At 34.4% G+C, this 115,343-nt stretch carries 111 protein-coding genes, 6 tRNA genes and 1 pseudogene (2 of these 118 cut by a window edge); 7 read left to right on the plus strand and 111 right to left on the minus strand.

Annotated features, from left to right (window positions below):
- The 76 genes from EVJ46_01855 to EVJ46_02230 form a co-directional block, all read right to left on the minus strand.
- A protein-coding gene (locus tag EVJ46_01855) for an LPS-assembly protein LptD (GenBank protein RZD17006.1) crosses the window boundary here: on the minus strand, nucleotides 1-540 show its beginning. The gene continues 1,749 nt to the left of window position 1, outside the view; 540 of the gene's 2,289 nt are visible here — the first part of the coding sequence; it begins with the start codon at nucleotides 538-540; the stop codon falls past the left edge of the window.
- Nucleotides 541-659: 119 nt separating this feature from the next.
- On the minus strand, nucleotides 660-1,985 hold the full coding sequence (locus EVJ46_01860; GenBank protein ID RZD17007.1) for a bifunctional folylpolyglutamate synthase/dihydrofolate synthase: 1,326 nt from the start codon (nucleotides 1,983-1,985) through the stop codon (nucleotides 660-662).
- Between the two features lie 2 nt (nucleotides 1,986-1,987).
- Nucleotides 1,988-2,839, minus strand: a complete 852-nt coding sequence (locus EVJ46_01865; protein RZD17008.1) for an acetyl-CoA carboxylase carboxyltransferase subunit beta — start codon at nucleotides 2,837-2,839, stop codon at nucleotides 1,988-1,990.
- A gap of 117 nt (nucleotides 2,840-2,956) precedes the next feature.
- Nucleotides 2,957-3,766 carry a tryptophan synthase subunit alpha gene (locus EVJ46_01870; GenBank protein RZD17009.1) on the minus strand — a complete coding sequence of 270 codons (810 nt, stop codon included), beginning with the start codon at nucleotides 3,764-3,766 and terminating at the stop codon, nucleotides 2,957-2,959.
- 54 nt (nucleotides 3,767-3,820) lie between these two features.
- Entirely contained in the window at nucleotides 3,821-5,032 is a 1,212-nt protein-coding gene (gene trpB / locus EVJ46_01875; GenBank protein RZD17010.1) for a tryptophan synthase subunit beta, read from the minus strand.
- A 36-nt stretch (nucleotides 5,033-5,068) separates the two neighbouring features.
- Complete coding sequence (locus EVJ46_01880; GenBank protein ID RZD17011.1) at nucleotides 5,069-5,740, minus strand: phosphoribosylanthranilate isomerase; 672 nt, start codon at nucleotides 5,738-5,740, stop codon at nucleotides 5,069-5,071.
- Between the two features lie 149 nt (nucleotides 5,741-5,889).
- Nucleotides 5,890-6,738 carry an indole-3-glycerol phosphate synthase TrpC gene (gene trpC / locus EVJ46_01885; protein RZD17012.1) on the minus strand — a complete coding sequence of 283 codons (849 nt, stop codon included), beginning with the start codon at nucleotides 6,736-6,738 and terminating at the stop codon, nucleotides 5,890-5,892.
- A 66-nt stretch (nucleotides 6,739-6,804) separates the two neighbouring features.
- Nucleotides 6,805-7,833, minus strand: coding sequence for an anthranilate phosphoribosyltransferase (gene trpD, locus EVJ46_01890; GenBank protein RZD17013.1), 1,029 nt, complete (start codon nucleotides 7,831-7,833; stop codon nucleotides 6,805-6,807).
- On the minus strand, nucleotides 7,811-8,407 hold the full coding sequence (locus tag EVJ46_01895; protein ID RZD17014.1) for an aminodeoxychorismate/anthranilate synthase component II: 597 nt from the start codon (nucleotides 8,405-8,407) through the stop codon (nucleotides 7,811-7,813). The genes trpD and EVJ46_01895 overlap by 23 nt, the downstream gene beginning before the upstream one ends.
- Nucleotides 8,408-8,527: 120 nt before the next feature.
- Nucleotides 8,528-10,099, minus strand: coding sequence for an anthranilate synthase component I family protein (locus EVJ46_01900; GenBank protein ID RZD17015.1), 1,572 nt, complete (start codon nucleotides 10,097-10,099; stop codon nucleotides 8,528-8,530).
- A gap of 338 nt (nucleotides 10,100-10,437) precedes the next feature.
- Nucleotides 10,438-10,815: a 50S ribosomal protein L17 gene (gene rplQ, locus EVJ46_01905; protein RZD17016.1), complete on the minus strand. Its 378-nt coding sequence runs from the start codon at nucleotides 10,813-10,815 to the stop codon at nucleotides 10,438-10,440.
- Between the two features lie 28 nt (nucleotides 10,816-10,843).
- Nucleotides 10,844-11,860: a DNA-directed RNA polymerase subunit alpha gene (locus tag EVJ46_01910; protein ID RZD17017.1), complete on the minus strand. Its 1,017-nt coding sequence runs from the start codon at nucleotides 11,858-11,860 to the stop codon at nucleotides 10,844-10,846.
- A 30-nt stretch (nucleotides 11,861-11,890) separates the two neighbouring features.
- Nucleotides 11,891-12,517, minus strand: a complete 627-nt coding sequence (locus tag EVJ46_01915; protein RZD17018.1) for a 30S ribosomal protein S4 — start codon at nucleotides 12,515-12,517, stop codon at nucleotides 11,891-11,893.
- 84 nt (nucleotides 12,518-12,601) lie between these two features.
- Nucleotides 12,602-12,997, minus strand: a complete 396-nt coding sequence (locus EVJ46_01920; GenBank protein ID RZD17019.1) for a 30S ribosomal protein S11 — start codon at nucleotides 12,995-12,997, stop codon at nucleotides 12,602-12,604.
- Between the two features lie 67 nt (nucleotides 12,998-13,064).
- Complete coding sequence (locus EVJ46_01925; GenBank protein RZD17020.1) at nucleotides 13,065-13,436, minus strand: 30S ribosomal protein S13; 372 nt, start codon at nucleotides 13,434-13,436, stop codon at nucleotides 13,065-13,067.
- 13 nt (nucleotides 13,437-13,449) lie between these two features.
- Nucleotides 13,450-13,563, minus strand: a complete 114-nt coding sequence (locus EVJ46_01930; GenBank protein RZD17021.1) for a 50S ribosomal protein L36 — start codon at nucleotides 13,561-13,563, stop codon at nucleotides 13,450-13,452.
- 41 nt (nucleotides 13,564-13,604) lie between these two features.
- Nucleotides 13,605-13,826: a translation initiation factor IF-1 gene (locus EVJ46_01935; protein ID RZD17022.1), complete on the minus strand. Its 222-nt coding sequence runs from the start codon at nucleotides 13,824-13,826 to the stop codon at nucleotides 13,605-13,607.
- A gap of 73 nt (nucleotides 13,827-13,899) precedes the next feature.
- Nucleotides 13,900-14,643, minus strand: coding sequence for a type I methionyl aminopeptidase (gene map, locus EVJ46_01940; GenBank protein RZD17023.1), 744 nt, complete (start codon nucleotides 14,641-14,643; stop codon nucleotides 13,900-13,902).
- Nucleotides 14,644-14,729: 86 nt separating this feature from the next.
- Nucleotides 14,730-15,407 (minus strand): nucleoside monophosphate kinase, encoded by a 678-nt coding sequence (locus EVJ46_01945; protein ID RZD17024.1) that lies wholly within the window; start codon nucleotides 15,405-15,407, stop codon nucleotides 14,730-14,732.
- Nucleotides 15,404-16,705, minus strand: a complete 1,302-nt coding sequence (gene secY / locus EVJ46_01950) for a preprotein translocase subunit SecY (protein ID RZD17025.1) — start codon at nucleotides 16,703-16,705, stop codon at nucleotides 15,404-15,406. Before secY ends, EVJ46_01945 begins: the two co-directional genes overlap by 4 nt.
- A gap of 15 nt (nucleotides 16,706-16,720) precedes the next feature.
- Nucleotides 16,721-17,158, minus strand: a complete 438-nt coding sequence (locus EVJ46_01955) for a 50S ribosomal protein L15 (GenBank protein RZD17026.1) — start codon at nucleotides 17,156-17,158, stop codon at nucleotides 16,721-16,723.
- Complete coding sequence (locus EVJ46_01960; protein RZD17027.1) at nucleotides 17,159-17,653, minus strand: 30S ribosomal protein S5; 495 nt, start codon at nucleotides 17,651-17,653, stop codon at nucleotides 17,159-17,161.
- Nucleotides 17,654-17,668: 15 nt separating this feature from the next.
- The gene (locus EVJ46_01965) at nucleotides 17,669-18,025 is read right to left on the minus strand and encodes a 50S ribosomal protein L18 (GenBank protein ID RZD17028.1); all 357 of its coding nucleotides are present in this window, start codon (nucleotides 18,023-18,025) and stop codon (nucleotides 17,669-17,671) included.
- A 21-nt stretch (nucleotides 18,026-18,046) separates the two neighbouring features.
- Entirely contained in the window at nucleotides 18,047-18,586 is a 540-nt protein-coding gene (locus EVJ46_01970; protein RZD17029.1) for a 50S ribosomal protein L6, read from the minus strand.
- Between the two features lie 32 nt (nucleotides 18,587-18,618).
- The gene (locus EVJ46_01975; GenBank protein ID RZD17030.1) at nucleotides 18,619-19,017 is read right to left on the minus strand and encodes a 30S ribosomal protein S8; all 399 of its coding nucleotides are present in this window, start codon (nucleotides 19,015-19,017) and stop codon (nucleotides 18,619-18,621) included.
- Nucleotides 19,018-19,193: 176 nt separating this feature from the next.
- Complete coding sequence (locus EVJ46_01980) at nucleotides 19,194-19,379, minus strand: type Z 30S ribosomal protein S14 (protein RZD17031.1); 186 nt, start codon at nucleotides 19,377-19,379, stop codon at nucleotides 19,194-19,196.
- 11 nt (nucleotides 19,380-19,390) lie between these two features.
- A complete protein-coding gene (locus tag EVJ46_01985; GenBank protein ID RZD17443.1) occupies nucleotides 19,391-19,930 on the minus strand; it encodes a 50S ribosomal protein L5 in 540 nt (179 codons plus the stop codon).
- A 19-nt stretch (nucleotides 19,931-19,949) separates the two neighbouring features.
- On the minus strand, nucleotides 19,950-20,258 hold the full coding sequence (locus EVJ46_01990; GenBank protein RZD17444.1) for a 50S ribosomal protein L24: 309 nt from the start codon (nucleotides 20,256-20,258) through the stop codon (nucleotides 19,950-19,952).
- 8 nt (nucleotides 20,259-20,266) lie between these two features.
- A complete protein-coding gene (locus EVJ46_01995; protein ID RZD17032.1) occupies nucleotides 20,267-20,635 on the minus strand; it encodes a 50S ribosomal protein L14 in 369 nt (122 codons plus the stop codon).
- 32 nt (nucleotides 20,636-20,667) lie between these two features.
- The gene (locus EVJ46_02000) at nucleotides 20,668-20,904 is read right to left on the minus strand and encodes a 30S ribosomal protein S17 (GenBank protein RZD17033.1); all 237 of its coding nucleotides are present in this window, start codon (nucleotides 20,902-20,904) and stop codon (nucleotides 20,668-20,670) included.
- On the minus strand, nucleotides 20,901-21,104 hold the full coding sequence (locus EVJ46_02005) for a 50S ribosomal protein L29 (GenBank protein ID RZD17034.1): 204 nt from the start codon (nucleotides 21,102-21,104) through the stop codon (nucleotides 20,901-20,903). The genes EVJ46_02000 and EVJ46_02005 overlap by 4 nt, the downstream gene beginning before the upstream one ends.
- A gap of 2 nt (nucleotides 21,105-21,106) precedes the next feature.
- A complete protein-coding gene (locus EVJ46_02010; protein RZD17035.1) occupies nucleotides 21,107-21,520 on the minus strand; it encodes a 50S ribosomal protein L16 in 414 nt (137 codons plus the stop codon).
- Nucleotides 21,521-21,613: 93 nt separating this feature from the next.
- The gene (locus EVJ46_02015; GenBank protein RZD17036.1) at nucleotides 21,614-22,246 is read right to left on the minus strand and encodes a 30S ribosomal protein S3; all 633 of its coding nucleotides are present in this window, start codon (nucleotides 22,244-22,246) and stop codon (nucleotides 21,614-21,616) included.
- A 14-nt stretch (nucleotides 22,247-22,260) separates the two neighbouring features.
- A complete protein-coding gene (locus EVJ46_02020; protein RZD17037.1) occupies nucleotides 22,261-22,593 on the minus strand; it encodes a 50S ribosomal protein L22 in 333 nt (110 codons plus the stop codon).
- A gap of 17 nt (nucleotides 22,594-22,610) precedes the next feature.
- Nucleotides 22,611-22,916, minus strand: a complete 306-nt coding sequence (locus EVJ46_02025) for a 30S ribosomal protein S19 (protein ID RZD17038.1) — start codon at nucleotides 22,914-22,916, stop codon at nucleotides 22,611-22,613.
- A gap of 15 nt (nucleotides 22,917-22,931) precedes the next feature.
- Nucleotides 22,932-23,756 carry a 50S ribosomal protein L2 gene (locus EVJ46_02030; protein RZD17039.1) on the minus strand — a complete coding sequence of 275 codons (825 nt, stop codon included), beginning with the start codon at nucleotides 23,754-23,756 and terminating at the stop codon, nucleotides 22,932-22,934.
- A gap of 16 nt (nucleotides 23,757-23,772) precedes the next feature.
- Nucleotides 23,773-24,060: a 50S ribosomal protein L23 gene (locus EVJ46_02035; GenBank protein ID RZD17040.1), complete on the minus strand. Its 288-nt coding sequence runs from the start codon at nucleotides 24,058-24,060 to the stop codon at nucleotides 23,773-23,775.
- Nucleotides 24,057-24,686 (minus strand): 50S ribosomal protein L4, encoded by a 630-nt coding sequence (locus EVJ46_02040; protein ID RZD17041.1) that lies wholly within the window; start codon nucleotides 24,684-24,686, stop codon nucleotides 24,057-24,059. The genes EVJ46_02035 and EVJ46_02040 overlap by 4 nt, the downstream gene beginning before the upstream one ends.
- Nucleotides 24,687-24,789: 103 nt before the next feature.
- Entirely contained in the window at nucleotides 24,790-25,440 is a 651-nt protein-coding gene (locus tag EVJ46_02045) for a 50S ribosomal protein L3 (GenBank protein ID RZD17042.1), read from the minus strand.
- A gap of 20 nt (nucleotides 25,441-25,460) precedes the next feature.
- Nucleotides 25,461-25,772 (minus strand): 30S ribosomal protein S10, encoded by a 312-nt coding sequence (locus EVJ46_02050; protein ID RZD17043.1) that lies wholly within the window; start codon nucleotides 25,770-25,772, stop codon nucleotides 25,461-25,463.
- A gap of 86 nt (nucleotides 25,773-25,858) precedes the next feature.
- Complete coding sequence (gene tuf / locus EVJ46_02055) at nucleotides 25,859-27,055, minus strand: elongation factor Tu (protein RZD17044.1); 1,197 nt, start codon at nucleotides 27,053-27,055, stop codon at nucleotides 25,859-25,861.
- A gap of 23 nt (nucleotides 27,056-27,078) precedes the next feature.
- A complete protein-coding gene (fusA, locus tag EVJ46_02060) occupies nucleotides 27,079-29,160 on the minus strand; it encodes an elongation factor G (protein RZD17045.1) in 2,082 nt (693 codons plus the stop codon).
- Nucleotides 29,161-29,172: 12 nt separating this feature from the next.
- Nucleotides 29,173-29,643 (minus strand): 30S ribosomal protein S7, encoded by a 471-nt coding sequence (locus EVJ46_02065; protein ID RZD17046.1) that lies wholly within the window; start codon nucleotides 29,641-29,643, stop codon nucleotides 29,173-29,175.
- Nucleotides 29,644-29,667: 24 nt separating this feature from the next.
- Nucleotides 29,668-30,039, minus strand: a complete 372-nt coding sequence (locus EVJ46_02070; protein ID RZD17047.1) for a 30S ribosomal protein S12 — start codon at nucleotides 30,037-30,039, stop codon at nucleotides 29,668-29,670.
- 176 nt (nucleotides 30,040-30,215) lie between these two features.
- The gene (rpoC, locus tag EVJ46_02075) at nucleotides 30,216-34,289 is read right to left on the minus strand and encodes a DNA-directed RNA polymerase subunit beta' (protein RZD17445.1); all 4,074 of its coding nucleotides are present in this window, start codon (nucleotides 34,287-34,289) and stop codon (nucleotides 30,216-30,218) included.
- A gap of 91 nt (nucleotides 34,290-34,380) precedes the next feature.
- A complete protein-coding gene (rpoB, locus tag EVJ46_02080) occupies nucleotides 34,381-38,586 on the minus strand; it encodes a DNA-directed RNA polymerase subunit beta (protein ID RZD17048.1) in 4,206 nt (1,401 codons plus the stop codon).
- 35 nt (nucleotides 38,587-38,621) lie between these two features.
- Nucleotides 38,622-39,005, minus strand: coding sequence for a 50S ribosomal protein L7/L12 (locus EVJ46_02085; protein ID RZD17049.1), 384 nt, complete (start codon nucleotides 39,003-39,005; stop codon nucleotides 38,622-38,624).
- Nucleotides 39,006-39,075: 70 nt separating this feature from the next.
- Complete coding sequence (locus EVJ46_02090; GenBank protein ID RZD17050.1) at nucleotides 39,076-39,597, minus strand: 50S ribosomal protein L10; 522 nt, start codon at nucleotides 39,595-39,597, stop codon at nucleotides 39,076-39,078.
- Nucleotides 39,598-39,806: 209 nt separating this feature from the next.
- Nucleotides 39,807-40,520, minus strand: coding sequence for a 50S ribosomal protein L1 (locus EVJ46_02095; protein RZD17051.1), 714 nt, complete (start codon nucleotides 40,518-40,520; stop codon nucleotides 39,807-39,809).
- A gap of 93 nt (nucleotides 40,521-40,613) precedes the next feature.
- Nucleotides 40,614-41,042, minus strand: a complete 429-nt coding sequence (gene rplK, locus EVJ46_02100; protein ID RZD17052.1) for a 50S ribosomal protein L11 — start codon at nucleotides 41,040-41,042, stop codon at nucleotides 40,614-40,616.
- Nucleotides 41,043-41,079: 37 nt separating this feature from the next.
- Nucleotides 41,080-41,607, minus strand: coding sequence for a transcription termination/antitermination factor NusG (gene nusG, locus EVJ46_02105; protein RZD17446.1), 528 nt, complete (start codon nucleotides 41,605-41,607; stop codon nucleotides 41,080-41,082).
- A 128-nt stretch (nucleotides 41,608-41,735) separates the two neighbouring features.
- The gene (gene secE / locus EVJ46_02110; GenBank protein RZD17053.1) at nucleotides 41,736-41,939 is read right to left on the minus strand and encodes a preprotein translocase subunit SecE; all 204 of its coding nucleotides are present in this window, start codon (nucleotides 41,937-41,939) and stop codon (nucleotides 41,736-41,738) included.
- A gap of 34 nt (nucleotides 41,940-41,973) precedes the next feature.
- Nucleotides 41,974-42,050: transfer RNA gene (locus tag EVJ46_02115), tRNA-Trp, on the minus strand.
- Nucleotides 42,051-42,071: 21 nt separating this feature from the next.
- On the minus strand, nucleotides 42,072-42,221 hold the full coding sequence (gene rpmG / locus EVJ46_02120) for a 50S ribosomal protein L33 (protein RZD17054.1): 150 nt from the start codon (nucleotides 42,219-42,221) through the stop codon (nucleotides 42,072-42,074).
- 36 nt (nucleotides 42,222-42,257) lie between these two features.
- Nucleotides 42,258-43,454, minus strand: coding sequence for an elongation factor Tu (gene tuf, locus EVJ46_02125; GenBank protein RZD17055.1), 1,197 nt, complete (start codon nucleotides 43,452-43,454; stop codon nucleotides 42,258-42,260).
- Between the two features lie 90 nt (nucleotides 43,455-43,544).
- Nucleotides 43,545-43,619, minus strand: a tRNA-Thr gene (locus tag EVJ46_02130).
- 20 nt (nucleotides 43,620-43,639) lie between these two features.
- Nucleotides 43,640-43,715, minus strand: a tRNA-Gly gene (locus tag EVJ46_02135).
- A 36-nt stretch (nucleotides 43,716-43,751) separates the two neighbouring features.
- Nucleotides 43,752-43,837 (minus strand) — tRNA-Tyr (locus EVJ46_02140).
- An 18-nt stretch (nucleotides 43,838-43,855) separates the two neighbouring features.
- Nucleotides 43,856-43,930 (minus strand) — tRNA-Thr (locus EVJ46_02145).
- A gap of 291 nt (nucleotides 43,931-44,221) precedes the next feature.
- Nucleotides 44,222-44,297: transfer RNA gene (locus EVJ46_02150), tRNA-His, on the minus strand.
- A gap of 88 nt (nucleotides 44,298-44,385) precedes the next feature.
- Nucleotides 44,386-44,823 (minus strand): DoxX family membrane protein, encoded by a 438-nt coding sequence (locus tag EVJ46_02155; protein RZD17056.1) that lies wholly within the window; start codon nucleotides 44,821-44,823, stop codon nucleotides 44,386-44,388.
- 162 nt (nucleotides 44,824-44,985) lie between these two features.
- Nucleotides 44,986-46,920, minus strand: coding sequence for a transketolase (locus EVJ46_02160; GenBank protein ID RZD17057.1), 1,935 nt, complete (start codon nucleotides 46,918-46,920; stop codon nucleotides 44,986-44,988).
- Between the two features lie 26 nt (nucleotides 46,921-46,946).
- Entirely contained in the window at nucleotides 46,947-48,086 is a 1,140-nt protein-coding gene (gene tal, locus EVJ46_02165; GenBank protein RZD17058.1) for a transaldolase, read from the minus strand.
- A gap of 48 nt (nucleotides 48,087-48,134) precedes the next feature.
- Complete coding sequence (locus EVJ46_02170; protein ID RZD17059.1) at nucleotides 48,135-48,503, minus strand: hypothetical protein; 369 nt, start codon at nucleotides 48,501-48,503, stop codon at nucleotides 48,135-48,137.
- A 50-nt stretch (nucleotides 48,504-48,553) separates the two neighbouring features.
- A complete protein-coding gene (gene zwf, locus EVJ46_02175) occupies nucleotides 48,554-50,059 on the minus strand; it encodes a glucose-6-phosphate dehydrogenase (protein RZD17060.1) in 1,506 nt (501 codons plus the stop codon).
- Nucleotides 50,060-50,209: 150 nt separating this feature from the next.
- Entirely contained in the window at nucleotides 50,210-50,833 is a 624-nt protein-coding gene (locus EVJ46_02180) for a cyclase family protein (protein ID RZD17061.1), read from the minus strand.
- Nucleotides 50,834-51,040: 207 nt separating this feature from the next.
- Complete coding sequence (gene gnd / locus EVJ46_02185; GenBank protein RZD17062.1) at nucleotides 51,041-51,931, minus strand: decarboxylating 6-phosphogluconate dehydrogenase; 891 nt, start codon at nucleotides 51,929-51,931, stop codon at nucleotides 51,041-51,043.
- Nucleotides 51,932-52,020: 89 nt separating this feature from the next.
- Entirely contained in the window at nucleotides 52,021-52,830 is an 810-nt protein-coding gene (locus EVJ46_02190) for a slipin family protein (GenBank protein ID RZD17063.1), read from the minus strand.
- A gap of 307 nt (nucleotides 52,831-53,137) precedes the next feature.
- Entirely contained in the window at nucleotides 53,138-53,608 is a 471-nt protein-coding gene (locus EVJ46_02195) for a hypothetical protein (GenBank protein ID RZD17064.1), read from the minus strand.
- 146 nt (nucleotides 53,609-53,754) lie between these two features.
- Nucleotides 53,755-54,543, minus strand: coding sequence for a uracil-DNA glycosylase (locus tag EVJ46_02200; GenBank protein RZD17065.1), 789 nt, complete (start codon nucleotides 54,541-54,543; stop codon nucleotides 53,755-53,757).
- Nucleotides 54,544-54,766: 223 nt separating this feature from the next.
- Nucleotides 54,767-55,384, minus strand: a complete 618-nt coding sequence (locus EVJ46_02205) for a hypothetical protein (GenBank protein RZD17066.1) — start codon at nucleotides 55,382-55,384, stop codon at nucleotides 54,767-54,769.
- A 74-nt stretch (nucleotides 55,385-55,458) separates the two neighbouring features.
- Nucleotides 55,459-57,477, minus strand: coding sequence for an indolepyruvate ferredoxin oxidoreductase subunit alpha (locus EVJ46_02210; protein RZD17067.1), 2,019 nt, complete (start codon nucleotides 57,475-57,477; stop codon nucleotides 55,459-55,461).
- Nucleotides 57,478-57,487: 10 nt separating this feature from the next.
- On the minus strand, nucleotides 57,488-58,264 hold the full coding sequence (locus EVJ46_02215; protein ID RZD17068.1) for a hypothetical protein: 777 nt from the start codon (nucleotides 58,262-58,264) through the stop codon (nucleotides 57,488-57,490).
- Nucleotides 58,265-58,275: 11 nt separating this feature from the next.
- Nucleotides 58,276-58,911 carry a hypothetical protein gene (locus EVJ46_02220; protein RZD17069.1) on the minus strand — a complete coding sequence of 212 codons (636 nt, stop codon included), beginning with the start codon at nucleotides 58,909-58,911 and terminating at the stop codon, nucleotides 58,276-58,278.
- Nucleotides 58,912-58,928: 17 nt separating this feature from the next.
- Nucleotides 58,929-60,092 carry a trypsin-like serine protease gene (locus EVJ46_02225; protein ID RZD17070.1) on the minus strand — a complete coding sequence of 388 codons (1,164 nt, stop codon included), beginning with the start codon at nucleotides 60,090-60,092 and terminating at the stop codon, nucleotides 58,929-58,931.
- Nucleotides 60,070-61,299 (minus strand): hypothetical protein, encoded by a 1,230-nt coding sequence (locus EVJ46_02230; GenBank protein ID RZD17071.1) that lies wholly within the window; start codon nucleotides 61,297-61,299, stop codon nucleotides 60,070-60,072. Before EVJ46_02230 ends, EVJ46_02225 begins: the two co-directional genes overlap by 23 nt.
- Nucleotides 61,300-61,824: 525 nt before the next feature.
- Here EVJ46_02230 and EVJ46_02235 point away from each other — a divergent pair.
- From EVJ46_02235 to EVJ46_02245, 3 genes are all read left to right on the plus strand, one after another.
- A complete protein-coding gene (locus tag EVJ46_02235; GenBank protein ID RZD17072.1) occupies nucleotides 61,825-62,931 on the plus strand; it encodes a hypothetical protein in 1,107 nt (368 codons plus the stop codon).
- 8 nt (nucleotides 62,932-62,939) lie between these two features.
- Nucleotides 62,940-64,319, plus strand: a complete 1,380-nt coding sequence (locus EVJ46_02240; protein ID RZD17073.1) for an FAD-binding protein — start codon at nucleotides 62,940-62,942, stop codon at nucleotides 64,317-64,319.
- A gap of 129 nt (nucleotides 64,320-64,448) precedes the next feature.
- Nucleotides 64,449-65,816, plus strand: coding sequence for a (Fe-S)-binding protein (locus EVJ46_02245; GenBank protein RZD17074.1), 1,368 nt, complete (start codon nucleotides 64,449-64,451; stop codon nucleotides 65,814-65,816).
- A gap of 91 nt (nucleotides 65,817-65,907) precedes the next feature.
- On the opposite strand, the gene EVJ46_02250 is transcribed toward EVJ46_02245, so the two are convergent.
- From EVJ46_02250 to dnaX, 15 genes are all read right to left on the minus strand, one after another.
- The gene (locus tag EVJ46_02250; GenBank protein ID RZD17075.1) at nucleotides 65,908-67,161 is read right to left on the minus strand and encodes a serine hydroxymethyltransferase; all 1,254 of its coding nucleotides are present in this window, start codon (nucleotides 67,159-67,161) and stop codon (nucleotides 65,908-65,910) included.
- Between the two features lie 58 nt (nucleotides 67,162-67,219).
- Entirely contained in the window at nucleotides 67,220-67,654 is a 435-nt protein-coding gene (rpiB, locus tag EVJ46_02255; GenBank protein ID RZD17076.1) for a ribose 5-phosphate isomerase B, read from the minus strand.
- 20 nt (nucleotides 67,655-67,674) lie between these two features.
- A complete protein-coding gene (fabF, locus tag EVJ46_02260; protein RZD17077.1) occupies nucleotides 67,675-68,934 on the minus strand; it encodes a beta-ketoacyl-[acyl-carrier-protein] synthase II in 1,260 nt (419 codons plus the stop codon).
- 62 nt (nucleotides 68,935-68,996) lie between these two features.
- On the minus strand, nucleotides 68,997-69,233 hold the full coding sequence (locus tag EVJ46_02265) for an acyl carrier protein (GenBank protein RZD17078.1): 237 nt from the start codon (nucleotides 69,231-69,233) through the stop codon (nucleotides 68,997-68,999).
- A 212-nt stretch (nucleotides 69,234-69,445) separates the two neighbouring features.
- Entirely contained in the window at nucleotides 69,446-70,207 is a 762-nt protein-coding gene (fabG, locus tag EVJ46_02270; GenBank protein RZD17079.1) for a 3-oxoacyl-[acyl-carrier-protein] reductase, read from the minus strand.
- A 44-nt stretch (nucleotides 70,208-70,251) separates the two neighbouring features.
- On the minus strand, nucleotides 70,252-71,271 hold the full coding sequence (gene fabD, locus EVJ46_02275; GenBank protein ID RZD17080.1) for a [acyl-carrier-protein] S-malonyltransferase: 1,020 nt from the start codon (nucleotides 71,269-71,271) through the stop codon (nucleotides 70,252-70,254).
- Nucleotides 71,268-72,212: an enoyl-[acyl-carrier-protein] reductase FabK gene (gene fabK / locus EVJ46_02280; protein RZD17081.1), complete on the minus strand. Its 945-nt coding sequence runs from the start codon at nucleotides 72,210-72,212 to the stop codon at nucleotides 71,268-71,270. The genes fabD and fabK overlap by 4 nt, the downstream gene beginning before the upstream one ends.
- Nucleotides 72,213-72,392: 180 nt before the next feature.
- Complete coding sequence (locus tag EVJ46_02285) at nucleotides 72,393-73,379, minus strand: ketoacyl-ACP synthase III (protein RZD17082.1); 987 nt, start codon at nucleotides 73,377-73,379, stop codon at nucleotides 72,393-72,395.
- A gap of 125 nt (nucleotides 73,380-73,504) precedes the next feature.
- Nucleotides 73,505-74,545 (minus strand): phosphate acyltransferase PlsX, encoded by a 1,041-nt coding sequence (gene plsX, locus EVJ46_02290; GenBank protein ID RZD17083.1) that lies wholly within the window; start codon nucleotides 74,543-74,545, stop codon nucleotides 73,505-73,507.
- Between the two features lie 46 nt (nucleotides 74,546-74,591).
- On the minus strand, nucleotides 74,592-74,786 hold the full coding sequence (locus EVJ46_02295; protein RZD17084.1) for a 50S ribosomal protein L32: 195 nt from the start codon (nucleotides 74,784-74,786) through the stop codon (nucleotides 74,592-74,594).
- A 64-nt stretch (nucleotides 74,787-74,850) separates the two neighbouring features.
- Nucleotides 74,851-75,369 carry a DUF177 domain-containing protein gene (locus tag EVJ46_02300; GenBank protein RZD17085.1) on the minus strand — a complete coding sequence of 173 codons (519 nt, stop codon included), beginning with the start codon at nucleotides 75,367-75,369 and terminating at the stop codon, nucleotides 74,851-74,853.
- 225 nt (nucleotides 75,370-75,594) lie between these two features.
- Complete coding sequence (locus EVJ46_02305; GenBank protein RZD17086.1) at nucleotides 75,595-78,204, minus strand: valine--tRNA ligase; 2,610 nt, start codon at nucleotides 78,202-78,204, stop codon at nucleotides 75,595-75,597.
- A gap of 81 nt (nucleotides 78,205-78,285) precedes the next feature.
- Nucleotides 78,286-78,891 (minus strand): recombination protein RecR, encoded by a 606-nt coding sequence (recR, locus tag EVJ46_02310; protein ID RZD17087.1) that lies wholly within the window; start codon nucleotides 78,889-78,891, stop codon nucleotides 78,286-78,288.
- Between the two features lie 88 nt (nucleotides 78,892-78,979).
- Nucleotides 78,980-79,294: a YbaB/EbfC family nucleoid-associated protein gene (locus EVJ46_02315; GenBank protein RZD17088.1), complete on the minus strand. Its 315-nt coding sequence runs from the start codon at nucleotides 79,292-79,294 to the stop codon at nucleotides 78,980-78,982.
- A gap of 99 nt (nucleotides 79,295-79,393) precedes the next feature.
- A complete protein-coding gene (gene dnaX / locus EVJ46_02320) occupies nucleotides 79,394-81,091 on the minus strand; it encodes a DNA polymerase III subunit gamma/tau (GenBank protein ID RZD17089.1) in 1,698 nt (565 codons plus the stop codon).
- Nucleotides 81,092-81,388: 297 nt separating this feature from the next.
- Here dnaX and EVJ46_02325 point away from each other — a divergent pair, with 297 nt between their 5' ends.
- Nucleotides 81,389-82,159: a YggS family pyridoxal phosphate-dependent enzyme gene (locus EVJ46_02325; protein RZD17090.1), complete on the plus strand. Its 771-nt coding sequence runs from the start codon at nucleotides 81,389-81,391 to the stop codon at nucleotides 82,157-82,159.
- Between the two features lie 26 nt (nucleotides 82,160-82,185).
- Here EVJ46_02325 and EVJ46_02330 read toward each other — a convergent pair.
- The 18 genes and pseudogenes from EVJ46_02330 to EVJ46_02415 all read right to left on the minus strand — a co-directional run bounded on the left by EVJ46_02330 (nucleotide 82,186) and on the right by EVJ46_02415 (nucleotide 108,429).
- A pseudogene (locus EVJ46_02330) lies at nucleotides 82,186-84,044 on the minus strand (potassium transporter Kup).
- A 173-nt stretch (nucleotides 84,045-84,217) separates the two neighbouring features.
- On the minus strand, nucleotides 84,218-85,738 hold the full coding sequence (locus EVJ46_02335; protein RZD17447.1) for an APC family permease: 1,521 nt from the start codon (nucleotides 85,736-85,738) through the stop codon (nucleotides 84,218-84,220).
- 127 nt (nucleotides 85,739-85,865) lie between these two features.
- On the minus strand, nucleotides 85,866-88,901 hold the full coding sequence (locus tag EVJ46_02340) for a hypothetical protein (GenBank protein ID RZD17091.1): 3,036 nt from the start codon (nucleotides 88,899-88,901) through the stop codon (nucleotides 85,866-85,868).
- Nucleotides 88,902-88,970: 69 nt separating this feature from the next.
- Nucleotides 88,971-89,417, minus strand: coding sequence for a hypothetical protein (locus tag EVJ46_02345; protein RZD17092.1), 447 nt, complete (start codon nucleotides 89,415-89,417; stop codon nucleotides 88,971-88,973).
- 206 nt (nucleotides 89,418-89,623) lie between these two features.
- On the minus strand, nucleotides 89,624-90,703 hold the full coding sequence (locus EVJ46_02350; protein ID RZD17448.1) for a radical SAM protein: 1,080 nt from the start codon (nucleotides 90,701-90,703) through the stop codon (nucleotides 89,624-89,626).
- A gap of 320 nt (nucleotides 90,704-91,023) precedes the next feature.
- Nucleotides 91,024-92,208, minus strand: coding sequence for a 12,18-didecarboxysiroheme deacetylase (gene ahbC, locus EVJ46_02355; protein ID RZD17093.1), 1,185 nt, complete (start codon nucleotides 92,206-92,208; stop codon nucleotides 91,024-91,026).
- Nucleotides 92,209-92,288: 80 nt separating this feature from the next.
- Nucleotides 92,289-93,893: a uroporphyrinogen-III C-methyltransferase gene (cobA, locus tag EVJ46_02360; protein RZD17094.1), complete on the minus strand. Its 1,605-nt coding sequence runs from the start codon at nucleotides 93,891-93,893 to the stop codon at nucleotides 92,289-92,291.
- Nucleotides 93,894-94,033: 140 nt separating this feature from the next.
- Nucleotides 94,034-95,083, minus strand: coding sequence for a hydroxymethylbilane synthase (locus tag EVJ46_02365; protein RZD17095.1), 1,050 nt, complete (start codon nucleotides 95,081-95,083; stop codon nucleotides 94,034-94,036).
- A 15-nt stretch (nucleotides 95,084-95,098) separates the two neighbouring features.
- Complete coding sequence (locus EVJ46_02370; GenBank protein RZD17096.1) at nucleotides 95,099-96,577, minus strand: glutamyl-tRNA reductase; 1,479 nt, start codon at nucleotides 96,575-96,577, stop codon at nucleotides 95,099-95,101.
- Nucleotides 96,578-96,655: 78 nt separating this feature from the next.
- A complete protein-coding gene (locus tag EVJ46_02375; protein RZD17097.1) occupies nucleotides 96,656-97,543 on the minus strand; it encodes a hypothetical protein in 888 nt (295 codons plus the stop codon).
- Nucleotides 97,540-98,190: a bifunctional precorrin-2 dehydrogenase/sirohydrochlorin ferrochelatase gene (locus EVJ46_02380; protein ID RZD17098.1), complete on the minus strand. Its 651-nt coding sequence runs from the start codon at nucleotides 98,188-98,190 to the stop codon at nucleotides 97,540-97,542. The genes EVJ46_02375 and EVJ46_02380 overlap by 4 nt, the downstream gene beginning before the upstream one ends.
- A 70-nt stretch (nucleotides 98,191-98,260) precedes the next feature.
- Entirely contained in the window at nucleotides 98,261-98,827 is a 567-nt protein-coding gene (gene amrA, locus EVJ46_02385) for an AmmeMemoRadiSam system protein A (GenBank protein RZD17099.1), read from the minus strand.
- A 223-nt stretch (nucleotides 98,828-99,050) separates the two neighbouring features.
- A complete protein-coding gene (locus EVJ46_02390; GenBank protein RZD17449.1) occupies nucleotides 99,051-99,467 on the minus strand; it encodes an OsmC family peroxiredoxin in 417 nt (138 codons plus the stop codon).
- Between the two features lie 233 nt (nucleotides 99,468-99,700).
- Nucleotides 99,701-100,741: an NAD(P)-dependent glycerol-3-phosphate dehydrogenase gene (locus tag EVJ46_02395; protein ID RZD17100.1), complete on the minus strand. Its 1,041-nt coding sequence runs from the start codon at nucleotides 100,739-100,741 to the stop codon at nucleotides 99,701-99,703.
- A 50-nt stretch (nucleotides 100,742-100,791) separates the two neighbouring features.
- A complete protein-coding gene (gene gyrA, locus EVJ46_02400; protein RZD17101.1) occupies nucleotides 100,792-103,233 on the minus strand; it encodes a DNA gyrase subunit A in 2,442 nt (813 codons plus the stop codon).
- Nucleotides 103,234-103,427: 194 nt separating this feature from the next.
- Nucleotides 103,428-104,477, minus strand: coding sequence for a GTP 3',8-cyclase MoaA (gene moaA / locus EVJ46_02405; protein RZD17102.1), 1,050 nt, complete (start codon nucleotides 104,475-104,477; stop codon nucleotides 103,428-103,430).
- Between the two features lie 2 nt (nucleotides 104,478-104,479).
- Complete coding sequence (locus tag EVJ46_02410; GenBank protein RZD17103.1) at nucleotides 104,480-106,867, minus strand: PBP1A family penicillin-binding protein; 2,388 nt, start codon at nucleotides 106,865-106,867, stop codon at nucleotides 104,480-104,482.
- A gap of 68 nt (nucleotides 106,868-106,935) precedes the next feature.
- Complete coding sequence (locus tag EVJ46_02415) at nucleotides 106,936-108,429, minus strand: hypothetical protein (protein RZD17104.1); 1,494 nt, start codon at nucleotides 108,427-108,429, stop codon at nucleotides 106,936-106,938.
- Between the two features lie 331 nt (nucleotides 108,430-108,760).
- On the opposite strand from EVJ46_02415, the gene EVJ46_02420 reads away from it, so the two are divergent.
- The 3 genes from EVJ46_02420 to EVJ46_02430 all read left to right on the plus strand — a co-directional run bounded on the left by EVJ46_02420 (nucleotide 108,761) and on the right by EVJ46_02430 (nucleotide 113,615).
- Nucleotides 108,761-110,182, plus strand: coding sequence for a hypothetical protein (locus EVJ46_02420; GenBank protein RZD17105.1), 1,422 nt, complete (start codon nucleotides 108,761-108,763; stop codon nucleotides 110,180-110,182).
- Nucleotides 110,179-112,581, plus strand: a complete 2,403-nt coding sequence (gene topA, locus EVJ46_02425; GenBank protein ID RZD17106.1) for a type I DNA topoisomerase — start codon at nucleotides 110,179-110,181, stop codon at nucleotides 112,579-112,581. The genes EVJ46_02420 and topA overlap by 4 nt, the downstream gene beginning before the upstream one ends.
- Nucleotides 112,582-112,784: 203 nt before the next feature.
- Nucleotides 112,785-113,615 carry a HAMP domain-containing protein gene (locus EVJ46_02430; protein RZD17107.1) on the plus strand — a complete coding sequence of 277 codons (831 nt, stop codon included), beginning with the start codon at nucleotides 112,785-112,787 and terminating at the stop codon, nucleotides 113,613-113,615.
- Nucleotides 113,616-113,665: 50 nt separating this feature from the next.
- On the opposite strand, the gene EVJ46_02435 is transcribed toward EVJ46_02430, so the two are convergent.
- Both EVJ46_02435 and EVJ46_02440 read right to left on the minus strand, forming a co-directional pair.
- The gene (locus EVJ46_02435) at nucleotides 113,666-114,379 is read right to left on the minus strand and encodes a Maf-like protein (protein RZD17108.1); all 714 of its coding nucleotides are present in this window, start codon (nucleotides 114,377-114,379) and stop codon (nucleotides 113,666-113,668) included.
- Between the two features lie 61 nt (nucleotides 114,380-114,440).
- On the minus strand, nucleotides 114,441-115,343 hold the 3' portion of the coding sequence (locus EVJ46_02440) for a pyrroline-5-carboxylate reductase (GenBank protein RZD17109.1). Its footprint extends 105 nt past the window's final position; the window shows 903 of its 1,008 coding nt (coding positions 106-1,008); its start codon lies off the right edge, out of view; the stop codon is at nucleotides 114,441-114,443.

Consider the following 115,343-nt stretch of genomic DNA (forward strand, 5'->3'; position numbering starts at 1 on the left):
TATATCTGAAAACGAAGAGTAGAGTTTCCATGAAGGCGGTTTTCTCCTGCATGAGGTTATATAGCCGTTTTGAACCTGATAAAATCCTTTGGCTTTATGTGTAATCTTTTGACCGTATATAAAAATATTTTTTTTTATATAATGTATATGCGAATCATAAATATCTCCGTATCTATTTTTTAAATATACTTTTAACTCTTTGGCTTTAGTGACGCTGCCTTTAGAATACGCTACAACGTGACCTGTCGCAATTGCAAAACCTGTTTTGTAGAAATATACTACCTTGTCGGCATATAGACGAAAATGTCGCCTCGTTATTAAAACATTTCCGGTAATAATATATTTGCTATACTTTTTATAATATATTATTTTATCTGCAACAATATTAATCCTTGTTGTTTTTTCTGTTGTTTTTTCTTTTTTGCTGCCGCCGGCTGCGATGTTTAAAGCATGAACGTTATTTGCATTAAAAATAGTAAAGCAGGCAACGATTATAATGCCTGTTAATTTTATAATTTTATTGTTTAAAAAATTTTGCATTATTTAACTTAAAATAGATTAAAAATAAATAAAAACAACAATAAATAAGAATAATACCGTAATGGATATTAAACAACAAGAGATATGCCATAAATACCGCAATAGAGATAGAGATACCGCTAAATGCCTAGTTGATTTTTTTTAAAGTCTCCAAGCAGATAGAGTGACCCGCACACCGCTATTATCCTGCGGCGGCTGTCGCCGTCTGCCGCATTATATAGCTGAAAGGCTCTATTCATAGCTTCTTTAATATCCGCTGCGGCATATGAACTATTAAAATATTTTAAATTGTCCGAATATTCTTTTAATAATTTTGCATCCATTGACCTTTCATTGTCAACATTTGAAAATATTATATCTGCCGTACAATCTTCGCTAACCGAATTTGACAATCGCCTGAGCATAGTTTTATAATCTTTGTCTTTCATTACTCCGAATACAAATATATAATTACTCTTTTTATAAATATTTTTTAAAGAACTGATTAAATTCTTTATTCCGTCAGGGTTATGCGCTCCGTCAAGAATTACCGCCGCATTATGTATATTCAGGATTTCAAATCTTCCGTCGTTTTTAAAATTAGATATGCCTTTCTTTACGCACTCTTCAGATAGATTCTTATTATAAATTTTATTTTTATAATATTTGAATAAAACTTCAATTGACAGCAGAACTACCGATAAATTATATTTATGATATGATGCATAAGAAGGCAATAATATATTTTCAAATGAGCTATCAATACCGTAATAATTATATAGATTTTTTTGATGCGTTATTTTAATTAAGTTTGTAGAAAAATACATAGCTTTTTTATGAATTGCTTCATTTATTAAAATTTCCCTTACGGCAGCTTTTCTTTCGCCGGTTATAAAAATAGAATTTCTTTTAATAATACCGGCTTTATCAAGGGCTATTTTTTTATATGAATTGCCTAAAATTTCAGAATGGTCTATTGAGATATTGGTAATTATAGACAGCAAAGGTTTATTTATAATATTGGTGGCATCCAGCATACCGCCGAGACCGGCTTCAATAACAGCGATATCAACATTCTTTTCCTTAAAATATTTAAAACAGATAGCGGTAGTTAATTCAAAAAAACTATTGTTAAATCCTCCGGCTAAGAAATAATTTTTCAGTCTCTCTAAATCGGCGTCGCTTATCTGTTCACCGTCAACGATTATCCTTTCATTAAATTTTAAAAGGTGCGGCGATGTATATAGTCCGACGTTTAAATCATGCGCTCTTAAAATTTCGTAGATAAACCTGCTTACCGAACCCTTTCCGTTAGTGCCGGTAATATGAATAAAATTAATACATTCCTGCGGATTATCTGCATATTTTAATAGTTCTCCGATACCGCTTAAACCGAAATTCATTTTAAAGCCTTGTTTTTTGTATAATTTTTCAACTGAATCAAGATTGTTGATTTCGGACTGCATTATTAATTATTGATTAATAAAGTCAAGAGATTTTTAAGAGTGTTCTTTATATCTTTTCTTTCCACTATCATATCTATCATACCGTGTTCTAGAAGATATTCAGCCCGTTGAAAACCTTCGGGAAGGTTTTGATGAATAGTTTTTTCAATTACCCTCGGACCAGCAAATCCTATAAGAGCTTTAGGTTCGGCTATCATAACATCTCCTATGCTTGCAAAAGATGCCGAAACGCCTCCTGTAGTCGGGTCGGTCAAAACAGATATATAAGGAAGCCGCGTTTTTTCGTACTCTGAAATTACTGCAATGGTTTTAGCCATCTGCATTAAAGAAAAAATACCTTCCTGCATTCTTGCCCCTCCTGAAGAAGTAAATATTATGACAGGCAATTTTTTTTCAATAGCATATTCAAATGTTCTGGTTATTTTTTCTCCCACGACTCTACCCATAGAACCGCCCATAAAATTAAAATCAAAAATAATGGATGCCGCTTCTATTTTTTCTATTAAACCATATCCCGCGACAGCCGCATCGGATAATCCGGTTTTTTTATAATCTTCCTTCAATCTGTCTTTATATTTTTTTGTATCTTTAAAATCTAAAATATCATCAGGTTTTAAATCATCAAACAAACGCACGAAACTGCCTTCATCAAAAATTATCTTGATTCTGCTTGCAGAATTTATCCTGAAATGGTAATTGCATTTTGGGCATACTTCAAGGTTTCTTTCAAGTTCTTTCTTGTAAATAATCTCGCTGCATCCCTGGCATTTTACCCATAAACCTTCAGGAATACCTCCTTGTTTATTACTATCTTTTTTATCTTTATCATTTTTTTTTAATTTAAATAAATGCATATACGCTACAAAATATATATTATATTATATTATTCACATTACATTACATATTCTAACATAATGATTGATTTGCTATTAATTAAATTTATCACTTTAATCTTATTCTTTTAAGATTTTTTACATAAGACTTGATTTGATGCCGCAAGAGAATTCCGAAATACTTTTAATAATATTCCTTTTATCGTTTAAATTATTTTCAATAAATTGAATGATTTTTGAACCTATAATAATTGCATCTGCGTAATTTTTTATTTCTTCAGCCTGTTCAGGACTGGATATTCCAAACCCTATTCCGACAGGAATATCTTTAATATTCTTTATTTCTTCCACTTTTGAGCGCATTTCCGCAGGAAGACTTCTTCTCGCGCCTGTCACTCCCGTAACGCTGACATAATACACAAAACCTTTTGCATATGAAGTGATCAGTTTAATTCTAGACATATCGGAAGTCGGCGCCAATAAAAAAATCTGGTCTATATTTTTTTTGTCGATAAATTGCTTTAATTCAACAGATTCTTCAGGAGGCAAATCAACGACAAGAACCCCGTCTATTCCGGCTGCCGAAGCGCTATCTGCAAATTCTGAAGTACGGTAGGCAAAAATAGGATTGTAGTAAGTAAAAAATATTACAGGGATTTCTGAGATTTCCCTCAACCTTGCGACAAAGTTGAAAGCATCAGCCATAGTTACACGATTTTTCAATGCTCTTTCATACGATTTTTGTATAACTTTACCGTCTGCCATAGGATCTGAAAAAGGATATCCCAATTCAATCATATCCGCCCCGTTGGATATTAATGCCTTCGCTATGTCAAACGAAGTTTCTATATCGGGGTCTCCAATTGAAATAAAGGGAATAAATGCAGTTTTTCCTGCTTTTTTATAATTTGCAAAAAGCTCATCTATTTTATTTATACCGTTCGCCATATTATTTCGATCCCTGTTCTTATTAATTAAATTTAACTATCATTTTTATTGCAATTATTTATTATTGCAATTCTGCTCTTCCGTAATTTTATTTTCTGATATATAACCTGCAATTGTTTCCATATCTTTATCTCCTCTGCCTGAAAGATTTACGATAACTGTTTTACCCTTGATTTCATTTTTAATTTTATCAAGGTATGCAACGGCATGTGAGCTTTCTATAGCCGGAATAATCCCTTCTAATCTGCATAGCAGCTTAAATGCTTCTATTGCTTCTTTATCGGTTATAGTATCATAAATTATTCTTTTTTTATCCGCATAAAAACTATGTTCAGGTCCTACTCCGGGATAATCTAACCCTGCGGCTATTGAATGAGCTTCCTTGATTCTTCCGTCTTCATCCTGTAATAAGTAGGTTTTATTACCGTGCAGGACCCCCGGCTTTCCTCCTGATATGGATGCGGCATGCTTTCCTGTTTCTAAACCGAATCCGCCGGCTTCGACCCCGTACATTTTTACTTCTTTATATTTTAAAAAAGGATGAAATAAACCGATAGCATTACTTCCTCCACCTATACAGGCAATCAAAATATCCGGAAATTTGTCTATCTGTTTTAACTCTTTTAAAACTTCTTTTCCTATAACAGACTGAAAATCTCTGACCATCTCAGGATAAGGATGCATTCCCGCAGCAGTGCCTATCATATAATAAGTCGTTCTCACGTTAGTAATCCAATCTCTTATAGCTTCATTCATAGCATCTTTCAATGTTGACGACCCGGCATTAACCGGAGTTACTTTTGCTCCGAGCACTTCCATTCTTAACACATTTTGTTTTTGCCGTTCAATATCTTTGATACCCATAAACACTTCGCACTCAATGTCAAATAAAGCACATACCGTCGCCGTAGCAACCCCGTGCTGCCCTGCCCCTGTTTCCGCTATTATCCTTTTTTTACCCATTTTAACGGCAAGTAAAGCCTGGCCAAGCGTATTATTTAATTTATGCGAACCTGTATGATTTAAATCCTCTCTTTTGAGATATATATTGGAAGAATAAAGCTTTGATAATCTGGAAGCATAATAAAGCGGCGTCGGTCTTCCGGCATAATTTTTTAAATAACTTCTCAGTTCGTCTTTAAACTCTTTATTGTTTTTAATTTTTTTATAAAATTCTTCCAATTCTAATATTGCCGGCATTAAAGTTTCAGAAATGTACCTTCCTCCGTATTCTCCAAAATGCCCTTTGCTGTCTGGATATTTCATTTTATCTCCAACTATTTTATCAGAATATAGTTCATGTTATTTACTATTGGCAAATAATAACTTCATTTTATTATAATCTTTTTTTCCGGGAAATTTTTCAATTTTACTTGAAAGGTCAACGCCATACGGTTTCAAATTATTATTTATATAATTTATATTAGCCGGAGAAACGCCGCCTGCGATAATTTTATCAGATAAATCTAAACTTTTAATTATATTCCAGTCGAAAACAGTTCCTGTTCCGCCGTATATGCCCCGTCCGGCGTAGGTATCAAGCAATATATTAACCCCTGAAGATTCATATAGATGAACCGTGGCTATGTCAGTCTCGTTATTTATGTGAACGGCTTTAACAATATTACGCTCATAGCCGTATTTTTTTAAATTTTCGATATAATCAAGTGTTTCGCTGCCTGAAAGCTGGATAATATCTATACCAGTTTCGCTGATTATTTTATCCAAATCGGTTAAATCTGCATCGACAAATATCCCCGCCGTTAAAACACCTTTTTTTGTCTCAAAAAAATTTTTTTCTGAATTTAAATTAATATTGTTAATTTCAGCAATGATTTTCTTTGCATTTTCAATGCCAATATTTCTCTTTGAGTTTTTATAAAAAACAAAACCTAAGCAATCAGCGCCTAATTCAACTGCATTAATAGCATCTTCTAAATTTGTTATGCCGCATATTTTAATCTTTATAGCCATACTATATAAATACCTTAATCCTTCAATAGAAAGTTATCTTTTGCTTAACCGAGCAAAGAAATGCATAAATATTTTCTATTGCAGGATTAAGGAAATACTGCTTAATAAAATATTATAATAATTGAATGCTATATTACTTATTAAATAAATTAAATATCTGAATAATTATCAACAGGATAAGGTTCTAAAAAATATTTAATCTGTGATTCTACATCTTCAGACGTAACTAAAGCTTCACCTATTAAAAAAGAATTTATACCGCGATGAATAAGCACCTCTATATCCTGCCGTTTATGTATTCCGCTTTCAGCGACTACTATAATGCCCGGGGCTATTTTTTTTGCCAGATTCATTGTTTTAGAAATATCCGTTTTAAAAGTGGTTAAATCTCTGTTGTTTATTCCTATTATCTCAGCTCCTGATTCTAGTGCAATATCCAATTCGTATTCATCTGAAATTTCCGTAAGCACATCCATAGACAATTCCCTTGCAAGGGAGAGAAAATTTAGATAATCTTCTTTTGAAATCGCCTTTAAAATCAGAAGAACCGCATCAGCGCCTATTATTTTCGATTCAAAGACCTGTATTTCATCTATTATAAAATCTTTTCTTAAAATTGGCAATTTTACTGCATTTTTAACTTTTATAATATCCCCTGTATCACCCATAAAAAATTTTTTATCGGTAAGAACTGAAATGGCGCTCGCACCTGAATTTTCATACTTTTTTGCAAGCATTTCAGGTTTATAATCATGAATAAACAATCCTTTTGAAGGAGATGCTTTTTTAAGTTCGGCTATTATACTGCATATTTTAAAGGCAACCGCCTCTCCATTAGAACGAGGCTTTAGAGCTTTTTTAAAATTTCTGCTTTCATAGAAAGTTTCTCGTGCGTCTTTTATATAATTCCGTATATTTATTTTTTCTTTGAACTTTTCAACTTCAACTCTTTTATTATTTAAAATTTCGTCTAATATCACGCGTAAACTCCATATCATCTGTTATGCAATTATTTAATTTAATATTATTTAATTTAATTTATATTTGCATTCATATATCACTTATTACGTTTTGCTGTTAGATATTTTTATAAATTCTTTCAGAGTTTTTTCTGCATTGCCGGATTCGATGCTCTGTCTTGCCAAACAAATAGATTCGCTCAAATCATCCGTTTTACCGGAAGCTTTAATAGCAAACCCTGCATTTAAAATTGCCATATCGCTTTTAGGCGATTTTTTGCCTGAAACTATATCTTTAATTATAGCAGCGTTTTCAGCTGCGGAAAATGCTTGCAGTTCTTTAATGTCGCATAGATTAAAACCTAAATCTTCTGGATTTATTTCATAGGAAATTTCTATCCCGTCATTAATTTCATACACAGTCGTCTTATCTGATAAACTAACTTCGTCTATGCCGTCTTTGCCATATACCGCATAAACTCTTTGAAGCCCCAACAATTTTATTGCGCCGGCAATTTTTTTTCCTATTTCTCCTGAGTAAACCCCTATTACCTGATTTTTGGCATTAAAAGGATTAGTCAAAGGACCTAGAATATTAAATATTGTTTTAATTCCCAATTCTCTTCTGACAGGAGCAGCGAATTTCATAGCTCCATGAAACTTTGGCGCAAATAAAAAACCTATATTAGCCTCTTCAATAGATTTTACGACTGTATTTATATCAGCTTGGATATTAACGCCTAATTCTTGGAAAACATCGGCGCTCCCCGATTTAGAAGAAACTGCGTAATTCCCATGTTTTGCAATTTTGACCCCTGCTCCTGCCGCTATAATTGCAGCGCATGTAGAAACATTAAAAGTATTTTTATAATCCCCGCCCGTTCCGCACGTATCAACCAGTTCAAATTGGATACTATCCGGTATCGCTGCTTCAACCGCATTGCTCCTCATAGCTTTAGCAGCTCCTACTATCTCCTCTACCGTCTCTCCTTTAGCTTTTAACCCTGTTAAAATTGATGCTATTTGTGCGTTGGTAAGCTCTCCGAGGAATATTCTATTGAAGATTTTAAACGTCTCATCTTCGGTTAAATCAATGCTATTTGTCAATGTTTCAATAATTTCTTTTATTTCCATATGCTTCACATTGTAAAAAATTATTAATTATATTTTTCCCTTGAAAAGTTAGTACGGATTCAGGATGAAACTGCACGCCGTATACGTTATACCCTTTAAGCTCTATTGCCATAATTTCATTGTCATATTTAGAATAAGCCGTAATAGTTATAATATCAGGAATATTTTTTTTGCTTATTACAAGAGAATGGTATCTGGTCGCTTCAAAAGATTCAGGAATACCCTTAAATAAAAGGGACGTCGAATCGTGTTTTATAGATGAAACCTTTCCGTGCATAATATTTGCCGCTCGGATTATTTCCGCTCCAAATGCGTATCCTATTGCTTGATGCCCCAAACATACACCTAGTATCGGTATCTTATTATAAAACTTTTTAATTATATCAACTGAAATTCCTGCTTCAGACGGCGATTTAGGACCTGGCGATATGATAATTTTATCAGGATTTATTTTTTTAATATTATCAATGCTGATTTCATCATTTCTATATACAATTACCTTATGTCCTAATTCACCGACATACTGCACTATATTGTAAGTAAATGAATCGTAGTTATCTATAACTAATATCATAATTATTAGTCCTTATACGCCTTTTATGTATCCTGCCTGTCTTTTAGACATCAAAATAAATATTAAAATAAATAATAAATAAGCATCGCGTCGTATCTATTTATATAATTAAACCTTCATTTAACCGGCTGCTCTGCTATCAGCGCATAGTTTGCCGGCTATATCGAACGCTGTTATGAGATGCTTTAATTTATTTTCAGTTTCCGCAAATTCATTTTCAGGCGTAGAATCAAAAACTATCCCGCCTGCAGCCTGGATATAACATGCAGATTTATTAAATAACGCAGTTCTGATAGTAATGCAAAATTCCATTTTTTCGCACTTACCGTTATTTAAAAATCCAAAATATCCAACGCCTCCACCGTATACCCCCCTTTTGGAATCTTCCATTTCGTTAATTAATTCCATTGCTCTCACTTTTGGCGCGCCGGTTAAGGTTCCTGCAGGGAATGTTGCTCTGATAAGGTCAAACGCATCAAACTTTTCATCTATCTCCGCAACTATGTTTGTAACTATATGCTGAACATGCGAATATTTTTCTATATACATTAGCTTATCAACTTTGACAGTTCCTATTTTAGATACCCTTCCTATATCATTTCTTCCCAAATCCACGAGCATAACATGCTCAGCCCTTTCCTTCGGATCATCAAGGAGTTTCAATGCCAGCATTTCATCTTCTTCCGGATTGGAACCTCTTATGATAGTTCCGGCTATCGGTCTTGTTTCAATTATATTATCAGATAATTTAATTAAATTTTCAGGCGAAGATCCTGCTATAATAAAATCATTTATTTTAAGATAGAACATATATGGAGAAGGATTAACTAATCTTAAGGCGCGATAAAAACAAAAAGGATTGGGGTAATTTAAAATTTTTTTTCTTCTAGAAATTTGAATCTGAAATATATCTCCTTTAAGAATATAATCTTTGGCTTTTAATACTTTTTCTTTATACAGATTAAAATCAACCTCGTCAATTATTTCTATATTTCCCGATTTTAAGTTTTCGTCCAATACCTTTTCAACAGCGTTGTTGCAGTTTCTATTCCTTATTTTACCGACAATGCTTTTAATATTATTAATTGCATCATCAAATTTTTCTTCAATATTTTCTGAAAAATCGTCATTTATTAGGAGAACTACAATTAATATTTTTTGTAATAAAGAATCATATATTATAATATTTTTAGGCAGCATTAAAAAAAGGTCCGGCACATCGGTTACATCTTTTTTAGTCGGAGGAAGTTTTTCAATTAAACTGCAGATTTCATAACCTAAATATCCGAATAAACCGGCTGTAAAATTTTCAGGAAGATCTTCATTATATATTTTATATTGTGAGATTATTTCTTTAAGAAAAGAAAATATATCTTTATTGTCAATTTCATCTAAACTGTAATTATAAGTAGAAATGTCAGATGAAATATTATTCTTTTCTGCAAATTTGTTAAATACTATATTTTTACCTAAAAGACTGACTGTAAAATGAGGATTCAAACAAATAAAAGAATATCGCCCCCATTTACCAACACCTTCAGCGCTTTCAAAAAAAAATGAAAAAGGTTCATCAGAAAATACGGAAAATATAGATACAGGGGTTTCCATATCTCCGGTAATTTCTTTTATTATAGGAATTACATTATATGATAATGCAATATCTTTTATATTGCTTTTGTTTATTATTGACATAATTAGGCAATTATATCACAATTTTATTAAATTAAACATAATTATATATTGTTTAATCTAATACACAATAAGTGCGTTATATTTAATATTTGACTATATAAAATATAATTATGGAGGCTGTGCCGCAGCAATAGATTTTGTAATTCTTAATGATTTTTTTACAAATCTTATTGTAAATTTAATAAAAAAAAGGAAAAGGTGTCAGATTTTATTTTTTTTGCATATAGAGTAGTTCAATTAACAAAGAAAATATTTGCAAAAAAAAATTAATCTGACACCTTTTCCAATAAGTGCGTCCATAAAATAAATCAGATGCTTTTTATGAAGACGCTTTCTAATTATTTATTTTTTTCTTGCTTGTCTTCAGAGACAAATTCAATAAATCCTAAAGGACTGACATCTCCTGCCCTGAATCCGGTTTTTATAATTCTTGTATAACCGCCTGGTCTTTCTTTGAATCTTGGACTAATTTCTCCAAATAATTTTTTTGTTGCGGACTTATTCCTTAATCTTGAAAACGCTAGTCTTCTATTTGACGTAGTATCGTTTTTTCCAAGCGTTATAAGTTTTTCTATATAGCTTCTAATAACCCTTGCTTTTGGAAGAGTGGTTTCAATTCTTTCGTGCTCTATCATAGATGCCGCCATATTTCTTAAAAGCGCAGACCTATGAGACGACGTTCTATTTAGTCTAGACTTAATTTTTCTGTGACGCATTTTTTACCTCTGTCTATTTAGTTAATTCCTAATTATTTTCTTTTGTTTCTTCAATATTTTTAACATTATCTAATTTCATACCAAGACTAAGTCCCATAGTTGCAAGGACTTCTTTAATTTCATTCAGCGATTTTCTTCCAAAATTTTTAGTTCTTAGCATTTCATTTTCAGATTTTTGAACTAATTCAAATAATGTTCTGATATCCGCATTTTTTAAACAATTGGCTGACCTTACTGATAATTCTAATTCGTCAACACTCTTATGAAGATTGTCGTTGTTTTTTTCTTCTACGACTATTTCTTCATTCGCATTAATGCTTTTTGGAAGCATTTGCTCCATTTCTTCAAAAGATACAAAAACCGACAATTGATCCTGCATAATTCCAGAAGCCTCTTTTAATGCATCTTCCGGCGTAATATACCCGTTTGTAAATATTTCCATCACTAATCTATCGTAATCTATTATTTTACCTACCCTTGCATACGAAACATCTACAGTAACTTTTTTAATTGGAGAATATGCCACATCGAGAGTAATAGTACCCAATGAAGCATCTTCGCGCTTTATAACCTCGCTTGAAACATATCCTCTGCCGCTCGTAACTAACATTTCAGCTTTAAAATGACCGCCTTTTGATATCGTAAACAATTTCTTTTCTTTATTTATAACTTCTATATTCTGAGACGTTTTTATATCCGAAGCAAAAACATCGCCTTCGGTATCTGTATCAAGATAAACAATCTCTTGTCCGCCGTCTGAAAACAGGTTAAAATCAACCTCTTTTAAGTTCAGGATTATTTCCGTAACATCTTCTGTTACACCTGGAATTGTGGAGAACTCATGATATACATTGTCAAATTTAACTTCTGAAATTTTATGACCCATAATAGACGATAGCAATATTCTTCTTAATGAATTGCCGATAGTAATACCGAATCCTCTTTCTAAAGGTTCAACAATCAATTTTCCATAATAATCCGTATATGTTTCCTTTTCAAATTCTATTCTTTTTGGCTTAATGAGTGAAAGCCAACTTTTTTTCATATTGCCTCCAAAAAAAATTATATTAGGCTCCTATTTAGAATACAGCTCAACAATAAGTTTTTCGTTTATTGAAGTAGCAATATCATCTCGTTCAGGATAATTCTTGTAAACACCTTTGTATGCATCCTTATCGACTTCCAACCAATTATAAGTATTTTTTCTAATGGACAATTCTATAGATTTATTAACGAGATCATTTTTTTTACTTTTTTCGGACATTGTTATTTCGTCTCCAATGTTCACGGTATATGACGGAATATCTAATTTTTTACCGTTTACTTTCACATGTCCATGCCTGATTAGTTGTCTTGAGAACGAACGTGAACTAGCAAAACCCATTTCATAAATAACATTGTCTAATCTTCTTTCAAGCAATATTAATAGGTTTTCTCCGGTTATACCTTCCATTTTTTCAGCTAAACGATAAACTTTTTTAAATTGTTTTTCCATAAGACTATATGTTTTTCTTAATTTTTGTTTTTCTCTTAATTGCTCTCCAAATTCAGAAAACTTTCCCCTTCCTCCTTTATGCTGACCCGGACCGTAAGCTTTTCTTTCAATAGCGCACTTATCCGTAAGGCATCTTTCACCTTTTAAAAAAAGCTTTAATCCTTCTCTTCTGCATATTCTGCATCTGGCTTCAGTATATTTAGCCATTTATCAACCTCTTTATTAAAATTAATGTTATTAATAAACTATTTGCAAATATAAATAAAATAAGCTGTCTCTATATAATAGAGCTCAAACACGTCTTCTTTTAGAAGGTCTGCAGCCATTGTGAGGTATCGGCGTAACATCTTTAATAACCGTAATGTTCAAACCTGAACTTTGAAGAGCCCTCAGAGCACTTTCTCTTCCGCTGCCAGGACCTTTAATGTATACTTCTATGTTTGATACTCCATATTCAGAAACTTTTTTAGCGGCGTTTTCTGCAGCTATCTGACCGGCATAAGGAGTGCTTTTTCTTGAACCTTTAAAACCTGAACTGCCTGAGCTTGCCCATGCAATAACATTACCATTTAAATCTGAGATGCTTACTATCGTGTTGTTAAATGTTGATTTTACGTGAGCTATAGCATTCTGTATTGTTTTTTTTTCTTTTTTTTTCTTAATTGTCTTTTTCTTCTGTTCAGCCATTTAAACCTCTTAAGTAATTCAAATTATTATAATTTCAATTAATAAAGTTTATTAATCCAATCCGCATTTAAGCTTTTTTTAATGACCCTATGGATTTTCTCGGTCCTTTCCTCGTTCTGGAATTTGTTTTTGTTCTTTGACCTCTTACCGGCAAACCTTTTTTATGTCTGAGACCTCTATATGAAGCTATATCAATAAGTCTCTTGATATTAGTTTGAATTTCTCTTTTAAGATCTCCTTCAACCTTAAATTTTTGGTCAATAGCCTGACGTATCAAATTAACCTGGTCTTCTGTAAGGTCGTTAACTTTGATATTCAAGTCAATGCCAGCGTTAGACAATATTTTTTTTGAGGTAGATCTTCCGATACCAAAAATATATGTCAAACCGATTTCAATCCTTTTATTTTTTGGTAAATCAATACCCGATATTCTAGCCATTTATTCCTCCTATTTATCCCTGACGCTGTTTATGTTTTGGATTTTCACAAATAACTCGGACAACGCCTTTTCTTTTTACTACTTTACATTTATCGCAAATTTTTTTTACCGATGATCTAACTTTCAATTTTTATACTCCTATCTTATTTATTTTTCTTATTAATTTTATTATTTTGTTCTAAATATTATCCTGCCTCGTGTAAGGTCATATGGCGAAAGTTCAACAGTCACTTTATCGCCGGGTAAAATTCTTATATAGTGCATACGCATCTTACCTGATATATGAGCAAGTACTTTGTGCCCATTCTCCAATTCTACTCTAAACATAGCATTAGGCAACGGTTCTAAAACAACGCCTTCAACCTCAATTAAATCTTCTTTTTTTGCCATATTTTAATTTGATTTCTCATTTATATAAATTTAATTTATTACAATCAGCATTAAGTTAAATAAACTATCAACATTAAGTTAAAATTTCTGGACCATTTTGTGTTATTGCAACCGTATGTTCAAAGTGAGCTGACAAACCGCCGTCAATAGTAACAACTGTCCAATGATTTTTTTTTGTTTTTACTTTATAATTCTTTTCATTCACCATTGGTTCAATTGCAATCACTAAACCTTCTTCAAGGATTACATTATAATTCTTAATAATATAGTTAGGAACCTGCGGATCTTCGTGTAATTTAAACCCTACACCGTGTCCGACAAAATCACGAACAACAGAAAAATTTTTACTTAAAACATAATTTTCAATTGAGCCGCTTATTTTGCTCAAATCATTGCCTATCTTAGCTTGATTTATGCCTTCGTACAAAGAATTTCTAGTTGTTTCAATCAAATCTTCAGCTTCTGATGATATTGAGCCTACAGGAACCGTTATTGCAGAATCTGCATAATAACCGTTATATACAACTCCGAAATCTAAACTTACTATATCTCCTTCGTGCAGTTTCCTATCTGATGGAAACCCATGAACAACCTCTTCATTTATAGATACGCATACAGAATGCGGAAAACCGCTATAACCTTTAAATGCACATTTAGCATTATAATAATTATGAACTAAATCTTCTGCTTTGATGTCATAATTTTTTGTTGCCAAACCGGGTTTAGTTATCTCAGCTAAGCTATTTAGCACTTGATTTACTATTGCACCTGATTTTCTAATACCTTCTATGTCAGCTTTGCTTTTTAAACTAATCATCTATCTGATAAATTATCACAATTAATTAGCATCTTCATACATTTTTCTTAATAAAATATATCAAATATAAAATATCAATAATAATATCATTTAGCGCAATTAATTCCTGAAATAATATCTTTTAATACGTCGTCGGCATTTTTATTTCCATTAATCTCTACAACTTTATTTTTCTTCCGATAGTATTCTATTAATGGGTACGTTAACTGCTTGTAAACTTCCAATCTATTTTTTATAACATCTATTTTATCGTCTTCTCTTGTTATCAGTTTAACCTTGCAATCATCACACAAATTGTCAAATTTAGGCGGATTAAATTTTAAGTGATATACTCTATTGCATTTAGGACATATGCGCCTATTTGTCAACCTTTCATACACAATATCGTCATCTATATTTATATATATGACACCCTTAATAGACAAATTTAGCTCATCTAATATTTGTTCGAATAGCCTATTTTGTTCTAAATCTCTTGGAAATCCGTCAAATAAAAAACTTTTATCGGATGCGGTTTTATCTTCTACAGACGATTTAATAACATTTTTAATCATTGAAACAACAATTTGGGCTGGAGCCAAATTTCCGTTGTCAATATATTTTTTGGCTTCAAGACCCAATACCGTTCGATTCTCAACATTCTCTCTGAGTATATCCCCTGTAGATATAAGTTTGCAATTATAATAGTTTGCAACATTTTTAGCCTGCGTTCCTTTGCCGGCTCCGGGCGCGCCGATTAGAACGCAAATTAAATTATTTTTCATCTTTTTTTAGATGCTTTTTTTAATAAACTATCATAATTTCTATACAATAAATGCGATTGTATTTGAACGATAGTATCCATTGCAACGACAACTACAATTAATAATCCGGTTCCTCCAAAGTAAAAAGGAACATGAAATTTATCAATTAAGATAGTAGGCAATAAACAGATAGCAGAGACATAAACAGCACCTATAAATGTAACCCTGTTAAGAATTTTATCTATAAAATTCGCAGTAGACTTTCCAGGTTTAATACCCGGCACATTTCCGCCGTATTTTCTTAAATCATCCGCTACTTCGTCAACTTTAAATGTTATTGCAGTATAAAAATAGCAAAAGAAAAATATCAAAACTACAAATATCAAATTATATAAAAAACCATCCGGATTTAAATATTGCGATACGGATTCAAAAAATGGATCCTTTATAAAATTAGAAATAGTAGCAGGGAAAAGTAATATCGACATAGCAAATATCGGAGGAATTACCCCCGGAGTATTAACCTTAATCGGTAAATAACTTACCTGTCCGGAATACAGTTTTCTGCCCACCATTTTTTTAGGATATTGTATAGGAATTCTTCGCTGCGCAGATTCGACAAAAACAATAAATCCAATTACTAGCGCCATCATTATAATAATTAAAATAATCAGCATAGGGCTCAACTCTCCTGCGCCGACAAGTTTAAAAGTATTTACGGCAGCTGCTGGCAGCGCAGAAACAATACCTGCAAAAATAATTAGCGATATTCCGTTTCCTATACCATGTTCAGATATTTCTTCGCCTATCCACATAACAAAAACAGTACCGGCAGTTAAAGCAATTACTGAAACAATCATAAACGGTAAACCCGGGTCTGAGACAATAGGAATTCCATTTGGGCTTTTCATTGCCTGAATTCCATAACTGATGCCGATAGATTGAAGCAATGCCAAACCAACAGTGCCGTATCTTATATACTGCATCAAACGTTTTCTTCCTGCCTCTCCTTCCTTTTGCAGTCTATCCATTGCCGGAAAAACCATCGGAAGCATTTGAAAAATAATAGACGAACTGATATATGGCATTATACCAAGAGAAAAAATAGAAAATCTTGATAGAGCACCGCCGGTAAACATATTAAACATTCCAAATAAATTACTGTTTGCTTTATTAAAAAATGCAGTCAAAGCAACAGCATTAACGCCAGGAGTAGTAATATGCACACCGAGCCTGAACACAATAAACATTAATAAAGTGTAAAAAATTCTATTGCGCAGCTCAGGAATTTTACTTACATTTTCAAAACTTTGCGCCATTATATTATCTCGCCATTATATAATTTCAATTGTTCCGCCAGCTTTTTCTATTTTATCTTTAGCGCTTTTAGAAATTTTATTACAAGTTATTTTGATTTTACGATCTATTTCGCCTACGCCTAATATTTTAAATTTTTTACCTTTTATATTTTTTACTAAACCAGCATCTTTTAACATATAAATATCAATATTTTCTTCTTTTAAACCTGCAATATCTTTCAAATTAACAATGATATAATCCTCTCTTAGTGGATTATTAAAACCTCTTTTAGGTACTCTCCTAATATACGGCATTTGTCCGCCTTCAAATCCTACTCTGACTCCGCCGCCTGCACGAGCATTTTGACCTTTATTACCTTTGCCGGAAGTTTGACCATGACCGGAACCCTGACCTCTGCCGAGCCTTTTTTTCTTTTTATTTCCTAACTTGCTAAATTTATTTAAACTTATCATTTATTTTTCCTTATTTTCAAATCTTCTATTTATTAATTCTTTTTTATAATATAGTGAAGATAAACATTTTATGGTAGCTCTTGCAACATTGTGCGGATTTGACGAACCTATGCTTTTTGCATATACATTTTTAATACCGCTCAATTCAAAAATTGCTCGCATAGCTCCTCCGGCGATAATTCCAGTTCCTTCAGGAGCCGGTTTCATAAATACATAGCCTGCACCTGCTTTTGCATCCTGTTCATGAGGAATGGTATTCTTAAAAATTTTAACTTTCATTAAATTTTTCTTTGCCTGCTCTGTAGCTTTCCTTATTGCTTCCGGTACTTCTTTTGCTTTGCCAAGACCAATTCCGACATACCCGGCACCTTCGTCACCAACTGCAACTAAAGCAGAAAAACCAAATCGTCTGCCTCCTTTAACAACTTTGGCTACCCTAGATATATGTATAACCTTATCTTTAAAATTTAAATCTTGTTTATTAGATATTTCCAAAGTATCCTCCTGAAACTAAAAAATTAAACCGTTTTCTCTTGCAGCATCGGCTAATGCCTTAACTCTGCCATGATATATATATCCATTCCTATCAAAAGCTACTTCATTAATAGAATTTTTTTTACAAAGTTCAGCAATTTTAGCGCCAATTATTTTTGCAGACTCAACATTTCCCGTATGTCCGCTAATTTCGTTTTTTATCTCATTCGATAACGTCGATACCTGAACTAAGACTTTGTTATCCAAAGAGAAAACTTGCGCATAAATATTATTTAGACTTTTATAAACACAAAGCCTGGGTCTTTTACTATTTCGCATAGCTTTCCTGATTTGAACTTTTCTTCTTAATCTTTTTTCTAATTTAGTTTTCATATTTAGGCTTTTCCTTTTAAATTATTTTCCTGAAGCTTTACCGACTTTTCTTTTTATAATTTCATCGCTGTACTTTATGCCTTTGCCTTTATACGGTTCAGGTTTTCTATAGCTTCTGATCTTCGCCGCAACTTGTCCTACAAGATCTTTATCGTTTCCGGTAATTTTTAATAAAGTATTTTTTTCAACATTTATAGCTATTGTATCAGGAATGTTAAAAATAACAGGATGAGAATAGCCTAAGCTCAAGTTTAGCAAATTATTTTTCACCTCTGCTTTATATCCAACACCAATAATCTCTAAATTTAAAAAAAAACCAGTGGATACGCCTTCTATGCAATTGGCAATAATTGTACGCGTCAACCCTGTAAATTTTTCGTTATTTTTATCGTCATCTGCCAGGCTGACTGTAATTATGGAATCATTTATATTCACAGAAGATTTTTCAGGTAATTGTTTTGAAACTGAACCTTTTGGACCAGTACATGTTAAGATTTTATCTTCTAATTTGACCTTTACACCTGCCGGTATATTAACCGGTTTTTTTCCTATCCTTGACATTATATTTACATCCTATTTTTAATGATATATATTTACATAATTTTTAATATTGACAGACCGCCTACATTTTTTTCTAAACACTCATAATCTGAAATTATACCTTTAGAAGTAGTGAAAAGTTCAATACCAAGACCGTTTTTATACGGTCTAATATCTTTCACGCTCTTATAGCGCCTTAGACCTGGTGTGCTGGTCACTTTCATTTCTATAACTAACGGTTTCTTTTTATTAGTATATTTCAAAACTACTTCGAGCGATTTTTTGGCAATATTTTCAAAATCAATTATCGCAACGGATTCAATAAATCCATTTTTCAGCAAATTCTTACATATTTCCTCTTTGATTTTTGAATACGGAATCACAACAGATTTTTTACCTGCCGAAGAAGCGTTTTTAATTCTAATTATTAAATCTGAAATAGGGTCATGCATTTATATTATCTCCCAATATGCAATTTGTGAAAAATTAATCTATATAAAATAATACTATATAAAATAATACAATTAAAAAATTAATTTCGAAGTGATATTGTATTATAATTTATTAAAATAAACAACCTTTATTGCCATATTTACATAATTTCTAAAAATATGCAAAATAAGCAATATTACCAGCTGGATTTGGTAATCCCAGGAATTTCACCTTTACTTGATAATGTTCTAAAACATATTCTGCACATATCAAATTTTCTGTAATAGCCTCTTGGTCTACCGCAAATCGGGCATCTGTTATGCTGCCTTACTTTAAACTTTGGTTTCCTAAAAGCTTTTATGAATAACGATTTTTTTGCCATACACCGATCCTCTAATTTTTAAAAGGAAATTTAAATGTTTTTAATAAATTGTAAGCTTCTTCATCCGTGTTTGCGGTTGTTACGATTGTGATATTGAACCCCTTTATTTTTTCGACAAGCTCATAACTTACTTCAGGAAAAATAATTTGCTCCTTAATTCCGAAAGTGTAATTGCCTCTGCCATCGAAAGATTTCTTTGAAACGCCTTTAAAATCTCTGACTCTTGGCAGAGCAATATTAATCAGTCTATCAAGAAAATCATACATTTTTTTGCTGCGTAATGTAACGAAACATCCAATTTCTTGTTTTTCTTTAAGTTTAAATGCAGCAATAGACTTTCTAGCTTTTGAAACAACCGGATGCTGTCCCGTTATTTTAGCCAGCTCTTCGGATGACTTTTCTATAATTTTTGGATTTGAAGTAGCTTCTCCTAAACCCATATTGATAACTATTTTTTCTAACCTCGGAATTTGATGTATATTTTTATAGTTATGTTCATTCATAATTTGAGGTATTATTTCTTTATTATACAATTCCAAATATCTTGATATCACTTTTTATTTCCCCCAATTAGAGCTCAGTTCCGCATTTTTTACATATGCGTACTTTTTTATTATCATCTTTTATCTTAGTAGAGTATCTAACGGCTTTCTTACACTTTGGACAATAAATTCCAACATTAGAAATGTTTATAGAGCCTTCTTTGTCTATTATACCGCCGGGCTCTTGCGCACTTTTAGGCTTAACATGCCTCTTTATCATATTAACTTTTTCAATTATTACTCTATTGCTTTTTTTATCTATACGAAGTATTTTGCCTGTTTTATCTTTTTCTTTGCCGGCTATTACCTGCACTAAATCATTTTTTTTTAATTTAATAGTCATAGTTATAAAACCTCTGGAGCTAAAGAAATAATTCTTGTGAATTTTCTTGCTCTTAATTCTCTGGCAACCGGACCAAAAATACGGGTACCTATAGGCTCCTTTTGAGCGTTAATTAGGACAGCAGAATTATTATCAAATTTAATATATGTACCGTCAGAGCGTCTTGTCTCTTTAGCAGTTCTGACAATTACAGCTTTAGCAACATCGCCCTTTTTTACTTTGGAATTAGGAACGGCTTCCTTGATTGATACAACAATGGTATCACCGATTGAAGCATATTTTCTTTTTGAACCGCCCAACACTTTAATACACATCAGCTTTTTAGCTCCGGAATTATCAGCGGATGTTAAAATTGTTTGCATCTGAATCATTTTATGTTCCCCTAAATTTATTTTCTATTAAATCATTTTTCTAATACTTTCTTGAGATTCCACTTTTTATCTTTCGAAATAGGTCTTGATTCGCAAAACAATACTTTATCACCTATTTTTGCAATATTATTTTCATCATGCACTTTATATTTTTTAGCTGTCTTTATAAATTTTTTAAAAAGAGGATGCATTACTAAATTAGATACTGAAACAACTATAGTTTTATCCATTTTATCAGAAGCTACATTGCCGATAAATGTTTTTTTCATTTTATACCCCTATTTCTTTCGTTTAATGAAGTCTTTATCCAAGCAATCTGTTTTTTTAATAATTTTAATCTCTTAGGGTTTTCTAAAGAACCGATAGATTTTTGTATTCTCAAATTAAATATTTCTTTTTTAATATCATCTTCTTTTACCTGAAGCTCTGGCAAACCCATAGTTTTTATTTCTTGATATTTATATTTCATTATTAAAATTCACCTCTCTCAATAAAAATTGTCTTAATGGGCAATTTATGGGATGCGAGTCTTAATGCTTCCTTTGCTACTTCTTTAGAAATCCCGCCCATTTCGTACAAAACTAATCCTGGACGTGAAACTACAACCCATTCTTCTACACTGCCTTTACCTTTACCCATTCTTGTTTCAGCTGGCTTTTTCGTTATTGGTTTATCAGGAAATACCTTTATCCAAATCTTTCCGCCTCTTTTAACAAATCTGGTCATTGCAATTCTGGCAGCTTCAATTTGACGAGATGTTATATATCCGCATTCTAAGGCTTTCAATCCGTAATCGCCAAAGGCAATAGAATTACCGCGCGTCGCAACACCTTTCATTCTTCCTTTCATTTGTTTTCTAAATTTTGTTTTAGACGGCATTAACATTGTAATTCACCTATTTATTTATTAATCTTATATCGTTAATGTTTCAATAATTTTTTACTTATGCAAAAAAAAAGCTACTAACAAATATTATTATTAAAGAATGTCACCTTTATATATCCATACTTTGATGCCTATCTTTCCGTAGGTTGTATTGGCTTCAGCAACACCATAATCTATATCTGCCCGAAGAGTATGCAACGGCACTCGTCCTTCTTTATACCACTCTGTTCTCGCTATTTCCGCGCCGCCTAACCTTCCGCCGCACGAAATTTTAATGCCTTTTGCTCCACTCTTCAATGCCAAATTAACACTGCGTTTCATAGCTCTCTTAAAAGCGATTCTTTTCTCAAGCTGAGATGCAATTCCTTCGGCTACCAATACAGAATTAATTTCTGGTTTTTTAATCTCCAGTATATTAATACTTAAATCTTTATCATTGACTTTCGCAAAACCGGAAATTGAAGTTTTTAAGGTATCGACTTCCGAACCTTTTTTTCCTATCACCATGCCTGGTCTTGCAGTATATATATTTAAAATTAGCTTATCAGACTTGCGCTCAATATCAATTTTACCGACGCCTGACGAATACAACTTGCTTTTTAAGAATTTACGGATTTTAATGTCTTCATGCAGATAAATATGATAATCTTTTTTGTGATACCATTTTGAATCCCATGTCTTATTAATTCCCAATCGTAAACCTATTGGATTAACTTTTTGGCCCAAATTAACCTCCGATATTATTTTTCATCAAGTATTATTTTTATTGTGCTCATTCTTTTTTTAATAGTTGCTGCTCTTCCCATTGCTTTCGGCATAACTCTTTTCAACGAAAATGACATGTTTACAAATGCCGTAGATATAAATAAATTGTCAATATCAACTTTACCGGTATTTAATGCATTGGCAATAGCTGATTTTAATAACTTATATACAATACTTGACGATTTTTTGTTTGTAAATTTCAAAATATTAAGGGCATCATAAACTTTCTTCCCTCGTACCATATCTATAACTAATCGCGCTTTTTGCGGTGAAACTCTTATATATTTAGCCTCTGCGTGAAACTGCATATAAACCTCTCTTAATTTTATTTGGAGCCTGTTTTTCCAGCCCCTTGTTTAACTTTCGCTTTTCTATCGCCGGAATGCATAGTGAAAGTCCTTGTAGCAGAAAATTCGCCTAATTTATGACCGACCATATTTTCAGATACAAAAACAGGTATAAATTTTCTCCCGTTGTGTACTGCGAATGTGTGACCAACCATATCAGGAATAATATCTGACCTTCTAGACCACGTTTTTATAATTTTTTTATCATTATTAGAATTTGCTTTATCTATTTTTTCAATTAATGATTTATCAATAAATGGACCCTTCTTAATAGACCTTCCCACTATAATCCTCCAAAATTACGGCTTTCTTCTTTTTATTATGTATTTAGATGTAGCTTTATTGTTTCTAGTTTTGTAACCTTTCGTAGGTACTCCCCAAGGAGTTACAGGATGTCTGCCTCCCGACGTCTTACCTTCTCCGCCGCCATGAGGATGGTCTACAGGATTCATAGCTACACCTCTAACAGAAGGTCTTTTACCAAGCCATCTCGATCTGCCGGCTTTGCCAATACTTATATTTTCATGGTCAATATTACCTACCTGTCCAATAGTAGCATAACACCCTTCCGGAACAATCCTATATTCGCCGGAAGGCATTTTCAATTGACCATAACCGTTGTCTTTTCCGATTAGTTGAGCATAAGCCCCAGCGCTTCGAGCTAATTGACCGCCGGAATTGGGCTTTAATTCAATATTATGAATCATAGTGCCGACAGGAATTTTAGAAAGCGGCAAACTATTGCCAACCTGAATATCAGCTTCTTCTGATGCGATAACCTGCTGTCCTTTTTTAAGCCCATTGGGGCATAAAATATATCTTTTTTCTCCATCAATGTAATTTAATAGAGCTATTCTTGAAGTTCTATTTGGATCATATTCTATTTCAGCTACGGTAGCAGGAATATTTCTTTTATTTCTTTTAAAATCTATAATCCTATATTTTGTTTTATGTCCTCCGCCCTGATGCCTGACAGTGATACGTCCATAGTTATTGCGTCCAGCCTGCTTTTTGTGTGCAGCCGTTAAATTTTTTTCAGGAGTTTCCCTAGTTATTTCAGAAAAATCGGAAACACTTTGAAATCTTCGTCCGCTGGATGTAGGTTTATATTTTTTTATTTGCATGAACTTAATTCTCCTATTATACTTCTAATGCACTAATATGTTGGCCTTCTTTTAATTTAACATACGTCTTTTTAGTATTGGACAATTTGCCCGTATATTTACCGATTCTTTTAAATTTCCCTCTATTTATCAATGTTTTAATGCTGTCAACTTTAACATTAAAAAACTTTTCAATAGCTATTTTTATTTCATTTTTATTAACGTTTTTATTAACATTAAAAACATATACATTCTGAGTTTCTCTTAGACCCAAACTCTTTTCGGAAAGTATTACCTTTTCAATTATTTTATGCAATTCTTTCATTGTAATAATTTCACCTCTAATTTGTTAAGCGCTGATTTGCTGATAATAATATTCTCATATTTTAATAAATCAACTATATTAAAGTTATCAACCGTAGATATTTTATATTTATATAGATTTCTAGCCGATTTTATAATATTATCGTCATTTTCCGGCAATATTAGCATACCTTTATTAATATTTAAGGTCTTAAAAATATTAACCATAGACTTAGTCTTAATATCTGACATTTCAAAGTCTTCTATAAATGTTATTTTCTTACCTTTATATAATTCTGCAAAGAGCGACTTTAATGCACCTTTTCGTGCCTTTTTAGGCATATCCATATTATAGTTTCTTTCAGAAGTAGGACCAAATATAACTCCGCCGCCTTTCCATAACGGAGAACGGCTTGAACCAGCTCTTGCTCTTCCGGTGCCTTTTTGCTTCCATGGTTTTTTTCCGCCGCCGGATACTATCTTTCTATTTTTTGTAGAAGCAAGCCCCAATCTTTTATTGGCCTGCGTCAACAAAACATATTGCTTAATCAGAACCTCATTTAGAGGGAAAGAAAAAATTGCTTCATTTAATACAATATCATCTACTTTTTCATTATTAATATTAATTAGCTCAGCTGTCTGGGACATTTCACACCCTTTATTTTATATATATAAAAATATAAATTATAAAAACAATTTTATTTTTTATTCATTTAGCAAATATTATATATAATAATTTTTTTATATTAATTTATTTAACTATCTTTCTTCCTGATTCATTAGCTACATATATGTAAACAATATTACCGTTAGCGCCCGGAACAGCTCCCTTAACATACAACAAATTATTATCCTTATCAATTTTAATGACTTTCAGATTTAACACGCTTATTTTATCATTACCCATGTGTCCCGGCATATGCAGTCCTTTAAAAACCTTAGACGGATATGAAGATTGACCTATCGAACCAGGCGCGCGGTGGAAATTTGAACCGTGTGTATCCTTGCCGCCCTTAAATCCCCATCTTTTAACAACACCCTGAAAGCCCTTCCCTTTTGAAGTGCCGGAAACACTTACGTTTTTAATTCCGTCGAAGACTGAGACGTTATAAACCTCTCCGATGTTAACGGAACTAATATCATCTAATATTCTAAATTCTTTTAATATTTTTACAGGGTTTATGTTGTTTTTTTTAAAATGACCTAACTCCGGTTTATTAACTTTATAAGATTTAATTTCTCCATAACCAATCTGAACTGCATCATAACCATCTTTTTCAACAGTTTTTTTTGTGACTACTGTACATGGACCAGCCATCAGAATGGAAACCGGTACTATACCTCCATCTTCATTGAAAACTTGAGTCATTCCAACTTTCTTACCTATTAGTGCTTTTAACATATTTAGCGCTCCAAGTTCAATTATATCTGTTTTATATCGACATCAACGCCTGAAGATAAATCTAATTTCATTAAGGCATCAATTGTAGCCTGAGTTGGCTCAACTAAGTCAATTATTCGCTTATGTGTTCTCATTTCAAACTCTTCTCTAGATTTTTTATCTACATGAGGAGACCTTAATACGCAATATTTATTTATTTTAGTAGGCAAAGGGATGGGACCGCTAACCTTAGATCCAGTCCTTCTTGCAGTATCAACTATTTCCTCAACCGAATGGTCCAATAATTTATGGTCAAACGCCTTTAATCTTATACGAATTTTTTGAATTTCCATTTTTTATATAGCACCTAAAATAATAGGAAGCCACAACTCCTTTAATATAAATAATAAAGATTAATTATTAAAATGCATCAGTATTTTTATTCTACAACCTCTGTTACAACACCGGCGCCAACCGTATGTCCGCCTTCTCTTATGGCAAATCTCAGCTCCTTTTCGGCCGCTATAGGCGTTATAAGTTCAACCGCCATAGAAACGTTATCTCCGGGCATTACCATTTCAACACCTTCAGGCAATGTGCAGACTCCTGTAACATCTGTAGTCCTAAAGTAAAACTGCGGACGATAACCGTTAAAAAACGGAGTATGACGACCGCCTTCTTCTTTAGTTAATATATAGGCTTCAACTTTAAATTTTTTATGCGGGGTAATAGAACCGGGTTTAGCCAGAACCATACCTCTTTCTATATCTTCACGTTTCTTGCCTCTTAAAAGGACTCCGACATTATCGCCGGCTCTGCCTTCATCGAGTAATTTTCTGAACATTTCAATTCCGGTAACTACTGTTTTAGTCGTTGCCTGAATACCTACAAGCTCGACTTCGTCTCCTACCTTAACTATTCCTCTTTCTACTCTGCCCGTTGCTACCGTTCCTCTGCCTGATATTGAAAATACATCTTCAACCGGCATCAGGAAAGGTTTATCTATGTCTCTTTTAGGAAGCGGTATATACTCGTCTACCGCATCCATGAGCTCTATTATCTTAGCAGTCCATTCGTTATCAGTATCCGCTTCTAATGCTTTAAGAGCAGAGCCTTTTATTACAGGAACGGTATCTCCCGGAAAATTATAAGACGTCAAAAGCTCTCTTACTTCTAATTCGACGAGTTCTAACAGCTCAGGATCATCAACCATATCTACTTTATTTAAAAATACGACAATATAGGGAACTCCTACCTGACGCGCTAAAAGAATATGCTCTCTTGTTTGAGGCATAGGTCCGTCTGCAGCCGAAACTACAAGAATTGCGCCGTCCATCTGAGCTGCGCCGGTAATCATATTTTTAACATAATCGGCATGACCCGGACAGTCGACATGAGCATAATGGCGCTTATCAGTCGAATACTCTACATGAGAAGTGGCTATCGTGATTCCTCTTTCTCTTTCTTCCGGAGCATTGTCAATCTGATCGTATGATTTAAAATTTGCAAAGTCCTTGCCTTTTCTTGAAAGAACCTTGGTAATAGCTGCGGTTAAAGTTGTTTTGCCGTGATCTACGTGACCTATTGTGCCTATATTGACATGCGGCTTTGATCTGTCAAATTTTTCTTTGGACATCTAATCCTCCTGGAAAATAATGTTTATTTACCTTGCGACTTTGCAACAATTTCTTCTGAAATATTCTTAGGAACCTGTTCATATTTTAAAAATTCCATAGAATAGTTGGCCCGACCTTGAGTTTTCGATCTTAAATCTGTTGAATATCCAAACATCTCAGCCAGCGGAACTTCTGCATTAATTACCTGAATCCCTGCTCTGGCTTCTAAATTTAAAATCTTGCCTCTTCTGGAATTTAAATCGCCTATGACATCCCCCATAAAATCTTCTGGTACTAATACTTCAACCTTCATAATCGGTTCAAGCAGTGCGGGAGACGCTTTTCTACAACCTTCTTTAAAAGCCATAGATCCTGCTATTTTAAAAGCCATTTCAGAAGAATCTACTTCATGAAATGAACCATCGTAAACTGCAACTTTTATATCTACAACCGGGTAGCCTGCCATTACTCCGTTTGTCATAGCTTCCACTATTCCTTTACTTATAGCAGGTATATATTCTGTTGGTATAACTCCGCCTTTAATTTTATTTTCAAATTCGAAACCCGAGCCCTTTCCGAGCGGCTCAATCTCAAGCCATACATGTCCGTATTGTCCACGACCGCCGGACTGTCTAATAAATTTACCTTCGGATTGAACTTTTTTATTTATTGTTTCTTTGTACGCAACCTGCGGTTTTCCGACATTCGCATCTACTTTAAATTCTCGCAGAAGGCGATCAACAATAATTTCTAAATGCAGTTCGCCCATACCCGATATAATAGTCTGACCGGTTTCTTCATCTGTTTTAACCCTGAATGAAGGATCTTCTACAGTTAATTTTTGAAGCGATAAACCTAACTTTTCCTGATCAGCTTTTGTCTTAGGTTCAATAGCAATTGATATAACAGGGTCCGGAAAATCCATAGCTTCTAAAACAATGGGGTTTGAATCATCGCATAGCGTATCCCCTGTTGTAGTGCTCCTTAGTCCGACAGCAGCTGCTATGTCGCCTGCAAATACTTCTTTGATTTCTTCTTTTTTATTTGCATGCATTCTAAGAAGCCTGCCTATCCTTTCTTTTGTGTCTTTTACAGAATTATATACATATGAACCTGACTGTAAAACACCGGAGTACACACGTATGTACGTTAATTGACCTGTATATGGATCTGAAGCGATTTTAAAAGCTAATGCAGAAAATGACTCATCATTAGATGCTTTTCTAAGTTCTTCTTTGTCTGTCCTGGGATTAATTCCTTTAATTGACGGTACATCTAATGGAGATGGCAAATATTCCACTACCGCATCCAATAGCGGCTGCACGCCTTTATTTTTAAAAGCTGATCCGCAAAATACAGGAACAACTTTAAATTCTAAGGTTCCCTGTCTGATAGCTTTTTTAGCCGATGCGACATCAACTTCTTCGCCGGCTAAATATTTTTCCATAAGCTCATCATTAAAATCGCATGATTTTTCTAAAAATTCAGCATGATACTTTTGAGCTTCCGCTTTATAATCTTCCGGAATATCTATTGTTTCATATTTTGCGCCCATAGTTTCGTCGTTATACACTAATGCTTTCATTGCTGCAATATCTATAACACCTTTAAATGAATCTTCTAATCCAAAAGGTATTTGCATAACAACAGGCACTGCATTAAGTCTTGTTTTTATCATATCTACGCATCTGAAAAAATTTGCTCCCGTCCTATCCATTTTATTGACAAAACAAATTCTGGGCACGGAATATTTGTCTGCCTGTCTCCAAACAGTTTCTGATTGCGGTTCAACGCCGGCTACACCGTCAAAAACAGCAACTGCTCCGTCCAAAACCCTTAGAGATCTTTCGACTTCTATAGTGAAGTCAACGTGACCAGGCGTATCTATTATATTAATCCTATGATCTTTCCAGTAGCATGTCGTAGCTGCAGAAGTTATCGTAATTCCTCTCTCCTGCTCTTGCTCCATCCAATCCATAGTTGCGGTTCCTTCATGAACCTCACCAATTTTATAGTTGACACCGGTATAGTATAATATTCTTTCAGTTGTTGTAGTTTTACCGGCATCAATATGAGCCATTATTCCGATATTTCGTATTTTATCAAGCGATATTCTGTCAGCCATTATTTTCCCCGTCTACCATCTAAAGTGAGCAAATGCTTTATTTGCTTCTGCCATTTTAAAAGTATCTTCCTTCTTTTTAATTGAACCACCTTTATTGTTTGAAGCATCTAAAATTTCTAAAGCTAAATTTTCTTCCATTGATTTTTCATTTCTCATTCTTGCATACGTAACAATCCATCTTATGGCAAGATAGAGCTTTCTATCGCTTCTGACTTCTATCGGCACCTGATAATTGGAACCGCCTACCCTGCGGGCTTTCACTTCCAAAACCGGTTTTACATTATCTATTGCCTGTTTAAATATCTTAAACCCATCCTCTTTAGTTTTTTCTTGAATAATTTCTAAAGAACTATAAAATAAACCCTCGGCAATACTTTTCTTGCCGTCGTACATTATCTTATTTATAAACTTTTGGACTACTTTATCGTTAAATTTTGGGTCACCGTCAATCACCCTTTTGACCGATCTTTTTCTTCTTGACAATTTGAGCTCCCTTGACTTTAAAAATTATTTAGGTCTTTTTGCACCATATTTTGATCTTGATTGTTTTCTTCCGTTAACACCGACACAATCTAACGCACCTCTTATTATATGATATCTGACACCAGGTAAATCTTTAACTCTTCCGCCTCTTATTAAAACTACCGAATGTTCCTGCAAATTATGACCTTCTCCCGGAATATAGGAAGTTACCTCCATTCCGTTTGTAAGTTTCACTCTTGCTACTTTTCTAAGGGCAGAATTAGGTTTCTTTGGAGTCGTCGTGTACACTCTAACGCACACACCCCTTTTTTGAGGACAGCTTCTCAATGCCGGCGAAGAAGTCTTCTTCGTTATTTTTTTTCTGCCGTTTCTTATTAATTGATTTATTGTAGGCACTATTAATTATCTCCCTTAACTTTTAACAATAATAATCATCATTATTATTAACAATATTTTATTAATTATTAATTGCCACATTGTTGAATTGATAATTTTATAATTCAATTTCAATTTTGTCAACACTTTTTTTAATATTACTCAAAATATCTTTATTTTTATACAATAATTTTATTCTACGAGACTTTAATATCTATGTCTACGTACCTTTTAGATCCGGTGCCTGCAGGAATTAGCCTTCCCATTATGACATTTTCCTTTAAACCGCGTAAAAAGTCAACCTTGCCCTGTAAGGCAGCCTCAGTTAAGACTTTAGTAGTCTCCTGAAATGATGCTGCAGATATAAAGCTTTCTGTGCTTAACGATGCTTTGGTTATACCCATCAGCTCAGGTTCTGCAGATGCAGGAGTACCGCCCTCCTGCATTATTTTTTTATTTTCTGTTTCAAAAACGCTCTTATCAACTATTTCGTCCTCAAGAAATCTGGAACTGCCGGAATCTTTAATTCTGACATTTTTAAGCATCTGCCTTACTATAACCTCAATATGCTTATCATTAATCTTTACGCCCTGAAGTCTATACACTTCTTGAATTTCATCAACAAGAAACTTTGCAAGTTCTTTTTCTCCAAGAACTTTAAGAATATCATGCGGATTGGGAGAACCATCCATTAATGCTTCGCCGGCTTTCACATAATCGCCATCATGAACACTGGCAATCTTGCCTTTAGGAATTAGATATTCCCTTGGCTCACCGTGCGGCGGTTCTATAATTACTTTTCTTTTACCTTTAAAATCTTTTCCAAAAGTAACTTTTCCGTCTATTTCGGTAATTACCGCTAATTCTTTAGGTTTTCTTGCTTCAAACAATTCTGCGACTTTTGGTAAACCGCCTGTTATATCCTTGGTCTTTGTCGTCTCTCTTGGTATTTTTGCAATTACATCTCCCGCAAATACTTCATCGCCTTCCTGAACTGAAAGATGCGCTCCGATAGGCAGTAAATAACTTTTTTCTTCCAGTTGAGATTTAACTAATATTTTTGGTTTTAAACTCTGGTCTCTTGAGTCCATAATTACTTTTCTGGATAATCCAGACGTTTCATCGACCTGTTCCTGCATTGTTTCAGATTCTCTAATATCTTCAAACCTTATTTTTCCGGAAATATCAGTTACTATCGGGTTTATATACGAATCCCAATCTGCTATAAGCGTGTTTTCTTTAATCATAGAATCCGGTTCTACTTTGATCTTTGAACCATAAGCTAATTTAAATTTCTCAAGTTCTCTTCCTGATTCATCTTCGATTATTATTTCACCGTTTCTATTTATAACTACATACTCATTGTATCTATTTTTTATAGCATTCATGTTATTAAATTTGACGATACCTGCATATTTGTTTTCAATGCTAGCCTGCTCTGTTCTTCTTGATGCAGTACCGCCGACATGGAACGTCCTCATAGTCAATTGAGTTCCGGGCTCGCCTATCGATTGCGCCGACATAACGCCTATAGCCTCACCTATATTCACCAAATGTCCGGTAGAAAGATCTCTGCCGTAGCATTTAACGCAAACACCGTTTTCTGAAGCACACGTCAGTACAGACCTTATTTTTACATTTTCAATATGCGCATTTTCAATCTTTGCCAGATGATTTTCGGTTATTTCTTCATTAGCTTTAACAATGAGCTCACCCGTAAACGGATCTACTATATCTTCCAAACCGACCCTTCCTAAAATTCTTTCTTCTATCGGTTCAATGGTCTCTCCGCTTTCAACTAATGTTGAAACTACTATGCCGTCTATAGTATGACAATCATGTTCTGATATTATAGCATCCTGCGCAACATCTACAAGCCTTCGCGTTAGATACCCAGAGTTAGCAGTTTTCAAGGCTGTATCTGCAAGACCTTTTCTTGCTCCGTGAGTCGATATAAAATATTGAAGAACGGTTAATCCTTCTCTAAAATTAGCGGTAATGGGAGTTTCAATTATTTCACCGGAAGGTTTTGCCATGAGTCCCCTCATACCCGCAAGCTGCCTGATTTGAGCTTCAGAACCTCTTGAACCGGAATCTGCCATCATATAAATAGAATTAAAACTTTTTCCTTCCGTCGCTTTTCCTGTTGATTCATCTTTAAAAGATTCGGAACCAAGTTTGTCCATCATAACTTTGGCTATTTCTTCAGTTGTAATTGCCCATGTATCAACCACTTTGTTATATCTTTCTCCATCGGTTATCAGTCCTTCTTTGTAATTATTTTCAATTTCTTCAACTTTAGACGTAACGTCTTTTATCATTTGATATTTTTCTTTAGGTATTTTCATATCATTGATGCAAATAGATATACCCGATTTAGTTGAATATTGATAGCCCATTGATTTTAATTTATCTGCAAGAATTACTGTTTCTTTAGGGCCGCATATTCTAAATACGTAGTCTATAAGATTTGCAATTTCTTTCTTTGTCATTGTTTTATTAATCAATGAAAAATCTATTTTTTCCGGTATTATTTCAAATAGTATAGCTCTGCCAGGCGTAGTATTTTCTATTTTTCCATTTATTCTTACTTTTACTTTCGAATGTAAATCAACATTTTTATTTTCATAAGCAAGCTTTACTTCATCGGCATTTGCAAATATTTTCCCTTCCCCTTTAGCAAACGGCATCTCGCGAGTCATATAGTACAGCCCTAAAACCATGTCCTGCGAAGGCACTATTATCGGTTTTCCGTTAGCCGGAGAAAGTATATTGTTTGTTGACATCATCAATACCCTTGCTTCTACTTGCGCCTCCACTGATAACGGAACATGAACTGCCATCTGGTCTCCGTCAAAATCGGCATTAAACGCGGCACAGACCAACGGATGCAGATGTATAGCTTTACCTTCGACTAATATAGGCTCAAATGCTTGAATGCCTAATCTATGCAAGGTTGGCGCTCTATTTAATAAAATAGGATGCTCTTTTATAACCTCTTCTAATATATCAAAAACTTCCGGCGCTTCTCTGTCTACCATTTTTTTAGTAGTTTTTAATGTATCTGTAATGCCTCTTCGCTGCAGCTGGTGAAAAATGAAAGGTTTAAAAAGTTCAATAGCCATTTTTTTAGGTAAGCCGCACTGATGAAGCTTTAATTCCGGACCTACCACAATTACCGACCTTCCTGAGTAGTCGACTCTTTTGCCCAATAAATTTAATCTGAACCTTCCTGTTTTTCCTTTCAGCATTTCGCTCAGGGATTTTAAAGGTCTTTTGTTGGAACCCATTATTACCCTGCCGCGTCTGCCATTATCAAACAGCGCATCGACAGCTTCCTGTAACATTCTTTTTTCATTTTTTATAATAATATCAGGTGCCGATAGCTCAATTAATTTCTTTAAACGATTATTTCTATTTATTACTCTTCTGTAAAGATCGTTTAAATCTGAACTTGCAAATCTGCCGCCTTCTAAAGGCACTAACGGACGCAAATCAGGCGGTATTACGGGAATTACGTCGAGAATCATCCATTCAGGTTTATTCCCAGATGTTCTAAAAGCTTCAATAATTTTAAGCTGTTTTGCAAGTTTTTTCTTTTTTACTCCATTTGGTAAAATTCTGATTTCTTCTTTCAGACTTTTAGACATAGACTCTAGTTCTATCATCTTTAGAAGCTCTTTGATAGCAGCAGCTCCAATTTCTGCAGTAAAACTGTAGCCTTCTTTTTTAAGCTTTAAATATTTTTCCTCAGTTATTACATCTTTTGTTTTGACGCCTGCTTTTGCAGCATCGCCTGCATCTAAAATAACATATGATTCAAAATAAAGAATCTTTTCAATCTCTTTTAAAGTCATATCAAGCAAACTGCCGATTCTTGACGGAAGACTTTTAAAAAACCAAATATGTGCAACAGGAGAAGCCAGTTCAATATGTCCCAACCGTTCTCTTCTAACTTTAGACTGAATAACTTCAACACCGCATTTTTCGCATACTATGCCACGATGCTTCATTCTTTTATATTTCCCGCAATTACATTCGTAATCTTTTATAGGACCAAATATTTTAGCGCAGAAAAGTCCGTCTCTTTCAGGTTTAAGTGTCCTATAATTTATTGTTTCCGGCTTTTTAACCTCTCCATGAGACCAACTTCTTATTATTTCAGGTGAAGCTAAGCTTAATTTGATTCTATTAAAACTTAATGGATCCTTAACATCATTCTCTTCATTAAAAAATCTTTCATCTTTGTTGAAAAACTTTTTAAAGTTCATTTCTTTCGAAAAATGAGTCTCTACTTCTTCTTTATCTAAATCATCTTTAATATCTTCTATACTTGCAGTATCTGCGTCATTTATTTCATTTTCAAACAGCATTATCGGCCTCCTTTAATAATTCCACGTTAAGGCATAAACTCTGGAGTTCTTTTATAAGAACGTTAAATGATTCGGGCAAACCAACCTTAAATGATGTATCGCCTCTAACAATAGCCTCATACATTTTGGTTCTGCCGATCGCATCGTCTGATTTAACCGTCAAAAACTCCTGAAGAGTATTTGCAGCGCCATAAGCCTCCATTGCCCACACTTCCATTTCCCCAAGTCTTTGACCGCCAAATTGAGCTTTGCCGCCAAGAGGCTGCTGTGTTACCAATGAATATGGTCCGGTTGACCTAGCATGTATCTTATCGTCAACTAAATGATGTAATTTAAGCATATACATAATTCCAACGGTAACCTTTCTATCAAATTTTTCTCCGGTTCTTCCGTCGTATAAATCAACTTGACCGCTTTCATCAACGCCGGCAAGTTTTAAATATTTATTGATATCCGATTCTTTTGCTCCATCAAAAATAGGAGTAGCCATGTAAACACCCTTTTTATACTTTTTAGCAACTTTTATAACTTCCTCATCATTCAAATTTTTTATTATTTGAGCAACCGGTGAGTCGCCAAAAATAGCAAGCAGTTTTTCCCTTACAGCAGGAGCTCCAAAATTATTTTCTATTAATTCGTTAATCTGAATACCAAGATTATGCGCAGCCCATCCAAGATGCGTTTCAAGAATCTGCCCCACATTCATTCTTGAAGGAACACCTAATGGATTCAGAACCATATCGACTATTCTGCCGTCTTTCATAAACGGCATGTCCTGAATTGGCAATATTCTAGAAACGACACCCTTATTGCCATGTCTTCCGGCCATTTTATCGCCTACGGACAGCCTCCTTTTCATCGCAACATATACTTTAATAGTTTTTAAAACTCCGGGAGGTAATTCGTCCCCTTTCTGTGTTCTGTTAATTTTTTCTTCATACGCATTTTTTATAAATTCAACACCGTCCTGAGCTTCATCGTCTATTTTTTTTAATTTGTCGTATATATTTTTATATCCTTCTTCAAATTCTAAATTAAAAATATCATTTCTATTTAACCTTACGGCTATTTCTTCCGTAATTTTATCTCCTTTATTTAAAATAATCTGCTTATGCCCCTGCGATATTGCAATTTTTGCATTAACGCTTTTATCTAAAACAACAGACCTCATTTTTTTCAGAGAATTTTCTAATAATGCTTTTTCTTCGTCATTTTCTTCTTTTAAAAGTTTAGTAATTTCAGAATTCTCAATTTCTTTCGTTCTTAAATCCTTATCTATACCCTTTCTCGAAAATATTCTAACATCGACAACTACGCCCTCTACACCAGGCGGCACACGCAAAGACGTATCCTTAACTTCTCTTGCCTTTTCGCCGAATATAGCGCGTAACAGTTTCTCCTCCGGCGTCAAAACAGTTTCGCCTTTAGGCGTAACCTTGCCTACTAAAATATCCTGCGCCTTAACCTCTGCTCCTATTCTTATAATGCCGTCTTCATCCAAATTTTTTAAGGAATCTTCTCCAATATTGGGTATATCAGAGGTTATTTCTTCTTTTCCAGATTTAGTTTCTCTGCATATAGCTTCAAATTCTTCAATATGAACTGAAGTAAAACTATCTTCCTGCAATATTCTTTCGCTAATCAATATAGAATCTTCAAAGTTATATCCGTTCCATGGCATAAAAGCAACCAGAACGTTATGTCCAAGGGCTAATTCTCCAAATTCCGTAGACGTGCCGTCTGCAATTATATCGCCCTTTTTTATTTTCTGACCTATTTTTACCAACGGTCTTTGATTTAAACAAGTATTTTGATTAGATCTTTCAAATTTAGTCAAATTGTAAATATCTATCGGCGCTATTTCTTCGGCAATGTTACCCGCTGCCGACATATCACGCCTTATATTTATTTTTGTTCCGTCAACATAACTAACGATGCCGCTTTGGCGCGCTACAACGCAAACCCCTGAATCTTTAGCCACTATTTTCTCAACCCCGGTTCCAATCAGAGGTGCGTCCGGTTTCAATAACGGCACTCCCTGTCTTTGCATATTAGAACCCATTAATGCTCTATTTGCATCATCATTTTCAAGAAACGGTATTAATGAAGTTGCCACCGAGACCAATTGCATTGGCGCAACATCAATATAATCAACTTCGTTTGGATATGCCATAATTATTTCGCCGCTTCTTCTAACGGGAATTAATTCATTTACAAGATAACCGCCGCTATCCACTAATGCGTTAGCCTGAGCAATTATATATTTTTCTTCTTCAATTGCCGTCAGAAAGTCAACATCATCGGTAATCATTGAACCTTCATCGGTTATCTTAACCCTTCTGTACGGTGTTTCAATAAACCCGTATTCATTAACCCTCGCATAAGATGCCAATGAGGCGATTAGCCCAATATTCGGTCCTTCCGGAGTTTCAATCGGACATATTCTTCCGTAATGCGTCGGATGGACATCTCTTACTTCAAATCCGGCTCTTTCTCTAGTTAGTCCTCCAGGACCTAAAGCTGATAATCTTCTTTTGTGAGTGATCTCCGATAAAGGATTAGTCTGATCCATAAACTGCGACAATTGGCTTCTGCCAAAAAATTCTTTTATTAGAGACGTTACGGGCTTTGGATTAACTAAATCGTTCGGCATATATGAATCAGGACGCTGTATGCTCATTCTTTCTTTTATTGCCCGTTCCATTCTTACTAATCCGATTCTGTATTGGTTCTCAAGCAATTCTCCAACCGCTTTAACCCGCCTATTGCCAAGATGGTCAATATCATCGACAACACCCCTGCCGTCCTTTAAATCTACTAAATATTTAACAACATTCAATACATCATCCGGTGATAAAATCCTGTCGTTTAAACTTTTGTTCATATTCAGCTTATTATTTATTTTTAGCCTGCCTACTTCCGAAAGATCGTACCTCTCAGAATTAAAAAACATATTTTCAAAAAATGATTGTGCTGACGATAAGCTCGCAGGATCGCCGGGACGCATCCTTTTGTATATATCAATAAAAGCTTCCTCTTTTGTTTCTAATTTATCAGCTAATATTGTATTTAATATAGATGATGAAACATTAATGTCATCGATAAAATATACAGAAAATTCGCTTATTCCGTATTTCTTAAATAATTCTAAAGTATCGCGCGTAATCGGCTGTAATGCTTTTGCAATTATATCTCCTTCAAATAAAACATCTTTAATAAGATATTTGCCTACAATTCCTTCTTCCTCGCATGGAAGAAATTCAACACCCGCCTCCTCCAACTTATTAATAATAAGTTTTGTAACCCTTTTATTTTTTCTGGCTATAATTTCACCAGTTTTAGGATTTCTTACATCTGCTATAATTTTAATTGAACCTAAAAAATTCTTAGGTATCTTTCTTAAAAATTTACCGTCTTCGAATTTGTATATTTCTTCCTGATAAAAATTATTTAATATGTCATCTTTACTGTAGCCAAGCGCTTTTAATAAAATAGAAACAGGAAATTTTCTTTTTCTGTCGATTCTGACAAAAACCATATCTTTTTGGTCAAATTCAAAATCAAGCCATGAGCCTCTATAAGGAATTATCCTTGCAGTGTAATATGATTTTCCTTGAGCATCATTTCTTATTTTGTCTTTATCATATATTACACCGGGAGATCTTTGCAGCTGGCTTACTATAACCCTTTCTATTCCGTTGATTACAAATGAACTGTTCTCCGTCATCAGCGGAATTTCGCCGAAATAAACTTCCTGCTCTTTTATATCTCTTGGAATATTTTCATCAGATCCGCTTTCTGCTTCTTCATAAGTTATTAAATGAACTAATATCCGCAATGGAGCGCTATAGGTAAGACCTTTTTGCTTGCACTCTTCAATGGAATATTTAGGCTCGCCGATTGTATACCCTATAAACTCTAACGAAAAATTATTGTTAAACCCCTTAATCGGAAAAACTGAGTTAAACACACCCTGAAGCCCGATATTAAGCCTTTTATCCTGAGAAACATCTTTCTGCAGAAATCTTTCGTATGATTTTCTTTGTATATCTAAAAGATTCGGAATATCAATAACTTTTTTAATTTTAGAAAATTCTTTTCTTATTATAATTGAATCTAAATTTTCTAAATTATACGATCTGTTTCCAAAACCGCCTGCACGATCGTTTGATATTTCTGATTTTATTTTAGCCATTTAAATTTTTACTCCCGGTATTATTTATAATACTATTATTTTACTTCTACTTTTGCGCCAACTTCTTCTAATTTAGCTTTAATTTTGTCTGCTTCCTCTTTATTTACACCGGTTTTAACTGCTTTCGGCGCACCGTCGACAAGGTCCTTCGCTTCTTTTAATCCAAGGCTGGTTAATTCTCTTACTACTTTAATTACCTGAATTTTATTTGCTCCTGCATTGTCAAGAATAACATCAAATTCTGTTTTTTCCTCGACGGCTTGTGCTCCTGCAGGTCCGGCAGCTGCTGTCTGAGGTCCTGCCATAGCCATTTGAGCCTGAACGCCAAATTTTTCTTCTATTGCACTTATTAGATCATTTAATTCGATTACCGATACATTTTCAATATAATTTAACACATCTTCTTTAGTTATAGCCATTATAAAATCCTCCAAAAATTTAATATATAAATAAATTTTTAATTTTATTTAAATTAATATAAAGTTATTGTTAAGCTTGCGATTTTTTAAGTTTAAGAGCCGATAGCACTTGCAGAAGTTTAATCTGCGGATATTTAAGAGCAAATACAAGACGTACTTGAGGTGATTTGATTGCAAACATTAATTTGCCGATTAAAACTTCTTTAGATGGTAATGTTGCCAGTACTTGAATTTTGTTCTGATCTAAAAAAGATTCATAAAAACCTGCTCTGATTTTTATACTATCCGGATTTTCTTTCGCAAACTTAGATAGGGCCTTTGCACAGCCTTGTGCGTTATTATTTGTTAAAATTAAAAAATTAGGTCCTTTCAAATAATCTTTTAAAGCTCCGGCATATGTATCTTTAAATGCAATATTCATTAACGTATTTTTAGAAACCTTAAGAACGCCGTCATTAGCATTAATTTCACTTCTTAATGCATCAAATTTTTCAACGCTAAGACCGACATAATGGCTTATAAAAATACCTTTAGAATTGACTACCGCTTCTTTAATCAAATTTATTTCTTCATTCTTTTTTTCTTTTTTCACTTTCCTCTCCCCTCCTTTTCATTTAAATTTTATTAGTGCTAAAATTTTATCAATGCTACTATTAGATATCTGCAGACACATAAGAGCATTAAATGAAAAATCAGGGTAACAGCTCTTTTGTCTCTTGTTGGGTTTATTTAATACCAACAGTCATTGACAAACTATTATATATATAAAATCTTTTTAAAACACAAATATAGCAAAAATAATTAAAAATTAAGTTCCGTTCTTAAATTAACAATATCAATATTAATGCCTACCCCCATTGTCGAAGATAACGAAACTTTTTTGATATACAAACCCTTACTGGACGCAGGTTTTAATTTTAATACCGTATCCAATAAAGCGGCGACATTTTCTTTTAATTTTAAAGCTCCAAAAGAAACTTTTCCGATAGATGCATGAAGTATACCATTCTTCTCAGCTTTAAATTCAATTCTGCCTTCTTTTAATTCTTTTACAGTCCTGGCAATATCGAATGTAACAGTCCCGACTTTTGGATTTGGCATCAGACCTCTTGGACCTAAAATTTTACCTAATTTTCCGACACTGGCCATCATATCCGGCGTGGCAACAACACGGTTGAAATCCATAAATCCCTGCTGAACTTTTGCAATCATATCATCCTGACCGACATAATCGGCTCCGGCGTTAATTGCCTCACGTTCTTTTTCGGCTTTTGCAAAAACAAGAATTTTAATAACTTTTCCTGTCCCGTGAGGCAGCACTACGGCGCCTCTAACCTGCTGATCTGCTTTTCTCACATCTACACCGAGATTAATGGCAATATCTACTGATTCGTCAAATTTTGCAAAATGCAGCTCCGCTACATTTTTAACAGCTTCTTCTAATCCATAATATTTATTTTTGCCTATCTCTGCTTTTTTTAAAGCTTCTAAATATTTCTTTCCTCTTTTTTTCATTAAACCTGCTCCTTATATATATTATAAATCCTAAATACCTTAAACTGAATATTTTGAACTATATTAAACAATTCCAAAAACAATTGCGACTATTTAATCCGTTATATCTATACCCATACTTCTTGCAGTACCCTTTATAATGTTAACGGCGCTGTCTATATTTTTAGTATTAAGATCCGGCATCTTCGTTTTTGCAATTTCAATTACTTTTGATTTTGATATTGATGCTACTTTATTTTTATTTGGCTGACCGGAGCCTTTTGGAATTCCGGCTGCCTGAGTTAAAAGAACGGAAGCTGGCGGTGTTTTTAAAATAAAATCGAAAGACCTGTCTGCATATATTGTTATAACAACCGGAATAACCGTACCTTCCTGACTTTTGGTTTTTTCATTGAATTGCTTACAAAACTCCATAATATTCACGCCGTGCTGACCCAGCGCAGGTCCGACAGGAGGCGCTGGATTCGCCTTGCCTCCAACAATTTGGAGTTTGACTAACGCTTGAATTTTTTTAACTGCCATATTTTTATCTCCGGATAAAATTTATAAAAAATTTATGTTAATTTCTTTCAACTTGGGTAAAATCAAGTTCAACCGGCGTTGCTCTGCCAAAAATAGAAACAAGAACTTCTAATTTATTTTTATCTGATTTTACATCATCTACAACACCGTTAAAACCTGAAAAAGGACCGTCAATAATTTTAACACTATCGTTTTTAGAAAACTCTATTTTAGATTTAGGACGTTTTATTCCTTCATTTATCTGTGCTTTAATTTTTTCTATCTCAAATTCATCTACACATTGCGGATTCAATTGGTCACCGACAAATCCCGTTACTTTAGGGGTACCTTTAAGCAAATGCCATGTTTCTGTATTTATTTGCATATTGACAAATATATAACCTGGCAAAAACTTCCTCTGTACCCTTTTTTTTACTCCCTTTATACCTTTTTCTATAACGTCTTCTTTAGGAATTATAATTTCGCCAAAATATTTTTTGAGTTCGCTGGAAGCAATTCTCTCCTCTAATCCGATTTTTACCTGATCTTCAAATCCGGAATATGTGTGAACAGCGTACCATTTCATATCCGCATCGCTCTTTTCATCGTACAGTTCTTTATCTTCGCCGTAATTTTTCAAATTATCCGTCATATTGTTATAATTATGCATAGATAACTATGCAGCCTCTATTTATTATGTAAAATTCAAATTTATCAAATTATAAAGGAAATAACCTTAGAAAACCCGATATCAACAAGTCCTAAAAATATTGTTACGAGCACTATAAAAACTAAAACAACATAAGTAGTTTTAGTTGCCTTATCCCTTTCCGGCCAAACTATTTTGCCTAATTCGGCTTTTACATCATATAAATATTTTTTCCCTTTCTTTATAAGTTCCAGGACATTTGTTTTCATTAAATTTATTTTTCCTTATAATATAATAATTTTCTGGCAGGCCAGGAGGGATTCGAACCCCCAACACTCGGATTTGGAGTCCGATGCTCTAGCCGTTGGAGCTACTGGCCTAAATGTTCCGATTTAATAAACTTAACGTGTTTCTTTATGCTCGGTATGCGTTTTGCAAAATTTGCAATATTTTTTAAGCAATAATTTATCCGTAGTAGATTTTTTATTTTTTGTAGTAGTATAGTTTCTCTGTTTACATTGACTGCATGCCAGTGTAATAATTTCTCTCATCGAAAATCCCTCTTTTTTATTTTATATATAGTATTTTTATTCTACAACCTCTGTTACAACACCGGCGCCAACCGTATGTCCGCCTTCTCTTATGGCAAATCTCAGCTCCTTTTCGGCCGCTATAGGCGTTATAAGTTCAACCGCCATAGAAACGTTATCTCCGGGCATTACCATTTCAACACCTTCAGGCAATGTGCAGACTCCTGTAACATCTGTAGTCCTAAAGTAAAACTGCGGACGATAACCGTTAAAAAACGGAGTATGACGACCGCCTTCTTCTTTAGTTAATATATAGGCTTCAACTTTAAATTTTTTATGCGGGGTAATAGAACCGGGTTTAGCCAGAACCATACCTCTTTCTATATCTTCACGTTTCTTGCCTCTTAAAAGGACTCCGACATTATCGCCGGCTCTGCCTTCATCGAGTAATTTTCTGAACATTTCAATTCCGGTAACTACTGTTTTAGTCGTTGCCTGAATACCTACAAGCTCGACTTCGTCTCCTACCTTAACTATTCCTCTTTCTACTCTGCCCGTTGCTACCGTTCCTCTGCCTGATATTGAAAATACATCTTCAACCGGCATCAGGAAAGGTTTATCTATGTCTCTTTTAGGAAGCGGTATATACTCGTCTACCGCATCCATGAGCTCTATTATCTTAGCAGTCCATTCGTTATCAGTATCCGCTTCTAATGCTTTAAGAGCAGAGCCTTTTATTACAGGAACGGTATCTCCCGGAAAATTATAAGACGTCAAAAGCTCTCTTACTTCTAATTCGACGAGTTCTAACAGCTCAGGATCATCAACCATATCTACTTTATTTAAAAATACGACAATATAGGGAACTCCTACCTGACGCGCTAAAAGAATATGCTCTCTTGTTTGAGGCATAGGTCCGTCTGCAGCCGAAACTACAAGAATTGCGCCGTCCATCTGAGCTGCGCCGGTAATCATATTTTTAACATAATCGGCATGACCCGGACAGTCGACATGAGCATAATGGCGCTTATCAGTCGAATACTCTACATGAGAAGTGGCTATCGTGATTCCTCTTTCTCTTTCTTCCGGAGCATTGTCAATCTGATCGTATGATTTAAAATTTGCAAAGTCCTTGCCTTTTCTTGAAAGAACCTTGGTAATAGCTGCGGTTAAAGTTGTTTTGCCGTGATCTACGTGACCTATTGTGCCTATATTGACATGCGGCTTTGATCTGTCAAATTTTTCTTTGGACATCTAATCCTCCTGGAAAATAATCTGAATTATATTTAAATTAATATATATATTATATTTTGGTATACTGCATATTACGTGTTATTAACCTTATGGAGCCCATGATCGGGATTGAACCGATGGCCTCTTCCTTACCAAGGAAGTGCTCCACCACTGAGCTACATGGGCAAAGAATATACTATGAATAATGGAGCGGGAAACGGGGTTCGAACCCGCGACATTCAGCTTGGAAGGCTGACGCTCTACCAACTGAGCTATTCCCGCCTATATAATAAATATTCGCTCTCAAAAAATTATAACTGGTGGAGAGGGGAGGATTCGAACCTCCGTAGACTTGCGCCGACAGATTTACAGTCTGTTCCCTTTAGCCGCTCGGGCACCTCTCCTACTTCTGGCAATTATTATGGAGCTGGCGATGGGAATCGAACCCGCAGCCTGCTGATTACAAATCAGCTGCTCTACCATTGAGCTACGCCAGCCTTACCTGATAAAATTAGCAGTTACAAATTATGCATAAAAACTTTCTATGTCAATTTTTAAACTGCTTAAAAAAATAACAAATTATTAATGAAATATTAATGAAATTTTAATAGTACCAAAAATATTATGATATTGTCAATATATTTTTTAAATTATTTATTTTTGTTATAGCGTAAAAATATGGTTAATTCAGATTAATGCGTCTTGTATAGAGGAAATTTAATTATTCGGGCATCAGAGTGTGCGGAAAAGTAAAAACTAACTGTAATTTATTTTTTATATTATATAAATGGGGTGGATGACAGGGCTTGAACCTGCGACAACCGGAGTCACAATCCGGGACTCTACCAGCTGAGCTACATCCACCATATGAGACATTTTTGATTATATTTAGTCTCTATAAGATAATTTTAATATTTATTAAAATTTAAGTCAATCTTTTAAAAATATTAGTTCAAAAAAAACTGAACCCGTCTAATCCAAGTGTCTTGCCTGCGTCCGATAATATAATTACAAATTCGCATATTATAAACGTCAGATTAATACCGAGACTTGCAGGCGATATCCAATACATCGCCAGCAAATAATTTAAATTTAAAAAAATTCCGACAACAGCCGCTATTCGCGTTAAAAAGCCGACCGACAGCAAAAGTCCTGCTGCAAGTTCACCTATAACAACCATTAAAGCAAACAAAAACGAATTCGGAATTACATAATTATTTAAAAAGTCAGCATAAAATACAATAGGGTCGTGTCCCGCATAATAAACTATTTTGTCGTGAAAGGAAGAGAAAAAATAAGGGTCAAGTTTAAAATGAACCGCGTATAAAAAGAACAAGCCTATGTAAATTCTGAGCAGCCCGACCCATATATTGCTATTTTTTAAACTCATATAAAATTTTAATTATTAATATAAAATTAAAAATAAATAAAAAAAGTAAATATCTGATCATACTGAATGAATAAACAATTGACTAAAGATATAGATAAGCATGATACGCATACTACTGCAAAATTATACAACTAAAGAGATAAGTATAAGCATGCTGCGTAATCATAAAATTTTTTTAACCGCATTATAAAGACCTTCCGGCGAAAGACCTGCTATCCTGTAAAGATCTGCAGGTTTACCGGAAGAAGAATAAAAAGCTGCGCCTAATTTTTTAAATTTTGTTTGAATATTATTCTCTGCAAGCAGAGAACCTATAGCAGTACCTACCCCTGTTTTTACATTATGGTCCTCAATTGTAATTATCAAACCAGTCTTAGCTGCTGTTTCCAAATCTTCAATGTCTATATCTGAAGGACAGGATACATTCAGAAGCATCGGCTTTATTCCGTCTTTCTGAAGCATTTTCGCTCCTTCAATAGCGTGTACCGCCATATTTCCTGTGGAGATAATACAGAGATCGCCGCCGTCTATTATTTTATCCATTTTACCGTATTTAAATTCATAATCATTTCCAAATGCAGGGCTGTTCTTATCGTTTAAAATAACCGGTATAATTGAACGGCCCATTATAACGGCAAAATTACCTTCATGCGACGCTATATATCTTATAGCTCTGTCAGTTTGATTGGGGTCGGCAGGCAATATTACTTTAAATCCGAATGTCGAATTTAACAGACCGAAATAATCGATGCACTGATGCGTTTTTCCGTCCTCGCCTACGTCTATACCGCTGTGAGTGCAGACTACTTTAAGATTTGTATGATTTATATCGTTTAATCTTTGCTGATTGTAAACTTCGTCGATACCGAATACGCCAAAATCTGCAAAAAATGACATAATGCCGGCAGTTGATACCGCACCGGATATTGTAGCAGTATTGTGCTCTTCTATACCTGATTCAAAAAAATTCTCTGGAAACAGCGACCTGAAACTGCCGGTTTTGACAGAACCCTCAAGGTCGCAATCAAACACTGCAACGGGCAACCTTTGAACTCCTGTTTCTTCCTTGTATTTCTTTGCAATATCAGCCAATGCATTTCCAAAAGCAGACCTGTTGTCTATATTTTTTTCTCTGGTATAAGTAATTGCGCTTTCTGCGTTTTGAATTAAAATATAATTATTTTTCCGCACAGCCAGCGGTTTAATTGAAAATTTCTGTTTTCTTCTGTCAATATATTCGACTAAATTATCCGGTTCTGCAAGTTCTTTCAAAGCTTTTCTGCAGTCTTCCTCATTCAAAGTAGAACCGTGAAATTTAGCGTTATTTTCCATAAAAGAAACACCCTTTCCCATTACCGTGTTTGCAATAATCGCGACAGGGGCATCGATTGAATGCGCTTTTTTAACTGCTGCATATATGTCGTTAAAATTGTGACCGTCAATTTCAAATGTATAAAATCCGTCAGCTTCAAAATTTTGTTTTATATTGTCAGGCATAACGTCGGATATTTTTCCGCCTATCTGCAAGCCGTTATGGTCAACTATTACCGTTAAATTATTTAATTTATATTTAACGGCGAATCTGCGGGCTTCCGATATCTGCCCTTTTGTCTGCTCTCCGTCACCCATAATGCAGTAAATATGATTATTATAGCCATGCAGTCTTGAAGCAAGCGCAAATCCGCAGGCGGCAGAAAGACCTTGCCCTAGATTTCCGGTATCCCATTCTACACCTGGAACATATTTTTCTATATGCCCTTCAAAAGGCGAGCCTGCATATCTGAACCATGTGATAGCATCATCCACATCAAAAAAACCATAGTTCCCTAACGCAGAATAAACTCCGGGGGATGTATGACCGTGGCTTACAAGAATAATATCTCTGTCTTCTTTAAACGGATTATCATTATAAACAAAGCCGCAGCCGTATAAAATAGAATAAATATCAATAGAGGACATAGAGCCGCCCGGGTGTCCTGATGATGCGACCGTAGTCATTTTTAATATATCGCCTCTGCATTTTTTAGCGAAATTTTTTAACAATGATATTTCTTCGTTTGATAACCCGTCCCTGTCAAATCCTTTTTTTAATTGCATTATATTTTCCCTCCTGATAATAATAATCAAACATTTTTAATTGAATCTAACAGTTTATTATACGATTCCTCAAATGATTTAACGCCTTCTTTTTGCAAAATTTCTCCTGCCTGCTCAGTATCTATGCCTATTTTTTTTAGCTCATTTAAAATATTTCCAGAACTCTCAACATCAAGCTCTGCCGTATCAGGTTTAATATTTCCATGGTCTGCGATGCTTTCTATGGTCGGTTCCGGGAGTGTATTTACCGTATTTTTTGCAACTAAAGGTTCTACGTATTTTAAATCATAATAATCCGGATTCTTAGTGCTGGTACTAGCCCACAATGGTCTTTGAATATTAGCGCCCATAGATTCTAATTTTTTAAATCTTTCTCCGTTGAATATATCTGTAAATTTATTATATATAATCTTTGCGTTAGCAACCGCTGCCTGACCCTTTAAGGAAATTATACCGTTTTTGGCATCCCCGCCGGCTTTATTCAGCAAATTATCCAATAGATTATCTATCATTGTATCAAGCCTGCTTATAAAAACACTGGCTACACTATGAATTTTATTTATATCTATTCCGTTTTTATGCGCCATTTCCAAGCCTTCCATATAAGCGTCGGCAACATTTATATAATGTGTTATAGAAAACATCAGCGTAACGTTGACATTAATCCCTTTTCCGATAATTCGTGCTATAGCCGATAAACCTTCTGTTGTAGCAGGTATTTTAATCAGCAGATTGGGTTCATTTATTGAATGAAAAATCCTATCGGCTTCTTTAATTGAAGTTTCTGTGTCTGTTGCAATATCAGGCGGGACTTCTATGCTGACGAATCCGTCTTTGCCGTGCGTTTTTTCATAAATAGGATAAAGTATTTTAGCGGCATCTTTTATATCTCTCTGAGTAATAGCATCATATACCTCAAAAGTATCAAGACCTTGTGACGACATTTTTTTTATTGTTTCCGGATAGTTGCATTTGCCTGAATCAATCGCTTTTTCAAATATAGACGGATTTGAGGTAATTCCTGTAATTATATTATTATCGACCAGCAATTTCAGTTCGCCTGAATCAATCATGCATCTTGATATATTGTCTAACCATGGACTCTGCCCGCATTTAATAAGTTCTCCAAATTTTTTTCTGTTAGATATTAATAAATCTATGTTCATAAGAGCGGTCCTCCGTATTAAAATTAATATTATTTTTAATCATAAATTTTAATTTTTAAAAAACAGCCATTGATTATCGCCTGCCTTTGCGAACTTCAGCAAGGTATATTCGCCGGTAATTTTTTTTCCTTTAAAATCTAAAATATATTTGCCGTTATCTTTCTTTAATAAATTATAAGTTCCTTTGTCCCATATTTTTACCATTCCGGCGCCGTAATTGCCTTCCGGTATTATGCCTTCAAAATCCGCATATTCAAGCGGATGGTCAGCAACTTTTATCGCAAGGTGCTTTATACCTTTATTCACAGGAGGTTCTTTCGGTAATGCAAACGAAACCAGAACATTATTCTCTTCAAATCTTAAATCCCAGTGCAGATGGCTTGCATGATGTTCATGTATGACGAAAATTTTATCCATTAATTTATATTATATTATTATATTGTTATATATATTATTTATATTTATATTTATATTTCATTATGCCATGCTCTTCCGTCTTTATTAATTAATTCATCTGCTTCCTTTGGTCCCCATGAACCGGATTCGTAATTTGGAAACAGCGGCGCAGGTAAACTTTTCCAGCCGTTGATAATGTCTCCGATTAATTTCCACGAAATAAGCATATTGTCAGTTCTGTAAAACAATGTCTGGTCTCCTTCCATTATATCATACAGCAATCTTTCATACGCTTCAGGCGGGGTACCTTTAAATGAAGATTTATAGAAAAAAGAAAGTTCCACAGGTTCTATTTCCATTTTAAACCCTGGAGATTTTGCTCCTATTTTCAGCTCTATACCTTCATTTGGCTGAATAGTTATCGTAATAATATTCTGCTCAAGATTTTCAATGGAATTTTTGCCGAAAAGGCTATGCGGTAATTTTTTTAAATAAACAGCAATTTCTGTTTTGTGCTCTTTTATTCTTTTTCCAGACCTTATGTAAAAAGGGACACCTGCCCACCTATAGTTATCAATATATAGTTTCAGAGCAACATACGTATCAGTGATAGAATCAACCGGAATACCTTTTTCTTCTCTATAGCTCAGCGCTTCTTCGTTATCGCCTATTATCCCTCTATCATATTGACCGCGCACAACATTATTTCTAACGTCGTTTATCGTCAATCTTCTTACGCTCTTTAATAATTTGGCCTTTTCATTGCTTAAATCATCGGCATCAAATATGGCAGGCGGTTCGATAGCAACTAACGACAGCAGCTGCATCATATGATTTTGCATCATGTCTCTTATTATACCTGCATTATCAAAATAACCTGCGCGTGACCCGACGCCTATTGATTCCAACGCTGAAATCTGAATATGGTCGATATATTTATTATTCCATACAGGTTCAAATATTGCATTGGCAAACCTGAAAGCGAGTATATTCTGTACGGTTTCTTTTCCAAGATAATGGTCTATTCTGTAAATTTGCCGTTCCTGAAATGCAGATAAGATATTGCTGTTCAATTCATTTGCACTTTCGTAATCGTAGCCGAAAGGCTTTTCTATAACTATTCTGGAAAAACCGTCTTTTTGTTCTTTATTGGAAGCCAGACCAGAATTATTTAAACCTTCAACAACGTCCTGATAAACACTTGGCGGTGTGGATAGATAAAATATTAAATTTTTGGGCATGCCGTATTCTTTGGACTTCGTTTCTGTAAATGTATTCAGTGATTCGTAACTTTTAATATCGTTATAACTCATAGAAAGATAGTTTATATGCTTGGAAAAATCTTTAAAATGCTTGGCGTCTATAGGTTTTTTTCTGCAATATATATTCATAGAGTCATAAATTGTTTTTCTGAATTGCTCATCGTCCATTTTAGTCCTTGCAAAACCTGTAATGAAAAAATTATCCGGAAAAAAACCTTCATCCCACAAATTATATAAAGCGGGAAAAATTTTAATATGCGCCAAATCTCCGCTTGCGCCGAATATTATAATACCGCATGGATTAAGTCCTTTCATATCTGTATTCCTCGCTTATTATATATTTATATATTCAAGAGTTGCGACATTATTATTATTTATCGCTCATTATTTACACTTGCTTATAATTGATAACAATTTAGCTAATTAGTCCGTACCGCCCGATTTAACTGTTTTATTTCAGCGACTTTATTTTTCTAATATTACTCTTGCAGGTGCTCCGTCTGAATCTTTTATTTTGACGGGGAGCGCTATGAGTTTATATCTGCCGGGCTCAACGTGCTCAAGATAAAGACTTTCAATAATAATAATTCCTGCGCCAAGCAAAGCCCTGTGGGTTTCATGCCCTTTACCGAAACCTTCTACCGAAAGATAATCTACGCCTACGAGTATTACGCCTTTATTGACCATATATTGAGCGGCGTCATTTGCGACATATACATAATCTTCATGAAAATTTTTATCTATCGATATAATTTTAGAATTTTTTGTTTTAAACAATATCCTGCCGCCGCTGTTAATATTTTGCGTTTTAAGGAAATCTTCCGTTATAGCCTTATATGTTTCAGGAACTTCTATAACAAGACATTCTCCTATAAGACTTTCTAATTTTAATTTATCTATTCCTATCCCCTCTTCATAAAAATGATGCGGAGCATCTATATGCGTTCCGGTATGCGTTCCAAAAGAAAGATGCGTATTATTAGCGGTATTGCCGTTTTTAATACTTGAAAATTGTTTTATAATAACTTCAGGGTCTTTCGGCCAATGAACCATTCCATCCTCAACCGTTAAACTTGCATCAATATACATAATATTTTTCCCTTAATAATTTTATATTGGATTTATAATTAGATATATTCAAAATTTGTATGTATAGTTTTTATTCATTTTTGCCTAATATGTCAAATCTTGTTTTGCCGCAAGCGGGAAGTTATCCCTCACTTAAGATATTGTAATTTTTTGCCGATTTTTTTTGACAAAACAAATTGGCGGTTATGTAGATTATGATGATATAATTTAATGAACCGGATGTCCGCCAAACTGATGCCTTAAGGCTGCAAGGACTCTGTTTGCGAAAGAATTTTCCTGTCTGGATCTGAATCTTGCAAACACCGATTCCGCAAGCACAGGGGCAGGAACGGCATTGTCTATAGCTTCTTTTAATGTCCATCTGCCTTCGCCTGAATCATCAACGGTAGGACCGAGATTCTTTAATTCAGGGTCTAACTTAAATGCATTATTGGCTAAGTCCAGAAGCCACGACCTGACAACAGATCCATGCCTCCATAATTCCGTAACCTCGGTCAAATTTATATTAAAATCGCTTGTTTTTAAAATTTCAAAACCTTCTGCATATGCTTCCATCATTCCGTATTCTATCGCATTGTGAACCATCTTAACATAGTGTCCTGCACCTGATTTTCCAGTATAAAGATATCCTTTTTCAGGCGCTAAGGTTTTAAATATAGGTTCACAATATTCAAAAATTTCTTTTTCGCCGCCTACCATAGAGCAGTAGCCTTCTTTAAGTCCCCATATGCCTCCGCTTGTACCGGCATCAAGAAAATTAATTCCTTTTTCTTTAAGTAAATCATGTCTTCTTATAGAGTCTTTATAATATGAGTTGCCTCCGTCAATTACAATATCGCCTTTCTCAACATATTTAGATACTTCTTCAATCATTAAATCCGTAGTACCCCCCGCAGGCACCATAAGCCAGACAATCCTTGGGGTTGATAGTTTTGAAACTAATTCTTCTATAGAATCTGATCCGACGGCGCCTTTATTTTTCACAGGTTCTTCTTTAGACCTTGTCCTGTTAAATACAACTACTTTATGCCCGCCTTCTAAAAGTCTGAATACCATATTGATGCCCATTTTTCCCAAACCTACCATACCGAGTTCCATAATTAGTGCCTCCTTAGCTTATATTTTACTTTTTATTTTTCTTGATTTGCTTACTTTAATTTGCTTACTTTATTAATTAATAATTTTTGTTATTTAACACCTGCATTAACGGTATTGTTTGCGTCATTAGACGAATTACCCGAACTGAAACTTCTCCCTACCTCTCTTATGATATCTAAAGGGATAGGCATTATCATTGTAGTATTATTTGTAGAAGATATCTCATTCAGCGTCTGCAAATATCTTAACTGCAGCGCCATCGGATTTTCAGCTATGATTTTAGCAGCGTCGCTTAATCTTTGAGCCGCCTGAAATTCTCCGTCGGCGTTGATTATTTTTGCTCTTCTGTCTCTTTCTGCTTCTGCCTGTCTTGCCATAGCTCTTTGCATATCTTGCGGCATATCGATTTGTTTTAGTTCCACTATAGTAATTTTAATTCCCCATGGCCCTGTATGTTTATCTAATATATCCTGCATTTCTGCATTTATCTTTTCACGTTCTGCCAAAAGTTTATCAAGTTCTGCTTCACCGCAGATGCTCCTTAAAGTAGTTTGAGCAAGCTGAGAAATAGCATTATAATAATCGGCTACCTGTACTACTGCATTAAGAGGATCAACTATTTTAAAATAAACCACTGCGGATATCTTTAAGGTAACATTATCTTTTGTTATCACGTCCTGAGACGGAACTTCAAAGGTAAGTATTCTTAAGCTGACCCTGATCATTCTGTCTATTACCGGCCATAATAAGATTATTCCGGGACCCTTGACGGCTATCGCTCTGCCGAGTCTGAATATAACCGCTCTGTCGTACTCTGTTATGATTCTTACGGCATACAGAATAATCATAATAGCAACAATTATTATTACAGATATAAATAAAACTCCGAAACCTTGCATATATCCTCCAAATTAACTTACTGCATTAAATAAAAATAAATATTTGCTTTATTGTATATTATCACATAATATTGTTTTGACATCGGCTGAAATATTTTTGCATTCAGCAGCTAAACGGCAACTGCCGGTTAACATTACACTTTTATTATCTGCAAATTAGATATTGGTATTTTCTTATTCGCGTTCTATAGTTAATAATTATATTATATGTCAAATTGTATTGTATAAGAGCCAGCATATTTGAAATGTTATATAGTATATATGTACATATAGCTATAGCCGGCTTAATAAAATAGATAGAATATTTTTAGCTAAAAGGTTTTACCTTTAATTTTAAGGAATCTTTTACAGAAACGGATGATGAATGAGGCGATCCAACCACTATTACTTTTTGACCTTTGGCGATAGCAGCATCGGCGTAAGCCGTCCATATCTCGCCGTTTAGATCAATCTGCCCGAAACCGCCGGCAGGAATATCTTTTGTAGCAAATGCAACAGTGCCAGCAATACTGTCCACTGATGATTTAACCTTTGTTTTATTCGCTTTATATCCTAAAATTATAAATATGACTATAAAAATAAACAGCGCCACATAAGCAGGCAAAATTATTTCGGCAAATAAATCGGGAAACATCGGCGAAAATGTAAAAATAATAACCGAAGCTATAACGAATAGAATAGCGCTGACGGAGGTTAAAACACCGAATGAAAATATAAAGAAGTCCGACATTATGAGCGCGAATGCAAATATTACTAAAATGTAGGCTGCCGTTATCATGATTTTATCAGTTACTATTTTTATTGTTAATTTAATAAATTATGCAAGATACGTAAAACATATAACAAATTAAATATATTCCTATTCATCGGCAGATACTCGCTGAATTGAATTTTATATAAAATAATAAATAATAAATAAATCTCCTATATATATTCCGATAGCAAGCCGCGTATCAATTTCATATCTTCCCAGACATCCTTTTTTGCCGACGGATTTCTGAGTAGATAAGAAGGATGATAAGTAGGTATAACTTTTATATTTTTATAATTATAAATTTTACCTCTATGACTGCCTATTTTTTCGAATTCAATATTTGCTGCACCGGCAGCATTGCTGATTTCATTAAAAATAAACATAGTTGAAAATTTTCCGAGGGTGCATATGATTTTAGGCTTTATTATATCAATCTGTTCCCGTAAAAACGGACTGCAGCTTTCAATTTCATTCTGCTCGGGATTTCTATTGCCCGGCGGTCTGCATTTTATTATATTTGCAATGTAGACGCTCTCCCGTTTAAGATTAATAGATTCAATAATTTTGGTTAATAATTGCCCCGCTTTTCCTATAAAAGGCCTTCCTGTTTTATCTTCGTCCGCTCCCGGGGCTTCCCCTATAAACATTAAATCTGAATCGGCATTGCCTTCGCCGAATACTATCAAATTTCTTTCTTTAGATAACCCGCATTTTATACAATTATTTATCTTATAGTCCCTAAGCTTTTTTAGCGCTTCTCCTTTCTCTGAATTTTCCGTGCTTTTTAACTTTAACGGCGGAAGCGAAATATCCTGACCTGCCGTACAATACTGTATTGCAGCCGTATTCTCCGTAAGATTTTCCTCGCATGCTCCGTCAATATAACACTCACTAACTGCCGTATCAAACGCAAAACTGCCTTTATATTGCTCTACCGATATTTTAAGTTTTCCGCTCATATTTTATAGTTATTACCCTATGTTTCTGATATGTTAACAGTGTGTATAATTTTATTTATTTATCTTAAATCTGTCTTAAATCTGTCTTAAATCTGTCTTAAATCCATCTTAAATCTATCTTAAATCTATCTTGCATATGCCTTACTTATATCTTACTTATGTCTTAATCTATATTTTGCTATATTTTATTAATATTACAACAATGTATATATCCTAATTGACGTTATAAATCCAGTCCTATATTAAAAGCTTTCAAATTATCCTTAGCTTTTGAACCTTTTAAGAGAATATTTTCTATCACGTTTTTGGACACGGGTATATTTGTTTTTGCAAATAAAACCCCGAGGGAAATAACATTGCAGGATATTATAGAACCAAAATTTTCTAAAGACAGCTTATTAAAATCGTAATAAAAAACATTGTCCGTTATGCCGTAAAGACTTTCTAAAATATCATCTAACTCAGGATATTTATTTTTCCCCATTCGCACGCTTATAGGAATATGCGGATTTGTATTAAAAATAATGACGGAATTTTTGTTGACATAAGAAGCAGCTCTCAACGTCTCTAACGGTTCCAATGAAATTAGAACATCGGCATCGCCTGAAGCTATCATAGGCGAGTGCATATTTTTTCGTGGATTTTGCAGTTCTGCAATTGAGTCGTAAAAAATATATTTGACGAATGCTTCCACGTAACCTTCTCTTTGCGCTCCGCCTCTTCTTTCTGAACCTGATACGTCCTGCATAACAGAATCAAGAACGGCATTTTTTAGTATAGTGCCTGCAGTTATAATCCCTTGACCGCCAAGACCAGTAATAGCTATATTAAACTTTTTCATTATTATAATATTTTAATTTATTTTATATATTATGTATATTATATCTTATATCGCTATTTTTAGTTCGTTTTATTTTATTTATTATCAAGAAAACATAGCTGCGATTCAGGATTTATTGACGGATGCAGATTGAATTCTACTTTCCTTATAGCGCTGTTAGGGCATACTTCGTAACACACGCCGCATTTAACGCATGAAACAGGGTCTATAAAATAATATTCTTTACCATTATTAATACCGTTTTCTTTTGCCGACTGAATTGCAGGACACGCCAATTCAACAAAACATTCATTGCACTTAACGCAGCGTTCTTTTTGTAATTCATATATAATTTCAGAACTATTTTCCGGTTTAGATTTAATATTTTTTATTTTTTTTCTTCTTTCTTCCTGGAGAATACATTCACGCTTAGCAATTATAACTTTGAGCCCTTTTTCCTTCAGCGCTTCTTTTATGATAACGCTGAATCTTTTTACGCTGTTAGGGTCAACGGTTTTAATATACGAAACGCCAAGCGATTTAAGCAAATCTTTTAAATTAACAGAATTAGGAATAGGGGTTCCGTCAATATCAGTTTTAGTTGAAGGGGTTTTCTGATGCCCCGTCATTGCAGTCCAGCTGTTATCAAGAATAATATATAAGATATTTGAATTGTTCTGAATTGCGTTCATAAGAACAGGTATTCCGGAATGATAAAAAGTTGAGTCCCCGACTAACGCTATTATTTTTTTGCTCTTGTCTGCTATACTGATAGCCTGCCCTATGCTTAATCCTGAATTCATGCAGGTTAGCCAATCCATAGCATTATACGGCGGCAATAGTCCGAGTGTGTAGCATCCTATATCGCCTGCTATAACAACATCTCTGTCTTTAGAGCCGGTATTAGAATATCCGGATGCTTTTAAAATTGAATAGATAGTGCCGCGATGAGGACATCCTACGCAAAAAGTTCCCATTCTCTGCGGGATTTTATCTGAAAGAATTTCCGACTTATTAACTGCTGCGGTAAAATACTCTGGGGCTGCCTTTCCTAAAAAACCGGTAACGCCCTTAATAACGTCGTCTATAGTCAGTTCTCCATAAGCTTTGAATACATTTTTGCCGTGGATTTTTCCATGATAGCCTATTTCGAAAGCTATTTTTTTAATTTGAAATTCTAAAAAACCTTCTGCCTCTTCAACAATAACAACTTCATCTAAATTATCTAAAAACTTACCTATAAGTTCTTCCGACAGAGGAAAAGTAATCCCTAATTTTAAAATCTTATAATAATCCGCATTAATAAAATTCAATGCCTCTATCAAATGGGAGTATATAACGCCGGATGAAATAAAACCTATTCTGGAACTTTTCGCTGAACTAATCTGCGCATCTATAATCATATTTAATTCAGAATTATAGACATATTTTTTAAGGAGTTCGTTACGTTCAAGATATTTTTTATGATTCTTAACGGCAAGATTAAAAAGATTAAGATAATTTTCAGGATCTCTTTTAAAATTTCCGGATATTAAATCTCTGTCCGAACAATCGCCAAAATGCAATATGCCTGCATTATGGCACAATCTTGAAGGAGCCATGAGTATAATTCCGAAAGAAAACTGTTCAGAAATATCGAAAGCTTTTTTTGTAAAATCTTTAGCTTCCTGTATATTTGAAGGCTCTATAATAGGCATGTACGTATGCAGACTATACCATCTGTCGTCCTGCTCATTAGAACTGCTGGGAGCTCCCGGGTCTGAACCTATAGCAAGAACAAGCCCTGCTTTAACCCCTGTATACGCCAGAAAATGCGCCGGTTCACTGGCGACGTTTAAACCGACATTCTTCATTGCGCATAAAGACCTGATACCCGACCATGAAGCGCCTATTGCTCCATGCAGGGAAATATGTTCATTCAAGCTGAATTCGGTATAAATATTTTTTATATTTTTTTTATTTTTGTCTAATGCAATAATAATTTCAGAAGCCGGAGTCCCAGGATACATTGATGCATAGCCGATTCCGGCTTCAAGCGCCCCTCTTGCAATTGCCTCATTACCAAGGATTATACCCCTATCGCCATATTTTCCGTCAACGAACAAATTTGCCATATATACTTTATTACAACTTTTTTAATATGTTTATTTTCGGGCTTACAATTTTTATAATTAATCCGTCCGCTTTAAGATTCAAGGCGTTAGCGTAAGCTTCATCCAATGAATTAAAGGTTTTTCCTATTTCTAATTCATTAATATGTATAAAAACATTTTTATGTTCTTTTTTAATATATTCAATTGCACCGATATTATCCGTAAAAGAATTAATTATAAAATTATCTGCGCCGACTGTCATAAGTTTTTTTATTTTTACCATATCTGCAGGTGTTGATGCGGCTATTTTAACGCCAAGATTAAAATTTTCGATATTGTATGCAGCGTCTTCAGCGTTAGCAACATTATTGTCTAACAAATCGTTATTTGAATTATTTTCAATTAAATGATTAATCGACCTAGATTTTTTAATAATAGAACTGAGCGCAACTACGTCTATATCATAAACGGGTTTAGCAGAATGAAATACCGTCTTCACTGGATGCAGTCCTTCAGATATTATAATATTTTTTAACTTCAGCTGATTTAAAGTGATGAGGTCGGAAAATAGCGCGATCCTGTTTTTATCTCTCATATTGACTGAATACGTTATTACTGCATCAGGATTTTCATCAGATAAGAGTTTGCAGAGCAATATTGCGTTAAAACCGAAATTTTGTTCAATAATTATATTTTTAATATTAATAGTTCTATTTCCGCCAAGTCCACCTAATAATATTTTTAATTCTTTTAAAAAATCGATGTAATTTTCACTCAAAGGGGATTCTATTTCAGGTATGATATTCATATGGTAAATCCTTAAATATTTTTTTTAATAGTCTTTATGCTGTGATCTCTTGGAGAAAAAATACGGACTATATTTTCTTCCTCTCCAAAATTTTTCATATTTGCATACGAGGTCATAAATATACAATTTGCTTCTTCGTCAACTTCGCATTTAATACCGTTATGCCCTTCGCATGGACCATTCAGCAATCCTTTGGGACAAAGCGTAATTGTACATACACCGCCTGTAAAATTTAACCTGCATTCATCGCACCCGCGGCACAAAGGGCTATATTCGCCTATATGCTCAGTCTTGGCTATATATTTACTGTTTGTTCCTGCAATCACCTTTTTTTTGATAAGCCCGCTTATAGTCTGAACACCGGTTCCGCATGAAAGCACAACAATAGCATCGGTATTTTCAAGATTATCCTCAACAAAACGCATATCTTCTTTCAGCACCCTCATATCGCACGGCTCATCAATAGAGATGGTAAATGTTATATTTTTACCCTCTTTTTTTAATGATTGCTCCATTTCTACGACCTGCGCGGAGCCGCCGGTCAAGCATATAGATGCGCACGATGCGCATCCTACAATACCTATATTTTGATATTTTTCCGCGGCATCTATTATTTCTTTAATATCTTTTCTTGTAGTCAGAAACATATTTTATTATTTATCGTTTAAGACGGCTGAGCGCCAAGTTTTACTTTAATAAATTTAATTTTATTATCTGTATGTATTTTTAGAACTACAATCTGTCCAGGAATGAAAGAGCTAATCATTCTTTCAAGGCTTGAAAAGGAATCAACTTTTTTATTGTTTATTCTGGTTATAATATCTCCGCCCAAAACATAAGCCATAGCCTTCATCTGTATTATCCTTTTCCCTGCCCTTATGCCGGCTTTATACGCAGGACTCCTTGGAAAAACTTTCTCAACTAAAAGACCTTTGCTTACATTTTTAATTCCGAAAAGCCTGCTAAAACTTTTTGTGACTTTAATGGCTTCTATCCCAAGCCATGGTTTTATTATTCGGCCGTATTTTACTAACTCGGGAATATTTCTTTCTGCAAGATTAATAGGTATCGCAAAACCGATATTTTGAGCTTCTCCTGCCAATTTTGCAGTATTAATACCGATAACGTGTCCTCTGTAGTTAACCAAAGGTCCGCCGGAATTGCCAAAATTAATAGCAGCATCCGTCTGTATTATATTTCCGTAAAATCTTGCGGTAGGAAAAACTAACGACCTTTTAAGTCCGCTTATTATACCGGTAGTGACGGTTTGATATAAATTGTAGGGGTTACCTATAGCCATAACCCTTTCACCAACTTTTAAATCGTTAGAGTTTCCTAAAACGACCGGCACTATTTTCCTGCCTTTAGGATTAATATGAATAATCGCTATATCAGATGAAGGGTCGGTACCGATTATATTTGCCTTTACATTTTTATATTTTAAAAAACTGACGTCTATTTTGCTTGCATTTCCTATTACATGAAAATTAGTTAATATATCCCCGTTATTATTTATAAAAAACCCGGTGCCTATATCTTCTTCAGGCATTATCGCGCCGTTTTTCAATCTGGCAAATCCCAGCACCTGAATGTGCACAACACTGGGCTGCAATTCATGAAACAGTTTTTCGACAATTGAACTGCTTTTATTCGCTGCATTAAATGCGCTAACATTCGCGACTGCAAATGCAAATATTAAAGATACTATAGAAAAAACCGATACAATTGTTTTTATTTTAAGTTTAGATTTAATTTTATTGCCTAATATATTACCGTATCTGTTATTTTTACAAGCACCGTCTGCATTATGCCGCCTCTGAAAAAACATTACTACCTCCGCTCCATTGCTTCGCCTGATGAATAAAAGCTTCCAGTCTAAGCATTAAATTTGTACTTTCCTGCCCGTCAAACCATAGATTTATCCATGGAAAATTATTTAAATCTTCTCTGAATTTTTTTGAAATAGCCTGTACTACCGATCCGGGCATACAATGAAAAGGGTGTATGGCAACAACACCTGAATACCCTCTCTTTGCAAAATCGATAGATTCGCCTACCGTTAAAATGGCCTCTCCGCCTATTGCTATATCAATATATTTTTTTGCATATTCCAGCACTTCTTTAATGCTTGATTCTTTTTGATTTCTGAGCAATTTGGAAAAAGGTTTAAACATATTTGATTCGTCTTTCTTTTGATAATAATTTACAAGGAAACTTAAAAAAATATCTTTAAATTTTTTGTTTCTGAAGGCCTTAGCGGTATATTCGTGGGTTGTGAAAGTTATCCATTTATATGTGGGAACAACGGAAACTTCCGCCCCAAGGGCTTCAATTTTTTCTATCGTAAAATTATTTGTAAATTTGTTGAGCCTTAAAAATATTTCTCCTACAATGCCTATTATTGGCCTTTTTTCGTCTTTAATCGTCACAGATTCAAATTTTTTAGCGCATACTTCCATTGAACTGTATATCTCTTTCCCTTTCTCTATTGCGTCGACGACAATATCTCTGCACTGCCCATAGACTTTTTCCGTCTCGCCTTTATTAATTTCATACGGCCGCACTCTATATAATGCTTTCTCTAAAGTATCTATTGCAAGACAGCCCTGCCAAGCGACCCTTCTGAATAAAGTCGCCTTGTCCCCGACGAAATCCGTGTATGATTTGCCTGCGCTCGGAACTAAAAACTCGACTTCATTATACCCCATGCTATCAAGCACAAGCTCATGCAATCGGTTATACTGCCCAAATTTGCAGGGACCGGGTGACGTCGGCATAAAAAAAGCCGATTTCTTAGGGTCAAAACCTGGTTTCTCAATAACTTTTATTATGTCGCCGGTCGTAACAAAACAAGGCATACACTCATTGCCGTTCGTATATTTTAAGCCGCAATCAATAGTTGAATTATCAGGTGCTTCCATAACTTCCGAATCTACTCCGCATCTCCTGAAAGCGCCGCTTAATGCGTATGCCGCATCGGACATATATGGAATATAAACCTTCTTGTCAAATACCGAAGTATTAGTATGATGCATATTAAACAAACCTCTAAAAAAATATTATTATTTTTATTTTTAATTAATTTATATTGATAATCTAACTGACTATTAAATAGTCTATCATATCATAGGACACTAAAAATTTATCACTCACCTTTTATATATACTATATCCTATTTATAAAGTCAAATTAATAATAGTAATGATTATCTAATAATATTTATTAATCAGTTAAAGTTTAAATCTAAATCTTTTTTATTTTAATTAATTCAATCAAATTGGCTTAATCTTGTTTAATAGGGTTTAATGCAATATAAAGTTATCTTTTGCTTAACCGAGCAAAGAAATGCATAAATATTTTCTATTGCAGAATTAAGGTATTTGATATAATTTTATATAATTTGATATAATCTTGAAACTGGCATCTTAAATATTATTATTTATTCAAAATTAAACATTATTGCTCAAAATCTATCAACAAACTTTAAGCGGCAGCAGCTAAATAACTCTAGTTACTATTATACATCATTTAAATATAAAAATAGATATAAACATATTAAGATGAAATTGCAAAATATTATTGTGCTATACAATCCATTTTCCGGACGTTTTTCATTTAAAAAACTAAATTTTATTAAATATTATTTAAATAATTTGAATATAAAAACAACGGTATTTAATCTTACCGAGAAAGAATTTTACGACAAATTAAAAAATTCGCGTAATGATTTTCTTTCTCTTTATGATGCTATATTTCTTGCGGGAGGGGACGGAAGCCTTAATCATATAATTAATAAATTAGTTTTTAAGGATATCCCTATTGCGCACTTGCCTATGGGGACGGTTAATCTGTTTGCGCTTGAAAACAAAACACCGTTTAATATAAAAAAAGCATTGGATGACATAATAAATAAATATGAACCTATGAAGGTTAATTTAGGAAAAATCAATGATAGATTTTTTTTAATAATGGCAGGCGTCGGCTTTGACGCATATGTAGTAAAAGAATTTGAAAATAAACTGCATACCGCTAATGAAAAATCAATAATTTCTAAAAAAAATAATATATTAAAATATATTAACTACATAGGCAGCGTTATAAAAACTTTAAAAAAATACGAATTTATCGACCTTTCGGTTAATTTGCTCTATGATGACAATAATCTCAATAATTTATGCGAATGTGCCGTATCGTCAAAGAATGCCGCAAACAGCAGGCAAATTTTTATTAAAAAAGCAGATCCAGATTTAGAAAAATGCCGTATCGAAAATCTTTCTGCTAACAAAAATTTATCTGAAAAAAACATCATTGCAAAACAGGTTATTGCTTCGAACCTTAAATATTACGGCGGACCGTTTAAAGTTTTTCCGAACAGTTCGTGTTTTGACGATAATATTAACGTCAGATTAATTAAAAATATAAATAATCGCTTCAGCACATTATTGTGCATGGTTAAATCTATAATCTTCAGTAAGCAATATATGAAAAATAGCGAAATTTATATAAAAGCAAAAAAAATAACTATAAACGCTTCAGATTCGGTAAAAAACAGCACGGTATATTGTCAGTGCGACGGCGAATTCATTGGCACTCTCCCCGTTGAAATAACAAAAGTCAGAAATGCCGTCACATTACTTATATCGCCTGACGGCGAAATTGTGCTATAATAATAAATATGGATAAGAAACTTATATATACCGAATTTAAAAATATTTTAGGCGCTGACAGGGTTTTGGCGGAGCGCGAAGAGCTTTTATGCTATTCGTACGATGCTACAATAAAAGAGTCCATGCCGGATTTTGTTGTCTTTCCGTTAAATGAAGTTGAGATATCGGCTATTGTAAAAGCATGTAATAAATTCAATATTCCTGTCGTCGGAAGAGGAGCCGGCAGCGGGTTTTCCGGCGGAAGCGTTCCTATTAGCGGCGGCGCAGTAGTTTCATTTGCTAAAATGACAAATATTTTAGAATTAGATGAAGAAAACATGTTTGTAACCGTAGCTCCGGGTATTATAAACGCCGATTTAAAAAATTATCTTGCAGACAAAGGGTATTTTTATCCCCCTGATCCGGCAAGCTTTGAATTTTGCAGCATAGGAGGCAATGTAGCGGAATGCGCAGGGGGGCCAAAAGCTGTTAAATACGGTGTCACTAAAAATTACGTGTATGGTCTTGAAGCGATAACCGGAAGCGGAGAAATTATCAATACAGGATCGAAGACTATAAAAGATGTTGCCGGCTATAATTTGACGCAGCTGTTAGTCGGTTCGGAAGGCACTTTAGGCCTTTTTTCAAAAATAATACTGAAGTTTTTGCCTAAGCCGGAAACATCTAATCTTTTAATTGTTTCTTTTGATAGCTCAATCGACGGTTTTAACGCTGCTTTATCTCTGCTAAAACTCAACAGCAGACCTTCAATGCTTGAATTTATGGATAGTTCGTCTATAACTGCTGTTAAAAATTACTTTAAAAACAGTTTTATTGATATTAAGGGTGATTTTTTATTTATAATTGAAGCAGACGGAAGCGCTGATGAGGTTAAGGATGCCATTGAATTATATAAAAACAGACTAAATAAATTTTCTCCGGTTCTCCTGTTTGCCGCCGGAAATGAAAAAGAAAAGAAAGCTATTATGGACGCAAGAAAGGCTATTTCGCCTGCATTAAGAGCATTCGGAGATTTCAAGATAAACAATGATATTGCCGTGCCTATAAATAAAATAGTACAGATGTTAGGTGATATCAAGAACATATCAGATAAATACAATGTCCCTATTATTAATTTTGGTCATTTCGGAGACGGCAATATTCACGTTAACATAATGTTAGATAAAAGTGATGCGACAATGCTCGAGCGCGGTGAAAAAGCCAAGTATGAAATTATGAAAAAAACGGTTGAACTTGGCGGCACTATATCAGGAGAGCACGGAATAGGAACTATGAAAAAAGAATTTATGAATCTAAAATTTGACCCATACTATATCAACTTAATGCGCAATATAAAAAAATCATTTGACCCTAATAATATTTTAAACCCAGGCAAAATATTTGATTAAATATCAGTTTGATATCGATTTAATAATTGCGCTATAAAATTAATCTAAAATTAATCAATGAATTTTTAATCAACTAATAAAACTAAGCAAGTGAGATTTGGTATAAAATAATAACTAAAAATAAAAAAATTGGAAAATATTTTAAATACATCGCTAAAAAGTTTTGAAAATTGCGTAAAATGCGGAAAATGCCTATCTGTCTGTCCTTCATATAATGCTACTTTTAATGAATTTTTCAGTCCAAGAGGCCGTATTCGTTTAATTGCATCCGAAGTTAAAGATGAATTGCCTCTGCGGATATCAAAATTTGAACAATCTATGTCTACATGCCTTCTTTGCGGCAGGTGCGCCGATATTTGCCCAAATGGAGTAAAAACAGGTCCGTTAGTTATAGAAGAAAAGAACAAATTTAATAAAATTAAAAATGAAAAATTTTCTATAGACAGTTTCGCTCTAAACGCCTTGAAAACTAACAACAGATTAATGCTTTCTTCCGGTCTGCGGCTTTCAAATATTTTTAAATTCAAAAATTTAAATATTCCGAAACCTTCCGGCAGACCATTTATTTTACATAAAGATTTAAGATTTACTGCTGAAAAAAATTTTTTAGATAGCGGCGATATGGCTAAAGAAAATAATATTGCCGATAAAAATTTAAAATCAGTTCATATTAACGCTGAACACAATGCGAATAATGTTATTAAAGATATTACCGTCGGTTATTTCAGCGGATGCGTATTCAACAGCATTTATCCCGAAATATCTACAAGCACCGTCAGCGCATTAAATAAAAATAACATATCTGTTTTTGTTCCTTTCTCTCAATCTTGCTGCGGTTTACCGCATATATCAAGCGGAGACACCGCATCATTTAAGGAACTTGCGTTAAATAACGCCTTAAGTTTTAAAGAAAAGAAACTGGAATATATTATAACTTCCTGCGCTTCCTGTTCATTCTCTATTAACAAATTATATCCTTTATATTTTAGCGCTGAAGAAAAAAATAAAACAAAAGAAAAAGAAAGGACCGAAGTTTTAAACTTTTCTAAAAAATTGGTAGATATCTGGGAGTTTTTCAGCATTCTTAAAAAAAAGGGCATAAATATAAAACAGGGAGCATTAAGTAAAGAATTAGACGCTGTATTTCACATACCATGCCATTTAAAAAATTCAGCAAATTTTATTCCGGTTTCCAAAAATGAAAATCTTATCGGCGAAGCGGGCAGCATTATAGATAATATAAGCGGATTAAATCTAAAACCGTTAAAATATAATTACTGCTGCGGAAACGGCGGTATGTTTAATATGCGTCATTATAACATGTCAAAAGATATTACGAAAAGAAAATTCGGAGAAATAAACGATGCCTCTCCAGAAGTCATATTGACTTCGTGTTCCGGATGTATGCTTTCCTTAAAAGACCAGAAAAACATAGAAAACAGCAAAAATGAAATCCCAGTAAGGCATCTTATTGAATTGTACGACAAAAGCATATGAACGCTGTACATATGCGTTATCTTTATTCAACTTTTACGCTATATTTGTATCAGTTGGGGTAATTTGAGGCTTATGCGTTCTTATTTAGCTTTTACTCGTAATATCCCTGATACAGCGGAAATCTTCCGCAAAGATTTATCACTTCATTTTTTATATTCTGCTTTATAGCGCTATCACCCGGGTTAAGCAGAATTTCAGAAATAAGTTCACCTATTTTCACCATTTCCGCTTCTTTCATGCCTCTTGTAGTAACTGCCGGAGTGCCTATTCGTATGCCGCTTGTAACAAAAGGCGTTCTTTCATCGAATGGAATTTTATTTTTATTAACCGTTATTCCGACCTCATCTAATAAATTCTCGGCTTCCTTTCCCGTCATTTCTGATTTTCTAAAATCAACCAGCATCAAATGATTGTCCGTGCCGCCGGAAATTAAGCTGAAACCGTTATTTTTAAGAGTATCCGCAAGAGCGGCAGCATTAAAAACAATCTGCCTCTGATATTCTTTAAATTCATTAGAAAGAGCTTCCTTAAAACATACTGCTTTAGCCGCTATAACATGCTCAAGCGGTCCGCCCTGAATACCGGGAAAAATAGCCGAATTAATCTGTTTTGCGTACTTTTCTTTTGCCAGTATTATCCCGCCTCTCGGTCCTCTTAAAGTCTTGTGAGTAGTAGATGTCACGAAATCCGCATATGGCACGGGATTAGGATGAAGCTCCGCTGCAACTAATCCGGCAATATGAGCCATATCAACCATAAGATACGCACCTGTTTCATCTGCAATTTCTCTGAATTTTTCAAAATCTATTATTCTTGGATAAGCGCTTGCTCCTGCGATGATAAGCTTAGGGGAACAAGATTTGGCAATTTTTCTTAATTCGTCGTAATCTATTACTTCAGTCGTTTTATTTACACCGTAAGAAACCACCTTATAATATTTTCCGGAAAAATTAACATGGCTACCGTGGGTTAAATGCCCTCCCTGAGATAAATCCATGCCAAGAACCGTATCTCCTGGATTTAAAAACGCATAAAAAATAGCCATATTAGCCTGAGAGCCGGAGTGAGGCTGCACATTAGCGTATTCGGCATTGAATATTTTTTTTAGTCTGTCTATAGCCAGCTGCTCAATACTGTCAACGTTGGCGCAGCCGCCGTAATATCTTTTGCCCGGGTAACCCTCGGCGTATTTATTCGTTAAAATAGAACCCTGAGCATCCATAACCGCTTGTGATACAAAATTTTCCGATGCAATAAGCTCAATAGAATATTGCTGCCTTTTAAGTTCGCTCTGCAGAAAACCGTAAACTTCCGCATCATAGCTTTTTAAATTTTGTCCATTCAATTTTGTTCACCTGTATAGTTTATAATTTATATTTATTATTATTTATTCTATAAATTGATTATATATTATTAATCTCATCTATCCTATGCTGGTGCCTGCCGCCTTCAAATTCTGTATTTAAAAAATTGTCCAAATATCTTTCTACTTCGAGAGGCGTCATAGTTCTGCCGCCAAAAGTTATTACATTTGCATTATTGTGTTTTTTAGCAACCACCGCGGTATATTCATCGTAAATCAACGCAGCCCTGATACCCTTAACCTTATTTGCGGCTATTGACATACCTATTCCGGTTCCGCATGCTAAAATGCCGATGGAACCCGAGTCTTTCGCCGTTTCTTCGGCAACTTTCTTAGCATAATCCGGGTAATCAACGCTTCTGGTTGCGGAGTCCGTACCTAAATCAATAAACTCTATTTTTTTTTCTTTTAGATAGTTTTTAATCGACTCTTTCAGATCAAATCCGGCATGGTCGGAACCTATATATACTTTCATTATAATTTTCCTATTATTAATTATTTACCTTCCCATTTTTTTAAAACTAAGGTAGCATTTGTTCCGCCGAATCCGAAAGAATTTGATATTGCATATTTAATATCGGCTTTTCTCATGATATTAGGCACATAGTCAAGATCGCATTCTTTATCGGCTTCTTCAAAATTTATAGTAGGCGGCACTTTTCCAGAATACAAAGTCATAGCCGTCGCTACGGCTTCTATGCCTCCTGCGGCTCCTAATGCATGTCCTATCATAGACTTAATTGAACTAACCATAAGTTTCTTACTGTGTTCTTTAAAAAGCTGTTTAATAGCCTTGGTTTCGTTTAAATCGTTATAATATGTGGATGTACCGTGAGCATTAATATAATCCACATCTTCAGGATTTATACCGGCATCTTCTACTGCATTTTTCATACAATAAAACGCGCCCTGCGCATTCGGGTCAGGAGTCGACAGATGATAAGCGTCGGAAGAAAATCCATAGCCGACAACCTCTGCATATATTTTGGCGCCTCTATTTTGTGCATTGGTCAATTCTTCTAAAATAACTATGCCGGAACCTTCGCTTACGACGAATCCATCTCTATTTTTATCAAAAGGTCTGGAAGCTTTTTTAGGTTCATTGTTTCTGGTTGACAGCGCTTTCATAGCATTAAAACCTGATATGCATAAAGGGGTTATCGTGGATTCCGCCCCTCCTGCTATCATAACATCTGCGTCTCCCCTTGCAATTATCTTATAAGCATCTCCGATGGAATTGGTTCCTGTAGAACATGCCGAAACAGTGCTCGCATTTGGTCCTTTTGCGCCCGTCATAATGGAAACCTGCCCCGGCGCCAAATTTATCAGCAGCATCGGTATAAAAAACGGAGAAATTTTTTTAGGTCCATTTTCTAATAAAAGCGTGTGATATTTTTCAATGGTCATCAGCCCGCCTATTCCAGCGCCTATCCAAACACCTACTCTATGCGCATTAGATTCGTCAATCTTAAGACCGGATTCTTCCAATGCCATTTTTGAGCATGCAACAGCATAATGGATAAATCTATCCATCTTTTTAACTTCTTTTTTATCGATAAAATTTTCCGGTTCAAAATCTTTAACTTCTCCTGCGATCTTAGTTGTATATTCGGTCGTATCAAAAGCGGTAATCAGTCCTATGCCGCTTCTGCCGCTAATCATTCCTTCCCATGAAGTATTAAGGTCGTTGCCTAAGGGCGAAATCATAGACATACCTGTGATTACCACTCTTCTATTGCAATTAGTTTTTTCCATTGAAAAACACCTTTATAAATATTTAAAATACGCTTTGCCGTGAAACAGGCAAATTTAGCAAATTATTTCGTATGCTCTTCTATATAAGACACAGCATCTTTTACAGTCTTAATTTTTTCCGCATCCTCATCGGAAATCTCTATACCGAACTCTTCTTCAAACGCCATAACTAACTCGACGGTATCCAAAGAATCTGCTCCTAAATCCTCAACAAAAGAAGCGTCATCTGTTGCTTCATCCGGTGTAACTCCGAGCTGTTCAACTATTGTTTCTTTAACTTTTTCTGCAACCGACATTATATAATCACCTCCTTATTTTTTAGCGACAGTTAATCTTTTCCGCAAATTATAAAATCGTACCGCGCAATTATAAACATAAGCACTTCACCGACATTCGCATTTTGCCCTCGCATATCAATATACTACAATACACAAAATATTCGTGTGTACTAAATACACAGCTGAAGAAATCCGTATTGGAGGAAAAAATGCATCAGCCTAACACATCTTATTTATCTCATATACATTCCGCCGTTTACATCTATCGTAGCGCCTGTTATATAATCTGAAAGCTCAGACGCAAGAAAAAGAACGGCATTGCTCACGTCTTCAGGAACGCCAAACCTATTTAGCGGAATTTCTTTTTTTATGTTATTTTGAACAACTTCATTTAATTTATCGGTCATGTCAGTGCTTATAAATCCCGGAGCTACGGCATTCACATATATATTTCTTGAAGCATACTCTTTTGCGGCGGATTTAGTAAACGCTATCATTCCGGCTTTAGCAGATGCGTAATTAGCCTGTCCTGCATTTCCTGATTCTCCTATAACCGAAGAAATATTAACAATTTTTCCTGCTTTCGCCTTAATCATATATTTTATAACATTTTTTACGACATAAAACAAACCGTTTAAATTTACATTAATAACTTCGCTCCAATCCTCATCGCTCATTTTAATTAAAATCGCGTCTTTTGTAATACCTGCATTATTAATTAAAATGTCAATTTTACCGAATTGCAGCATAATATCCGCGATAGTTTTTGCGATGCCGATGCTATCGGATATATCTGCTTCATAAAAAGAAAATCCCGCATTGTCTTTTATTTTCGATAGTTCGTCTGAAATTGCCGAAAACTTTACATAGCTCCTGCCTATTATAGCAACTTTAGCTCCTGCCGTCAGCAAAGTTTTAGTAATAGACAGCCCTATACCGGCATAGCCGCCGGTAACAATAGCATTTTTTCCTTTCAAGTCAATACAAAAAGACATATTTATTCGACAGTGTATATTTTATATTTTAATTATTATTACAATCAGTCTGAAATTATTGTTTTTAATCCCTTAAAAGATTCTACAGAATTAACTGAATATGATAAAATTTCTTTATCTATCCTTTTTACAAGTCCGGCCAAAACATTCGCAGGACCAACTTCTATTATCGTATTAACGTTTTTATTTTTTTTCATATTAACAACGCAGTCAATCCACCTTACCGGAGAAGTTATCTGAAGAAGAAGATAGTTTATAGCATCATTCTTTTTCGAATAGCCGCTTCCGTCAACATTTGAAAAAATTTCTATATTATTGTAAGAATCATTATACCATTCCGGATTTATAAAATTCCTCAGACCTATTGCCGCATCTTCCATATAAGGCGTATGAAAAGGAGCGCTTACAGGCAGATAAACAATTTTTTTAGCTCCTTTTTCTTTCAATAATTCGCAAGCCGTTTCGATATCTTCAGCTTTTCCAGAAATTACCGACTGGACAGGAGAATTATAATTTGCTATAAAAACTGTTCCCTTTATGGCGCCTCTGTTTCTTTCGCCGTCACCGAAGCTGCCTGACCTATTATTTATTTCGCTAACGGTGTCTTCTATAATTTCGGCAGACAAACCTATTACCGCCGCCATTTTTCCAAAACCGACGGGGCACGCGCTCTGCATTAATTCTCCTCTTTTTCTTGTTATAAGCAATGCGTTTTTAAATTTTATAATGCCGGCGAAAACATTCGCGCTGTATTCTCCCAGACTGTGACCTGAAGCAACCGAAATATTATTTATATCAAATTCATTTTTAATAATATTTAAAATAGCTACGCTCATAGTTAATATTGCCGGCTGCGTATTTTCAGTCAAATTAAGCATATTTTCATCATCGCCGAATATCAGCTTTTTCATATCTATTTTTAAAGTATCCGAAGCCTCTTCCAGAATAATTTTGTATTCCTGAAAATTATCATAGAAGTCTTTGCCCATTTTTATATGCTGCGAGCCCTGACCCGGAAAAACAAATGCTATATTTCTACCTTTCATTTCGCTCATTTCATTCATAAAACAAATTTTAAAAAATTATTTATAAATTCTTCAGTCTGCTGCATAATTTCTTCAATAACTTCTTTGACCGATTTTTCTTCTTTAATAATACCGGCTATCTGACCGCTCATCATTGAGCCGTAATCGGAATCGCCGTCTATTGCAGCCGCTTTGAGTTTACCTATTCCCAATTCTTCATATTCTTTAATGTCGGCGCACTTTTCTTCCAGCTCTAAAAACTGTTTTGATAACTTATTCTTGAGAACCCTTACGGGATGTCCGGTAGGTCTTCCTGTAATCACAGTATCTCTGTCAGATGCTTTTATTATCATATTTTTCCAGTTTTGATGAACATTGCATTCTTTTGTAGCTATAAATCTGGTACCCATTTGAATACCTGAAGCTCCAAGACATAGTGCCGCGGCAAAACCCCTGAAATCGGCAATGCCTCCGGCAGCAATCACGGGAATGCCGACATTTTCAGCAACCTGCGGAACCAAAGTCATGGTGGTAGATTCGCCGATATGCCCGCCGGACTCCATGCCTTCTGCAATTAAAGCATCTGCGCCTGCTTTCTCCATTCTTTTGGCTAATGCCACTGCCGGAATAACCGGTATAACTTTTATACCGGCATCATGAAATCTTTTAATGAAAGGACCTGCGTTTCCAGCTCCGGTTGTGACAACCGATACCCCTTCGCTTATAACGGCATCTACAAGTTCGTTTATATATGAAAGATATAATATCAGATTAACTCCAAACGGTTTATCAGTATTCTCTTTAGCAAGCCGTATCTGTTTAACTAATAAATCCGGCGGCATCTGACCTGCTCCTATTATACCGAGACCGCCTGCATTTGATACGGCTGAAGCGAGATTATAATCGGACGCCCACGCCATGCCGCCTTGAAATATAGGATATTTTATACCTATGAGTTCACATATGGGAGATTTCAACATTTTATTTTAGTTTTCCTGACTATAACTATTTATTTTATTAAAATTTTAATATTTATTATAAATAAAATAAAACCGGCTTAACTGCACCGCTTAATTTAGCAACTTAAGACATCCAGCTTGCCGATAAAAAATGCGAGCAGCTATAAAATAATGAATAAATGGTGTCTGCCGCTAATTAAATTACCATTTTATCATAGCTGAAGCCCATGTCAAACCGGCTCCTATGGCATCGACAAGAACAATATCTCCTTGTTTGATTCTGCCGCTTCTATAAGCTTCATCTAAAGCAAGCGGTATAGAACCGCTTGAGGTGTTGCCGTATTTATAAACATCGACAAAAACCTTTTCCATCGGAAAACCTAATTTTTTAGCAGTTGCCTCTATTATTCTTGTATTAGCCTGATGAGGCACAAATAAATCAACATCCTCAGAATTCAAATTATTATATTTTATAGCTTCTTGCGCAACATCTCTAAGATAATTAACCGCATACTTAAAAAGTTCAGAACCTTTCATTTTAATATAATGTTCATGATTATTCACAGACTCGGCTGAGGCAGGGATATTGGAGCCCCCTGCCGGCAGTTTTAATATATCATCATGTCCGCCTTCGGAATGGATATGCGTTGACAATATGCCTCTGCCAGATTCGCTATTGTCTGCCGATAAAACAAGAGCCCCTCCGCCGTCGCCGAATAATACGCATGTTGATCTGTCCGTATAATCTGTAATTCTTGAAAGTACATCTACGCCTATAACGAGGGCATTTTTAAACTGCCCTGACTTAATCAGAGAATCTGCAACCGACAGAGAATATATAAACCCCGCACATCCCGCGCTAAGGTCAAATGCTGCTGCTTTTTTAATACCGAGATTATTTTGCACTATGCATGATGTAGATGGAAAAATCATATCAGGTGTCACCGTTCCGATAATAATCAGGTCAATATCGCACGGCTGCATATTTGCCATTTCAAGAGCTCTTCTTGATGCCTCAGTGGCAATATCTGAAGTTTTAATATTTTTATCGGCTATCCTGCGTTCTTTTATGCCCGTGCGCGATACTATCCAATCGTCCGAAGTGTCAACTATTTTAAGCAAATCTTCGTTAGAAAGAATTTTATCCGGCACATAAGAACCGACGCCTTTTATGATTGAACGCAACAATTTTTAATCCGTAATTAATAAAGTTATAAAACTGAAATGCCTTGCCCTAACGGACACTAACGAACCCTGGCTGACTATTAAGGTTTCTTTCAACCAGAGGAAACCTCTTTATGCTGAAAACATCGCTATGCAATCTTCGCTTCTTTATTATTAACAGCTTCAACATTTAACTCAATTTTTTTGCTTATCTTTAAATTTATTTCCTGTTCAGCAAATCTTTTTGCCATCCTTATTCCGCTTGCAATTGCTTTTGGGGAAGCACCGCCGTGAGCAATAAACCCAACGCCGTTAATTCCAAGAAGAGGCGCTCCGCCATATTCATTATGGTCGACTAGTTTCTTAAAATTTTTTAATGCTTTTGATGCAAGCAATACGCCTATCTTAGCCATTATACTTTTGTTTACTTCTTCTCTCAACAGTTTAAATATAGTTTCTGCCAGAGTTTCGGAAGATTTTAGTATAACGTTTCCTGTAAATCCGTCGCACACAACTACATCTGCTTTACCGTTAAAAATTTCTCTGCCTTCTACATAGCCAAGAAAATTTATATCTATTTTTTTAATTATCTTAAATGCTTCTCTTGTTAATTCATTTCCTTTAGACTCTTCTTCGCCGTTGCTTAGCAGTCCGACGATAGGACTGTCTATATGCTTAATAAATGAAGCGTATTCGGAGCCCATAATCGCAAACTGCGCCAGATGATGCGGTTTGACATCGACATTGGCTCCTGCATCCAACAGTACCGTATGTCCGCCTACAGACGGCATAACAGTGGCAATAGCGGGTCTGTCTATACCTTTAAGTCTTTTAAGCACAAACATGGCTATAGCCAACGAAGCACCGGTATTGCCTGCGCTTATTACAGCATCTGCTTCTTTACTGTGAACCAGTTCGTAAGCAATTCTCAAAGAAGAATCTCTTTTATTTCTCACGATAGAGGATGGCGAATCCTTCATAGTTATCTGTTCGGATGCATTGCGGATTTTTAATCTATTCAGAACTGCATCGGAACAATCTAATTTGCCTATAATTTCCGAAAGTATCTTTTCGTCGCCTACAAGAATAACTTCTAAATTATTGTCAGATTTGAGCTCCTCTATCGCCCCTAAAATCTCAGGATTTGGAGCATTGTCTGAACCAAAAGCATCTAGAGCTATTTTAACCATAATAAGTTTAGGCTCACCTGGAGTTTATTTAAAATAATAAATAATATTAGCTTGCAGATTTTTCAACCTTGTCTATGATTATTTTTCTGCCGTTATATGTATTGCAATTTGTACACATTCTGTGAGGCAGCGTAGTTTCGCCGCAGGTCGGACATTTTACATAATTGACAGGCGTCAGACTGTCATGCGTTCTTCTTTTATCTCTTCTGCACTTGCTATGTCTTTTTTTAGGATTTGCCATAATCAATATCTCCTGATTGTTTTGGTCTTGTTTTCTGTTTATTTTAATTTAATTTATATTTTTATCAGTTATATATAATAGTATTTCTGCCGGCGCATGTACATCTTTCTTTATTTAAATCCGCGCCGCATGACGGACAGAGTCCCTTGCAATCATTTGAACACAGCGGATTAAGCGGAATAAGCAAATTAATCGCCTCGATGCAAATACTGTATAAATCAACCGAATTCCCGTCGTAATAGCCTAAGTCCATTTCTTCTTCTTTTAATTCAATATTCCTGCAGCCGCTGACCATATCATTTTTATCTGACTCTGAAGGAACATACACAAGATTTAAAATTTCGTCAATATTATAATTATAACTATTTAAACATCTCACACATTCTAAAACCGCAGACGCTTTTAATTTGACCTGCGCAATAAGCCGCGAGCCTTTTAGACTCAGTGTAATTTCGGCTAAAAAATCATAATCTCTATTTAGAGTTATATTATTTTCCGCTAAAGTATTAATAAAATTACAGTCGGATAATTTAATAAAATATTTATTGGAACTTTTATCTAGCTTTTTTAAATTAACAAGCATATTTAATCAAAATAATGAATAAAAAAATAAAAAATGACAATATATTATTAAATTAAATTTCGGAATTGTCAACCTTCAATTTTAAAACTCTATTATTCTATATTTTTTCGTATTTTTTGTATACCGTATTGCTTTTATTATTATCTGTTTTATATATCGTATCTTGCCTTATTATCATCTATTTTTATAACTTGCTGCTATTAATTATATATACTTTATAATGCGTTAACTCTCAAAAGATATATAAATTTTAGAATCGCCGCCTGCTCCAAAATCGGCTTTTTCAGATATAATTATGTCTTCCGCCCTGCATGCGGACATTATATCTGTGGAAAAATTTCTTACTGTTTCCATTAGTTGCGCATCCGGCGAATATACATATATTTTTTTTACCTTATGATTCTGATGAAGCTTTAAATTAGTTCTTAATTTTCTGGATAAATCTAAAACCGTGAGCAAAACAGCAACATCTTTGGCAGCGTTTTCATTAATCAGTTCTTGCCTATATACCGGCCAGGCGCACAGATGAATGCTTTTCTCGGTCTCAAAATTTTTATAAAACGACAGATATAATTCTTCCGTTATGAAAGGCAGAAATGGAGCAAAAAGTTTCAGCATATTAAAAGAGACGTAATACATCGTATTCAGAGATTGAACTTTTCTGCCGTTAAATGAAGGGTCTTCCTCCCAGAAAATATTTTTAACTATTTCAAGATAATTATCGCAGTATATATTATAAAAAAAATCGCTTACAACCCTCAACGCAGAAGAATATTCGTAAGATTCAAAATATTCTCCGCACGCTTTCAATGTTTTTTGAAATTCGCTGAGCAGCCAGCCGTCAACGACAGATAAATCACCTGAATTTAATTTGCCCATATCTGCTGCTCCAAGCATCGGCTTGAAATCTTCACCGGATTTAATGCTGTCAATATTAGTGATAAAAAACCTGACCGCATTCCATAATTTTATCAATAATCTTCTGCCATTTGCAACATCTTCTTCGCTGAATCTTAAATCCTGACCCAGATTTGCTTTTGCAGCCCAGTACCTTAAAGCATCGGCGGAATATTTTTCTATTATTTCTTCCGGAGCAACAAAATTACCGAGACTCTTTGACATTTTTTTTCCGCTTTTATCGAGACCCCATCCGCTTATCATAACATTTTTAAACGGGATATCCCCTGTATGATAAATTGATTTAACGACTGTATAAAAAAGCCATGTCCGTATTATTTCCTGTGCCTGAGGTCTTAAAGTCATAGGCATTATTTCTATTTCTTTATTTTTGCCATTAGTATTATCTGCAGTATTTGCGTGAGAATCAAAATCAAAATTAGCCCAGTTTGAATTTATAAAAGGCGTCAAGGAAGATGTCATCCATGTGTCCATCACGTCATTTTCAGGGATAAATTCGTTATTTCCGCAAACACGGCATACGCTGACGTGCTCAGGTTTTGAAACAGTCGGGTCAACCGGCAGCTCATCTTCTTCGGCTATAACCGGCTCGCCGCATTCAGAGCAATACCAGACCGGAAACGGCACACCGTAAAATCTCTGCCTTGAAATATTCCAGTCCCACTTAATATTTTGAACCCATTCATCATATCTTGTTTTCATAAAAGCCGGGTACCAGTTAATTTTGTTTCCGGCTTCAATAAATTTATCTTTATTGTTTAATATTGTAATAAACCACTGAGGCGTCTGGATAAATTCTACTGCAGTGCTGCATCTGTCATGAATACCTACATTATGCCTCAATTTTTTTTCATTTTTAATCAACGATAATTTTTTTAAATCTTCGACTATATTTTTTTTAGCATCCTTTACATTCTGTCCTGCATAAGCACGTGCTTTTTCATTTAATCTGCCTGACGGTTCAATGATTATTGCAGTGTCTAATTTATGCTCTTTCCACTTTTTTACGTCTTCGGCATCACCCCATGTACATACCATCATAAGACCTGTTCCGTAATTCATTTCTACAGATTCGTCAAACTTTACAGGCACTGTATGTTCGTAAATCGGTATTTTAATTAATTCATCTTTCAAATGCAAATATCTTGAATCAGACGGATTGGCGTAAATTGCAACGCATGCGCCTAGAAGTTCCGGTCTGGTAGTTGATATAATCAATTTTTCTCCGGAAGACGAGCTGAATTCGATATCAAATAAAATTCCATCAAATTCTTCTATCGCAATATCAGCCTGCGCAAGCGAGGTCCTGCAGGAAGGGCACCATATAATCGGTTCATCCCGTCTTTCTACCAATTTTTTACCATAAAGTTCTACGAATGATTTCTGAGAGGTTTTTCTGCATTTCGCATCTATCGTAGAATAAGTTAAACCCCAATCGACGCTTATACCGAGTGCCTGCCATAACTCTTTATAGGTGCTAATCCCAATTTTTGTTTCTTTCAGGCATAAATCGATAAACTCGTCCCTGATAATTTTAGACTTATTTATTTTATACTTTTTTTCAACATATCTTTCAGTAGGAAGACCGTTGTCGTCAAATCCCATAGGGTAAAAGATATTGAAACCTTTCATCCGCTTGTACCGAATTATAAACTCCGCCTGTGAATAGCTCATTGCATGACCGACATGGAGATGGGCTGAGGATACGTAAGGAGGAGGCGTGTCTATAGAGAAAATGGGCGAATGAGCGAATGCGGTATTTTGTGAAAAATCGCCGGATGAGCCGTCATCATCGCGTTCTTTATTTTCATTTTTGAATTTATATATATTATTGCTTTCCCAGTATTCGGCAATCCTTTTTTCCGCCGATTTATAGTCATAATTTTTAGGGAAGTCTGTAAAATTGGTTTTTTGCATAGTTTTATAAGTCTATCAATTTTTTTGATAAAAATCAAACTATCTTTGTGATTGCAATGGCAATTATAATAACGGTTTATCTTAAAACTTTTTTCTGCCGGAAATGGCTTCGGCCAACGTATTCTTATCAACGTATTCAAGGTCGGAACCGACAGGTATGCCGCGGGCTAATGCCGTTATATTGACATTATACGGTGCTAATAATTTTTGAATATAAAAAGACGTTGCCTCTCCGTTCGAGTTTGGATTCAAAGCAATAACTATTTCTTCAAATCCGCCGTTTGCGACTCTGCCGACTAATTCTTCAATTTTGATGTCATCAGGACCGATGCCTTCAAGCGGATTGATTAATCCGTGAAGAACATGATAATAGCCGTGGTAATTTCCGCTTTTTTCAAAAACATAGATAATCTCGGGATTTTCTACGATACAGAGCATTTTGGAATTTCTTGAGCCATCGGAACATATCGGGCACAGTTCTTCTTCGCTTGACAGGTTAAAACAGATTTTGCAGAGATTTACATGTTTTTTGGCATTAATTATAGAATTAGCAAGACCGAAAGCAGCAGCATCATTCTGCGACAGTATATGAAAAGCCAATCTTCTTGCAGTACGCTCTCCTATTCCGGGAAGTTTTTTCAGCGCAAAAACTAAATCCCTGACATAATCATTATGTTCATTAGGCATATTTAATTTGGTTAATTAGTTATCTGTATAAAAAATATTAATTTTTATAATTATGATTTTGATGCAATTAAATCAGAATAAACTTAGATTAAAATAACCCAGGGATATTTAAGCCGCCTGTGAGTTTAGACATTTCGCCGGAAATAAGGTCTTTAGATTTATTTAATGCCTCATTAACGGAAGCTACTATTAAGTCCTGCAGCATTTCTATGTCATCCGGATTTACCACTGTTTTATCTATATCTATAGAAATCAATTCCTGTTTACCGTTAACCTTAGAAGTTATCATACCTCCGCCTGAACTGGCTTCTACTACTTTCTCTGCAAGTTCTTCCTGCATTTTGAGCATATCGGATTGAAGTTTCTGAGCCTGTTTAAGCATTCCTGAAATATTTTTTGACATTTTAACCTCCATTTATATGAATAATCTGTTTAATATTAATTATATTATTAATTTAATTTATTATTAATTTTTTATCAACAAAAATTTACAAATATATTTTTATTCTTTGATATTTTCTATAAATCCATCAAAAACCTCTTCAAACAGATTACGCATAACATCGCCTTTGATATCCGCATTAATAAGGTCATCATCGCCGCTCTTCATATTATTATTATCAACATTGCCGCTGCCGCCGTCATTCTTATTATTATTATCATCTTCTTTGCTGATTATCTTTTCATGCAGTGCAGCGTTGCCGTTATCATCATTAAAAACAGAATCGGTTTGCGTATTAAGTTTTACCGAAGAGCTGTCGTCTATATTATTAGTAATAGAATCGATATGTTCAAGAAAATCTTCCCCGTCGGCAACGATGCTGCTCTGTATTTTATTATCTAACCTGCGTTCTTCAATAGTCTTCTTATTTGCCTTATCTATTTTATGTTTATGGTTTAAATTGCATTCTTTAATATTTTGATTTTCCGGTAAAATAGAAGCACCATCATTTATGATTTTATTATCAATAATAGCATCGCGGACATTTTCCGAATAGCCGTTTGTATCTTTCTGTAAATATTTTCTTTCCGTATCCGCCAGTTCGGTTAGCGTATTAATTTTTTCTAATTTGTCTATCCTGTCTAATTTTTCCAATACCGCCTTTATTTCCATTTTAGACGGTGTGCTTATAAGCCTGAATATAATAAGCTCCATCATGAGAAGCGGGGAAGAAACACGCTGATATCTGCCGTCCGCTTCAAGAAGAATATCTATCATATCCAATATCTCAGCCTCTCCCTTGAGCTCTGTCAGAGGGATAAGCGAAGCGACATCGGCTTCAAGTATATCGCTTATGATGCTTTTATAGTTTAATTTCAATACAAGGATATTCCTTAGAAAAAATGCCAGCTGTCTTATAAATTGCCTTATATCTGTTCCGGCTATATAAATATCGTTGATTATTTTTATAGAATTTTCATAATCCTTTTTAAAAATATATTCGGTAATTTTTTTTATAGTTTCTTTCCCTGTTACTCCAAGAATACTGCCGACATCTTCTTTTATTTCTTTGCCGTAATAAGATATAACCGTATCAAAAGTAGAAAGAGCATCTCTGAGCGAACCGTCGCTTAAAGAAGCTATAGTCATGAGATTTTCATCTGAAATCTCAATATTTTCTTCTCCTGCAATTTTTTTTAATTTTAGATAAATAACATTGGGGGCGATTCTTTTAAAGGTAAATCTCTGGCATCTTGATAGTATTGTTTCAGGGACTTTATAAATTTCAGTAGTCGCGAAAATAAATTTAACGTGCTCAGGCGGTTCTTCAAGGGTTTTTAAAAGCGCATTAAAGGCGCTTTTAGAAAGCATATGCACTTCGTCTATTATATATATCTTATATTTTAAGCTCTGCGGGGAATACATTATATTTTCTTTAAGCTCTCGTATATCGTCTACCCCTGTATTTGACGCTCCGTCTATTTCAATAACATCGACTGCATTGCCTCCAAGCATTTCGATGCATGCCTGACAAACTCCGCAAGGATTAGAGGTAGGACCTTTTTCACAGTTTATAGACCTCGCAAGTATTCTGGCTATAGAAGTTTTTCCTACGCCTCTGGTTCCGGAAAAAATGTAGGCATGGGCTATTCTGTCGGAATCAACGGCGTTTTTAAGCGTTTTAACAATATCATCCTGCCCTATGACCTCGTCAAATGTTTTTGGTCTGTATTTTCTGGCTAATACCTGATACATTATTATATTGCTATATTATTTTTATGATTATTTTGATATTAAGAAAATTTAGAAAATTAGAGATAGACATCATTTTTTTATGCAGCAATCTATCTCCATTCTTTATAATTTTCATATTATTGAATAATTATAGCATAAATATAATAATAAATTTGAAAATTAATGACGCGAAAATTAATGAAAATTAAGAGCGAACGCTATTTTTTATGCAATAATTTCCACATAATAATAATTTACGGGGTATTTTATATTATATAATTATAACATAAAGTGATATTATATAATCAGAGTATAAAAAAAATGATATCTGAAAACATACAAAAAATAAATAATGACATAAAACGTTCTGTAGCTAAAAGCGGCAGAAATTACCAATGCATTACTATTCTTGCCGCTTCAAAAACCAGAAATGCGGATGAAATAATTAAAGCTTGCGAGTCTGGGATAACTGTTTTCGGAGAAAATTACGTTCAGGAATTTTTAGGCAAATATGATTATTTTAAAAACATTGCCGAAATAAATCATACAGACTGCGACAGCAATAACATTCCTTCTGCCTGCATTGTTGAAAATTTAGAATGGCATTTAATAGGAAAACTGCAAAAAAATAAAGTTAAATACATAGCAAAAAAAGTAAACATGATTCATTCCGTTGATAGTTTTGAACTTGCTAAATTTATCGATAAATTCTCGGTAAGCGATAATCTTTCCGGAAATAAAGTTCAAATTCTTATTGAGATTAATATTGCGGATGAATCAACTAAATCCGGCATCAAGTTAGACAATGCAAAGGAATTAATTTATAATTTGAACAGCTTAAATAATATGGAACTCAAAGGATTTATGACCATGCCTCCTTATGCCGAAAATCCGGAACAGAATAGAATTTATTTTAAAGCGCTGAAAGATTTTCTCGATTTTGCCAATCAGAAGAATATGTATAAAAATGAAATGACGGAACTTTCCATGGGAACTTCAAGCGATTTTACGGTTGCAATTGAAGAAGGCGCAACAATCGTCAGATTGGGGACTATTATTTTCGGCGAAAGATATTATGCAGACAAATTATAAATAATTGATATTTTTTATCGTTTTAATTAAATTTCTATCCTCATTAATATGCCGTGAATTTTTTCGGCAGGCAGATTGTAGAATCTGACGAAAGAAGGAGACAATTTTTTTATTATGGCAAATATTTTCCAGATAATATTATTGCTTACTACCTCTTCTATACCGTAAAATATCACCTTTTCATTTACATTGTAAACACGAAGTATATTTTCTATATTCACTATCTCAAGATAGCCGGCTTTAATAATAAAATGTTTTAAACCGGGCGCTATATCGTTTTCAAACTTGCTTTCTATTCCATACGGAATATTTTTTGTATGAATTGAAACTATTATATTATTTTCGTATATTATATTATTTTCAAACAATGTGGTGGTGATATAATATGGAATTTTATTTATATCGCGCGCAAAAAATAAAGCCGAACCTTTAATTTTCGGCATACTTTTATATAACTCATTATATTCTTTAAGAAATTTATCAATATCCGTCAGTTTATACGCTTTATATAACTTTTCCTGTCCTTTAGTATATATCATGATTATTAAAAATGGGACTAACGCTATGAGGAGTGCAACATACCCGCCTTTTAGCGTTTTAAATAAAAGATTAGATATTAAAAAAGAAGCATCGACAAATATTATAAATATGGAAGATACAAACAAAATAAATCTTCGTTCATGATAAAAATATATGCTTATCATTATACCGGTAAACGTCATAGTGCCGCTGACGGCAAGACCGTAAGCCATAGCTATGTTATCTGATGTTCTGAATACTATCATTATTAAAATAACGCATATAAATAAAAACCAGTTTGCCAGGTTTATATAAATTTGCGACTGCATTTTATCTGAAGTGTACTGCACTTTTAAAAGCGGCAGAATTCTGGTGGTAATTCCCTGATAAATAATGGAAAATATACCGCTTATTACAGCCTGCGACGCTATAACGGTGGCTATTATACTCAATAAAACAAAAATGGTATATACAACAGGTGCGATTCTTCATATATCATTTGAAAAAATACATTGCTTGATTTTAAATGGTCTACCATAAAAGAACCCTGCCCTATATAACTCAGGACTAATGTGCCGAATACAAAGTACCATGCTTTTCTTATAGGCTCTCTTCCTATATGCCCCATATCCGCATATAATGCCTCGCCGCCGGTAGCGGACAGAATAACGTCGGAAAGCACAAAAAAGCTTACAAGTCCGTGTCCTACAACGCTCCTTACATTCATATTAATATGAAATATAAAAACCATAGCGTAATACGGGTTTATTGCTTTTAAAATGACCGGATTATAAAATATAGATACAACTCCGGTTATTCCCAGCGTTATAAACCACACAAACATAATCGGACCAAAGGTTTTACCTATTTTATCAGTACCTTTATGCTGAAACCAGAATAAAAATATTGCTATTACAACTGATATAAAAACTACTAAAGATGTCGAGATAGTGCTGAACGCAGGGATTAAAGCGACGCCTTCCACGGCGCTAAGAATACTGATAGCCGGCGTTATTACGCTATCCCCTATTAATAAGGAAAGGGCAATATAAGAAATTATAGTAATAAACGCCATTTCTCTTGCCGATTTTACTACCTTTCGCAATACATTTCTAAGAATAATAGTTCCGCCTTCATTATTTTCGCTTATATTCATTGCAAACCAGACGTACTGCACCGAGACTATGATTACTAAAGTCCATATAATAAGAGATATAACGCCCAATATATTAAAAATGGTGGGTCTGAGATATGCAAATATTACCGCCAAGGTATAAATAGGGCTCGTTCCGATATCTCCAAAAACAAGACCCAGCGCTTTCATGGGATTACTTTCGCAAAAATTTTTCAATCCTTCAGATTTCATATTTTTCCTTATTTTATTAGATTTTTAATTGTAAGATTTTAACATATTTTAAAAATTTATAGCAGCTTAAAATTCGTAAAACTAAAAATTATAGACCACAGATACTTATTTTTGTGAACATTATCTATGCTCAACTTAAACGGCGTCTGCATCTAATTAACTTAATTTATTTATTAATTTGGTTTGTGCGTATGTCCATTGTCCGACATGGCAGCGGAGTTTTCGCTTGCGCAGCCTTCTTCTTCTATTAAATTTACGGTTACGCTCACTTTAGCCAATATTTCTTTTCTGTATTTTTTAAGATACATTATATAAATTATTACAATACATATAAAAAGGATTGATACCACGCTCGCCTGAAAAATAGGAAACAGCGGCGGAACAACAGATTCGTATAATACAAACATAAATATTAATGTTGCTAAACCCGGCATGACATAATGCTCTATGGGATGAATAATCTTTCTCAGCAGACCGTGATGTTTTTCTTTTAATCTTTTATACAGAACCATAATTGAAGTATTTAACAAAAAATGCGTTATTATTAAACCGTATAATGCAATCGTAGTTAAAAATGCAAATGTTTCGGTCAGTCCTTTCTGCAATTTAGGATTTGCCGCCGATACGTAAAACATCTTGCTAAAACCGATGCCTTCTATATGAAGCATAATGAAACCGGTCGTCAGCGCTACAATTGATGCTGAAGCGCCTATAAAAAGCAAAGACTTATAAGGCGTTTTAAATCTCTTGTGAATATCGGAAAAAAAATCAGGCAGTATATGGTCTCTTGCCATTGCAAAATAAACCCTGGCTGCGTTAGACTGCATTGCTACAGAATCAGAAAATGCCGAATTTAGAGCAACCAATGAAAGCATCAAACCGCCGGCAATGCCTGTATAAAAAGTAGCAACCAATATGCCTGGTATAGCGCTGTGAGCAAAACCGGCCATATGATTAACACCCCAGCCTACAACAAGGGAATATGAAACCTCGGTCAGCACCCCGCCTGTTATTAACAATCCTATAACTAAAGCTTTAGTTATTGACCTGTGAGATTTTACCTCTTCCCCCAAAGGTGCCGACCCGCCGTATCCGATAAAACTTGTTATAGCAAAAATCATACCGAGACCGACTGAAGAAACAGGTCCGCCGTTAGGGTCAAAATAGCTTTTATAATTTGGCCATGCAAACGGATTAAATACATTTAGCGTATTATCAGGAGCTTTCAGGATAATAATCAGCGACAGGACAAATAAAAAACTGATTTCAAACAGCGCCGCAGCTTTTATGTATTTCATCTGAATTTTTATGCCTAATATAGCAAGCATAATCGGAATTATAATAAAAATTAAAATTAACGGCATCCACAGCCAACCTGCTATATTAATATTAAAAAAGTATTTCAGTGCGCCCGGCAAAACAACACCGCCGATGTAAGTAGGTATAGCCGCAGTGCTTGCCACCTGGTACATAATATATAAAAAGCCCGTTAGAACCGCGGGAGACGGTCCGTATGCAGTTGCGACATAACCGTAGTAGCCTCCGGCGCTTGCGTGTCTTTTTGATAAATGATAAAGAGTATTGACTTCAAGATACATAACCGCCATTGCAAGAAGAAAAGAAAGGGGCGTTAAGACATAAGCGTAAATTGCGGCAGCAGTCATAAAAGCAACCGTATCGCATGCAGGGGCCATAGCCGCTATTTCCTGAGCGATAGCCCCCAGAACCCCGATGTTTCCTTGCTCTAATCTTTTTATTTTTTCCATAATTTCAATAGGCCTTATGTTAAAACAAACTAACTTATTTTTTTATTTTAATTCATTAATGCGCTTCATCCCAGTTTTTGCCTTTGCCTATGTTAATGACTAAAGGAACATCGCCGAGCAAGGTCTTATCAGTCATTTTAGATTCAATTATATCTTCTAAAACTTCAACTTCATTCATTTCAGCTTCAAATATAAGTTCATCATGTATCTGAAGTATCATCTCGGTTTTAAGCTGTCTATTTTTAAGTTCGTTATAAATATTTATCATTGCAACCTTTATAATATCGGCTGCCGTTCCTTGAATCGGTGCATTAATAGCTGCTCTTTCTGCAAAGGGAGATATATTTTTTGCAGAAGAATTTATATCTTTAATATAGCATCTTCTGCCGAACAAAGTTTTTACATAACCGTTTTTTTTAGCTTCTTTTACTATATTTTCCATATAATATTTTACGGCAGAATGTTTCTCAAAGAACGAATCTATATATATTTTTGCTTCTTTCTGAGTTATATTTAATTCTTTCGATAATCCATAAGGACTCATGCCGTAAATTATTCCAAAATTTATTACCTTTGCTTTTCGTCGCATATCTGCGTCAATATCTTCCGATTTAATTCCAAAAACTTCCGAAGCCGTTTTAAGATGTATATCTTCATTATTTTTAAAACTTTCAATCAGGGAGGAATCTTTTGAAATAGATGCCATAACACGCAAATCTATCTGCGAATAATCGGCGCTGATTAATAATTTGCCCTCAGGCGCTATAAAAGCCTGCCTTATCTTTTTTCCTTCAATGCCTGCAATAGGAATATTCTGAAGATTTGGGTCTTTACTTGCAAGCCTTCCCGTAGAGGTTTTTATCTGGCTGAAAGATGTATGAATTCTGCCGTTTCTGTCTAATTTTTTTAAAAGAACATCCGTAAAAGACGTCTTCAGCTTTATTTTATTTCTGTACGAAATTATACTGTCTAAAAATAATAAATAATCTTTATACACGGATGCAGACTCGTTTCCGTCTTTTAAATAAGCATCAGACAATAATTCTAAGTCATTTTTTAATTTTAAAAGAACTTCTATATCCGTACTGTTTTTTTTTATTCTTTGAAACTTAAGCTCGTCGAACATGACCTCGCTTAACTGTTTAGGAGAATTTATATTAAATTTTCTTCCGGCAATTTTATATATTGCGGCTGCCATTTTTTGAGCCTCAATTTCTAACTCGGCAGATAAAACAAATAATTTATCTTTATCAACCATAAATCCGGTTTCTTCAATATTGGCAAGAATAGTGGCAAGCGGCATATCTATATCAAAAAAAATCTTCTTCAATTCATTGTCTTTTTCTATCTCTCTAAGTTGAAGACGAAAAATAAAATATGATAAAAAAGCTTTATTTTCTTTTGCATCTGCAGTAATTTCCCTTAACCCGTCCAATTTTTCTGAAAATTCATTAATTAAATCTTCAAAAGTATGATTATGAATTATCGGATTTAATAGATATGAAGCTATTGCAATATCAAAAAATCCGTTGTTAAGGCTAATATCATAATATTTTAAATATCTGCGGATAGAATTTATATCAAATCCTATTTTTCTTACGGTTTCATCGGTTAATTCTGCAATTATTTCTTTATTCTTTAAAAAATCTTCCAAATTAATATTAAAATATCCGTTTTTATTTGAAAATAAATATACTTTTTCTTCAATTTTATTGGTATCATTGAACAAATTTTCGCCGCTATCTGCATTATTATTACAACCGCGCTTTTTTAAATTTAATTGCTTTACGCCGCTTTCGCAGCCAATCGAGTCGCTTTTATTTATAATATCCGCGCAATCGATATAAACTGCGAGCTCATTCTCGCAGATTTTCGATAATTCTTTAATACTGCAGGGAGCTTCTGTATAACCGCTGCTATGGCTATTATTGAGACTTTCTATCCTATCTGATTTAAGATTGCTGTCTAAGTTAAGTTGTTTTATCAGAGAGTAAAATTCAAATTCTCTGAATATTTTATAAAGACCTTCATCATTAGGCTGCTCTAATGCAAAATCTTCTAAATTTTCAATTCTTTTATCCTTGTCGTAGATATAAGATATGTTATAACCTATGTTCCTGTTATTACAATCGGCATTCTCGCCAGAATTTAAATTTTTCGAATTTTCTGTATAATTTTGAACGGTAAAATCTTTACCTATATCGGCGCTATTAATATTATTATCATTATTATTAATAATACTGCTGCTATCAATAATATTATTACTATTACTATTAATATTACAGTTTCCAGCACTATTTAAAGATAATTGAGGGACAAAATACGACTGTTCAAATGGCAGGTCTTTATAAAAAGAAGCTAATTTTAAAGAATTATAAACATCTTCTTTATGAGCTGCAAGCAATTCTTTAATTTTTGACTGCTTCATAAGGTCTAAGTCCTTATATATTCCGTCTAAGCTGCCATAAGTTCTTATCAGGCTTAATGCCGTTTTTTCGCCTATCCCTTTAATGCCGGGTATATTATCCGACGTATCTCCCATTAGCGCAAGGATATATTTAAATGCTTCCGGTTTGATGCCGTAGGTGTTTTCGAATAATTCATCGGTTATAAGAACATCTTTCTGCGCATCATATATGCAAACATTCGGCGACAACAGCTGCTTGAGGTCTTTATCGCTTGTTACTATGCAGGCTGTTTTGCTTGATTTTGAAAGCTTCTCGGTTATAAAAGCAATTAAATCGTCAGCCTCGTATCCTTCTAATTTGAATGTTTTAAAACCGAGGAAGTTAGATATTAATGTAATATAGTCAACCTGTTTTACCAAATCTTCCGGCATTTCGATTCTATTAGCCTTATAATCTTTATACAGTTCTTTTCTTAAACTTTTTCTGGAATCAAATATACATGCGCCGTATTTTATATTAAATTTTGTTTTAAGTTTAATAAGCATACGGGCATAGCCCAGAATGGCTCCGGTAGGAAATCCTTTAGAATTGACAAGGGGAGGCAAAGCGTAAAAAGCTCTATAAAAATATGAACTGGAATCTATGAGAAAAATATCGCTTTCTATACTGAGCGGTTTCAACATTAGCAATATCGCAATAATTATTAAAAATACTTTAAAGTATCAAGCCGGCTTGTTATTTATTATATATGCTTAATCTACTAACGCCGCAGCCGTATCGGTGTCCCGGCGCGTAATGTCGATGACCTTCGTAAATGCCAGTCTGTCGCCGAGCCTTTCTCCTATAGGGTTAGTTATGATATAATATATTTCAATACCATATATAAAAAGTCCCGCCGTAAACATTAAAAACAGACCAAACAGCGGTATAAACGCAAATGCAAGGGCGATAACCAGAAACAGATTTCTAATAATTGAATCCTTAAACTCAATCTTTTTTTCGCCGGGCATCGTTATAACCTTAAGTCCTATCAATTTTTTACCCAGACTCTGTCCGTCAAAAAAACCGTCTCCTATCAGCAGATATAAAAGACCCGCCATGAAGCCGTACGGGTAAAATACCTTACTGAAAAAACCTACAATCAGTAAATCAATCGCTTTTGCAATAAATCTGTTAAGTTTGTTGGCAGCCGGTTCCATAATTAAAATTAAGAATTAAAATTAATGCGCTAAAATTTAAATATAGTGTTATGTGTCACGTATATAATATACGTATCTGTATGTATTTATTTATATTTATCTTTTTCTTACCGTCTTCTTAGTGCTATTGCCTCTTATTATTACTTTGTTATTGCTTGGTTATTAGCTGATTAGTCAGCCAGCCGGTCAATCTGTTAATCAATTAATCAGCGCTCTGCAATTAATGACGGTTCATAAATGCAGTAAGGCTCTTCAGCTAAATAATCTCCTGTTTCATAATAGGCTCTTGCCCTGCATCCTTCGCATACTTTTTTATATTCGCATATGCCGCATTTCCCTTTTAATAAACTTAAATCGCGTAAATTGGCAAATACTTCGGAGGATTCCCAAATTTTTTCAGCCGGTTCTTTAAGAACATTGCCTGCCAGCGCCGGAAGATAACCGCACGGCTGCACATCGCCTTTTCTTGAAATAAACATAACAGAACTCCCTGCCAGACAGCCTCTGGTTACCGCGGCCATACCATGCGTTTTTGGAGTAATGCTTATTCCTTCGTCTTTGGCTCTTTTATGCATTATTCTAAAATAATGCGGGGCGCATGTTGCTTTTAGCTCAAGTACATCCTTGAGTTCCATTGTTTTATCATAAAACCACGCCAGTATGTCTTCATATTTCTGTTTATCCAACATCTGCGTATTCGCTATTTGCACACCGCATCCGACGGGCACAAGCATAAAAATATGCAGCGCTTTCAAATTATTCTTTAAAACAAGTTCAAGTATATCTTTTATTTCATTTTCATTATGTTTAGCAATGGTCGTATTCACCTGAACTTCAAGCCCTTCATTCTGTAAGTTTTTAATTCCGTTAAAAGCCGCATCGAACGACCCCGGTATCATTCTGAATGAATCGTGCGTTTTTGCGTTGGAACCGTCCAAACTTATAGCCACCCTCTTTATTCCGCACTCTTTAATTTTTTTTGCGGTTTCTTTATCAATCATAGTTCCATTGGTAGCCAGCGCAACCCTTAATCCTTTGCGCGAAGCGTAAGAGGCAATTTCAAAAATATCATCCCTGTATAAAGGTTCTCCGCCGGTTAATATCAAAATGGGGTTAGAAAAACTGCACAAATTATCTATTACGGAAAAACATTGTTCCGTCGTCAGTTCATTTTCCTGCTTTTCTTCTTGAGCTTCTGCCCTGCAATGGATGCATTTAAGATTGCATCTTGCCGTAAGCTCCCAGAAAACAAGCCTCAATTCATTTTTTTTGCCCGCCGGCGGCATAGCACCCATAGCTCCTCCATGAGAGCCATGAGCCATAAGCGCAGCATCAGGCATCATTTTGTCGTTCATCATAACTTTATAATCCTATTTTATTTATATTAAATTTACAATCTGCATAAACTACCTTAATCCTGCAATAGAAAATTATCTGCTCGGAAAAGGTGTCAGATTAATTTTTTTTGCAAATATCTTCTTTGTTAATTGAACTACTACATATGCAAAAAAATAAAACCTGACACCTTTTCCTTAATAATATTTTTATAAGCATTGTATGCGCAATCGTTTATGCTATGTATGCTATGTGTCAGCCTTGCATTATTTTATAGCCCTATTTCTTCGTCGGTTAAATAACATGCCGGGTCGGGTGACCATAAATCTCCGGAAGAAGCTTCCGACCTGACTCTGAAATTACCGTTGCATACATCAAGCCATTTGCATTTAGCGCATCTTCCCTTAACATATTCCTGCTTATGTTTTAACTGCTTCATCAAGGGATTTGAGATATCCGTCCAAATTTCACTGAATTTCCTTTCTTTCACGTTGCCAAATGAATAATGCCTCCAAAACTGGTCGGCATAAACTTCTCCATCCCAGCTTACAGAACCTATACCGACTCCAGAACTGTTTCCGCCGTTCATTTTAAGAAGCTGCATAACATTTTCGGCAGACTCCGTCTGTCCTTCTTTTAATAATTTCATATAAATATAAGGTCCGTCCGCATGGTTATCTACCGTCAAAACCTCTTTTGTACTATCTTTAGAATATATTTCTTTCGTAAGTTCAAGAATCGTATCTACCGTCCGCCTTGCTTCTTCATGGGTAAGGTCTTCTTCCATGAGTTTTGTTCCTCTTCCCGCATAAACAAGATGATAAAAACAAACCCTCGGTATATTTTCTTCCTCTAAGAGTTTAAAAATTCCAGGTATTTCCTGAGCGTTTCTTTTATTTATCGTAAATCTTAAGCCAACCTTAATTCCTGCTTCCTTAGCATAGTTTATTCCGTTTATCGCTTCGGTAAAAGCTCCTTTTTTGCCTCTGAATCTGTCATGAACTTCTGAAAGTCCGTCAAGGCTGATTCCGACATAAGACAGTCCGACTTTTTTGAGTTCCTGTGCAAGTTCTCTTGTAATTAAGGTTCCATTCGTCGATATTACCGCCCTCATACCTTTTGATTTTGCGTAAAATGCAAGGTCCAGAAAGTGAGGGTGCATTAAGGGTTCGCCGCCTGAAAAAAGCATAACCGGAGAACCGAAAGAAGATATATCGTCTATAAACGCCTTTCCTTCTTCTAATGTCAATTCGTTGTTATATTGAAGATTTTTAGACTGCGAATAGCAATGCACGCAGTTCAGATTGCAGGTTTTAGTCATATTCCATACTATAACCGGTTTTTTATCTTCTGAAAATTGTAGAAGATGGGACGGCAACTTTTGCGACATTCTTCCATACCGCAACGCGTCTGACGCATGCACTCCTCCGCAATAAAGTTTTGAAATTCCTATCATTTTTATTTAACCTCGCTTATTTAATTTAAATTTAATTATTTACTTTATTTTCTTGAAGATTATATAATATTGTAATGCCGTTATAATACCTCATGCTCCTTATAAAAATCTACTATTTCTTCGGTTAAAGAATCAATATTAACATCTTTTGATATTATATCAGATTTTATGCCAAACCTGAAAGCATATTCGGCTGTTTTTCTGCCTATAGCGGCAAAGCGGATGCCGCAGCGTACATCGGCATTAGTTCTCTGCAATATACCCAATAAACCTTCCTGCGCCGATTCAATGCATTTTACAAAATTTTCAACCGTTGAATAGCTTGTAAATGTTATAAGATTTACAGAGGGATTTGCGGCATTAAAACCTTTAAATAGATTTGCTGTATTCTCAATGGATTCCGGCGGCAAAACTGTTTCATAAACAGGAATATTATTCAACACGCCTCCTGAAGAAATAATATATTCAGGCAGCGTGCTGTTGATATTTAGAGCCTGCGGAAATAGAAAATTCTTTCCCTTAATATTTGTAACGCCATATAGCATATCCAGTTCTTTTATAATCCCGTCCTGTGAAAATATTTCAGACGACGAAGGAAAAATATCTGCTATTATACCGTATTTTCTTAGTTCAGCCGATGTTGCCGCACCGACGGAAATGATTTTGCAATTATTTAATATTCTTAAATCTTTACCTCGGGAAAATATTCTTTCAAAGTATCCTTCTACTGCATTAGCGCTTGTAAATATTAAAAAATCATAGCGGCTAATATCTTCAATAGACTTTAAGATTGCATTTTCGTCAATATTTTTGCTTTTTTGTATAATTTCAATTAAAGGAAGTTCTATAGTTTCCGCACCATATTTTTTTAAATTAGCGGCAAGCGACGAGGCTTTCCCTGTAGAACGTGTAATTAAAGCTTTGACGCCGTATAGCGGTCTTTTCTCAAACCATTTTATTCTTTGCCTTAAGCGGACTACCTCGCCTACTATAAATATCAAAGGGCTTTTTAAACCCTCGCTGCGCATTTCCTTTTCAATAGTTTTAAGCGTCCCGACGGCAACTTTCTGACGTGCGGTAGTTCCTTCCTGAATAACAGCCGCCGGGGTGTTTTCGTCTTTCCCCGCTTTTATAATTTCATTTATGATATTGGTAATATTTTTATATCCCATCAAAACGACAATGGTAGAAGCGCCCGCTATATTATCCCAGTTTATAGTCGTTTCTTCCTTATGCTCTCCTTCATGCCCAGTTACTATAGCAACGGTGGATGAATAATCTCTGTGGGTCAGAGGAATACCTGCATATGCAGGAACCGCAAAAGAAGACGAAATACCGGGTATGATTTCAAAATCTATGCCTTCTTCATGCAATTTTTCAGCTTCTTCGCCGCCTCTTCCGTACAGAAAAGGATCTCCTCCTTTAAGTCTTACCACTATTTTATTTTCTTTAGCTTTTTTAGCCAGCAGCTCATTTATAGAATACTGAGGAAGCGTATGATTAGAAGAACGTTTGCCGGCGTAAATTATCTCGCAGTCCTTCCGTGCGTACTTAAGCAGGTCCGTAGAAATAAGACTATCGTAAACTATTACATCTGCTTCGCCTATAACCCTTTTTGCTTTAAGGGTTAAAAGTTCCGGATCTCCTGGTCCTGCGCCGGTTAGATAGACTAAGGGTTTATTCATAAAAATTTTCCTTATTTTTATTTTTTTATTGTATTTTTTATTTTTTATGTTGTTTTGTTATCAAATTCATTTGCGTCTTTATGTAGTTTATATAATACTGTACTAGTATTGCAGCAGTATTATACTGTGTTATCGCAATATTATTTATTTTTAGACAAAATTTCCAGCCCGCCCTTTTCTACAATGTTATGCGCCAATTTTTTACCCAATTCTTTATATTCCGTTTTGCTTCCGCTAATGTCTGCTTCTAAATATTCTCCGTTCATATTGGAGACGAATCCTTTAATATAAATTTTGCTTTCGCCGGAAATGTCATCATCGGACAAATAAGAATAAACCCCGACCGGCGAAGCACAGCCGCAGTCTAATATTCTAATGAAATCTCTTTCGGCGTACGTTGAAACGAAGGTATAGCCATCGTTAATAAATTGCAAAACTTCAGCTAATTCTTTATTATTTTTTGAAAATTCAATCGCTATAACCCCCTGACCGCACTGGGGAATAAACACAAGCGGGTCAAGATAAAAATCTATCAGCGGGTCTAGTCCCAATCTTATCAATCCGCTTGAAGAAAGTATAATAGCATCGAATACACCGTCTTTTACCTTTTGAATTCTTGTGTCGATGTTGCCTCTTAAAGGCTCAAAAATTAAATCGTCTCTTAATCTTTGCATAAGAATTCTTCTTCTGAGGCTTGACGTGCCGACTACGGCATTGCGCTTAAGCAAACCGATGGCAGCGGCACATGCGGCTGCGTTCTTTTCTGAAATTGTATTATTATCTGTACCTATTTTAACATCTGCAGTATATTCAGTTCCGTCAGTTCCGTCTTTTAATATGAGGCAATCACGAGGGTCGTCCCGTTTAAGCGTGCATCCTATAATCAATTCATCCGGTATAACCTGAGGCACGTCTTTTAAACTGTGCACCGCTATATCTATTTTTCCTGCAAGCAAAGCTTCTTCAATCTCTTTTACAAATAGACCTTTCCCGCCGAAAGAGCTTAATGAGGCATGCGTTATTTTGTCGCCTGATGTTTTAATCGGTATAATTTCTACACCTGCATCAATGTTTTGTCCTTTAAAAACATTCAATAACTGGTCCTTAACGGTATTCGCCTGATAAAGCGCAAGTTTACTGCCGCGCGTTCCTAATTTTAGAATATACTTTCTAGTATTATTAGATAACATAATTTTATTATTTAATTATTTAGCTTTATTATTATTCAATTGAATAATTTTATTGTTGTAATAATGTCCATTGTTTGCGTTATTTGCATTATCGCCGTCTGCTCCATAGTCTTCTGCGTCTTCTGCGTTCAATATTCCTTTTTCAACCTCTTTGCTTTCTTGAGATATACTGTTAAGATTTATTTCCAGATCGAAAAGTATTTTGGCTGCTTCCATAAGATTTAACCCGTTAAAATCAACCTCGGATCTTTTAATTTTTGTAATAGGTTCGTGAAGAATCTTATTTGTGATAGAATTCACTATTGCTTCTATATTCTCATCTTTATTATTTATATATTTACACAATTCAGCCGAAAGAATACCGTTAACTTTATTTCTTAAATTTACAATTATCGGAACGGCATTAAGGGAATTTTTCCAATTTATAAAGTCTTCCGCTTCTTCGTCTATTATTTTTTCTGCAAAATCTGCCTCCTGCTGCCTTACGTCAAGATTATTTTCAATAATTTTGCCGATATCGTCAATATCAAAAAGATATACATTGGAAATTTTATTTATTTCAGGGTCAATATTGCGCGGAACGGATATATCTATTAAAAAAATCGGTCTCTGCTTGCGCATTTTAATAATAGGCTGAATATCTTCATATTTTATAATATATGAATCTGCTCCGGTGGAACATAATACTATATCGGCTACCGTCAATATTTTATAATATTCGTTAAAGTCAACAATCGTCTTGGAATCGTATCCGTCTAATTCCTCCGCAAGTTTAACAGCCTTTTCTCTTGTTCTGTTTGTAATAAATATTTCACTGACTCCCTGCTTTATAAAATGTTTGGCTGCAATTTTCCCCATTTCTCCAGTTCCAAGCAGTAAAACCTTTTTATTGCTTATATCATTAAATATTTTTTTAGCAAGTTCCACGGCGGCATAGCTTATCGAAACAGGCGCTGCCGCTATTTTTGTTTCTGTCCTTACCCTTTTAGCGCAGTAAAAAGACTTATGAAAAAGTTTGTTTAAAATTAAACCGGTATTTTTAAATTCACAGGCTTCATTATATGATTCTTTAATCTGGCCTAAAATTTGCGGTTCTCCTATTATCATGGAATCTAAGCTTGATGCAACTTTAAAAAAATGAAGTATCGCTTCAGAATTTTTATACGTATAAAACATATTCTGCAATTCTTCATTTGCAAAATTCTCACCGAATAAATATTTAATTATAATATTTTTTATAACTAATACATAGTCGGTATTTTTATTGCCGCCCGAAGAATTACCGGATACCGCGAATATAAACTCGGCTCTGTTGCATGTAGAAATTATTGCGGATTCTTGAATTAACTGTTTTCCGGTTTCTTCATTAAATAAACGTTTGATATTAAAAATAAATTCATTCCTCAATTCTTTTGTAAGAATTTTCTTTGATACTTCTTCTCTGTGAATTATATCCGAAGATTTATGATTTAATCCGGTAATAATAATTTCCATATTAATTTAGTTTAATTAATTATAAAAGCAATTATAAGTAAGGTTGAGATATCAATATATAATTTTATTTTATCCCGTTTATTTTAATCCGTGAAATTCAGGAAACAAGTACAGGGAAAAGCCCACTGTCAAAATAATCATAATAAAACCTGCTATACTAAGCATAGCCGCTTTATTACCCCTTAAGCCTTTAGCAACGCGTTCGTGCAGCAAAATTGCGTATATAAGCCATGTAATCAGTGAAATAATTTCAATTGGTTTTACCGAAGCCACCGACTTAAACAAAGCGCTTGAAAGATATATGCCTATTACTATGCCTGCGGTTAAAGCAGGAAATCCTAATTTTAGACACTGATAATTCATATTATCCAACAATTCCAAATTGTACCCCTTGCCTAAATTAAAGTAATTAAAATTCCTGCGAAAATTAAATAATCTGCCCTCATTTTTGCCGCTGCTGTTTTTATTGCCGCTATTTATAATTTTCAAATTCTTTTTAAGCTTTAGTTTTCTTTCCTGAAGAATATATATTAAAGATAAAATAAATGCAAGGGTGAACAGCGAATCACCCGTTAATATAAGAACAATGTGCGCTATTAAAAGCCATGAATCTACTTTTAATATAGTGTTGATATCCATAGAAGGCGCAAAATAAGATATTAATAATGCAGCAATGACTATCGGTGTTGCATAGATAACAATATATTTAGCTTTGTATAAAAGTTCAAAAAGAATAACTATGAGCATGAGTATCCACGAATTGAAAAAAATCATCAAATCGATAGGTATAATCATGGTAAAATGATATTTGTCTAAACCTGCAATAACAATTATACTCTGAATAACAAAAGTGAAATAGATTAAAAAAATAAAGGAATTATATGGATTATTTTTCTTAATATAAAGAACTGCATAGGATAAAAAAAATAATAAAATCGGGATAAAATAATAATTTTTAAAAATCATTTACAAGCTTCCTCGAGGAAATCGCTTAAAAATAAACTTATATCATTATATTTTTTTTCCTTCACCATAACAAAAAGTTCAGATGAAAGAAGTTTGCCGAATATTTCCTGATTTTTTTTCTGCGGCAGATTCTTCTTCTTTACTTCTTTTCTGACTAAACCCAGAATCTTTACAAAGACCGTATATTCTTCTCCATATATTTTTTCTAAACTTTCTCTGATCTTTCTTGCAAAAAGAGGACTGAGTCCGCCGGTAAACACGGCTATTTCAAATTCTCCTCTAGAAACTAAAGCCGGAAGCGTGAATGTACATAGCGCCGGTTTATCGGCAACGTTTATCAAAATATTTTTTTTTATACATCTTTCATATAATTTTTCTTCCGTTTTTTTGTTTGATTCGGTAGAAGAAATAGCGCAAAAAACTGCAAAAAAACCATCCTCATCGCCAATTTTATATATGCTTTTAATCCATTTAATTTTTGCTTTTTTAGCTGCATCATAAATTTCATTTGTAATCTCAGGGGAAATGACAGTTATTACGGCGCCCTTTTCAATAAGCCGCTCTATTTTTCTTGATGCGACATTCCCTCCGCCGACAACAAGCACTTTTTTTTCAAAAATATTTAAACCTATAGGATAATATTTCATAAAAAACTTTTAATTTTAAGTATTTTGCCTTCAAAAAAAAATTATATAATTACTTAATTAATTTGCAAACTCACTCGCCAAAAATTTCTGCCGAAAATATATAAATATCCGCATTTTCTTTGTAGGCATCTTCGGGTAATCCCGCTTTTTGAGATACCGCTTCTAAAAATTGCGTTTTATTCATATGGTATTCTGTTGCTACCTGAGGCAGCAAAACACCGTGATACGGTCCTTTCATTATATATAAGCCGTGCTTTCCTATTATAATTTCATCAAGACTGCCGATTTTTTCTAAAGGACTTAAAACTGATATTTCAATACTGATTTTACTTAGCTCGGAGATGGATAGAGGCATGAACCTCGGGTCATTGAATGCGGCTTCGTATGCCATTTTATATATATTTTTGTAAATTGGCTCATTTGAAATAAAATTTCCGATACATCCCCTTAACTGTTCGCCGTTAAATTTCAAGGTTACAAAAACTCCGGCTTTTTTCCTCAAATTGTCCGTCAAAGAATTTAAAAGTTCATCGGAGTTCAGATAGGCGTCTTTTTTTCCGTTTAAAGAATCTTCTATGGATTTCCGGGCAATTCTAATCAGCTGTTTTTTTTCATTATCGTTTAAATTAAATTCCATAATTGTATACCTGCTTTAATATATTTATATATTTAATATATTTCAAAATATTTTAGAAATTTATTTTGACCCTTTTGACCCCTATTTATAATAATCTAATAATGCAATGCGCAAATACTTACGACATATTTAGTATTATAATATATTTAAAAACATTTTAAAAATTTATTTGATTTTATCTTGATTTAAGAGATTCTATATCACCGTATATAATCATAAGTTTTCATGCAATATTATAAGAAAATTCTATATCGGCAGCCTTCTGGAGCATTGCCCAGACGCTGCAGTATTTGTCTTTTGAAAGAAAAATTGCCCTGTCTACCGCTTCTTTATCAATATTTACCCCTTTAAAATTATAAATGATGTTTATTTTAGTAAAAACCATCGGATGGGATTCGGCTCTCTGCCCTCTGACCGTCACGTCAAAAGATTCAATGACCTGTCTTTTCTTATTTAAAATTGATATAATATCCATTGAACTGCAGCCCGCAAGACTGACAAGAAGAAGCTCCGTCGGTTTTATACCTTCATCGCCGCCGCCTACGTCTTTTGATGTATCCATGATTACCTTATAATCAGGATTAGACGAAGAATATGCTTCAAATTGCAAATCCTTTATGTGATTAATCTTTATCTCCATTATATCCGGCATAATAGTTTTCCTCCTTCGGCTCGTATCATATCGGTAAATAAATCCGACGGTTATTAGTTATTTTTATATATCTGCTTTTTATCAGCTTTATCTGCTTTATTATTTATTTATTTTATATTTTTCGGTATTTATTCAATATGTTGCTTAACCGAGCAAAGAAATGCATAAATATTTTCTATTGCAGAATTAAGGTTAAAGTTTAATTAATTAAATTAAGCCGGTTAGTCAAATTCATTTTTAATATCTCTTTGAAGAAGCATTTTTATAGCATCATGCGGTTTTAAACCTTCATAAAGCACTAAATATACAATTTCGGTTATAGGCATATAAATATTTTTTTGTTTTGCTAATATGTGTACCGATTTGGTAGTAGTAACCCCTTCTGCAATCATTTTCATATTGTGAGTTATTGAATCGAGACTCATTCCTTGAGCAATTTTTAAACCTACCGTTCTGTTTCTGCTTAAATCAGATGTAGAAGTTAAAATTAAATCGCCTAAACCGGATAATCCTGCAAAAGTTTGCCTGTCTGCCCCCATGGCTTCGCCAAATCTTGTAATCTCGGCTATGCCCCGGGTCAATAATGCTGCTCTGGCATTATAGCCTAATTTTAATCCATCGGAGATACCGGCTGCAAGCGCTATAATATTTTTAAGCGCCCCTCCAAGCTCTAATCCCTTTACGTCGTTCAGCGTATATATTCGGAAATTTTGATTGTTTTTAAAAAAGTCTTTAATATCTGCAAGCAATAAATCATTTGATGACGCTATGCAAACAGCCGTGGGAAGACCGGCAGCCACTTCGGCGGCAAAACTAGGTCCGCTCAGCATAGCATACTTTTCAAGCATTTTCTTTCCAAGTATGTTAAAAAAAACTTCATGCGGCATTTCCAAAGTATTCAGCCCGACTCCTTTTGCGGTATTAATAAAAATATACTCGCTAAAATCAAACTGAGCTTCATACCGCTTGATTTCTTCGAGCGTACTTTTTAAAGCTAATGACGGAACAACTAAAAATATTATGTTCGCATTTTTAAAAACAGGTTCAAACGTATCTTCTATGATAATATTTTCTTTTAAAACTATTCCGGGCAGGTAATCAAAGTTTTGCCTGCATTGCTGCAATTTTTTGGCAAATTCCGGATTCCTGCATTTCAGGTAAACTTTGTCAGCATATTTAGCAAAATTAACTGCTAAGGCAGTTCCGAAACTTCCTGCTCCTATAATTCCCGGCACAAAACCGCCATTATTATTTTTTTTCATAGAATACACTTTTAAAGTAAAATTTACGAATTATATTATAATAATAAATATTAATCCGCCGTTTCTTCTTCTGTTTCATCAGATGCGGATGCTACAATGGCGTTAGAAACTTTTTCTTCTTCACTAAGTCCTATGAGTTTTACACCCATTGTATTCCTTCCTATACTGCGAAGATTGGATGCTTTAATTCTTATAATCCGACCTGAAGAAGTTATTAAAATTATATCATTATCTTCTTTTACTTTTAGAACGGCTATAACATTGCCGTTTCTTTTGCCTGTTTTAATAGCTATAAGCCCGCTTCCGCCTCTATTTTGCTTACGAAACTCCGTCATGGTCGTCTTTTTGCCGTAGCCGTTCTCTGTAATACCCACAAGGAAATCATCTTTAGACGTTAAAATATCCATAGAAACTACAGCGTCGTCTTTTAGAAGTTTTATTCCCCTTACGCCCATAGCGCCTCTTGCAAGAAGCCTGTAATCATTTATGTCGGAACAAATTGATTTGCCTAATTTTGTCGCTATTGTTATTAAGGTGTCCCGTAAAGAGTTATCCACAATCTTAACGCTTATAACTTCATCTCCTTCTCTGAGCTTCACGGCTATCAATCCGCCCTTTCTCACATTTGCAAAATGAATCAGGGAAGTTTTTATAATTTGTCCTTTTTTTGTTGCAATAATTAATGAATAGCCTTCGTTAAAATTTTTAACCGGTACAAAAAATGAAATTTTTTCATTTTCTCTTAAATTAAGAAGATTAACTATCGGTTTTCCTTTTGACTGTTTCTGCGTTTCAGGAATATCGTAAACTTTAAGTTTATATGCTATCCCTAAGTTAGTCAGGAATAGTACACTGTCGTGAGCCATTGCGCAAAAAGAATCCGTTACAAAATCATCTTCTTTTGATTTTATACCTATATGTCCGCGCCCGCCTCTATGCTGAGATTGGAAGGAATCAAGCTTAGTTCTTTTTATGTATCCGCTTCCAGTCATCATAACAATCATTTCATCATTGGGAATAAAATCTATTTCATTTACTTCCGCTTCTTCGACAACTATTTCGGTTTTTCTCGGATCTCCAAATTTTTCTTTTATAAAAATTAGTTCATCTTTTATAATTTTTACGATAAGATTTTCATTAGCTAATATTTCTTTCAGTTTATTGACCTTACTTAATATTTCTTCATATTCTTTTATAAGCTGTTCTCTTTCCAAGTTGGTTATCTTTTCGAGTTTCATATCAAGAATAGCCTGCGCCTGAATGTCTGAAAAATTATATTTTTTAATAAGAGCCGCCTTAGCTTCTTTCGGAGATGCAGACATTTTTATTAATTCAATAACTTCGTCGATATTTTGAGCCGCTATTCTCAGAGCTTCTAATATATGAAGTCTCGCCTGCGCTTTTTTTAATTCGAATAATGTTCTTTTGACCACTACTTCTTTTCTAAAATCGATAAAATATGAAAGTACCGATTTCAGATTGAGCACCTTCGGCTGATTGTTCACTATCGCAAGCATAATGACTCCGAATGTTTCTTCGAGCTGCGTATGCGAAAAAAGTTTATTCATCAAAATAGTTTCATTTGCATCTCTTTTAAGTTCGATAACAACCCTCAGTCCTTCCCTGTCTGATTCATCTCTCAAATCTGATATTCCTTCCACTCTCTTGTCTCTGACAAGTTCTGCAATTTTTTCAAGTATTTTAGCTTTATTAACCATATATGGAACTTCGGTTATAATTATTTTATCTTTTTCGGTATGATATTTAGCCCTTACTTTAACAATGCCTCTTCCGGTGTTAAAATAGTTTATTATGCCGGAATATCCGTAAACTATGCCGCCAGTGGGAAAATCGGGTCCTTTCATAAATTTCATAAGGTCATTTATCAGACAATCCGGATTGTCCATAAAATACAGTAATGCGTCTATAGTTTCGCTTAAATTATGAGGCGGTATATTTGAAGCCATACCTACCGCAATTCCTGAAGATCCGTTAATAAGCAGATTAGGAAATTTTGCCGGCAAGATTGTAGGTTCTTTTAACGAACCGTCATAGTTTGGAATAAAATCAACCGTTTCATTGTCTATGTCGTCAAGCATAAAAGAAGACAGTTTTGTCATTCTGATTTCGGTATATCTCATAGCAGCCGGAGGGTCTCCGTCAATAGAGCCGAAATTTCCCTGCCCGTCGACTAACGGATATCTTAATGAAATGTCCTGCGCCATTCTGACTATTGAGTCGTAAACTGCCGAGTCTCCATGCGGATGATATTTACCTATAACATCTCCGACGATTCTTGCGGATTTTTTGTATGGTTTATTGTAATCATTGCCTATTTCGTTCATAGCAAATAAAATCCTTCTGTGAACAGGCTTTAATCCGTCTTTGATTTCAGGCAGCGCCCTTCCGATAATAACGCTCATAGCATAGTCAAGATAAGACTGCCTCATTTCATCTTCAATGTTAATATTGATAATATTATTCTGCTCCATCTACAGTTTAGCCTCCGATTGATTTGTAATATATAATAATTGATATCTTGCTATTGGCATTTATATTAGTTAATTTACACCTGTTTCAATGTATGACGAGTGCACACGGTATTCTGAATACTCGTCTAAGTATACTCGTTAAGCCTTATTTGGCGGTTTCCTGCCCATGATCATTTGCATCTATAAAACATTAATTACCCCCCTATTTTATTCATATAAATATTACCGGCTGCTGCAATATTGCTGTTTTGAAGATTATCAGTTTCATTTTTATTGTTTTTATTATTGAATAAATGAGTCTGCCGTTTTTTTTGTAATATATTTAATAAATATTTATAGATATATTCGTCAGATGCATTGCTGTTTAAAATTTCTTTTATATCATATTCTTCATCATAAAAAAGACAAAGCCGCAATTTACCGGATGCAGTTATTCTAAGTCTGTTGCAATCATTGCAGAAATGTTCGGATAACGGGCTGATAAAACCTATTACAGCCTTATTATTTTTTTGAGCTGAAAAATAATATTCTTTGCTGACGGAACAATCGCCGATTTTCTTAGGTTCAAAATCTTTATGCTCTATCTTAATTTTATCTATCAGTTCTTTTGAAGTAATTGTTTGATTTATATTTTGCCCTATAGGCATATATTCTATAAATCTTAAATTAAGCTCATTTTTTACTGCAAAATTTATAAAATTCATCAATTCTTTGTCGTTGTCGCCGCGCATCAATACCGTATTTATTTTAATTGGTTCAAAACCCACGGTTTTCGCAATATCAATACCCTTTAGAACGGAATCAAGATTGCCGCCCCGCGTTAATTTGCTGAAAATCTCATTGTCTAATGAATCAAGACTTATATTTATTCTTTTAAGTCCTGCATTATATAAATCTTGCGCATACTTATCAAGAAGGATGCCGTTAGTGGTCATGGCTATATCTTTTATGCCGCCGATATTGTTCAATTTTTCAATAAAATTGACGACACCTTTTCTGACAAGAGGCTCTCCGCCGGTAATTCTTATTTTATTAACGCCATAGCCGGCCAGTATATTAACAAATTTTAAGATTTCTTCATAAGATAGCATCTCGCTATGGCTGAGCAATCGAACTCCGTCTTCCGGCATACAATATACACATCTTAAGTTGCATCTGTCGGTCAAAGAAATTCTTAAATAGGTAATCTGCCTTCCGAAACCGTCAACTAAAAGTTGAGCCGGTTCATTATTATTAATATCCATAATTAAGGCATCTCAAAAAAAGACTGGGGGTTTGATATCTTCTCCGTTTTTGCCGTCGATTTCGGTTCAGTTCCTGCAATATAAGGCATTAAAACGGGGTCCTGAAAGCTTGAATCGGCAAGCAGTCCGGTATGAGGGTTTATTTCTGCAAAAACAATCCCCGAAGGTATCTTAAACGGTTTGGGCTTAAAAATCATTAATGCTTTTGACATATATCCATACCATATCGGAGCCGCCGTTATAGCCCCTACCATAAATCTGCCCATAGAATGAAAATCATCCAGTCCCGTCCATACGGCCGTCACAAGGGAAGATGTATAGCCGACAAACACTCCGTCTCTATATTGACTAGAAGAGCCTGTTTTACCTGCTACATACGGAGTAATGCTTCTTATTTTAGATATCGTAACACCTGTTCCGTTTGTAATAACACGTTCAAGCATATTTGTCAGCACAAAAGAAACCTGAGGCGACAACACCTGTTTGCATTCAGGCTTTTTATAATATAATATTTTACCCTGGGGCGTTAATATTTTTACTATAAAAACAGGTTTGCACTCAGTGCCGCTGTTAGCAAATGCAGTATATCCGTCGGCTAAATCTACGAGCCTCACGCTTGATGAACCCAATGCCATCGTCAGATTATGCACAAGGTGATGCAGTCCCATTCTATTGGCAAGCGCTACGACTTTATTGACGCCGACTTTATCTAAAAGCTTAACCGCAATAACATCTATAGAATGAGCCAGCCCAATCAAAAGGGTTGTCGGTCCCGTAAATCTTCTTGAAAAATTATGCGGTTTATAGTATTTTCCGGGAACGCCTGTCGGATAAATTACAGGCGTATTGTTGATAATTGAAGACGGCGTATATCCCAGCGTTAAGGCTTCGGCATAAACAAAAGGTTTAAATGCCGAACCGGTCTGCCTTTTAGAATACAAAGCACGGTTAAATTCAGTATCTTTATAGCTATATCCGCCAACCATAGCTCTTACATAACCGTTCTTCGGTTCTATCGATATCAATGCCCCTTCTATTACGTCTTTTTCTTCAAGTGAAAATACAGGGGTATGATTTCTGTTAAAACCGTCAAATTTTGCCAGAATTTCATACCCGGGCTTCAACGCTTGCCCTGCATTATTTATTCGTCTATAGGCAAAATAAACATAACGCTGAAATTTAGTTGCCCATCTCATATTGCTTACAGGAATAATACCGTTATATTTCCCCACTGATATATAAGCTGCCTGTCCATTTTTTGAGATTCCGGTCACAAAAGCTTTATAGGTATAGTCCTTATAAAGACTTTTTATATTGTTTCTGTCCATTCTGATAGCGCTTTTCATCTGTGAATAAGAAAGGATTTTCAGCGGACCGGTATAACCGTATTCATGGGATAAAATCTTTAGATGCGATTTTACCGATTTATCGGCATACTCCTGAGCTCTGGCGCTTAAAGCAGAATAAATTTTTAATCCGCCTTCTTTATATATCTGTTTACCATATCTTGAAATTATCAGCTGTTTTATTAAAGCAACATAATATGGAGCTACTCCGGCGTATTTAAAATAGTCGTTTAATACAATAGGCGTATTATATGCCTGGATAGCCTGCTGTTTGGTTATAAAACCGTCCTTATACATCTGATTCAAAACATATTTTTGCCGCCTCTTCATGTCTTTAAAATGAATAAAAGGATCAAGAAATGACGGCGCCTGCGGCAATCCGCCAAGCATAGCGGCTTCAGCCAGATTAAGTTTCCAGACCGGTTTGCCGAAATAGCTCAAGGATGCCGCTTCTATTCCGTAGGAACCGTTTCCCAGATAAATCTGGTTTAAATATATATCTAAGATGTCATTTTTTGATAAATGGTCGGCTATGCGGTATGCAAGTATGGCCTCCCTTAATTTCCATATATAAGTTCTTTGATATGGAACAAGTATTGTTTTAGCAACCTGCTGAGTTATTGTAGAACCGCCTTCCACAATATGCCCAGCCATCAAATTTACGATAAAAGCCCTTAAAATTGCTTTAAAATCAATAGGTCCTTGATTATAAAAATTTTTATCTTCAGCGGCTAAAAAAGCTTCTCTTACCTGAACCGGTATATCAGAAAAAGGCACTACTTCCCTGTTGACAGGGCCAAGATATCCAACGAGTTTGCCCGTTGACGAATATACATAATTAACCTGCTGGGGATGATAATCTCTAAGGGATGTAATATTGGGAACCGTAGAGGCAAGCGAAAAATACAATATAGCTACTATTGCTATAGGCACTACTATAATTACCGATACTGTAATTATAATTATTTTAAACAGACTTTTCTTTTTTTTTATTTTTTTGTTTTCAGTTTCGTTTTTTGTATCATTTTTACTTCTGCTACTCATAATTAAAATCTTCCTGCCACATAATATAATGTGAATATAAAGTTATCTTTATTTATAAATTAATGGGATTAGAAAGGGCTTTTTATTATATATATTTTGTTATTCTTCAGTTGAAAGAGGTAGAGCCCTTTTACAAAATCTCTGCCTTTAATATGACTGATACCGCATACGCCTTTAAAAGATTTGATATTTAGCAGATTGCGGTACAACGATTTTCTGTTTATAGCTGCAGCGCTATGAACGCCGCCGTTAATCTGCATGCTGCTGTTCAGTCCTTTATCGTAAGCATTGCCGCCGTTATGCGTCATTGCAGCCGATCTTATTATGATACTTCCCATGTCATATCCTTCTGCAGACAATATGTTCGGCTTTTCATTATAGTAGTTTTTATAAGATTTTACAAAATTTTTAACTAATTGATTCCTGCTATTCGAAAAAAAACCGTTTGGATAAACTATGCCCTGCATATAAAAACCGTACTTATTCAAGAATGTTTTATTGTCAACTTGACTTAATCCAAAAAGTTTAATTCCGGTAATATTATAATATGCAAGCTGCGTCAATATTAATTTTAATTTTCCGATAGATCCGATTATAAAAAGACCCTTAAACGGAATATACGGTTTTGCTTTTGTAATGCCGTGCATAAGATCATACGGCGTTACACCTAATTGCGCTTCTTCCGCTTTTGTCATATGTCCCTGTCCCATGTCCTGAAATCTGACGAGAGAGGTAAAGTTATAAAAGAAATCAACTCTTCTGTTTCCGTATGCTGTTTCGTCAACAACTTTTATTCCCAATTTGCTGCCTATTGTATTTACATATTGAATCGTTTTTCTGCCGTATGCGTTATCGGGATATATAGCCGATATTTTGGTAATCCCTCGGTTTTTTGCATACTGCAGATCGTTTAATACCTCGTTTTTTACCGTCATTCCATAGTGAAATATATATGGAGACCTGTACTTTGAAAAATTTAACGGAGCAGGTGTAAAAACAGGAATTTTATATACCGAAGAATATTCTGAAAAATATTTGAGTTGTCCGGCAAACAAGGGACCGATAACAGCACTGATATTTTTTTGGGCAATGCTTTTAAATAAATTTTTAATAGAACCGTTTCCTGCGCCGGCAGGAAGACTTATAACGATAAATTTAACATCCGCTTTCTTATGTTTCTGTACTGAAAAGAAAATCCCGTTTAAAAATTGTTTTCCGAAATATTTATATCTGCCTGTTGTCGGCACCACAACGGCGATATCGGTCGGATCATTTTTAACTTCTTTAATTTTCCGATTTTTATTATCGGTTTTCTTTGCAGTATTTACGATATTAGCATCATCTACTTTGTCTATTTTTTTGTCTGCGCCGCCTGCATTGTTCAATAAATCTGCGCCGTAGCCGTAGCATATGCCAAAATTATTAAAACCGGTTGCGAGAGTTAAAAAAACGCCTGCAAGCACAATAATAATTAAAGATAACACTTTATTATTATTATTATTCTTATTACCGCGGATAAAACTGCATTTTAAACTGCTTAAACTGCTATTGAAATATTTCATTAAAAAAAATTAATATGCGTGCTATATTGTTATATTATAGTTATTATATATTTTTATATTATAATTATAAGTTATATTGTCATATTAAAAACTGGCAAAAATTATTTCGTACACTAAAATTATCATATAATAATGTTATAAATAAATCAAAAAACTTCAGCAGCCTATTTAAACATTAATAAATTATAAATTTTGCTGCGCAAATATTTATACAACAATCATAATATCATTCAAAACAAATTATATCATCATTCATTGTTTGATATATAATATTTATTCTAATAATTTTATCATATAATTAAAAATATTTAAAGAAACAAAAAGAAACAATATGAAAAATCAAATAATCGGCACGATCGGAGATATTTATTCCGATAATAATTTAATTAATTTGTTCTATTCTTACCGCAGAATTTTTTCACAGCTTAAAAATGTCCAAAAAAGCGATATAAAAAAAATATTTCAAAAAATTATCGGCTCATACATATCATCAGGTAATAATTGCGGCGATATAACCAGAATTGCAGAAATTCTAAAAACTGAGGCGGCGGAAACATTTAAAATTAATAAAAACGATTTTGACGGATTAAAAAATATTGCCGAAAATGAAATTAATATATTAGATAAATTAAATATTGTGCGTTTTTTAAATATAAGCAATAATAATACGATACCGATGTTTTTATATTATTATAATGCAGATAAACAGGAAAACATTGATAAAAATAATAAAAAAACATCATCGGACTTATCTCTATATTTAAATATCAATTTTATACGTTTTATACGTGAAAAAATATATAACGGTAAAACATATAACGGTAAATTTGTATTTATTACATCTTCAAGATATAAAAACGCCGGTATATTCAAATTTAACAGCGGCTCAATAGACCGTTTAAATAGCCTCATAACCTCTTACGAATCAGACAAAAATCAGAATACGGATGAAAATACAAAAGCACCGTTTAAAACGCAACTTATAGATATTTTATATCTTATAGGAACCGCAAGTGAGGCAGAAAACGCTCTGATAAAAAATTATGCTAAGATTTTCAATCATAAAAATAAAATTATCTTAGCGCCTCATTATCCAATGATCTATTTTTTAGAAAATTATCCGCAATACTCAGAGTTTTCGGCTATTTCTGCTATAAATCCTTTTGAAACAAATTTTAAGTATTGTTATACTTGCAGAAATAATCTAATATCAAATTTAGCATCGGAAATGGTTGTGCTATATTTATCAAAAAACAGTTCTTTAAATAATCTTATTAAAAAATTTGAAAAATCAAATAAAAATGTTAATATCATAGAAAAGTTTATTGAAAATAATAAAATTGCTTCAGCGGGCAAAAAAACAGATATCTCAAACTTAAAAAACGATACTGCTTATGCGGATAATGCGGATAATGCGGACAGCATAAAACATTCCGAGACAGACACGGATATAATATATGCGGGTAAAAGCGATGAGAAAAAAATCAACGGGGCAAATAAATATATATATGAGCTGCAGTGTATTGAAAAAGAAATATTACATTTTCTGGAGCATGGCGGTAAAATAAGCGGCAACACCGGAATAACAATAACGGTTGACGATATAATTAATAATCTAACAAAGATTGTTCAGCAGATAAATCCAGATAATAAAATAAATAAAATTAAAAAAATTATTCTTCAATCAATTTCTTTAATGGAAATTAAAGGCGTTATAAAAAGAGAAATCTCAGGGGTAATAAAAAAAATATGAAAAATTTAGTTATAGTGGAATCTCCATCAAAAGCCAATACAATAAATAAGTACCTCGGCGACAATTATTCTGTCAAGGCCACGATGGGGCATATAAAAGATTTGCCTAAAAGTAAAATAGGCGTCGATATTGAACATGGATTTGAACCTTTTTACGAAATTATAAAAGGCAAGGAAAAGACTGCGGAAGAAATAAAAAAATATGCTAAAGCCGCAGATACTGTTTTCCTTGCCGCCGACCCCGATAGAGAAGGAGAAGCTATAGCATGGAATGTAAAAGAAATTATAGACACCATAAAAGGTAAAAAACCTGCCGTTAAAAGAGTTCTCTTTAATGAAATAACAAAAGACGCCGTTAACGAGGCAATTAAAAATCCGACAGAACTCAATGAATTCATGTTTGAATCCCAGAAAGCCAGAAGAATATTGGATAGATTAGTCGGCTATAATTTAAGCCCTTTTTTATGGAAAAAAGTCGGCAGAGGACTTTCGGCCGGAAGGGTTCAATCGGTTACACTATATTTAATAGTTGAAAGGGAAAAGGAAATTAATAATTTTGTCAAAGAAGAATACTGGACGCTTTCGGCTGTTTTTTTAATCAGAAACAGCGCGGGCAACTCATTTACTATCACCTCAGAACTTGCAAAAATAAATAGCAAAGACCCTGAAATAAAAAATGCGGAAGAAGCTGAAGATATTAAAAATTTACTATTAAGCATAACTGAATATAAAATTAACAGTATAGGCAGAAAATCCGTCAAAAGAAATTCTCCTGTGCCTTTAATTACAAGTACTATGCAGCAGGAAGCTTTTAAAACCATTAGGTTTTCCGTTAAAAAAACAATGAATATCGCACAGAAACTTTATGAAGGAATTGAACTGGGAAAAGTGGATAATATTGGAAAGGGCAAGTTGGGACTTACAGGCCTTATAACTTATATGAGAACAGATTCTACAAGAATATCAGATGTCGCTGCCAAAGCCGCAAATGATTTTATTGTTAAAGAATTCGGGAAAGACTTTGCAAAAAACGGGGCGGCGGTTGTTTCAAAAAAACAAAAAACAAAAAAAATTCAGGATGCTCACGAAGCAATAAGACCTTCAAATGTTTTTTTGACGCCTGAAAAAATAAAAAATTATTTATCTGCCGATGAGTACAAACTTTATAAACTCATATGGACGTATTTTGTCGCTTCGCAGATGTCCCAGAGCATTTATGACCAGTATTCCATAGTAATAAGCGGCAAAGGTGCGGATGAAAATGAATATCTATTTAAAACTGCGGAAAGCGTACTTAAATTTGAAGGATATTTAAAAGTCCTTAATAAACTGCATGAACATTACCAGGAAAACTCAGACTCTGATTCAGGCGAGGAATCAAATTTAAATACGGACAACTCTGCAAATAGCACATATAATAATAAAAAGTCTGAAAACAAAAATAATAAAACCGGCTATAAAGAACAGGATTCAAAATATATTTCAAAAATATTCGAGGTATTAAAAGAAAACGACCCTGCTTTCATCCAAGATTTAAATCTTGCGCAGCACTTCACGGCGCCTCCGTCCAGATATACCGAAGCCTCTCTCGTTAAAGCATTAGATGAAAATGGCGTAGGAAGACCGTCTACTTATCAGACGATTATATCAAATATTAAAAATAAAGATTATGTTGAAACGGAAACCGAAACAAGTTCCGTAGCTAAATTTAAACCGACAGAGCTTGGGATTGTCGTATCTGATATTCTGAAAGAAGGCTTCCCAGATATTTTAGATATTAAATTCACTGCAAATATGGAAAATAAGCTTGATGAAATAGAAAACGGGACTTTGGATAAAAATACCCTGCTAAAAGGATTTTACGATAAACTTATTGAAAGACTAGCGGTTGCGGGAAAAGATATTGCAAGTATAAAAGGCACGTCTATTCCAACAGATATAGTCTGCGATAAATGCGGGAAACCTATGGTCGTAAAATTCGGCAGATTCGGAAAATTTTTGGCGTGCAGCGGTTATCCCGAATGCAAAAATACAAGAGAGCTTTCCTCAAGTACTGAAAGTAATATAGCAGGAGCACAGAATCTAAGCACTGCCGACGGTTCCCAAAACGATGAGAATTCGGGTCATATGTATCAGGCAGACGAACCGGCGGTACTTTGCGAAAAATGCGGAAAACCTATGGTGCTTAAATCAGGCAGATTCGGAAAATTTCTGGCGTGCAGCGGTTATCCCGAATGCAAAAATACAAAACCTGTGCCTCTGAAATCTAATATACCCTGCCCAAACGGGTGCGGAGGCTATCTTGCTATAAAAAAAACAAAAACAGGAAAAAGGTTCTACGGATGTTCAAATTATCCTACCTGTAATTATACGACATGGAAATTACCGAAAACAGAGTAGTTATTATTTATAATTATTTATATTATAATTATAATTATAATATTTACTTATAGTATTGTTATTGTTATATTGCATTATTATTGCTATATTATTATGCACGGCACATTAATATATTATATAATATAGTCATTTATGCAATAATATTAAAATATTAAAAACCAACTTAATTCTATCATTCTATTATTATCTATCTGGAGGCTGAAATGTTTAGCTGGATAAGAGATGTTTCTATCAAAACAAAAATCATCGTTCCTCTTGTTGTATTAATTTTAATACCGATTATTTTAATTTCTTACATTTCATTCAATCTTCAAAAGCAGCTCACTATCTCATTAACAAAACATGATGCGGAGGTTACGGCAAAAACCGCTCTTTCTACTCTTAATACGATGATGCTGACTCATACCATACAAAATAAATCGTACAGAAGAACGCTGATAAAAATATATAAACGAATCAAAGGAATAAAAGGTTTTCAGGTTATACGCGGCAATCTTGTAAATGAAGAGTTTGATAAAAAATTTGGTCCGGGTCTTAAAGAAGAAGAACCGAATTCAAATTTTGACAGAGAAATCCTTGCTTCTCCAATCCCTATAACAAAAGAAATATATAATAACCGTCATGCATATTTAATGGTCGGCATTCCTTTTGTTGCAAAAACGGATTCAAGAGGGATTAATTGCTTAGTTTGCCATAGGGATGCGGTCAGCGGCAGTGTATTGGGCGGAATAAAAATTATCTATTCTTTAAAAGCATTAGACGCTGCACAGTCATATTTTATTAAATATTCCATAATTATAGCTCTAATTTCTATTGTTTTAATTATTATAGTTCTTTACATAATAATTAAAAATGCGATCATCAATCCTACGATAAAATTATCAAAAGCTGCAGATAATATATCGAAAGGCGATTTTAAACAGGAAATTCCGCACACAAGAAATGATGAGATAGGAAAATTGGCAAAATCATTCAGCAGAATGGAAATAAGTCTAAAAAAAGCCATAGAAATGCTTAAGGAAAAACAAAAATAATAAAACGATACTGCTATTAATTATTACATAGGGCTATATTGCGCTAAAAATTATATTAAGTTATATCTTTTAAGCAGAGGGATTAATTTTTCTATACACAAGCCCTCTGCGTTTTTATATGACCCAGAATATGATTCCACTATGTTTTGTGAATCCTGAATGCCGTACGCTCCTGCTTTATCGAAAGGCTTACTTTCACGTATGTAGCCGTATATTTCTTCATCGGATAATTTTTTTATTTTAACTTCCGTCTTATCATATGCAGATTCGTAAAGCCGCATATTTTTATTAATCAGCGCTACGCCGGTGTAAACATTGTGAGCATTGCCGGAAAGCATACTGAGCATATTAAAAGCAGAGACGGCATCTTTCGGTTTGCCTAAAGATAAGCCGCGATTAGCTCTCTGAGGCAATGTGTCAGAAGCAGCAGATGATAATAAAGGTAAATTTACGGTAGAAGAAAACGGCGGCAGACAAGACGACGCTGACGATGCCGATGAATAATGGGCTATAGTATCGCTTAAATCATCAAATATGACGACAGTGTCCGAACCTATGATAAAACAGTCGGGATACCGGTTTTCAATACTTTTCGCTTTATCAAGGGCAAGATTTTCCGCAAATTCAAAAGGTTCAATATCGCCTGAGTATTCCGGCTCATTGATAATTTTATGTTCTGCCGCTATAAAATCAATTTTATATTCTTTTAAAATATCTGAGCGACGGGGCGAAGACGACGCTAAAATTATGCACGGTTTAATCATTTTAAAAATATTTTCACAAAATTTTTATGCAAATAAATATTATTGCTTTGATTATTGATTGCTAATTTCCAAGTTCTTTAGAGCGCAAATAAGCGGCATTAACGGCGGAATCTATAACATATTTAATTCTCCCCTCTTCCAGTTTGCTTAAACCGTATGCGGTAGTGCCTCCGGGAGAGGTTACTAGATCCTTAAGGTCTTTAGTGGAGTATTTGCTAAATTCTTCAGAACTCAAAAGCTCTCCTGAACCTAGTATCGTTTGTACGGCTAAAATAGATGCCGTGTTTCGAGGCAGTCCCAATTTGACGGCAGCTTCAATAAAACCTTCGGCAATTAAAAATAAATAAGCCGGACCGCTTCCGCTGACGGCGGTAACCGCATCAAAATATTTTTCCTCAATGGTCAGAACCTTTGAAGACATTTCAAGAATGTTTTTTACTTTATTGTAATCCTCTTCCTTCACGGCATTATTATAACAAACGGCGCTCATACCTTTTCCGGCGAGTGAATTTATATTCGGCATAATTCTAATAATTTTAGGATTATATTTGCCGCGGAATTTTTCATAAAATAATCTGTCGATAGCTTCAATCTTCACACCGCCTGCTATTGACACAAAAATAAGATCTTTAATTTTACCGTCAGAAGAAGAATTAACAGAATTTTTATCGTGAGCCTCAACGCCTGCATTATGGCCGTTGTTTGTGAAATTTGCATCATTTGCATTATTATCCGATATATTTATCGTATCTGCTTTGTTAATATTATCATTGCCGCTGCTGCCGAAAATCTCATGAAACATATGCAGAATAGTATCTGCTGCAATGCTTAAGACATCTGCGACTACATTAGGTTTTACTGCTATAAAAATAATGTCTGAATTTTCGATTATCTCGCCTACGCTGTTTAGAATTGCAATGTCAAAATTACTTTTCATGAATTCCCGCCTTTCTAATGACGGATC

Source organism: Candidatus Acididesulfobacter guangdongensis (assembly GCA_004195045.1).
Taxonomy (GTDB): Bacteria; SZUA-79; SZUA-79; order Acidulodesulfobacterales; family Acidulodesulfobacteraceae; genus Acididesulfobacter; species Acididesulfobacter guangdongensis.

Excerpts from the sequence above, each read along its gene's own strand:
- EVJ46_02035 (RZD17040.1), bottom strand. The coding sequence starts at position 24,060 with ATGAAAGAATTGCATAAAATAATTGAAAAGGTAATACTTTCCGAAAAG.
- EVJ46_02235 (RZD17072.1), top strand. The coding sequence starts at position 61,825 with ATGAAATTGCAAAATATTATTGTGCTATACAATCCATTTTCCGGACGT.
- ahbC (RZD17093.1), bottom strand. The coding sequence starts at position 92,208 with ATGATAGGAATTTCAAAACTTTATTGCGGAGGAGTGCATGCGTCAGAC.
- moaA (RZD17102.1), bottom strand. The coding sequence starts at position 104,477 with ATGGATATTAATAATAATGAACCGGCTCAACTTTTAGTTGACGGTTTC.
- EVJ46_02240 (RZD17073.1), top strand. The coding sequence starts at position 62,940 with ATGGATAAGAAACTTATATATACCGAATTTAAAAATATTTTAGGCGCT.
- tal (RZD17058.1), bottom strand. The coding sequence starts at position 48,086 with ATGAACATAGATTTATTAATATCTAACAGAAAAAAATTTGGAGAACTT.
- nusG (RZD17446.1), bottom strand. The coding sequence starts at position 41,607 with ATGAAATGGTACGCTGTTCACACATATTCCGGATTTGAAGATCAGGTA.
- EVJ46_02295 (RZD17084.1), bottom strand. The coding sequence starts at position 74,786 with ATGGCAAATCCTAAAAAAAGACATAGCAAGTGCAGAAGAGATAAAAGA.
- EVJ46_02000 (RZD17033.1), bottom strand. The coding sequence starts at position 20,904 with ATGAAAAAAACATTTATCGGCAATGTAGCTTCTGATAAAATGGATAAA.
- EVJ46_02410 (RZD17103.1), bottom strand. The coding sequence starts at position 106,867 with ATGAGTAGCAGAAGTAAAAATGATACAAAAAACGAAACTGAAAACAAA.
- fabF (RZD17077.1), bottom strand. The coding sequence starts at position 68,934 with ATGGAAAAAACTAATTGCAATAGAAGAGTGGTAATCACAGGTATGTCT.
- EVJ46_02085 (RZD17049.1), bottom strand. The coding sequence starts at position 39,005 with ATGGCTATAACTAAAGAAGATGTGTTAAATTATATTGAAAATGTATCG.
- EVJ46_02045 (RZD17042.1), bottom strand. The coding sequence starts at position 25,440 with ATGTTAAAAGCACTAATAGGTAAGAAAGTTGGAATGACTCAAGTTTTC.
- rpmG (RZD17054.1), bottom strand. The coding sequence starts at position 42,221 with ATGAGAGAAATTATTACACTGGCATGCAGTCAATGTAAACAGAGAAAC.
- EVJ46_01935 (RZD17022.1), bottom strand. The coding sequence starts at position 13,826 with ATGGCAAAAAAAGAAGATTTAATTGAGGTTGAAGGCGTTGTTTTAGAA.
- EVJ46_02435 (RZD17108.1), bottom strand. The coding sequence starts at position 114,379 with ATGATTAAACCGTGCATAATTTTAGCGTCGTCTTCGCCCCGTCGCTCA.
- EVJ46_01915 (RZD17018.1), bottom strand. The coding sequence starts at position 12,517 with ATGGCTAAATATACTGAAGCCAGATGCAGAATATGCAGAAGAGAAGGA.
- EVJ46_02420 (RZD17105.1), top strand. The coding sequence starts at position 108,761 with ATGAAAAATCAAATAATCGGCACGATCGGAGATATTTATTCCGATAAT.
- gyrA (RZD17101.1), bottom strand. The coding sequence starts at position 103,233 with ATGGAGCAGAATAATATTATCAATATTAACATTGAAGATGAAATGAGG.
- EVJ46_02170 (RZD17059.1), bottom strand. The coding sequence starts at position 48,503 with ATGGATAAAATTTTCGTCATACATGAACATCATGCAAGCCATCTGCAC.
- EVJ46_02365 (RZD17095.1), bottom strand. The coding sequence starts at position 95,083 with ATGTTATCTAATAATACTAGAAAGTATATTCTAAAATTAGGAACGCGC.
- EVJ46_02415 (RZD17104.1), bottom strand. The coding sequence starts at position 108,429 with ATGAAATATTTCAATAGCAGTTTAAGCAGTTTAAAATGCAGTTTTATC.
- EVJ46_02095 (RZD17051.1), bottom strand. The coding sequence starts at position 40,520 with ATGAAAAAAAGAGGAAAGAAATATTTAGAAGCTTTAAAAAAAGCAGAG.
- EVJ46_02160 (RZD17057.1), bottom strand. The coding sequence starts at position 46,920 with ATGCAATTAAAAAAAGGATTTGACAGGGACGGGTTATCAAACGAAGAA.
- EVJ46_02390 (RZD17449.1), bottom strand. The coding sequence starts at position 99,467 with ATGGAGATAAAGATTAATCACATAAAGGATTTGCAATTTGAAGCATAT.
- fusA (RZD17045.1), bottom strand. The coding sequence starts at position 29,160 with ATGGCTGACAGAATATCGCTTGATAAAATACGAAATATCGGAATAATG.
- EVJ46_02300 (RZD17085.1), bottom strand. The coding sequence starts at position 75,369 with ATGCTTGTTAATTTAAAAAAGCTAGATAAAAGTTCCAATAAATATTTT.
- EVJ46_01865 (RZD17008.1), bottom strand. The coding sequence starts at position 2,839 with ATGCATTTATTTAAATTAAAAAAAAATGATAAAGATAAAAAAGATAGT.
- fabG (RZD17079.1), bottom strand. The coding sequence starts at position 70,207 with ATGTCTTTTTGTATTGACTTGAAAGGAAAAAATGCTATTGTTACCGGC.
- EVJ46_02155 (RZD17056.1), bottom strand. The coding sequence starts at position 44,823 with ATGAGTTTAAAAAATAGCAATATATGGGTCGGGCTGCTCAGAATTTAC.
- zwf (RZD17060.1), bottom strand. The coding sequence starts at position 50,059 with ATGAAAGGACTTAATCCATGCGGTATTATAATATTCGGCGCAAGCGGA.
- EVJ46_01920 (RZD17019.1), bottom strand. The coding sequence starts at position 12,997 with ATGGCTGAACAGAAGAAAAAGACAATTAAGAAAAAAAAAGAAAAAAAA.
- EVJ46_02210 (RZD17067.1), bottom strand. The coding sequence starts at position 57,477 with ATGGCAAATTTGTTCGTTGACGGAAAATATGGCGATAGGGGTATAATC.
- EVJ46_02010 (RZD17035.1), bottom strand. The coding sequence starts at position 21,520 with ATGTTAATGCCGTCTAAAACAAAATTTAGAAAACAAATGAAAGGAAGA.
- tuf (RZD17055.1), bottom strand. The coding sequence starts at position 43,454 with ATGTCCAAAGAAAAATTTGACAGATCAAAGCCGCATGTCAATATAGGC.
- EVJ46_02315 (RZD17088.1), bottom strand. The coding sequence starts at position 79,294 with ATGTCAAAAAATATTTCAGGAATGCTTAAACAGGCTCAGAAACTTCAA.
- tuf (RZD17044.1), bottom strand. The coding sequence starts at position 27,055 with ATGTCCAAAGAAAAATTTGACAGATCAAAGCCGCATGTCAATATAGGC.
- EVJ46_01880 (RZD17011.1), bottom strand. The coding sequence starts at position 5,740 with ATGGCTATAAAGATTAAAATATGCGGCATAACAAATTTAGAAGATGCT.
- EVJ46_01975 (RZD17030.1), bottom strand. The coding sequence starts at position 19,017 with ATGCATGACCCTATTTCAGATTTAATAATTAGAATTAAAAACGCTTCT.
- trpC (RZD17012.1), bottom strand. The coding sequence starts at position 6,738 with ATGATATGGAGTTTACGCGTGATATTAGACGAAATTTTAAATAATAAA.
- rplQ (RZD17016.1), bottom strand. The coding sequence starts at position 10,815 with ATGCGTCACAGAAAAATTAAGTCTAGACTAAATAGAACGTCGTCTCAT.
- EVJ46_01970 (RZD17029.1), bottom strand. The coding sequence starts at position 18,586 with ATGTCAAGGATAGGAAAAAAACCGGTTAATATACCGGCAGGTGTAAAG.
- EVJ46_01910 (RZD17017.1), bottom strand. The coding sequence starts at position 11,860 with ATGAAAAAAAGTTGGCTTTCACTCATTAAGCCAAAAAGAATAGAATTT.
- EVJ46_02225 (RZD17070.1), bottom strand. The coding sequence starts at position 60,092 with ATGTTTTTTCAGAGGCGGCATAATGCAGACGGTGCTTGTAAAAATAAC.
- EVJ46_01895 (RZD17014.1), bottom strand. The coding sequence starts at position 8,407 with ATGATATTAGTTATAGATAACTACGATTCATTTACTTACAATATAGTG.
- EVJ46_02005 (RZD17034.1), bottom strand. The coding sequence starts at position 21,104 with ATGAAATATAAATATCAAGAAATAAAAACTATGGGTTTGCCAGAGCTT.
- EVJ46_02345 (RZD17092.1), bottom strand. The coding sequence starts at position 89,417 with ATGGAACCGGCTGCCAACAAACTTAACAGATTTATTGCAAAAGCGATT.
- EVJ46_02040 (RZD17041.1), bottom strand. The coding sequence starts at position 24,686 with ATGTCCCAGACAGCTGAGCTAATTAATATTAATAATGAAAAAGTAGAT.
- EVJ46_01995 (RZD17032.1), bottom strand. The coding sequence starts at position 20,635 with ATGATTCAGATGCAAACAATTTTAACATCCGCTGATAATTCCGGAGCT.
- EVJ46_02380 (RZD17098.1), bottom strand. The coding sequence starts at position 98,190 with ATGAAATATTATCCTATAGGTTTAAATATTTTTGAAAAAAAAGTGCTT.
- EVJ46_02430 (RZD17107.1), top strand. The coding sequence starts at position 112,785 with ATGTTTAGCTGGATAAGAGATGTTTCTATCAAAACAAAAATCATCGTT.
- EVJ46_02020 (RZD17037.1), bottom strand. The coding sequence starts at position 22,593 with ATGCAGTTTCACGCAGAGGCTAAATATATAAGAGTTTCACCGCAAAAA.
- EVJ46_01945 (RZD17024.1), bottom strand. The coding sequence starts at position 15,407 with ATGAAAAATAATTTAATTTGCGTTCTAATCGGCGCGCCCGGAGCCGGC.
- EVJ46_02305 (RZD17086.1), bottom strand. The coding sequence starts at position 78,204 with ATGCAAAAAACCAATTTTACAGACTTCCCTAAAAATTATGACTATAAA.
- EVJ46_02050 (RZD17043.1), bottom strand. The coding sequence starts at position 25,772 with ATGGAAATTCAAAAAATTCGTATAAGATTAAAGGCGTTTGACCATAAA.
- EVJ46_02375 (RZD17097.1), bottom strand. The coding sequence starts at position 97,543 with ATGATTTTTAAAAATTATTATTTTATCCCGATTTTATTATTTTTTTTA.
- EVJ46_02220 (RZD17069.1), bottom strand. The coding sequence starts at position 58,911 with ATGTTTCTGACTACAAGAAAAGATATTAAAGAAATAATAGATGCCGCG.
- EVJ46_01965 (RZD17028.1), bottom strand. The coding sequence starts at position 18,025 with ATGAAAACTAAATTAGAAAAAAGATTAAGAAGAAAAGTTCAAATCAGG.
- fabK (RZD17081.1), bottom strand. The coding sequence starts at position 72,212 with ATGTTGAAATCTCCCATATGTGAACTCATAGGTATAAAATATCCTATA.
- EVJ46_02205 (RZD17066.1), bottom strand. The coding sequence starts at position 55,384 with ATGAAAAAGTTTAATATAGCTATTACTGGTCTTGGCGGTCAAGGGATT.
- EVJ46_02190 (RZD17063.1), bottom strand. The coding sequence starts at position 52,830 with ATGCAAGGTTTCGGAGTTTTATTTATATCTGTAATAATAATTGTTGCT.
- recR (RZD17087.1), bottom strand. The coding sequence starts at position 78,891 with ATGCCTAATGAACATAATGATTATGTCAGGGATTTAGTTTTTGCGCTG.
- rpoC (RZD17445.1), bottom strand. The coding sequence starts at position 34,289 with ATGAACTTTAAAAAGTTTTTCAACAAAGATGAAAGATTTTTTAATGAA.
- cobA (RZD17094.1), bottom strand. The coding sequence starts at position 93,893 with ATGAATAAACCCTTAGTCTATCTAACCGGCGCAGGACCAGGAGATCCG.
- EVJ46_02180 (RZD17061.1), bottom strand. The coding sequence starts at position 50,833 with ATGTATATTGATGCAAGTTTAACGGTTGAGGATGGAATGGTTCATTGG.
- amrA (RZD17099.1), bottom strand. The coding sequence starts at position 98,827 with ATGGAATTTAATTTAAACGATAATGAAAAAAAACAGCTGATTAGAATT.
- EVJ46_02200 (RZD17065.1), bottom strand. The coding sequence starts at position 54,543 with ATGAGCGGAAAACTTAAAATATCGGTAGAGCAATATAAAGGCAGTTTT.
- secE (RZD17053.1), bottom strand. The coding sequence starts at position 41,939 with ATGAAAACAAATGTCCTGGAACTTATAAAGAAAGGGAAAAAATATTTA.
- plsX (RZD17083.1), bottom strand. The coding sequence starts at position 74,545 with ATGGTTAAAATAGCTCTAGATGCTTTTGGTTCAGACAATGCTCCAAAT.
- EVJ46_02230 (RZD17071.1), bottom strand. The coding sequence starts at position 61,299 with ATGCATCATACTAATACTTCGGTATTTGACAAGAAGGTTTATATTCCA.
- EVJ46_02340 (RZD17091.1), bottom strand. The coding sequence starts at position 88,901 with ATGTTGAAACCGCTCAGTATAGAAAGCGATATTTTTCTCATAGATTCC.
- EVJ46_01955 (RZD17026.1), bottom strand. The coding sequence starts at position 17,158 with ATGATAAGTTTAAATAAATTTAGCAAGTTAGGAAATAAAAAGAAAAAA.
- rplK (RZD17052.1), bottom strand. The coding sequence starts at position 41,042 with ATGGCAGTTAAAAAAATTCAAGCGTTAGTCAAACTCCAAATTGTTGGA.
- trpB (RZD17010.1), bottom strand. The coding sequence starts at position 5,032 with ATGAAATATCCAGACAGCAAAGGGCATTTTGGAGAATACGGAGGAAGG.
- EVJ46_01900 (RZD17015.1), bottom strand. The coding sequence starts at position 10,099 with ATGTCAATAATAAACAAAAGCAATATAAAAGATATTGCATTATCATAT.
- EVJ46_01925 (RZD17020.1), bottom strand. The coding sequence starts at position 13,436 with ATGGCTAGAATATCGGGTATTGATTTACCAAAAAATAAAAGGATTGAA.
- EVJ46_01860 (RZD17007.1), bottom strand. The coding sequence starts at position 1,985 with ATGCAGTCCGAAATCAACAATCTTGATTCAGTTGAAAAATTATACAAA.
- rpiB (RZD17076.1), bottom strand. The coding sequence starts at position 67,654 with ATGAAAGTATATATAGGTTCCGACCATGCCGGATTTGATCTGAAAGAG.
- secY (RZD17025.1), bottom strand. The coding sequence starts at position 16,705 with ATGGCGCAAAGTTTTGAAAATGTAAGTAAAATTCCTGAGCTGCGCAAT.
- EVJ46_02195 (RZD17064.1), bottom strand. The coding sequence starts at position 53,608 with ATGATAACGGCAGCCTACATTTTAGTAATATTTGCATTCGCGCTCATA.
- EVJ46_01980 (RZD17031.1), bottom strand. The coding sequence starts at position 19,379 with ATGGCAAAAAAATCGTTATTCATAAAAGCTTTTAGGAAACCAAAGTTT.
- EVJ46_02030 (RZD17039.1), bottom strand. The coding sequence starts at position 23,756 with ATGCAAATAAAAAAATATAAACCTACATCCAGCGGACGAAGATTTCAA.
- EVJ46_02350 (RZD17448.1), bottom strand. The coding sequence starts at position 90,703 with ATGCCGCCGGCGGGCAAAAAAAATGAATTGAGGCTTGTTTTCTGGGAG.
- gnd (RZD17062.1), bottom strand. The coding sequence starts at position 51,931 with ATGGAACTCGGTATGGTAGGTTTGGGAAAAATGGGCATCAATATGGTA.
- trpD (RZD17013.1), bottom strand. The coding sequence starts at position 7,833 with ATGGAAATAAAAGAAATTATTGAAACATTGACAAATAGCATTGATTTA.
- fabD (RZD17080.1), bottom strand. The coding sequence starts at position 71,271 with ATGAATGAAATGAGCGAAATGAAAGGTAGAAATATAGCATTTGTTTTT.
- EVJ46_02215 (RZD17068.1), bottom strand. The coding sequence starts at position 58,264 with ATGAATATCATACCTGAAATAGAATCCCCTTTGAGTGAAAATTACATC.
- map (RZD17023.1), bottom strand. The coding sequence starts at position 14,643 with ATGATTAGTTTAAAAAGCAAAGCTGACATAGAAGGTATTAGAAAATCA.
- topA (RZD17106.1), top strand. The coding sequence starts at position 110,179 with ATGAAAAATTTAGTTATAGTGGAATCTCCATCAAAAGCCAATACAATA.
- EVJ46_02370 (RZD17096.1), bottom strand. The coding sequence starts at position 96,577 with ATGGAAATTATTATTACCGGATTAAATCATAAATCTTCGGATATAATT.
- EVJ46_02395 (RZD17100.1), bottom strand. The coding sequence starts at position 100,741 with ATGAAAAAAAATAATAATGGCGGTTTTGTGCCGGGAATTATAGGAGCA.
- EVJ46_02335 (RZD17447.1), bottom strand. The coding sequence starts at position 85,738 with ATGGCCCCTGCATGCGATACGGTTGCTTTTATGACTGCTGCCGCAATT.
- EVJ46_01870 (RZD17009.1), bottom strand. The coding sequence starts at position 3,766 with ATGGCGAACGGTATAAATAAAATAGATGAGCTTTTTGCAAATTATAAA.
- rpoB (RZD17048.1), bottom strand. The coding sequence starts at position 38,586 with ATGGCTAAAATAAAATCAGAAATATCAAACGATCGTGCAGGCGGTTTT.
- EVJ46_02325 (RZD17090.1), top strand. The coding sequence starts at position 81,389 with ATGATATCTGAAAACATACAAAAAATAAATAATGACATAAAACGTTCT.